Annotated in this window: 107 protein-coding genes (2 of these 107 only partly in view); 61 read left to right on the top strand and 46 right to left on the bottom strand. The window is 54.9% G+C overall.

Annotation, left to right across the window (positions count from 1 at the left end; translation table 11 throughout):
• Positions 1 to 770 carry the 3' portion of a gamma-glutamyltransferase family protein gene (locus DY252_RS14065; RefSeq protein WP_064790663.1) on the top strand. Its footprint begins 820 nt before the window's first position, so the window shows 770 of its 1,590 coding nt (coding positions 821–1,590); the start codon falls outside the window, past its left edge; its stop codon occupies positions 768 to 770.
• 38 nt (positions 771 to 808) lie between these two features.
• Here the strand turns inward: DY252_RS14065 and DY252_RS14060 are convergent, their stop codons facing one another.
• Positions 809 to 1,831, bottom strand: coding sequence for an aldose epimerase family protein (locus tag DY252_RS14060; RefSeq protein WP_231959826.1), 1,023 nt, complete (start codon positions 1,829 to 1,831; stop codon positions 809 to 811).
• Positions 1,832 to 2,020: 189 nt separating this feature from the next.
• Between DY252_RS14060 and DY252_RS14055 the strand changes: the two genes are divergently transcribed.
• From DY252_RS14055 to yjfF, 4 genes are all read left to right on the top strand, one after another.
• Entirely contained in the window at positions 2,021 to 2,971 is a 951-nt protein-coding gene (locus DY252_RS14055) for an ABC transporter substrate-binding protein (protein ID WP_269451540.1), read from the top strand.
• 146 nt (positions 2,972 to 3,117) lie between these two features.
• Positions 3,118 to 4,614, top strand: coding sequence for a sugar ABC transporter ATP-binding protein (locus DY252_RS14050; protein WP_064790662.1), 1,497 nt, complete (start codon positions 3,118 to 3,120; stop codon positions 4,612 to 4,614).
• Between the two features lie 41 nt (positions 4,615 to 4,655).
• Positions 4,656 to 5,672 carry an ABC transporter permease gene (locus DY252_RS14045; protein ID WP_165700224.1) on the top strand — a complete coding sequence of 339 codons (1,017 nt, stop codon included), beginning with the start codon at positions 4,656 to 4,658 and terminating at the stop codon, positions 5,670 to 5,672.
• Entirely contained in the window at positions 5,662 to 6,639 is a 978-nt protein-coding gene (gene yjfF / locus DY252_RS14040; protein WP_082923631.1) for a galactofuranose ABC transporter, permease protein YjfF, read from the top strand. Before DY252_RS14045 ends, yjfF begins: the two co-directional genes overlap by 11 nt.
• Positions 6,640 to 6,918: 279 nt before the next feature.
• Here yjfF and DY252_RS14035 read toward each other — a convergent pair whose 3' ends face one another.
• Positions 6,919 to 7,668, bottom strand: coding sequence for a FadR/GntR family transcriptional regulator (locus DY252_RS14035; RefSeq protein WP_120225880.1), 750 nt, complete (start codon positions 7,666 to 7,668; stop codon positions 6,919 to 6,921).
• A gap of 534 nt (positions 7,669 to 8,202) precedes the next feature.
• Between DY252_RS14035 and DY252_RS14030 the strand changes: the two genes are divergently transcribed.
• The 6 genes from DY252_RS14030 (at position 8,203) to DY252_RS14005 (ending at position 15,516) form a co-directional block, all read left to right on the top strand.
• On the top strand, positions 8,203 to 8,976 hold the full coding sequence (locus DY252_RS14030; protein WP_064790660.1) for an SDR family NAD(P)-dependent oxidoreductase: 774 nt from the start codon (positions 8,203 to 8,205) through the stop codon (positions 8,974 to 8,976).
• 75 nt (positions 8,977 to 9,051) lie between these two features.
• The gene (araD1, locus tag DY252_RS14025) at positions 9,052 to 10,041 is read left to right on the top strand and encodes an AraD1 family protein (RefSeq protein WP_064790659.1); all 990 of its coding nucleotides are present in this window, start codon (positions 9,052 to 9,054) and stop codon (positions 10,039 to 10,041) included.
• Between the two features lie 262 nt (positions 10,042 to 10,303).
• Complete coding sequence (locus DY252_RS14020) at positions 10,304 to 11,374, top strand: CHC2 zinc finger domain-containing protein (protein WP_064790658.1); 1,071 nt, start codon at positions 10,304 to 10,306, stop codon at positions 11,372 to 11,374.
• Positions 11,371 to 13,557: an RNA-directed DNA polymerase gene (locus DY252_RS14015; RefSeq protein ID WP_129542737.1), complete on the top strand. Its 2,187-nt coding sequence runs from the start codon at positions 11,371 to 11,373 to the stop codon at positions 13,555 to 13,557. Before DY252_RS14020 ends, DY252_RS14015 begins: the two co-directional genes overlap by 4 nt.
• Positions 13,558 to 13,886: 329 nt before the next feature.
• Positions 13,887 to 14,615, top strand: a complete 729-nt coding sequence (locus DY252_RS14010; RefSeq protein WP_129542736.1) for a hypothetical protein — start codon at positions 13,887 to 13,889, stop codon at positions 14,613 to 14,615.
• Positions 14,602 to 15,516 (top strand): hypothetical protein, encoded by a 915-nt coding sequence (locus DY252_RS14005; RefSeq protein ID WP_064790656.1) that lies wholly within the window; start codon positions 14,602 to 14,604, stop codon positions 15,514 to 15,516. The genes DY252_RS14010 and DY252_RS14005 overlap by 14 nt, the downstream gene beginning before the upstream one ends.
• 314 nt (positions 15,517 to 15,830) lie before the next feature.
• On the opposite strand, the gene DY252_RS14000 is transcribed toward DY252_RS14005, so the two are convergent.
• Entirely contained in the window at positions 15,831 to 17,048 is a 1,218-nt protein-coding gene (locus DY252_RS14000; protein ID WP_064790655.1) for an MFS transporter, read from the bottom strand.
• Positions 17,049 to 17,155: 107 nt separating this feature from the next.
• Between DY252_RS14000 and DY252_RS13995 the strand changes: the two genes are divergently transcribed.
• Positions 17,156 to 18,163, top strand: coding sequence for an AraC family transcriptional regulator (locus DY252_RS13995; protein ID WP_082923630.1), 1,008 nt, complete (start codon positions 17,156 to 17,158; stop codon positions 18,161 to 18,163).
• Positions 18,164 to 18,188: 25 nt separating this feature from the next.
• On the opposite strand, the gene DY252_RS13990 is transcribed toward DY252_RS13995, so the two are convergent.
• The gene (locus DY252_RS13990; RefSeq protein WP_064790654.1) at positions 18,189 to 18,752 is read right to left on the bottom strand and encodes a helix-turn-helix domain-containing protein; all 564 of its coding nucleotides are present in this window, start codon (positions 18,750 to 18,752) and stop codon (positions 18,189 to 18,191) included.
• A 104-nt stretch (positions 18,753 to 18,856) separates the two neighbouring features.
• On the opposite strand from DY252_RS13990, the gene DY252_RS13985 reads away from it, so the two are divergent.
• Positions 18,857 to 19,366 carry a GNAT family N-acetyltransferase gene (locus tag DY252_RS13985; RefSeq protein WP_064790653.1) on the top strand — a complete coding sequence of 170 codons (510 nt, stop codon included), beginning with the start codon at positions 18,857 to 18,859 and terminating at the stop codon, positions 19,364 to 19,366.
• 36 nt (positions 19,367 to 19,402) lie between these two features.
• Here the strand turns inward: DY252_RS13985 and DY252_RS13980 are convergent, their stop codons facing one another.
• Positions 19,403 to 20,161 (bottom strand): IclR family transcriptional regulator, encoded by a 759-nt coding sequence (locus DY252_RS13980; RefSeq protein ID WP_064790652.1) that lies wholly within the window; start codon positions 20,159 to 20,161, stop codon positions 19,403 to 19,405.
• 142 nt (positions 20,162 to 20,303) lie between these two features.
• Between DY252_RS13980 and DY252_RS13975 the strand changes: the two genes are divergently transcribed.
• The 4 genes from DY252_RS13975 (at position 20,304) to DY252_RS13960 (ending at position 25,293) form a co-directional block, all read left to right on the top strand.
• Positions 20,304 to 22,031: a thiamine pyrophosphate-requiring protein gene (locus tag DY252_RS13975; RefSeq protein ID WP_064790676.1), complete on the top strand. Its 1,728-nt coding sequence runs from the start codon at positions 20,304 to 20,306 to the stop codon at positions 22,029 to 22,031.
• 166 nt (positions 22,032 to 22,197) lie between these two features.
• Positions 22,198 to 24,012 carry an alpha-amylase family glycosyl hydrolase gene (locus DY252_RS13970; protein WP_064790651.1) on the top strand — a complete coding sequence of 605 codons (1,815 nt, stop codon included), beginning with the start codon at positions 22,198 to 22,200 and terminating at the stop codon, positions 24,010 to 24,012.
• Positions 24,013 to 24,219: 207 nt separating this feature from the next.
• Complete coding sequence (locus DY252_RS13965; protein ID WP_064790650.1) at positions 24,220 to 24,705, top strand: hypothetical protein; 486 nt, start codon at positions 24,220 to 24,222, stop codon at positions 24,703 to 24,705.
• A gap of 60 nt (positions 24,706 to 24,765) precedes the next feature.
• Positions 24,766 to 25,293: a PAS domain-containing protein gene (locus DY252_RS13960; protein WP_064790649.1), complete on the top strand. Its 528-nt coding sequence runs from the start codon at positions 24,766 to 24,768 to the stop codon at positions 25,291 to 25,293.
• Positions 25,294 to 25,312: 19 nt separating this feature from the next.
• On the opposite strand, the gene DY252_RS13955 is transcribed toward DY252_RS13960, so the two are convergent.
• Both DY252_RS13955 and DY252_RS13950 read right to left on the bottom strand, forming a co-directional pair.
• Positions 25,313 to 26,545: a glycosyltransferase family protein gene (locus tag DY252_RS13955; RefSeq protein WP_008891928.1), complete on the bottom strand. Its 1,233-nt coding sequence runs from the start codon at positions 26,543 to 26,545 to the stop codon at positions 25,313 to 25,315.
• Complete coding sequence (locus DY252_RS13950) at positions 26,538 to 27,392, bottom strand: HAD-IIB family hydrolase (RefSeq protein ID WP_064790648.1); 855 nt, start codon at positions 27,390 to 27,392, stop codon at positions 26,538 to 26,540. Before DY252_RS13950 ends, DY252_RS13955 begins: the two co-directional genes overlap by 8 nt.
• Before the next feature lie 382 nt (positions 27,393 to 27,774).
• Here DY252_RS13950 and pobA point away from each other — a divergent pair, with 382 nt between their 5' ends.
• From pobA to DY252_RS13935, 3 genes are all read left to right on the top strand, one after another.
• Entirely contained in the window at positions 27,775 to 28,941 is a 1,167-nt protein-coding gene (pobA, locus tag DY252_RS13945) for a 4-hydroxybenzoate 3-monooxygenase (RefSeq protein WP_064790646.1), read from the top strand.
• A 204-nt stretch (positions 28,942 to 29,145) separates the two neighbouring features.
• Positions 29,146 to 29,439: an ElaB/YgaM/YqjD family protein gene (locus DY252_RS13940; protein ID WP_064790645.1), complete on the top strand. Its 294-nt coding sequence runs from the start codon at positions 29,146 to 29,148 to the stop codon at positions 29,437 to 29,439.
• Complete coding sequence (locus DY252_RS13935; RefSeq protein WP_064790644.1) at positions 29,436 to 29,927, top strand: hypothetical protein; 492 nt, start codon at positions 29,436 to 29,438, stop codon at positions 29,925 to 29,927. Before DY252_RS13940 ends, DY252_RS13935 begins: the two co-directional genes overlap by 4 nt.
• Before the next feature lie 46 nt (positions 29,928 to 29,973).
• Here DY252_RS13935 and hpt read toward each other — a convergent pair whose 3' ends face one another.
• Both hpt and DY252_RS13925 read right to left on the bottom strand, forming a co-directional pair.
• The gene (hpt, locus tag DY252_RS13930) at positions 29,974 to 30,510 is read right to left on the bottom strand and encodes a hypoxanthine phosphoribosyltransferase (RefSeq protein ID WP_064790643.1); all 537 of its coding nucleotides are present in this window, start codon (positions 30,508 to 30,510) and stop codon (positions 29,974 to 29,976) included.
• A 221-nt stretch (positions 30,511 to 30,731) separates the two neighbouring features.
• Positions 30,732 to 31,475 carry a glutathione S-transferase gene (locus DY252_RS13925; protein ID WP_082923629.1) on the bottom strand — a complete coding sequence of 248 codons (744 nt, stop codon included), beginning with the start codon at positions 31,473 to 31,475 and terminating at the stop codon, positions 30,732 to 30,734.
• Between the two features lie 278 nt (positions 31,476 to 31,753).
• Here DY252_RS13925 and DY252_RS13920 point away from each other — a divergent pair, with 278 nt between their 5' ends.
• Entirely contained in the window at positions 31,754 to 31,972 is a 219-nt protein-coding gene (locus DY252_RS13920; RefSeq protein WP_064790642.1) for a DUF3126 family protein, read from the top strand.
• Positions 31,973 to 32,048: 76 nt separating this feature from the next.
• On the opposite strand, the gene DY252_RS13915 is transcribed toward DY252_RS13920, so the two are convergent.
• The gene (locus tag DY252_RS13915; RefSeq protein WP_064790641.1) at positions 32,049 to 32,279 is read right to left on the bottom strand and encodes a thioredoxin family protein; all 231 of its coding nucleotides are present in this window, start codon (positions 32,277 to 32,279) and stop codon (positions 32,049 to 32,051) included.
• A gap of 16 nt (positions 32,280 to 32,295) precedes the next feature.
• Entirely contained in the window at positions 32,296 to 33,624 is a 1,329-nt protein-coding gene (locus DY252_RS13910) for a permease (protein ID WP_082923628.1), read from the bottom strand.
• A gap of 397 nt (positions 33,625 to 34,021) precedes the next feature.
• Between DY252_RS13910 and fdhA the strand changes: the two genes are divergently transcribed.
• Both fdhA and DY252_RS13900 read left to right on the top strand, forming a co-directional pair.
• Positions 34,022 to 35,218, top strand: coding sequence for a formaldehyde dehydrogenase, glutathione-independent (fdhA, locus tag DY252_RS13905; protein WP_064790640.1), 1,197 nt, complete (start codon positions 34,022 to 34,024; stop codon positions 35,216 to 35,218).
• Positions 35,219 to 35,366: 148 nt separating this feature from the next.
• On the top strand, positions 35,367 to 36,026 hold the full coding sequence (locus DY252_RS13900; RefSeq protein ID WP_064790639.1) for a hypothetical protein: 660 nt from the start codon (positions 35,367 to 35,369) through the stop codon (positions 36,024 to 36,026).
• Between the two features lie 78 nt (positions 36,027 to 36,104).
• On the opposite strand, the gene DY252_RS13895 is transcribed toward DY252_RS13900, so the two are convergent.
• Genes DY252_RS13895 through DY252_RS13885 form a run of 3 tightly spaced genes read right to left on the bottom strand, consistent with a single transcriptional unit; the run spans position 36,105 to position 38,840 of the window.
• Entirely contained in the window at positions 36,105 to 36,896 is a 792-nt protein-coding gene (locus DY252_RS13895) for a siderophore-interacting protein (protein WP_064790638.1), read from the bottom strand.
• Positions 36,897 to 36,900: 4 nt separating this feature from the next.
• Positions 36,901 to 37,404: a MarR family winged helix-turn-helix transcriptional regulator gene (locus DY252_RS13890; RefSeq protein ID WP_064790637.1), complete on the bottom strand. Its 504-nt coding sequence runs from the start codon at positions 37,402 to 37,404 to the stop codon at positions 36,901 to 36,903.
• Positions 37,405 to 37,418: 14 nt separating this feature from the next.
• Positions 37,419 to 38,840, bottom strand: coding sequence for an MFS transporter (locus DY252_RS13885; protein WP_064790636.1), 1,422 nt, complete (start codon positions 38,838 to 38,840; stop codon positions 37,419 to 37,421).
• A gap of 509 nt (positions 38,841 to 39,349) precedes the next feature.
• Between DY252_RS13885 and DY252_RS13880 the strand changes: the two genes are divergently transcribed.
• Complete coding sequence (locus DY252_RS13880) at positions 39,350 to 39,544, top strand: hypothetical protein (protein ID WP_231959825.1); 195 nt, start codon at positions 39,350 to 39,352, stop codon at positions 39,542 to 39,544.
• Positions 39,545 to 39,573: 29 nt separating this feature from the next.
• Here the strand turns inward: DY252_RS13880 and DY252_RS13875 are convergent, their stop codons facing one another.
• Positions 39,574 to 40,245: a class I SAM-dependent DNA methyltransferase gene (locus DY252_RS13875; RefSeq protein WP_064790634.1), complete on the bottom strand. Its 672-nt coding sequence runs from the start codon at positions 40,243 to 40,245 to the stop codon at positions 39,574 to 39,576.
• Positions 40,246 to 40,442: 197 nt separating this feature from the next.
• On the opposite strand from DY252_RS13875, the gene DY252_RS13870 reads away from it, so the two are divergent.
• Positions 40,443 to 41,462 (top strand): hypothetical protein, encoded by a 1,020-nt coding sequence (locus tag DY252_RS13870; RefSeq protein WP_129542734.1) that lies wholly within the window; start codon positions 40,443 to 40,445, stop codon positions 41,460 to 41,462.
• Positions 41,459 to 42,073 (top strand): GTP pyrophosphokinase, encoded by a 615-nt coding sequence (locus tag DY252_RS13865; RefSeq protein ID WP_064790632.1) that lies wholly within the window; start codon positions 41,459 to 41,461, stop codon positions 42,071 to 42,073. Before DY252_RS13870 ends, DY252_RS13865 begins: the two co-directional genes overlap by 4 nt.
• 13 nt (positions 42,074 to 42,086) lie before the next feature.
• Here DY252_RS13865 and DY252_RS13860 read toward each other — a convergent pair whose 3' ends face one another.
• Positions 42,087 to 43,307 carry a TIGR03862 family flavoprotein gene (locus DY252_RS13860; RefSeq protein WP_082923627.1) on the bottom strand — a complete coding sequence of 407 codons (1,221 nt, stop codon included), beginning with the start codon at positions 43,305 to 43,307 and terminating at the stop codon, positions 42,087 to 42,089.
• A gap of 35 nt (positions 43,308 to 43,342) precedes the next feature.
• A complete protein-coding gene (locus DY252_RS22360; RefSeq protein ID WP_156518955.1) occupies positions 43,343 to 43,486 on the bottom strand; it encodes a hypothetical protein in 144 nt (47 codons plus the stop codon).
• On the opposite strand from DY252_RS22360, the gene DY252_RS13855 reads away from it, so the two are divergent.
• The gene (locus DY252_RS13855; protein WP_064790631.1) at positions 43,485 to 43,967 is read left to right on the top strand and encodes a GNAT family N-acetyltransferase; all 483 of its coding nucleotides are present in this window, start codon (positions 43,485 to 43,487) and stop codon (positions 43,965 to 43,967) included. The genes DY252_RS22360 and DY252_RS13855 overlap by 2 nt on opposite strands.
• Before the next feature lie 19 nt (positions 43,968 to 43,986).
• On the opposite strand, the gene DY252_RS13850 is transcribed toward DY252_RS13855, so the two are convergent.
• The 5 genes from DY252_RS13850 to pcaQ all read right to left on the bottom strand — a co-directional run bounded on the left by DY252_RS13850 (position 43,987) and on the right by pcaQ (position 49,229).
• A complete protein-coding gene (locus DY252_RS13850) occupies positions 43,987 to 44,931 on the bottom strand; it encodes a helix-turn-helix domain-containing protein (RefSeq protein WP_064790630.1) in 945 nt (314 codons plus the stop codon).
• A 126-nt stretch (positions 44,932 to 45,057) separates the two neighbouring features.
• A complete protein-coding gene (locus DY252_RS13845; protein ID WP_063086895.1) occupies positions 45,058 to 46,449 on the bottom strand; it encodes a TRAP transporter large permease in 1,392 nt (463 codons plus the stop codon).
• Positions 46,442 to 46,939, bottom strand: coding sequence for a TRAP transporter small permease (locus DY252_RS13840; protein WP_064790629.1), 498 nt, complete (start codon positions 46,937 to 46,939; stop codon positions 46,442 to 46,444). Before DY252_RS13840 ends, DY252_RS13845 begins: the two co-directional genes overlap by 8 nt.
• Positions 46,940 to 47,022: 83 nt before the next feature.
• The gene (locus DY252_RS13835; RefSeq protein WP_064790628.1) at positions 47,023 to 48,054 is read right to left on the bottom strand and encodes a TRAP transporter substrate-binding protein; all 1,032 of its coding nucleotides are present in this window, start codon (positions 48,052 to 48,054) and stop codon (positions 47,023 to 47,025) included.
• 233 nt (positions 48,055 to 48,287) lie between these two features.
• On the bottom strand, positions 48,288 to 49,229 hold the full coding sequence (gene pcaQ / locus DY252_RS13830; RefSeq protein ID WP_064790627.1) for a pca operon transcription factor PcaQ: 942 nt from the start codon (positions 49,227 to 49,229) through the stop codon (positions 48,288 to 48,290).
• Between the two features lie 145 nt (positions 49,230 to 49,374).
• Here pcaQ and pcaD point away from each other — a divergent pair, with 145 nt between their 5' ends.
• The 8 genes from pcaD (at position 49,375) to pcaB (ending at position 56,353) form a co-directional block, all read left to right on the top strand.
• Positions 49,375 to 50,175 (top strand): 3-oxoadipate enol-lactonase, encoded by an 801-nt coding sequence (gene pcaD, locus DY252_RS13825; RefSeq protein WP_082923626.1) that lies wholly within the window; start codon positions 49,375 to 49,377, stop codon positions 50,173 to 50,175.
• Positions 50,168 to 50,572, top strand: a complete 405-nt coding sequence (pcaC, locus tag DY252_RS13820; RefSeq protein WP_008891897.1) for a 4-carboxymuconolactone decarboxylase — start codon at positions 50,168 to 50,170, stop codon at positions 50,570 to 50,572. The genes pcaD and pcaC overlap by 8 nt, the downstream gene beginning before the upstream one ends.
• Positions 50,573 to 50,577: 5 nt before the next feature.
• Entirely contained in the window at positions 50,578 to 51,279 is a 702-nt protein-coding gene (pcaH, locus tag DY252_RS13815; RefSeq protein ID WP_064790626.1) for a protocatechuate 3,4-dioxygenase subunit beta, read from the top strand.
• A 3-nt stretch (positions 51,280 to 51,282) separates the two neighbouring features.
• The gene (pcaG, locus tag DY252_RS13810; protein ID WP_064790625.1) at positions 51,283 to 51,870 is read left to right on the top strand and encodes a protocatechuate 3,4-dioxygenase subunit alpha; all 588 of its coding nucleotides are present in this window, start codon (positions 51,283 to 51,285) and stop codon (positions 51,868 to 51,870) included.
• A 130-nt stretch (positions 51,871 to 52,000) separates the two neighbouring features.
• Positions 52,001 to 52,855: a CoA transferase subunit A gene (locus tag DY252_RS13805; protein ID WP_064790624.1), complete on the top strand. Its 855-nt coding sequence runs from the start codon at positions 52,001 to 52,003 to the stop codon at positions 52,853 to 52,855.
• Positions 52,856 to 52,869: 14 nt separating this feature from the next.
• Positions 52,870 to 53,643, top strand: a complete 774-nt coding sequence (locus tag DY252_RS13800) for a CoA-transferase subunit beta (protein ID WP_008891893.1) — start codon at positions 52,870 to 52,872, stop codon at positions 53,641 to 53,643.
• 23 nt (positions 53,644 to 53,666) lie between these two features.
• Entirely contained in the window at positions 53,667 to 54,872 is a 1,206-nt protein-coding gene (pcaF, locus tag DY252_RS13795) for a 3-oxoadipyl-CoA thiolase (RefSeq protein ID WP_064790623.1), read from the top strand.
• Between the two features lie 143 nt (positions 54,873 to 55,015).
• Positions 55,016 to 56,353 (top strand): 3-carboxy-cis,cis-muconate cycloisomerase, encoded by a 1,338-nt coding sequence (gene pcaB, locus DY252_RS13790; protein ID WP_064790622.1) that lies wholly within the window; start codon positions 55,016 to 55,018, stop codon positions 56,351 to 56,353.
• Positions 56,354 to 56,405: 52 nt separating this feature from the next.
• Here the strand turns inward: pcaB and DY252_RS13785 are convergent, their stop codons facing one another.
• Together DY252_RS13785 and DY252_RS13780 are read right to left on the bottom strand one after the other, a co-directional pair.
• Entirely contained in the window at positions 56,406 to 56,888 is a 483-nt protein-coding gene (locus DY252_RS13785; RefSeq protein ID WP_064790621.1) for a GNAT family N-acetyltransferase, read from the bottom strand.
• Positions 56,885 to 57,607 carry a TenA family protein gene (locus DY252_RS13780; RefSeq protein WP_082923625.1) on the bottom strand — a complete coding sequence of 241 codons (723 nt, stop codon included), beginning with the start codon at positions 57,605 to 57,607 and terminating at the stop codon, positions 56,885 to 56,887. Before DY252_RS13780 ends, DY252_RS13785 begins: the two co-directional genes overlap by 4 nt.
• Before the next feature lie 197 nt (positions 57,608 to 57,804).
• Here DY252_RS13780 and DY252_RS13775 point away from each other — a divergent pair, with 197 nt between their 5' ends.
• Positions 57,805 to 58,059 (top strand): YgaP family membrane protein, encoded by a 255-nt coding sequence (locus tag DY252_RS13775; RefSeq protein ID WP_129542733.1) that lies wholly within the window; start codon positions 57,805 to 57,807, stop codon positions 58,057 to 58,059.
• Between the two features lie 230 nt (positions 58,060 to 58,289).
• Here DY252_RS13775 and DY252_RS13770 read toward each other — a convergent pair whose 3' ends face one another.
• A complete protein-coding gene (locus DY252_RS13770) occupies positions 58,290 to 59,321 on the bottom strand; it encodes an IS110 family RNA-guided transposase (protein ID WP_064790854.1) in 1,032 nt (343 codons plus the stop codon).
• A 250-nt stretch (positions 59,322 to 59,571) separates the two neighbouring features.
• On the opposite strand from DY252_RS13770, the gene DY252_RS13765 reads away from it, so the two are divergent.
• Both DY252_RS13765 and DY252_RS13760 read left to right on the top strand, forming a co-directional pair.
• Positions 59,572 to 59,985 carry a protein tyrosine phosphatase family protein gene (locus DY252_RS13765; RefSeq protein ID WP_008891887.1) on the top strand — a complete coding sequence of 138 codons (414 nt, stop codon included), beginning with the start codon at positions 59,572 to 59,574 and terminating at the stop codon, positions 59,983 to 59,985.
• Between the two features lie 146 nt (positions 59,986 to 60,131).
• Positions 60,132 to 61,274 carry a peptidase C39 family protein gene (locus tag DY252_RS13760; RefSeq protein WP_064790491.1) on the top strand — a complete coding sequence of 381 codons (1,143 nt, stop codon included), beginning with the start codon at positions 60,132 to 60,134 and terminating at the stop codon, positions 61,272 to 61,274.
• Between the two features lie 39 nt (positions 61,275 to 61,313).
• On the opposite strand, the gene DY252_RS13755 is transcribed toward DY252_RS13760, so the two are convergent.
• The gene (locus DY252_RS13755; RefSeq protein WP_082923609.1) at positions 61,314 to 63,284 is read right to left on the bottom strand and encodes a GNAT family N-acetyltransferase; all 1,971 of its coding nucleotides are present in this window, start codon (positions 63,282 to 63,284) and stop codon (positions 61,314 to 61,316) included.
• A 288-nt stretch (positions 63,285 to 63,572) separates the two neighbouring features.
• On the opposite strand from DY252_RS13755, the gene DY252_RS13750 reads away from it, so the two are divergent.
• Both DY252_RS13750 and DY252_RS13745 read left to right on the top strand, forming a co-directional pair.
• On the top strand, positions 63,573 to 65,582 hold the full coding sequence (locus DY252_RS13750) for an autotransporter assembly complex protein TamA (protein WP_231959815.1): 2,010 nt from the start codon (positions 63,573 to 63,575) through the stop codon (positions 65,580 to 65,582).
• A 101-nt stretch (positions 65,583 to 65,683) separates the two neighbouring features.
• Positions 65,684 to 70,015: a translocation/assembly module TamB domain-containing protein gene (locus DY252_RS13745; RefSeq protein WP_231959814.1), complete on the top strand. Its 4,332-nt coding sequence runs from the start codon at positions 65,684 to 65,686 to the stop codon at positions 70,013 to 70,015.
• 13 nt (positions 70,016 to 70,028) lie between these two features.
• On the opposite strand, the gene DY252_RS13740 is transcribed toward DY252_RS13745, so the two are convergent.
• Positions 70,029 to 70,913, bottom strand: coding sequence for a MurR/RpiR family transcriptional regulator (locus DY252_RS13740; RefSeq protein ID WP_064790481.1), 885 nt, complete (start codon positions 70,911 to 70,913; stop codon positions 70,029 to 70,031).
• Positions 70,914 to 71,394: 481 nt separating this feature from the next.
• Between DY252_RS13740 and DY252_RS13735 the strand changes: the two genes are divergently transcribed.
• From DY252_RS13735 to DY252_RS13705, 7 genes are all read left to right on the top strand, one after another.
• Entirely contained in the window at positions 71,395 to 71,916 is a 522-nt protein-coding gene (locus DY252_RS13735; RefSeq protein WP_064790480.1) for a TRAP transporter small permease, read from the top strand.
• Entirely contained in the window at positions 71,913 to 73,193 is a 1,281-nt protein-coding gene (locus DY252_RS13730) for a TRAP transporter large permease (protein ID WP_064790479.1), read from the top strand. The genes DY252_RS13735 and DY252_RS13730 overlap by 4 nt, the downstream gene beginning before the upstream one ends.
• A gap of 97 nt (positions 73,194 to 73,290) precedes the next feature.
• Positions 73,291 to 74,346, top strand: coding sequence for a TRAP transporter substrate-binding protein (locus DY252_RS13725; RefSeq protein WP_064790478.1), 1,056 nt, complete (start codon positions 73,291 to 73,293; stop codon positions 74,344 to 74,346).
• 87 nt (positions 74,347 to 74,433) lie between these two features.
• On the top strand, positions 74,434 to 75,903 hold the full coding sequence (locus tag DY252_RS13720; protein ID WP_064790477.1) for a M81 family metallopeptidase: 1,470 nt from the start codon (positions 74,434 to 74,436) through the stop codon (positions 75,901 to 75,903).
• Between the two features lie 254 nt (positions 75,904 to 76,157).
• Entirely contained in the window at positions 76,158 to 77,009 is an 852-nt protein-coding gene (locus DY252_RS13715) for an alpha/beta hydrolase (protein WP_064790476.1), read from the top strand.
• A 127-nt stretch (positions 77,010 to 77,136) separates the two neighbouring features.
• On the top strand, positions 77,137 to 78,078 hold the full coding sequence (lhpI, locus tag DY252_RS13710; protein WP_064790475.1) for a bifunctional Delta(1)-pyrroline-2-carboxylate/Delta(1)-piperideine-2-carboxylate reductase: 942 nt from the start codon (positions 77,137 to 77,139) through the stop codon (positions 78,076 to 78,078).
• Positions 78,075 to 78,572, top strand: a complete 498-nt coding sequence (locus DY252_RS13705; RefSeq protein WP_064790474.1) for a thioesterase family protein — start codon at positions 78,075 to 78,077, stop codon at positions 78,570 to 78,572. Before lhpI ends, DY252_RS13705 begins: the two co-directional genes overlap by 4 nt.
• Before the next feature lie 56 nt (positions 78,573 to 78,628).
• Here DY252_RS13705 and DY252_RS13700 read toward each other — a convergent pair whose 3' ends face one another.
• Complete coding sequence (locus DY252_RS13700; RefSeq protein WP_082923608.1) at positions 78,629 to 79,138, bottom strand: GNAT family N-acetyltransferase; 510 nt, start codon at positions 79,136 to 79,138, stop codon at positions 78,629 to 78,631.
• Positions 79,139 to 79,238: 100 nt separating this feature from the next.
• Here DY252_RS13700 and DY252_RS13695 point away from each other — a divergent pair, with 100 nt between their 5' ends.
• A complete protein-coding gene (locus DY252_RS13695) occupies positions 79,239 to 80,471 on the top strand; it encodes a bifunctional alpha/beta hydrolase/OsmC family protein (RefSeq protein ID WP_064790472.1) in 1,233 nt (410 codons plus the stop codon).
• A 78-nt stretch (positions 80,472 to 80,549) separates the two neighbouring features.
• Here DY252_RS13695 and DY252_RS13690 read toward each other — a convergent pair whose 3' ends face one another.
• The 10 genes from DY252_RS13690 to DY252_RS13645 form a co-directional block, all read right to left on the bottom strand.
• The gene (locus DY252_RS13690) at positions 80,550 to 80,897 is read right to left on the bottom strand and encodes a RidA family protein (RefSeq protein ID WP_008891872.1); all 348 of its coding nucleotides are present in this window, start codon (positions 80,895 to 80,897) and stop codon (positions 80,550 to 80,552) included.
• Positions 80,898 to 80,943: 46 nt separating this feature from the next.
• A complete protein-coding gene (locus tag DY252_RS13685) occupies positions 80,944 to 82,230 on the bottom strand; it encodes a M20 family metallopeptidase (protein ID WP_064790471.1) in 1,287 nt (428 codons plus the stop codon).
• A 49-nt stretch (positions 82,231 to 82,279) separates the two neighbouring features.
• Positions 82,280 to 83,425, bottom strand: a complete 1,146-nt coding sequence (locus tag DY252_RS13680; RefSeq protein ID WP_064790470.1) for an NAD(P)/FAD-dependent oxidoreductase — start codon at positions 83,423 to 83,425, stop codon at positions 82,280 to 82,282.
• A gap of 11 nt (positions 83,426 to 83,436) precedes the next feature.
• Positions 83,437 to 84,480 (bottom strand): histone deacetylase family protein, encoded by a 1,044-nt coding sequence (locus tag DY252_RS13675; protein ID WP_129542732.1) that lies wholly within the window; start codon positions 84,478 to 84,480, stop codon positions 83,437 to 83,439.
• Between the two features lie 58 nt (positions 84,481 to 84,538).
• Positions 84,539 to 85,468, bottom strand: a complete 930-nt coding sequence (gene kce, locus DY252_RS13670; protein ID WP_064790469.1) for a 3,5-dioxohexanoate:acetyl-CoA acetone transferase — start codon at positions 85,466 to 85,468, stop codon at positions 84,539 to 84,541.
• On the bottom strand, positions 85,465 to 86,841 hold the full coding sequence (locus DY252_RS13665; protein WP_064790468.1) for an aminotransferase family protein: 1,377 nt from the start codon (positions 86,839 to 86,841) through the stop codon (positions 85,465 to 85,467). Before DY252_RS13665 ends, kce begins: the two co-directional genes overlap by 4 nt.
• A 29-nt stretch (positions 86,842 to 86,870) precedes the next feature.
• Positions 86,871 to 87,968 carry an ABC transporter ATP-binding protein gene (locus DY252_RS13660; protein ID WP_064790467.1) on the bottom strand — a complete coding sequence of 366 codons (1,098 nt, stop codon included), beginning with the start codon at positions 87,966 to 87,968 and terminating at the stop codon, positions 86,871 to 86,873.
• A gap of 105 nt (positions 87,969 to 88,073) precedes the next feature.
• Positions 88,074 to 89,228 (bottom strand): extracellular solute-binding protein, encoded by a 1,155-nt coding sequence (locus DY252_RS13655; protein WP_064790466.1) that lies wholly within the window; start codon positions 89,226 to 89,228, stop codon positions 88,074 to 88,076.
• A 94-nt stretch (positions 89,229 to 89,322) separates the two neighbouring features.
• Positions 89,323 to 90,123 carry an ABC transporter permease gene (locus DY252_RS13650; protein WP_082923607.1) on the bottom strand — a complete coding sequence of 267 codons (801 nt, stop codon included), beginning with the start codon at positions 90,121 to 90,123 and terminating at the stop codon, positions 89,323 to 89,325.
• Positions 90,124 to 90,134: 11 nt separating this feature from the next.
• Complete coding sequence (locus DY252_RS13645) at positions 90,135 to 91,007, bottom strand: ABC transporter permease (RefSeq protein WP_064790465.1); 873 nt, start codon at positions 91,005 to 91,007, stop codon at positions 90,135 to 90,137.
• Positions 91,008 to 91,179: 172 nt separating this feature from the next.
• Here DY252_RS13645 and DY252_RS13640 point away from each other — a divergent pair, with 172 nt between their 5' ends.
• Complete coding sequence (locus DY252_RS13640) at positions 91,180 to 92,124, top strand: LysR family transcriptional regulator (RefSeq protein ID WP_129542731.1); 945 nt, start codon at positions 91,180 to 91,182, stop codon at positions 92,122 to 92,124.
• A gap of 96 nt (positions 92,125 to 92,220) precedes the next feature.
• Entirely contained in the window at positions 92,221 to 92,472 is a 252-nt protein-coding gene (moaD, locus tag DY252_RS13635; protein WP_064790464.1) for a molybdopterin converting factor subunit 1, read from the top strand.
• 69 nt (positions 92,473 to 92,541) lie between these two features.
• Here the strand turns inward: moaD and choV are convergent, their stop codons facing one another.
• The 3 genes from choV to DY252_RS13620 all read right to left on the bottom strand — a co-directional run bounded on the left by choV (position 92,542) and on the right by DY252_RS13620 (position 95,663).
• Positions 92,542 to 93,738 (bottom strand): choline ABC transporter ATP-binding protein, encoded by a 1,197-nt coding sequence (gene choV, locus DY252_RS13630; RefSeq protein WP_064790463.1) that lies wholly within the window; start codon positions 93,736 to 93,738, stop codon positions 92,542 to 92,544.
• Between the two features lie 2 nt (positions 93,739 to 93,740).
• Complete coding sequence (gene choW / locus DY252_RS13625; RefSeq protein ID WP_008891859.1) at positions 93,741 to 94,589, bottom strand: choline ABC transporter permease subunit; 849 nt, start codon at positions 94,587 to 94,589, stop codon at positions 93,741 to 93,743.
• 114 nt (positions 94,590 to 94,703) lie between these two features.
• Complete coding sequence (locus tag DY252_RS13620; RefSeq protein ID WP_064790462.1) at positions 94,704 to 95,663, bottom strand: choline ABC transporter substrate-binding protein; 960 nt, start codon at positions 95,661 to 95,663, stop codon at positions 94,704 to 94,706.
• Positions 95,664 to 96,040: 377 nt separating this feature from the next.
• On the opposite strand from DY252_RS13620, the gene betI reads away from it, so the two are divergent.
• From betI to DY252_RS13595, 5 genes are all read left to right on the top strand, one after another.
• Complete coding sequence (betI, locus tag DY252_RS22495) at positions 96,041 to 96,637, top strand: choline-binding transcriptional repressor BetI (RefSeq protein WP_064790461.1); 597 nt, start codon at positions 96,041 to 96,043, stop codon at positions 96,635 to 96,637.
• A 60-nt stretch (positions 96,638 to 96,697) separates the two neighbouring features.
• Entirely contained in the window at positions 96,698 to 98,155 is a 1,458-nt protein-coding gene (gene betB, locus DY252_RS13610) for a betaine-aldehyde dehydrogenase (RefSeq protein ID WP_064790460.1), read from the top strand.
• A 74-nt stretch (positions 98,156 to 98,229) separates the two neighbouring features.
• On the top strand, positions 98,230 to 99,915 hold the full coding sequence (betA, locus tag DY252_RS13605) for a choline dehydrogenase (RefSeq protein WP_064790459.1): 1,686 nt from the start codon (positions 98,230 to 98,232) through the stop codon (positions 99,913 to 99,915).
• Positions 99,916 to 100,056: 141 nt separating this feature from the next.
• Positions 100,057 to 101,649 (top strand): L-serine ammonia-lyase, iron-sulfur-dependent, subunit alpha, encoded by a 1,593-nt coding sequence (locus DY252_RS13600; protein ID WP_064790458.1) that lies wholly within the window; start codon positions 100,057 to 100,059, stop codon positions 101,647 to 101,649.
• 225 nt (positions 101,650 to 101,874) lie between these two features.
• Entirely contained in the window at positions 101,875 to 103,191 is a 1,317-nt protein-coding gene (locus DY252_RS13595; RefSeq protein ID WP_064790457.1) for an NAD(P)/FAD-dependent oxidoreductase, read from the top strand.
• A 43-nt stretch (positions 103,192 to 103,234) separates the two neighbouring features.
• On the opposite strand, the gene DY252_RS13590 is transcribed toward DY252_RS13595, so the two are convergent.
• The 4 genes from DY252_RS13590 to DY252_RS13575 all read right to left on the bottom strand — a co-directional run bounded on the left by DY252_RS13590 (position 103,235) and on the right by DY252_RS13575 (position 107,889).
• Positions 103,235 to 104,068 carry a cysteine hydrolase family protein gene (locus DY252_RS13590; RefSeq protein WP_064790456.1) on the bottom strand — a complete coding sequence of 278 codons (834 nt, stop codon included), beginning with the start codon at positions 104,066 to 104,068 and terminating at the stop codon, positions 103,235 to 103,237.
• Positions 104,069 to 104,421: 353 nt separating this feature from the next.
• Complete coding sequence (locus tag DY252_RS13585; protein WP_064790455.1) at positions 104,422 to 104,907, bottom strand: group III truncated hemoglobin; 486 nt, start codon at positions 104,905 to 104,907, stop codon at positions 104,422 to 104,424.
• A gap of 120 nt (positions 104,908 to 105,027) precedes the next feature.
• A complete protein-coding gene (locus tag DY252_RS13580; protein WP_064790454.1) occupies positions 105,028 to 106,377 on the bottom strand; it encodes an NAD(P)/FAD-dependent oxidoreductase in 1,350 nt (449 codons plus the stop codon).
• Positions 106,378 to 106,518: 141 nt separating this feature from the next.
• Entirely contained in the window at positions 106,519 to 107,889 is a 1,371-nt protein-coding gene (locus tag DY252_RS13575; protein WP_008891848.1) for an aspartate aminotransferase family protein, read from the bottom strand.
• Positions 107,890 to 108,459: 570 nt separating this feature from the next.
• On the opposite strand from DY252_RS13575, the gene DY252_RS13570 reads away from it, so the two are divergent.
• From DY252_RS13570 to DY252_RS13550, 5 genes are all read left to right on the top strand, one after another.
• Positions 108,460 to 109,842, top strand: a complete 1,383-nt coding sequence (locus tag DY252_RS13570) for a glutamine synthetase family protein (protein WP_008891847.1) — start codon at positions 108,460 to 108,462, stop codon at positions 109,840 to 109,842.
• A gap of 42 nt (positions 109,843 to 109,884) precedes the next feature.
• On the top strand, positions 109,885 to 110,433 hold the full coding sequence (locus DY252_RS13565) for a cupin domain-containing protein (protein WP_008891846.1): 549 nt from the start codon (positions 109,885 to 109,887) through the stop codon (positions 110,431 to 110,433).
• Between the two features lie 93 nt (positions 110,434 to 110,526).
• Positions 110,527 to 112,032: an aldehyde dehydrogenase gene (locus tag DY252_RS13560; RefSeq protein WP_063086939.1), complete on the top strand. Its 1,506-nt coding sequence runs from the start codon at positions 110,527 to 110,529 to the stop codon at positions 112,030 to 112,032.
• A gap of 66 nt (positions 112,033 to 112,098) precedes the next feature.
• On the top strand, positions 112,099 to 113,070 hold the full coding sequence (gene speB / locus DY252_RS13555) for an agmatinase (protein ID WP_044826814.1): 972 nt from the start codon (positions 112,099 to 112,101) through the stop codon (positions 113,068 to 113,070).
• A 123-nt stretch (positions 113,071 to 113,193) separates the two neighbouring features.
• A complete protein-coding gene (locus DY252_RS13550; RefSeq protein ID WP_064790453.1) occupies positions 113,194 to 113,787 on the top strand; it encodes a tyrosine phosphatase family protein in 594 nt (197 codons plus the stop codon).
• A gap of 42 nt (positions 113,788 to 113,829) precedes the next feature.
• Here DY252_RS13550 and DY252_RS13545 read toward each other — a convergent pair whose 3' ends face one another.
• Positions 113,830 to 114,198 (bottom strand): cupin domain-containing protein, encoded by a 369-nt coding sequence (locus tag DY252_RS13545; RefSeq protein ID WP_008891842.1) that lies wholly within the window; start codon positions 114,196 to 114,198, stop codon positions 113,830 to 113,832.
• A 261-nt stretch (positions 114,199 to 114,459) separates the two neighbouring features.
• On the opposite strand from DY252_RS13545, the gene DY252_RS13540 reads away from it, so the two are divergent.
• Positions 114,460 to 115,343, top strand: the 5' portion of a protein-coding gene (locus DY252_RS13540) for a PfkB family carbohydrate kinase (RefSeq protein WP_064790452.1). 76 nt of this gene lie beyond the right edge of the window; the window shows 884 of its 960 coding nt (coding positions 1–884); it begins with the start codon at positions 114,460 to 114,462; its stop codon lies beyond the right edge, outside the window.

Here is a 115,343-nt window from a genome sequence, read left to right as displayed (position 1 = left end):
CCGCGCAGGTCGATAGCTTTGATCATATCCATGGCTTGGTCGAGGCGACCAAACGGGCGTTTCTCAAACGTGATGCTCATATTGGCGACCCGGACCGCATGCGCATTGATCCAATGGCGCTGCTATCTGACGAAATGCTGGATGCCGAGGCCGCCAAAATCGATATGGAAAACGCACTTTCTTGGCCGCATGTTGCAAAGCCGGGCGATACCATCTGGATGGGGGCGGTCGATGCCAATGGTGTTGCGGTCAGCTATATCCAAAGCATCTTCTGGGAATTCGGTTCCGGCGTCGTCGTGCCCGAAACCGGGGTTCTGTGGCAAAATCGCGGGGCGAGCTTCACGCTCCATGATGGCCCCAATCAGCTGGGCGCAGGCCGCCTACCGTTCCATACGCTCAACCCGGCCTTGGCAAAGCTGAATGACGGATCGGTGCTGACCTACGGCACCATGGGCGGCGAAGGGCAGCCACAAACCCAATCGGCGGTCTTTACCCGCCATGTCCTCTATGGGCAGGACCTGCAAGAAGCCATCACCGCCCCGCGCTGGTTGCTGGGCAAAACATGGGGCGAAGACACCACAACCCTTAAACTCGAAAACCGTTTTGACCCGGCCCTGATCGAACAGCTGAAATCAGCCGGTCATACGGTCGAGCTCGTCGGTTCTTATGAGGATATGATGGGCCATGCGGGCGGTATCCGTCTGCGGAAGGATGGGGTCATGGAAGGGGCGAATGACCCCAGGGCGGACGGTTCTGTTTCCGCCATTTGACCTAAACCAAAGCCCCGCAAATGCGGGGCTTTGTTATTTTAGGAAAACTCCCACTCAATCACATGGCGATAAGTCTCACCCGGCTTGAGCCACGGGCTCGGAAAATCCGGGCGGTTGGGGCTGTTGGGGTAGGTTTGCGGTTCAAGGGCGATGCCGCCTGACGGGTGCAGGGATACGCCGTTTTCCGTTTTCATCGCATCATTGAAATGCTGCGAGAGATAGAATTGCAAACCGGCCTCGGTCGAAAACAGTTTGATTGACCGTTTGCTTGCGGGATCTGAAAGGGTCGCGATCTGGCGCAATTCGCCGCGGGGGCCGGTCAGGCAGAAATTGTGATCAAAGCCTTGGCACGCGTGCGGCAGCATATCGGAAACCCGTGCCGGGCTTCGGAAGTCATAACCGGTCCCCATGACGTCACGGATTTCGCCGGTCGGGATCAGTTTGTCATCCACCGGAAGCCATTGTTCAGCATTGATCTGCAAAACGTGATCGCCAGCACTTTGGTCAAACTTGCCCGTCAGGTTCCAATAGGCGTGACTTGTCATGTTGACCGGGCAGGGCTGATCACAGGTGGCGGTGATTTCAAGGCGAAGGCGATCATCGGCCACCAGTGAATAGGTGGCCCATGCGGTCATGGTGCCGGGATATCCCTGATCCCCTGCGGGCGAGGTCAGTTCAAACGTAACACTGCGATCTGATTGATCGGAAATGGTCCAGGGCCGTCTGTCAAAACCATCCGGTCCGCCATGCAGGTGGTGTTCGCCTTCATTGGCGGCAAGCTGAACGATATCCCCGTTTCCATCGGGGTAGCGCGACTTTTCAATGCGATTGGCATAACGCCCGCAGACTGCCCCGATATAGCTGTCCTGATCAAGATAGGCGGCATCGTCAATCAGGTTAACCGCGATATTGGTTTCGTGTCCATCCTTTGTGTCGCGCAAATAGACCCCGCAAAGACGCGCGCCAAGCGCAGAAACCAACACGCGAATCTGAGAGCTCTCTAATGCAGCGCGCGGGGCATTTTCGCCCTTTTTAAGTGTGGTGGTATGGGGATTTGCCATGTCTGGTGTCGCCGTAATTTGTGGTATTTGATTTTTATCAACGTATTGATTTTTATTGGTTTTGTCCAGATTTGATGTCCCTTTGCGCGATCACTCTAAAGGATGAGACACTATATGGTTGAGGGCCAACAAATCATATTGTAATACTATATGGCTTTTAAGCAATAAGCCACTCTTAGGGAGGAAATCGTGGTAAGTTTTAAAAAATTGGCAGTCTCGACTGCCGCAATGGGTGTTGCGCTTGGTCTTTCGTTTGCTGCACAGGCAGAAATGATGATCGGTTTCTCGCAGATCGGTTCAGAAAGTGGCTGGCGTACGTCCGAAACAGCGTCAATCAAGGCCGAAGCCGAAAAGCGTGGCATTGATCTTAAATTCTCTGATGCACAGCAGAAACAGGAAAACCAGATCAAGGCAGTCCGTTCCTTCATCGCGCAGGGCGTGGACGGCATTCTTCTGGCACCGGTTGTTGAAACCGGTTGGGATCAGGTTCTCAAAGAAGCAAAAGACGCTGGCATTCCGGTCGTTCTCGTTGACCGTGGCGTTGATGCAAGTGAAGACCTGTATCTGACCAAAGTGGCGTCGGACTTCGTGGTTGAAGGTGCTCTGGCCGCGGCATGGCTGGCTGCTGAAACCAATGGCGTTTGCGACGTTGTCGAACTGCAGGGTACTGTTGGTTCGTCTGCCGCCAATGACCGTAAGGAAGGTTTTGAGTCGGTTGTGTCAAACTTCCCGGCCATCAACATCATCCGTTCGCAGTCCGGTGACTTCACCCGTTCCGGCGGCAAGGAAGTCATGGAAAGCTTCCTGAAAGCGGAAAATGGCGGTGCCAACATCTGTGCGGTTTATGCCCACAATGATGACATGGCACTGGGTGCCGTTCAGGCCATCAAGGAAGCCGGTCTGAACCCGGGTGAAGATATGCTGATCGTATCAATCGATGCGGTGCCCGATATCTTCAAGGCGATGGCCGATGGCGATACCAACGCAACCATCGAATTGAACCCGCATCTCGGTGCGCCGTCCTTTGACGCAATCAAGGCGGCGAAGGCTGGTGAAGAAGTTCCGAAATGGATCAAGGCAAATGGTCCGCTCTTCCTGCCAGATACCGCTGCCGAAGAATACAAAATGCGTAGCAAATAACCTCTGAATTCCCCCATGGGTTCTGCCCATGGGGGCAAGAGGAACGCTTCTCATTGCATCGGACGTGCTCCGGCGAATGCCGGGGTGCGTCCGGTTGTATCCGCAGCAAAAGACTTTAAAGACAGTACTAGGGAGAGGGGCAGGATATGTCAGACACGGTGCTTTCAGTGCGCGGTGCGGGGAAGTTCTTTCCCGGCGTCAAGGCGCTGGAGGATGTGGATTTTGACCTTGAACGCGGCGAAATTCACGCCCTTCTGGGCGAAAACGGGGCCGGTAAATCGACCCTGATCAAGGTGATTACCGGGGTGCATCCCCGCGATGCCGGTACGGTGTCACTCGAAGGGCAGGAAATCCATCCGCAGCATCCGGGCGATGCGCAGGAACTCGGCATTTCCACAGTTTATCAGGAAGTCAATCTGGTGCCGACCTTGTCGGTGGCTGAAAACCTGATGCTGGAACGCCAGACCCGCAAGTTCGGGCTGATTTCATGGAAAAAGACCGAGGCCGATGCCAAGGCAGCGCTTGAGATTTTGGGGCTTGATATTGATGTCAATCGGCCGCTGGGCTCCTATTCGGTGGCGATCCAGCAACTGGTTGCAATCGCGCGCGCCGTGGCCCTTGATGCCAAGGTTCTTATTCTTGATGAACCGACCGCGTCACTTGACGGCGAAGAAATCAAAACATTGTTCCGGATTATGGGCGAGTTGCGCGACAAGGGGCTTGGCATTGTTTTTGTCACCCACTTCCTGGATCAGGTTTACGCCATTACCGACCGTATCACGGTGCTGCGCAATGGCCGGTTGGTTGGTACATTTGTCACCAAGGAACTGGCCCAGATTGACCTGATCAATCACATGCTGGGGCGTGAACTGGCTGAAGTCAGTGCGCACCGCCATCAGGACGAGGGCAGCTATGATGGCCCGGCACGCCAGATCCAGATCAAGAATCTTGGCAAAAAGCGCGTGCTGGAACCGGTATCACTCGATCTTAAGGCAGGCGAGATCGTTGGTTTGGCCGGGCTTTTGGGATCGGGCCGGACGGAACTGTCCGAACTGGTGTTTGGTACGCAGCGTGCAGATAGCGGCTTGGTGTTTCTCGATGGGGAGCCGGTGATGCTGCGTTCTCCGCGCCATGCGATCCGGGCCGGTTTCGGGTTGTGCCCCGAAGACCGTAAGCAGGACGGCATTGTTGCCGAACTGAGTGTGCGCGAAAACATCGTGTTGGCCCTTCAGGGGCGGCGGGGCTGGTTGCGCCCGATCCCGCGCGCCGAACAACAGAAATTTGCCGATGACATGATCAAGGCACTGGGCATCGCCACCCCCGACAGTGAAAAGCCCGTCGGGCAACTGAGCGGTGGTAACCAGCAAAAAGTCATTCTGGCCCGCTGGCTGGTGTCCAAGCCGATCCTGTTGATCCTTGATGAACCGACACGCGGCATTGATGTCGGTGCGCACGCCGATATCATCAAGCTGATCAAGGAACTGTGTGACGAGGGGCTGGCACTTCTGGTCGCGTCATCAGAGCTTGAGGAAATCGTCGCCTTTGCCGACCGCGTGGCTGTGATGCGTGATCGTCAAAAGGTTTCTGAACTGGTGGGTGCGGAAATCACCCAGAACAGCATCATCGAGGCAATTGCGCGATGACCAGTTTAAAAGACAAAAAGAAAATACGGGAAAGCAGCACCATGTCTGCATCTTCTTTGTTAAGTCGGCCGTGGTTTGGCCCGGTCGCAGCCCTGATTTTGATTGTGCTGGGCATCGGGATCATTTCACCGGATTTCTTTAGCATCCGTATCGTTGACGGGCACCTTTACGGGTCGCTGGTTGATGTTGTCCATCGCGGGGCATCCACGGCCCTTGTGGCGGTCGGTATGGCAATTGTGATTGGCACGCGCGGCATTGATCTTTCGGTTGGTTCGATCATCGCCATTTCGGGGGCGGTGATGGCGGTTCTGATCCGCGATACCGATTTGCATCCGGCGGTGATTATTCTGGCCGCCCTTGGTGCCGGGATTTTGTGCGGTTTGTGGAACGGCATCCTTGTGGCCTTCCTTGATATTCAGCCAATTATTGCAACCCTGATCCTGATGGTGGCCGGTCGCGGGATTGCCCAGATGATCACCGGTGGGCAGATCGTGACCTTCCATGGTGAGTTTTTCGAGGCGATTGGCAGTGGCTATCTACTGGGTATTCCGTGGCGGGTGATTATTGCCGCCGCCGTGATTGCGGCGATCTATTTCATCATGCGCAAGACCGCCCTTGGCCTGTTTGTTGAATCGGTTGGTGGAAATGCGCGTGCCAGCCGGGTCGCGGGCATTGATGCGCGCGGCATCAAGCTGATGGCATATGCGGCATCGGGGCTGTGTTCGGCCTTTGCCGGGATCATTATTGCCGCCGACATTCGCGGGGCGGATGCCAACAATGCCGGTTTGTGGCTTGAACTCGATGCCATTCTGGCGGTTGTGATTGGTGGCGCGTCGTTGATGGGTGGGCGGTTCTTTATTGCCATGACCGTGATTGGCGTTCTGATCATCCAGGCCCTGACCACGGGTATTTTGCTGTCGGGTCTTCCGTCGCAATACACGCTCATCGTCAAGGCGGCGGTGGTGATGATCGTCCTTCTGGTGCAGGCACCAAAATCCCGCGAACTGGTCGGGCAGGCGATGGAACGCTTCAAGCGGGGGAAATCCGATGAAAATTAATGAACGGTTTTATCCGATCCTTGCCACGCTTGCGGTTCTGGTACTGCTGTATGGCTATGGGATTTTTGAACACCGCGCCTTTTCCGATACCTATGTTCTGGGCGCGCTTCTGACCGACAACGCCTTTTTGATCATTACCGCCGTTGGCATGACTTTTGTCATTCTGTCGGGCGGGATTGATCTTTCGGTGGGGTCGATGATTGCCTTTATCGGGGTTCTGATGGCCGAACTTGTGACCGGCTTTGGCATGCATCCGGTGACGGCGGCAGTGATCGCGATGATTGTCGGATCGGCATTCGGGGCGTTTATGGGGGTGATTATCGCCAAGTTCGATATTCAGCCCTTTATCATCACGCTGGCCGGGATGTTTTTCCTGCGCGGCATATGCTTCCTGATCAATCTGGATTCCGTTCCGATTGACCATCCGTTTGTCTCAGACTTTGCCGGGTTTAAGGTTCAATTGCCCGGGCGTGGCTGGTTGACGGCATCGGCCCTTTTGATGTTGGCGACCGTCATTGGCGGGGTGGTGATTGCCCACTTCACCCGGTTTGGCCGCAATGTCTATGCAATTGGCGGGGATCGGCATTCGGCAGAATTGCTGGGTGTTCCGGTCCATAGCACCATCATCCGGGTCTATACCTTGTCGGGCTTTTTCAGTGCGCTTTCAGGTGTCGTATTCGCCTTTTACACCGCATCGGCCTATCCGCTGGCGGCGGTGGGTGTGGAGCTGGATGCGATTGCTGCGGTGGTGATTGGTGGCACGCTTCTGACCGGCGGGATGGGCTTTGTGCTCGGCACGTTCTTTGGCGGGATCATCATGGGGGTTATCCAGACCCTGATCGCCTTTGACGGGTCGCTGAACAGCTGGTGGACCAAGATCATGATCGGCGCGCTTCTGTTTGGCTTTATCGTCCTGCAACGCCTGATCACGCGTTCCTTCTCGGGCATGCGCGCCGGGGCGACATAAGGCGTCCTGCGATCAAAATACCTTCCTTCAAAACGCCCTGTTTGAATAAGCAGGGCGTTTTTTCTGTTCCCTTACATGGGTCGTTTTGATCGTGCAATCAGGCACCGGCGCGGGGGCAAAACTTTTGATAAAAAAATTGGTCAATCAGGCGCATTATTCATTTTTGGTGAATAATAAGCCCTGTCTGCGCCAAACGCGCTACCCGGCGTTTTGGGGGTAAATTCAAATAGTATGAGGAATGGGGGCGGTGATCGTTTTGATCCGCCCCATCGGCATCGATTACAGGCCGATCTGATCCCAATCATGTTCGACCGACATGCCGAGCTCCTTGCGCAGTTCGCGCATGGTCCGGCGCAGCAGGCCGTGCATTTTGCTGCGCGCCTCTTCGGGATCGCGTTGGCTGATGGCGGCATAGACCGCGTGGTGATCGGGCAGCGACTTGACATGCGCCTTGGGTCCGCCCGATGACAGGCGGAAAGAACCGATCAGGGCGGTTTCGATCAACATGCCAAACGACTTCATGAAATCGTTGCCCGACGCATCCAGAATGCCCTGATGGAACACAAGATCGGTAATATAAACCGCCTCGGTGCCGGGTTCGGCCTTTTCCATTTCGAAATAGGCGGTTTCAAGATGCTTGATCTGTTCCGGCGTGGCGCGGACGGCGGCCATGGCGGCCGTGTTGGGCTCGATGATCAGGCGGGTTTCAAGCAGGCTATAGAGAAATGCCGGGTCCGGGTCCGGGAAGTGCCAGGACAGGACATCAGGATCCAGCAGGTTCCAGCTTGAACGCGGTTTGACCCGGGTGCCGGTCTTCGGGCGGCTTTCAATCAGCCCCTTGGCCGAAAGGATTTTGATGGCTTCACGAAGGGCTGTGCGTGAAACATCAAGGGATTCACTTAGGGCCGCCTCTGTCGGCAGGACATCGCCAGGCGCAAGCTTGCCCGAAACAATGCGTGCGCCAAGATCGTGGGCAACAATGCTGTGCAGACTGCGTTTGGCGTAAGTTCTCGACATGGTAGACGACATATATTCCCTCCGGCGTGGCCCTGATGAACACGCAAATAGGCAAAAGGCCCGCTTTGTCATTATTCATATAATATGAATTAATTTTCAGGGCAACTTATCTGGTGCCGTCAACGCCTTGTGCTGCATAGCATATAATTATTTCAGGGGTGCGTCACGATGGCTGTTACGTATTTGCTTATGTCATGAACTTATAAACAAGCTTTCAGATAATGAAAGAAAAGACTGCATGGTTTGACGCTTGACAGGCCCGGATATCCTGATCATTAATGTTATTGTATGAAGAATAAAAAACAAGATTATCAGGAGGAAGCATCACGCAGCCGCGCACGGGAACGTGCCCGGACCATTCGTCTGGTCTGAAGGGGGCTTGTCGGCGTAGCATGATGTTGGCGTCAGGAATTTTTCTCCTGTTGCGCCGCACATAGCTTGATGGATGCACTTTCTGTCAATTTTGGCCTAGAATCGTGTTTGGCGTCAGGGGAATCCGACGTCTGACATCTGAAAACAAAACGCACGACGGGAGATGAAACGATCATGTCTGATCGCATGCCGACACACTACACAAGCCTAAAAGACAAATCGGTATTCATCACCGGTGGGGCATCGGGTATTGGCGAGGCGATTGTGACCGCCTTTGTCGAGCAGGGGGCAAAAGTCGCCTTTGTCGACATCATGGAAGATGCCGGTAACGCACTTGTCGAAAAGCTTTCGAAAGATGCGCGAAATTCGCCTGTCTTTATCAAATGCGATCTGACCGATATTGCCGCCTTGCAGGCAGCCGTTGCCAAGGCGGCCGAGATCAATGGCCCGATCACCGGGTTGATGAACAATGCGGCGAATGATACCCGCCATAAATGGCAGGACGTCACCCCGGAATACTGGGATGAGCGTCAGGCAATCAATATTCGTCCGTCCTTCTTTGCCATTCAGGCGGTGGCGCCGATGATGCAAAAGGCCGGTGGCGGTGCGATCATCAATTTCGGGTCGGTCAGTTGGATGATGGGGCAGGGCGGTATGCCCGGCTACACGACGGCAAAGGCCGCGACCCATGGTCTGACGCGCGGCATGGCACGCGATCTTGGCAAGGATCACATCCGCGTCAATACGCTTGTGCCCGGTTGGGTCATGACCCAGCGCCAGCTTGACCTGTGGGTCGATGAAGCCGCCGAGCGTGAAATTGATGAGCGCCAGTGCCTGAAAAACAAGGTGATGCCCGATGACATTGCCCGCATGGCGCTTTTCCTGATTTCGGACGAGGCCCGCATGGTCACCGCCCAGAACTTTATCGTTGATGGCGGCTGGGTCTAAGGCCCGCGTCACGCACCCCGTATTCCGACATCGCCATATTCCGACATATATCCAAGACCGTTCAGGACAGAATTCATGAGACTGGTTCAATTCAAGGACACCGCCGGCGCGCAACATGTGGCCGTGGTCGAAGACCAAAATACCCTGATCCCGCTTAAGGGCGTATCCACCACCCGTGAACTTGCGACCATCGCCCTTGCCAAAGGCATGACGATGATCGAAAAGGCAAAAATTCGTATGGGCGACACCACGGTCGACTATAACGAAGTTGCCCGTGATGGCCGCCTTTTGCCGCCGATTACCCATGTTGATCCGGCGCATTTCCTTGTGACGGGCACGGGCCTGACCCATCTTGGGTCCGCATCGGCGCGTGCGAACATGCACAAGGCCGATAACAAGGACGCCAACGAAACCGATTCCATGAAGATGTTCCGCATGGGGGTTGAGGGCGGCAAGCCCAAGGCTGGCGAACATGGTGTGCAGCCGGAATGGTTCTATAAGGGCGATGGCTCCATCGTTGCCAATCCGGGGGCAGATATCCCAAGCCCGTCCTTTGCCCTGGATGGCAGTGAGGAGCCGGAAATTGCCGCGGTCTATGTCATTGACCATGATGGTACCCCGGTGCGCATCGGCTTTGCCATTGGCAACGAGTTTTCCGACCATGTGATGGAGCGTCAGAACTACCTGTATCTGGCGCATTCAAAGCTGCGCCATTGCGCGATGGGCCCGGAATTGCTGCTGGGCGATCTGCCAAACCATGTCGAGGGCACCTCGCGCCTCTATCGCGATGGCAAGGTGATCTGGGAAAAGCAGTTCGTCAGCGGCGAAGACAACATGTCGCACTCCATCGCCAACCTTGAATACCACCATTTCAAGTATGACCTGTTCCGCCGTCCGGGCGATGTGCATGCGCATTTCTTTGGCACCGCGACGCTCAGCTTTGCCGATGGCATCACGACGCAGGACGGTGATGAATTCGAAATTGAATCTGCCCTGTTTGGTCGCCCGATCCGCAACCGCCTGATGGTTCAGGCAGAGCGCCCGGTGACCGTCAAGGCGATCTGATGTCTTTCTGAGACTCCCAAGGGCCAAAAACCCTGTCTACCTCCAAACGACACGACTTGCCCCGGTTCAGTATTGGACCGGGGTTTTCTTTTTTATTTTAGGTTGTGTGCGATGGATAAATTATGTTCTTCTAAAGTGGAGTTTTATACGTTCTGAATTTCGGGAAAATACAAGTCAGGTTTGGAAGTTGCGCGGCCGTGCTATTTTCACCAATAGTTATTGCGTTGCCAGCCTTCACCGAGGGGCGAAAGTAGGTGAGCCTATGGGGGGAAGAAGAGAAGATACTGATGCCCTAAATCAGCTTGGCGTACAGTATGTTGGCAACTTGCTCGGAATAAGGTTACCAGCAGAAGGTACGATTCGTTGCCCTTTTAAAGGGCATGACGACCGCAGACCTTCCTTTGAGGTGTGCAAAGGGGGGCGGTATTGGGTCTGTTATGCTTGTGGCAACAAGGGCGGACCGATCGACCTCGTTAAGACCTATCTAGGTATCACATTTATAGAAGCGAAGAAATGGCTTGCCGAAAAAAGTGGTTTAGACAGAGGTAAGTCAGGTTGGGGGCGGAGCCCACAACTTAGGATGAGCAGACCGATCTCTAGGAAAAATCAAAATCATACTCAACCTAGAGAGGTGGAGGAGTCTGCGTATGATCATGAGCTTTATGCGTCTTTTCTTGCACAGTCACCGCTAAGGTCTTCGGGCAAGCTTTATTTGCAAAATCGGGGGTTTAGCGACGCGATCATATCGCGTTTTTCTATTGGTCAGGTGCCTGATATCGCCATGATCAGGACATTGATAGCGGACTTCGGGTTTAACCGTGTGGAGGTTGCTGGGCTGTTAACGAAATCGTCGACCCAAAGTAGCTATTGGCCGATTTTTCCCAAAGGGTCACTGTTGTTCCCGTATTTGGAAGGGGGGCGCGTCGCCTATTTTCAGGCACGCCTTATCAATGAAACAGAAAAAGAAAAGCGATGGAGAAATCTAAATCATCGCCGCCGCCGCCTCTACAATGTGGATGTATTGACTGACATCAATGTAAGACGTGTTGCCATCTGCGAAGGCGTGACTGATGTGCTATCGGCAACGCAACTTGGATGTGAGGCGATTGGTTTAATTGGGGTTGGCGCGGGACTTTCTGAGAGTGAGATGATCGCACTGCGCGGCAAACAGATCGACCTGCTCCTCGATTGGGATACGGCAGGAGAAAAGCGGGCCACAACACTTGGCAAGGAACTAAAGCGCTTTGGCGTTGCTGCTACCCGAAAATCTGCTCCTCAAAGTGGGGCAACGGACATTAACGATTATCTCCGTCAGGGGAACAAGCGAATATGAGTGTATATGAACGTTTGCTGGCCCCGGAAAATCTTAACTATGCTTGGATCAAGGCGAAAAACCTTTACCGAATGGCTGACGGATATGTTGATAGAGGTGAAATCGCTGCATTTGAACTCGATCTTGAGAACCGCCTCGAGCTCATTCGCCGTCAGTTCAAAAAGGGCAGATACCGTCTCAAAAAGCTGCGTCCTCTCCCACGGCCAAAGAAAATATCGAAAGATCAGCCAGAAGATCGCCAATACTATCATGTGGCTATTGACGACCAAGTAGCGTGGTTAGCAATGGTTAATGCGCTAGGCCCGGAGCTTGATCTTAAAATGGAGCCGTGGAGCTATGGCAATAGGCTTTACCGCCCAGCTTGGTATGAGAGAGACGAAGCAAGAAACTCTAAGTTAGAGATTGGCCCATATCGACATGCATCTGGCCATTTGTATCGGAAATTCCAGCACAGCTGGCCGTTATTTCGGCGTCACGTAACCCTTACTGCACGGATGATGGTGGAACGCAGGAAACTGCGAGACAACGAAATGGATGATGCTGACAGGCTAGCTGCTATCACCGCCGAACATGCGAACCTTGCCTATTTCAGAACAGGTTACTGGCCTGATGATAATCCAGAAGGTTCCAAAAATGATCTTTATCATGCTTCAATCGACCTTAAGCAATTCTTTCCAAAACTGAAAATCGACGCCGTAGCGAGAAGCCTACATGAGGTTAACGTATCGGATGATAGCTGGTTCACCAATTTGGTGACGTCTATGTTGAATTTCCGGGTAGACATGACTGGAGTGCCGAACTCCGCGCTCGAAAATGTCGTTCCGCAGTTTCAAAAGGGCAGTGTTAATGGGATTCCGACTGGTCTTTTCGTTGCCGGTTTCTTAGCCAATGCGGCTATGCTTCCGATAGACAGGAAGGTCGCGGAGAAGCTTGATGCGCAGCACAATGTAGCACATTTCCGGTTTGTCGACGACCACACGATTATTGCCTACGATTTCGATACTTTGTGTGAATGGCTCCTCTGGTATGAGAAATTGCTTGTTAATGAGGGCGTCGGTCCCTCGATAAATGAAGAAAAGTTTGATCCACCGAGCCTTGGTAACTGGATGGAGCGTCTGAAGAAAGGCAAGTCGCTCGGTGAGTTGAAGAAGAAGCATGCAGATGACTGGTCCACGGCGATCTTGGAAACAAAACTGGATGGCAAGAACCCAACCAAGTTGATGACAAAGACTTTGGCGCAGGTATCGACAATAGCTGCAACCGATATTCATATCCTTGATGATGATGATCTGGATGAGCGCTTGAAGATGCTTGAATGGCTTCTTCTAGCAGACATTCCCGAGCGCGAGATACGCCCGGATACACGTGCTTCTTTTGCTGCAGGTCAGATTGCCTCTCTTGTTCCCGTTTTGGTTCAGGAAGCTGACGGTCTTGTCGATGCGGCGCGTGATGTAGCGAGGTTCAAGGCGCATGAGCCCGTGCGGAGCCGATCAACAGACGAAGAGTTGCAGGTCTATAAGGAAAAACTCGCCGGACTGGAGGAGATTCTAGCGAATTGTATGAAGGAGGACGCAGAGAATAAAAATATTCTGCTTGGTCGCTGCTTCAGCCTGTTACTCCAATCTTTACGCGAGTATCCGGGCAAGGCACGGCTTTTCTATCGAACTCATCAATATTGCCGGATAACTGGGTATCATGGTCTCAGGGCTATCGCAGAATGGTTAAAAGATACGCGGATTGCAGGGCAGGCTGCTTGGGCGGATTATTACATTGCGCTTTCGATGCAGATCATAGCAGCTGGTCTTCTTGCGACAGTTGGACGGCTTATGGCAATGGACGCCCTACAGTCCGATATCGAAGCCGCTGCTAGCCACCTTCGAGACGTCGCCTCTCTCGATAACAATGACTTTCGAGTGCCGCCTGATCGAGAAACTTGGTATCATGCCATTGGGCGTAGGGAGTTTGGCGTTGCATTGCTTCAGGTTGCTCAGGTGCTTTGGGATAAACCGGAGTATAGGCCCATTGCGCGCAAGTTATCTGCACTTTCCAATGAATATTTGCATTTTGCGTCGGATGGAAAATCTGATTCATGGCTCGATGCAACTGGATGGACACCGGGAGTATGGGCACATCTTGCTGAAAATAGCTTAGGCACGGGGGGGAGCCTTCCACTGCATGGTTAGCTATATCGCCATTCTTTGCTTTTGAGCAGCGTTATGATCGGCAAGCTTCGCGTCGTTATCCAGCGTACATATCAGCGGCGGGGTGGGAGTATTTTCTTAAATCACAGACACTTCCTGCAAATGATTCAGCTTGGCTCCGTGAGGTTATTGTTAATGATGAAGCCAGACGCAAAGCAGCTTATGCAAGTCGCAAGATTGCATTTCGACGGGCAGCGCGATCATTAGAGCGGCCTGACAAGAAATTTATAACGATTGCTGAGTGGACTAATGTCGTTCGGGATTGCAATGCTTTTGACCCTCGGCGTAGCGAGTGGACTGCGCTGGAGATTTTGGAGCAATTGATTGCAGGAGCAGTTGTATTTGGTCGTGATGAAACCGTCTTGGATCGTGTGCATCCTTTTAATGTACTCTTGCCCAGAGAATGGGTCGATCATTTCCCTTGTAAGCAGGACGCCACGACATTGAGTTGGGAGGACTGGAGACAATTTGCTAAAGATGAGGGGGGGCGAAGATCGGGCGTTGTTCTGCGAGAGAGTGCTAAGTCAGTTTTTGACTACCGCTATGCCGAAAGCGGCGCAGGCCAGAAGGTTTCCCCCGATGAGCGACGCTTGACCTCCCTTGGGCGGCTTTTGCTTGGCCTTCTAAAGAATGATCACTCAGCTCCGCAGATATGGAATATGCGAGGCAACGAGCTGGTCTTTCCTTTTCCGCGATCTCGTTGGTTTCGGGGGTTGGCAATATCTTCATTGACGACGCAATTACTGGAAGCCTGTCTTGGTGCGCGACCAGCTGAAACTCGCACTATCGCACGTCAACCTGCATTATTCGGTTGGGAGGATGGTCGACCTGCTAATGATGTCAACTTCGAGCCTTTGCCAATTTACAGTCCCTCAGATCTTCTGAATGGTATTAGGTCCGCGCAGAGAGTTCTTGAAGGCAATCAGATTGCAGTTACGCGAAATCAGCCGCGCCAACTTATACCTTTTCGTATAGCTGACTTTTCTGCAGGCGATGACAATGCCGATGGTGTTGATGAAGGAGTGAATGATGGTCAATGACCAACTTCATGTCGGTGTGATTCAGACCTCGCTTGATGCAAATGCCGCGTGGGAGGATGACCGTTCCGGTAACTGGCGAAAATGTGTTCGAATGTCAGCGATTGAGGAACGGCGTGCAAAAAAAGAAATACGCCACTTCCTTGCCTCTATACGAGGCTTAGATCGCCAACCTGACATAATTCTTCTTCCTGAGCTTTCGGTTCCTCTCGGCTTTGAGCGGGAACTTAAGAGAGCGGCAGAGAAACTTGAGGCAATTGTTATCGCTGGTCTTGATTATCGTATCGAGTCAGATGAGGACGATCCAACAGTCTCGAACGAAGCATTGGTGATCGTCCCGCCGCGTCTGCGAGGTCTCAGGATTGGACGGCGCACAGAGGTCCGTCGAGTTGGCAAAACCTACCCGGCACCGGCCGAGATAAAAAAGCTTAAGGATATTCACTTGGCGAGTGTTGCTTTTCGTTCTCACCCGACAGTCTGGATTTTCGAGAGTGCCGAGCTAGGCAAGTTTGCAGTCGCTATTTGCTACGACTTCATGGATATCGACCGGATATCCATGTACCGAAACAAAATCCAGACGCTGTTCATTCTGGCATACAACCGCGATACGACTACTTTTGACCACTTGGCCGAGGCATTATCGCGAATGCTATTTTGTAATGTGGTTGTATGTAACTGTGGTCAGTTCGGTGGTTCGTTGGCAGTAAGTCCTTTTAAAGAGCCTTTTCGTCGAACGATCTATAGACATGCTGGGCAGGGGTTGCCTCATGCGCAACTCATCCAATTGCCACTAGCTGCCTTGGTTAGGTGCCAAACCGGAACGCTGGATCCAAATTTCAAGAGCTTGCCTCCGGGCTTTGAAGTGCCGTCAATAGAGCTCGATGAGGAAATTTCCCAATTATGAGTTGGTGCAAACTCAAATAGTATCTTGGGTTATGTTTGCGAGAAAAGGGCACAGACCCCTTTTAGCTTGTTTGATAGATGGACAACCCGCCTTCGCGGGCGTGACGGGCTGTGGGGCGTGGCATGACGGGGGTGGTGTTCGTTGTGGCAGATGGATGTCGGTAGAACGCGATAAGGGCAGCGAGGGTTCGCTGCCCTTTGGTGTGTTCGGGGTCATTATGGTGGTTGTGCGAGGGTAAGAAATGCCCCGGCAGTGGTGACACTGCCGGGGCGGGCTGGGCCGATGCGGCATCGATGGGGGTTGGGGCGATGCTGCTATCCCTGTTCGGCGGGAACAGGGGCGGTTCGCAGGCCCAGGGTTACGATGATCGATGCGGCGAGAAGCAGGAAACCGGCGATGGTAAAGACGCCAAGCGCGCCGCTGGTGTCAAAGACAAGGCCGCCGACTGCGGCACCGGTGGCAATGGCAAGCTGGAAACCGGCGACCAGAAGTCCGCCGCCGCTTTCGGCCTCATCAGGCACGGTGCGCGTGATCCAGGTGGACCATGCGACCGGCACACCGCCAAAGGCCATGCCCCAGATCGCAACAAGCACGGTGGTCGGGGCAACCGCACCATCAATGGCGACCATGCCGACCCCGGCCAGCCCCATGATCATCGGCATCAGGGCGATGGTCATGCGCAGCGAGCGGGCAATCAGCGCGCCGCCGACATAGGTGCCAATAAAGTTGGCAACTCCAAAGCCCAGCAAAATGCCCGAGACACCCGCCGTCGTCACACCCGAGACATTTTCAAGGAACGGGCGGACATAGGTAAACAGCGCGAAATGGCCGGTAATGATCAGGACAAGCGAAAACAGCCCGAATTTCATGCGCGGGCGGTTGATGACCTCGATCAAGGTGCGCAGGGTCGCACGCCCGCGCGGCGGCATTTTGGGCAGGGTTGCGAATTGCACGACAAGGGCAAGAACGCCCAGCAGGGACGCCAGCATAAAGACATTGCGCCAGCCAATGACATCGCCAAGATAACTGCCGAGCGGGGCGGCAAAGACGGTGGCGGCGGAAACGCCGCTAAACAGGATGGCAAGGGCGCGCGGGACGTTCTTTTCCGGCACAAGGCGCATGATGATGGCCGCCGACATCGTCCAGAAACCACCAAGGGCAACGCCCAGCAAGACCCGGCCAGCCAGAAGGATGGCATAGTTCGGGGCCTGTGCGATCATGATGTTCGCGGCAATCAGAAGAACCGAAAAGCCAAGCAGAACATAGCGGCGGTCAATCTTGCGGGTAACGGTCGCGGTCAGAAGGCTGGTGATCAGGGCCATAACGGCGGTGGCCGACATGGCTTGGCCTGCCATGCCTTCGGTAATGCGCAGGTCATCTGCCATCGGGGTGAGCAGGCTGACCGGTAAAAACTCGGCCGTGACCAGCCCGAAAACCCCGAGCGTCATGGAAATCACAGCAGCCCAGGCAGCAGGTGCGGGCGCTGTGGTTTGATCCACGGCTTGATCGGGGCGGGATTGTGCTTCACTCATGGAAAGTCCTTTGAGTTGGTGTTTTGCATTGCACACAGAATAGTCTGGACGCGCCGGACGATCTATGACAGTTTGTCCGTATTGTTTGATCAATCGTCCGAAATGTGATGTCACCCATTCCTGATACCGCGCTTAACAGCCCGTCTGATCATCTTGAGGGCCAGTTCAATGCATCGGGCCATGACATGGTCAATGAGCTTCTGTCCGGTGTGCGCCTGCGCGGGCTTGATTACCGCCGGATCGAGATTTCCACCCCGTATGGTTTGCGCTTTGGCGAGGATCAGGACGAAACCCGTGCCTGGTTTCATTTTATCGCGCAGGGCACGGTTCAACTCCGTACCAAAACCGGGGCGACGCATGTTCTGGGCTGCGGGGATGCGGTGTTGCTGCCCTGTGCGGGCATTCACGATCTTTACAGCGAAGATGGTGTGGCCCTGCGCAGTGTCGATGCGTTTGAAAAGGCGCGGCTGTGTGATGCGGCATCCGAAATTCGTGCCTGCGAAGAGGGTGTTTGTCGGTCAAAGGACAATCTGATTTTCAGTTGTGCGATGGAGTTTGATCTGGGCTGGTTGCATCCGCTCGCCCACCTTAAGCCGGAAGTCATGCATATCGAAACCGTGCCGGAGCATGACCCGCAAATCCCGGCGATCCTCGATGTCATGACCGCAGAGCTTAAAGCCAAGCGCCCGGGATATGGCGTGATCCTGACCCGGCTTGCCGATGTGGTGGCGGCGGCCATTTTGCGCCGTTGGGTCGAGACGGGCTGTGATGTTTGTGGTTGGGTTGAAGCGGTGCGGGATCCGAAACTGGCGCGCGTTCTGGCGGCCCTTCACAAGGAGCCGGGGCGGAGCTGGTCGGTTGCGGATATGGCATCCGAAATGGGTGTGTCGCGATCCGTCTTTGCCGAACGGTTTGCAGAACTGACCAAATCAACGCCGCAGCACTATCTGACCAATTTGCGCATGCGTCTGGCCAGTCAGTGGATCGGGCGGGAAAACCTGTCGCTGGATGAGGTTGCCGATCGTCTTGGTTATGCCTCGGTCGCGGCATTCAGCCGCGCGTTCAAGCGCACCACCGGGATTTCGCCCGGTGCCGTGCGATCAAGCCAAAGCTGATCGGAATGGGTGGTGCCGCATGCGGTTACGGCGTGCTGCGCACGACCGCGACCAGATATCGGCAGTTTTCGTGGCTTTGGTTGTGGAAAATGCAATCCTGCGGCGGGCCGAGTTCGAGGCAATCGCCCTGATCAAGCTTGTGCACCCGGTCGCCTTCATGAAACAGCAAGCTGCCCTCCAGAACCCAGATCGCCTGTTGGATGAAGGTGAAGGCCGCGGCGGGCATGGTGACCTGCTGACCGGCGGGCAAATTAACCTCGACCAATTCCAGCGGGATTTTCTGCCCCGAAAGAACCTGACGGCGGTCATAGCCGGTTTCGGGATCGGACCATAAGGGCTGTGTCGCGTGGGTCCGTACACCATGATGGACAGAAGGCGTGCGCGACAGAAGCGCGGATACCGTCAGCGACAAGGCCCCGGAAAGCCGGCCCAGAACCGTTGCCGTCGGGCTGGCTTCGCCGCGTTCGATCTTGCTGATCATGGCCTTGGAGACGCCGGATTCCTCGGCAAACTGGCCCAGTGACCAGCCGCGCATTTCACGTTCACGGCGAAGGCGTGCCGAAAGCCATGCTGTGGTGTCGTCTTCCATATCGATCAAAAATCCATTTATATCGGTTAAAATAGGCATTGACTGTCTACTATAATGGATTAACGTTGGCAACAGGTAACAGATGATGTGAAGTGGAGGCGAGCATGCATTTACGCGATGCGACCAGGGACGATATGGCGGAAATTCTTGAGATTTATAACCAGGTGCTGCGCGATAGTACGGCGATCTATGATGATACGCCGTCGACCCTGGAGGCACGCCATGCGTGGTTCGCGGAGCGTCAGGAAAAGGGCTTTCCGGTGCTGGTTGTTGAGGATGATGGACGTATTGTGGGGTTCGGTTCCTATGGCCCGTGGCGGGCGCGGTGGGGGTATCGCTTTACGGTCGAGCATTCGGTGCATGTGCATATCGACCATCGCGGCACGGGTGTCGGCGGGATGCTGGTGCGCGCGCTTATTGGCCATGCCAAACAGGCGGGCATGCATGTCATGGTTGGCGGGATTGATGCCGAGAATGTCAACTCGATCCGCTTTCATGAACGGCTTGGCTTTGTCGAGGTCGGGCGGGCGCAGCAGGTCGCGCGGAAGTTTGATCGCTGGCTGGATCTGGTGACGATGCAATTGTTTCTTGATGATGCATCGGTTTCGGCGTGATGCGGCGATATGGCCTGTTATAAGGAGCCGTTGCGGTCAGGATGTCTGGAACAGCGCATCCTGGGCGCTTTGAGCGGCTGATTTCAGGCGTTTTAAGGTGTCGTTGCCGGTTGCAAGCAGGGCGGGCGATGCGCCAAACACCGAAAAGGCCGAGATCATGGTGCCATGCTTGGTCAGGATCGGCACGGCGAGGGCGTAGATATCGTGTTCGCGTTCGCCATTGTTGGTGGCAAAGCCCTGCGTGCGGATGGTGGCGAGTTCGGCCTTGAGCGCCGTGATGTCGGTGATGGTGTGATCGGTCATGCCGGTCAGGTCGGCATTTTTGAAATAGCGGTTTTGATCATCAGTGCTCATATGTGCCAGCCACAGCTTGCCGTGCGCGGTGCAAAAGGCATCAAGGCGCGAACCAATCCGGATATCAACATAAAGCGGCCGGTCGGGCAGGGCCTTGGCGATGCAGACCGCCATATCGCGATCAAAACTGGTGGCCATGCAGGCTTCGCCTGTGTCACGCGCCAGCTGATCAAGGATCGGCTGCAGAATGGTTGGCAGGTTGTCGCCCTGTAAGACGCGTTCGCCCAGATCCGCAAACAGATAACCCAACCGGAAAACCCCGCGTGACGTTGTGCGCAAGGCGCCGGCATGGACCAGCGTATGCAGAAACCGATGGGCGGTGATCATGTTGATGCCCAGCGCATCGGCCGTTTCCTTGGCGGTCAGTTCACTTTGCCCCGCCGCAAACAGATCCAGAATTTTAAACGCCTTAAGCACAGAGCCATTCAGTTGACTGGTCATCGGATCGCTTTTCTCCACGCAAACAGATCGGGCACCGCTGTGCCGTCTTGACGACCACCGGATTTCAATAATAAACTATATTATAAATCATATTTCAAATAAAGAAATAACGGGCATGATCCCGCAAAGCAAGAGGCGTCTGATGAAAAGCGACAAGCAGGAAAATCCCGGCCAACTCACCCTGACCGCCGGTGGGGCGGTCCTGGCCCGTATGAAGGCCATCGGGATTGATTATATCTTTGCCAATTCGGGCACGGACTTCCCGCCAATCATCGAAGGTCTGGCCGAGGCGGCGGCAAAGGATATCGCCCTGCCGCATGCGTTGATCATGCCGCACGAAAATGCGGCGATGGGGATGGCGCATGGCTATTACCTTGCGACGGGCAAGACGCAGGCGGTGATGGCGCATACCAATGTCGGCCTTGCCAACTGTGCGATTGGCGCGATCAATGCCGCGACCGAACATGTGCCGGTTGTTTTGATGTCGGGCCGAACGCCGGTGATGGAAAAGGGGCGGCTTGGCGCGCGCACCGTGCCGATTGGCTGGGGCCAGGAAATGCGCGATCAGGCGGCCCTGGTGCGCGAAAGTACGAAATGGGAGTACGAGCTTAAATTCCCCGAACAGGTGCCTGATGTTGTCGACCGTGCCTATGCGATTGCGTCGTCCGTGCCCAAGGGCCCGACCTATGTCAGCCTGCCGCGTGAAGTGCTGTGCGAGCCGTGTCCGAGTGATCAGATCGATGGACCGCTTCGCATGCAGCCGGTCCCGGTCGCCCCGCCGCAAGCATCTGTCGAACAGGCCGCAGACATTCTGGCCCATGCCAAAAACCCGGTGGTGATTGCCCAGCGCGGTACCGGCACGGCGGAAGCTTTTGGCCGCTTCGGCGATCTGGTTGATCAGTGGGGCATTCCGGTCGTGCAGTACTGGGCGATCCAGCTTGCCATCGGTACCGAACATCCGATGTTTGCCGGGATGGATCCGGCACCGTGGCTCAAGGATGCCGATGCGGTGGTGGTGATCGATTGCCTCGCCCCGTGGTCGCCCGATATCCATGATTTGCCGGATGACTGCAAAGTTATTCAGATCGGTCAGAACCCGCTTTATTCGCGCTTTCCGGGGCGGAATTTTGCCGCCGATGTCTCGCTTGTTGGGGAAACCGGCGATGTGATCATGATGCTGGCGGATGCCATGGATCGCCGCCATGCGGACCACACATCGGTTTGTGCAGATCGCCGGGCCAAGGTTGCGACCATCAATGCCGACATCCGCAAAAAAGCCTTGGCGGCGGCCGATGCCGGGGCGGTAGACCCGATGACCAAGGCCTATGTGTCGCGCTGTTTGTCGGATGCGATTGCCGGGCGTTCGGCGACGGTGTTTTCCGAACTTGGCTGCCCGCTGGAGCCTTTGTCGCTTTCAGCGCACAGCAGCTGGTATCAGGAACCGCATTCGGGCGGGCTTGGTTGGTCCTTCCCGGCGGCGATGGGCTATCAGTTGGCCGATAAGGACAAGCTGGTTGTCGCCACGATGGGCGATGGATCCTATATGTTTGCCAACCCGACGGCCTGTCATCAGATTGCCGAGGCGCTTGAATTGCCCATCCTGATTTTGGTGCTCAACAACAATGAATGGGGGGCGGTGCGCCAGTCCGTGACGGGCATGTACCCGGATGGTTATGCGGCCAAAACCAATGAAATGCCGCTAACCGCGCTTAAACCCAGCCCGGATTTCACCAAGGTCGCCGAGGCCAGCCGCGCCTGGGTTGCCAAGGCCAAACGGGCGGAAGATTTACCAGGTATCTTGCGTGATGCGATCCAGCATATCGACACCAATCGCACCCATGCGCTGATTGAGGTGACGATTGCGCCTTAGGCGTTTTCGTATGTGATCTGCCATTGACGCCCGGCATATTGTCGGGCGTCATCGTTTTGAAGAGGTGCCCTGTATTTTGGCAATGCAAAATGCCTGCTTGCATCGCAGGCAAATTCATTATTTCATTAAGCTAATTATTTGAATTGCCTGCCCGGAAGGAACCATTATGGATCGTGTCGTTGGAACATCGGGACGTATCGCGTTTGCAAGCGCGATGCGCAATCTGCTTGCGGATGTGTATCCTGGGCACGATCAAGCGGATTTGGTGCGTCGGGTTTTTGAAGTTCTTGGCTTGCCGATTGAGGGCGACGGGCCGGAACCCTGCGAGGAATATTTGCGCAAATGGGATCAGCGCGATGCGTTTCTGATCACCTATGGCGACAGCATCCAGCAGGACGGTAAAAAGGGGCTGCAAAGCCTTGGCGAGTTTCATCGCAAATGGCTGAAAGACTGGCTGACGGGTATTCATATCCTGCCGTTCCATCCGTTCACATCCGATGACGGCTTTTCGGTCAGCGATTTTGATATGCTCCGCCCGGAACTCGGCGACTGGAGCGATGTCGAGGAACTGTCAAAGCATGCAACCGTGATGGCCGATCTGGTGGCCAACCATATTTCGGCATCCCATCCGTGGTATCAGCAGTTTCTGGCGGGCGAGAAACCCGGGATTGATTACATCAAGACCGCAAGTCTTGAAGATGACCTTTCCGATGTCGTCCGCCCGCGCAGTCATGCGTTGCTCAACCACGTGGTGACCAAGCAGGGCGAGAAGCAGGTCTGGTGCACCTTTAGCTATGATCAGGTCGATCTGGATTACGGCAATCCGGAAGTTTTCTTTGAGATGCTCCGGGTCGTTCTGAACTACCTCAAGCACGGCGTGCGCGTGGTTCGTCTGGATGCCATCGGCTTTATCTGGAAGGAAGTCGGCACGACCTCGATCAACCTGGATCAGACCCACAAACTGATCAAGGCGATGCGTCTGGCGTGTAATGCGGTGCATCCCGATGTGTTGTTCATTACCGAAACCAACCTGCCGTTGCTTGAAAACCTGTCTTACTTTGGCAATCAGGACGAAGCGCACCTGATTTATAATTTCTCGCTGCCGCCGGTGATCATTCATGCGCTGCTTAGTGGGCGAAGCGATTTTATCCGCAAATGCATCATGGCAATGCCGCCGGCGCCTGCGGGCTGTACCTTCTTTAACTTCACCGCCAGCCACGATGGCATTGGCCTGCGCCCGGCCGAAAACCTGATCCCGGATGAAGATATTGAAGGCCTGCGCGATCATGCGGTCAAGATGGGCGGGCAGGTCAGTTACCGTGCGCTCAAGGGTGGCGGGCAGAAACCCTATGAGCTTAATGTCACGCTGTTTAGCATGCTGGCACAAAACTTCGCTGGCGAGGCCACCATGGGGCTTGAACGCTTTGTGATGAGCCAGGCGATTGCCATGTCGCTTGAAGGGATTCCGGCGATCTATATCCAGACCATCCTGGCCACCGAAAACGATCAGAAGGCATATGAGGAAACCGGTATTCCAAGGCGTCTGAACCGCAAAATCTGGAAGCTTGATGATGCCGAGGAAACGCTGTCACGCGAAGGTGCGGCGCGCTCGGCCTTTAATCAGTTGCGCGCCCTGATGTCGATCCGTCAGGGACAGCCGGCCTTCCACCCGAATGCCACGCAATATACCCTTAATCTTGGCTCGGAACTTCTGGGTGTCTGGCGACAATCGCACCTGAATGAACAGAGCATTTTCTGTGTGTTCAACCTCACCGAAACACCGCAGGATCTTGATCTTTCAAAGATCAACCTGATCATGACCGAAGGTTGGCAGGACCTGATCACACAACAGGTCGTAGAAGACTATAACGGTGTGATGAAACTCGCACCCTACCAGATTGTCTGGATTTCCAACATGGACGGTCGCAACCGCACCGAAAGCCGCCTTTTGCAGCGTTACCGGGATGCGATGCCGGTTTAGGGGTTTGCGTTCAAAATGGCGGACGGTTTTTCAGGGATTTTTCCGACGCAAAGTAGTGAAAATCTGCAGGTTATCCGTGCCTTGTGTTGCGGTTTGTAATCATTTGATTATCGGTTGAGCATGAGGCGATGAATCGCTATTGCACAGCAATATGTCTTTCCTGTATTCGTGGCCCGGATTAAGGGAGATCAAGGGGCATGACGCGCAATGGCTTATGCGCAGGAAGTTCGGGTTCTTCATTTGCCCGATGATACGGATTACCGCGTCCGGGCATATGTTGAAATCTGGTGGGATGCGGCACGTAACGGGCAAATTCCTGACCGCAAGCGTCTGAATGCAGATGTTCTGTCGCAATGGATCGATGACATCTGCATCTATGAATTCCTTCCCGAGAAACGCGACTTCGTGATCCGTATTGATGCACCCAATATTATTGCCGCCAGTGGGGAATGTTATCAGGGGTGCTCGCCGCGCCAGATTGATCTCGATTTCGGCACCACGGTGTATCCAACGCTTCTGGAAGTGATTGATACCGGAAAGCCCGCCTTTCACCGTGTCGGCCATGAACGCATGGTTTGGGAGGAATGGCTGCGCGTGATGTTGCCGGTCCAGACCACAGACCGGGCTGGCAAGGTGATCCAGCAGGTCTTTGTTACCCATTTTCTCTATCGCGGGCAAAGCGAGCCGGACTAACCCCGCTTGTTTCGCATGGTGCCGCGCCCCACGTGGATAAAGAAAGGGACGACGGGTCCAATGCATGTCTGGATGCATGCATGCGATGTCAGTGTGACTGGGAATGGTATGGCAAAGCTTGGTGGTGAAAAGGAAATCCCTTTAACATATCTTGATGATGATGCGTCGCCTGCTGCGCAGGCTCTTCTGGATTTCTGGAACGCGCATGCGTCAGAGCACAGTATTCCTACACGATCAGATTTCCAGCCTGATAACCTGGCCCCGTGGATCGACGATATTTCAATCTATGAATATGTCCCGGAAAAGGACGACTTTCAGATACTGATTGAAGGCGAGAATATTATCGCACTGACCGGTGAAAACTGGCGCGGTGCGTTTGCCCGCGAAGTCGATTGCCGCTTTTCAGGCGGACTGCATGCAGCCATGACCGAGGTCAGAATCACGGACCGACCACAGATCCATCATTTGCGAATTTTTCAAAGGGAATGGCAAAGCGGCATACGGTTGCTTTTGCCGGTTCTGCTGCAAAAACCGGGCAAGGAAGATATTATCCAGATCTTCCTTGCGATTTTTCCGGTCAATGATTAGGCACGATTAATTGCGCGCGCTATGCCTTGCCAATATCCATGTCGTTGAGGTCATCTTCGACCGCAGCTGAAAGCTGTTCGAAGATGTCACCCATGGCACTTTCAACACGCTGCCAGCTTGGAATGAACGGGCTTTCCAGCGGGTTTTCAAGATAGTGCTGACCGGCACTGATGATCACTTCCGACAGGACTTCGACACAGTTTTCTTCCTCGTCACGATTGATCTTGAGCCCGTTAAACAGCGCATCGGCACGGTATTGTTCAATCAGGTCAAGGGCAGCCCGGTAATAGGTTGCCTTGAGCGTGCGGAAGGTTTCCGGGGTAAAGACCGTGCCCTGGGTTGCCAGTTTGCGGAACAGGGATTTGGCAATGTCACTTGCCATGCGTGACAGGCCGTCATCCTTTTGCGCCGGATCAAACTCACGGTGCTTGTGGTCATAGATATCGGCGATATCGACCTGGGCGAGACGATGGACCGTGTGATTACGATACATCTCCGAGAGCATGGAAACTTCAAGGCCCCAGTCGGATGCCACACGAAGGCCATAGGCCACATCGGTTCTGATCGCCATTTCGCCCGACAGCGCATAGCGGAAGCAATCAAGATAGTTGAGGAAATCGGTCTTGCCGACAACCTGCTTGAGCGCACGGATCAACGGTGTGACAAACAGGCGGCAAACGCGGCCTTTTAGCGTGCCATTGGCAACACGCGCATAATAGCCCTTGGCAAAGGCAAAGTTGAACGCCGGGTTGGCAATCGGATACATCAGCTTTGCCGGAAGATCCGGCGTATAGGTCGCGATATCACAGTCATGAATGCCGATAACGGAACTGCGCCCGGAGGCCAGCGTATAGCCAAGGCAGTACCAGACGTTACGACCCTTGCCCGGTTCATAACGGGCCAGATTGTTCTCATTCAGACGATCGTGAACGCTGCGCAAGCGCGGCCCGTCATTCCAAAGAATACGGACATGTTGCGGCAGATCCTTGAAGAACTCACGCGCATGCAGGTATTGCTGCGCATCGGCGCGGTCCAGCCCGACAACGATCTGGTCGATATAGGTTGCCTGTTTCAGCCCTTCGACAATTGTTGTCATGGCCGGTGTTTCCAATTCGGAATACAGGCAGGGCAGAATAAGGGTCTGACGCCGTTGACGGGCAAAGGCGTTCATTTCATAGGCGAGTTCTTCCGGGTTTCGGTCAAGAATGCGATGAAGGGTTGTGATCGGGCCACCCTGATGGAAATCAGCCATGAAGTACCTCGCTGTTTTTATTGGTATTAGGGTCAGGACCTATTATCTGATCCAGAATGTCGTTAACCGCTTCGTTCCATCCCGCCGGTCCCGGTTTGGGGGCCACGCGCAAGTTGGGATGGTCAAGCAACGGCATACTGCGTTTGCCATGCTTTGATGGGATTTGAACGGCATAATCTGCCTCGGCCAGCATGGGGATATCGTTCGGGGAATCTCCGAGAGCAATCGTCGTAAAGCGTTGCTGGCGTTTGTTTTCAGGCGCGTCATCAAGCCAGGTGACGCTCAGGCGTTCAACCATGCGTCGCATGGCTTGTCCCTTGCTTGATGGGCCGCATAACGTGTGGAACCGTCCACCTTTCACCAGCGTCAAATCATGCTTTTCGGCGATCTTGCGGGCAAGTGCGATGTCCTTGGCCGCGGGCTGCCAGATCAGCGGGTCTGAACAATGACGCTGACCGGCGCGAATGGCGTCTTCAAGCGGCAAGCCTGTTTCTGTCGCAATGATTTCCGGGCTTACGGTGCGAAAGCTTTCGACCGGGACCGTGACGGCCGACTTGATTTCTTCGCGGGTGCGATCAACGGTTTCGCTGGCCGGGCCATATTGTTCGACATTGCCATTTAGCGCGATAACGCCACCGTTTTCACCGATAAGTCCGTCAAACAGACCGGATGTCTGATTGATATGTTCCAGTTCGGCGAGCGTTTTTGAAGATACCGCGATCAGGGGGATGGAAAGCTGCTTCAGCCGATCCAGTGCGGGGCGGGCATCCGTCCAGCTATAGGTGTCATGATCCAGCAATGTGCCGTCAATATCTGTGAAAATGGCGATGGCGCGGCTTTGAGGCATCTTCCCGTTCTGTCGCGGTTTTAAGGGGTTTTTGGCCATTGTGCAGGGCCGAAAGAAACAACTTAGCATAGAGCTGACAAAGGATCGACAGTTCACAGGATGAATTTTTCATCACGGTGACAAATGCGATGAATTTTCCGGCACTATCGCACCTGTCTCCGGCCAAGGATCGGCCATTGGCGACACGGCGTCCGTCTGACGGTTAGAACCAGATTGCGCGCAAGGTATAACCAAAACCAAATACATGTTCGATTTGTCCAATCATTATCCCGGTTTGTCCATTCTGTCCCACCCGCAACAGGCGTATTCTTTCCGCAATGGAACGGTTCTTGTTCCAATTCAAAAACAGAACCAAAAACCGTGATCTTGTGAGGAAATCGTCATGCATGTCCCTGTCGTTATCGTCGGTTCGGGCCCGGCTGGTCTGCTGCTGTCACATCTTCTGCATGTGCAGGGGATTGAGTCCGTCATTCTGGAACGCAAAAGCCGCGACTATGTCGAAGGTCGCATTCGTGCAGGCGTTCTTGAAATGGGAACGGTCGATCTGATGAAGCGTGTTGGCGTTGATGCCCGCATGAACAAGGAAGGCATCATCCATGGTGGCATCTATATCAGCGTCAATGGCAAGCGCACCCATGTGAATATGGAAGAACTCACCGGTGGTTCGACGGTCATGGTGTATGGCCAGACAGAGGTCACCAAGGACCTGATTCAGGCGCGCCTTGATCACGGTGGTGAAATCATCTTCGAGGCAGAAGATGTCAGCCTGCATGACATCAATGGCGACACGCCAAGTGTTCGATATGTCAAAGATGGCAATGCGCTTGAACTGACGTGCGACTATATTGCGGCGTGTGACGGTTTCCACGGCGTCGGTCGCAAGACCCTGCCGGGCGTCAAGGAGTTCGAGAAGGTCTATCCGTTTGGTTGGCTGGGTGTTCTCGCCCATGCAAAACCGGTTGCCGAAGAACTGATTTACGCCAAGCATGACCGCGGCTTTGCACTGTGTTCGATGCGGTCCGACAAGGTCGTTCGCCACTATGTCCAGGTGCCCATCACCGACAAGATCGAAGACTGGTCAGATGATCGCTTCTGGGATGAGCTTCGCACCCGGCTTGGCGAAGAAGATGCAGAACTGGTCAATGAAGGCGAAGTGTTTGAAAAAAGCATTGCCCCGTTGCGCAGCTTCGTGGCGGAGCCGATGCAGCATGGCCGTTTGTTCCTGGCCGGTGATGCCGCCCATATCGTGCCGCCGACTGGTGCGAAGGGACTTAACCTTGCCGCAAGTGACGTTCACTACCTGTCCGAAGCATTGATCGCGAAATACAAATCCAACCGTGAAGACCTGCTGGCAAGCTATTCCGATACGGCCCTTGCACGTGTCTGGAAGGCAGAACGGTTCTCATGGTGGATGACCTCCATGCTGCATACCTTTGATGACCAGAATGAATTTGATGGTCGCATTCGCAATGCAGAGCTTGAATATATCCTGTCGTCAAAAGCAGGTTTGAAAACCCTGTCGGAAAATTACGTCGGTTTGCCTTACTGATGTAACGGGGATACCCATCCCCGACGGAGAAGTCCCACTCTCCAATTCCGCCCAGAAGTCCGACAGGTCATGAAACGGTCCGCAACCCACGCGGACCGTTTCTTTTTTGGTGTGCCCCGAAATGATCACATTTGCTGCGGGAACCATTTGCCATGTCAGCACGTTACTTGTGTGTTGCTGTTTTCAAGACAATAGGAGAAAACCATGGCGACCAAGACCGAGACGACTGCTGATAATGCAAAACTGCAGGCGGATGTCGATGCCCTGCGCAGCGATCTGGCCGAAATCACCAAAACCCTGAAGACGATGGGTGGTCAGGCGGCAGAGACCAGAACGCAGGCAGCTGCGGAGCGCATTCGTGAAGTGACCGGTCAGGCGCGTGATCAGATTGACCATGCACGCGGAGTGGCTGTGGATCAGGTTCGCGAGAACCCGCTGGCATCTGTAGCCGTGACCTTTGGTGTCGGCCTGCTTATCGGACGTCTGCTGCAGAAATGATTGATCAGCTGACCGACATACTTGTCGATCAGGCAAAGGCCGCGGTCCGAAAGGGCGCGGCTTTTGCTGCGATCGCGGTTGTGATGTTGATCGGGGCAGGGTTCTTGCTGGCGGCCATCTATATGGCGATTGCCGCATCCTTTGGCGCGATTGCTGCTGCCATGGCGATTGGCGGCACGATGGTGACGCTGGGGCTGGTTGCCCTTGCCATCATGTTACAGCGTGATCCCGGCGATGCGGTTGATCCCGCAGCCGTGCATGACGATGCTGCGCGCAGACAAAAAACCGAAGACGACATGTTGTTTGATCTTTTGGTGCATTCGGCCATGACCGGTTATGCCACCGGCCAGGGCAACAAACCGCGCATGCAATCGGGGTTTGATAAAATGGTCACCGACCTTGCTGCTCTTGGTATTTTTGATCCCCCGAAGGGACACATGGAAACCCAAGAAAGCCATGACAATCCGAATACAAAAAAGGCGGAATAGCTGATCAAGCTGCCCGCCTTTTTTTAATTCTGTTTTTTCGCCCGGCTTATTCGCCGTGGAAATGGACCGTGCCGATGAAGGGCAAGTTGCGGTTGTTCTGGGCATAATCGATGCCATAACCGACCACAAATTCGTCAGGAATATCAAAGCCGCAGAAATCAATCGGGATTTCAACTTCGCGGCGCGACGGTTTGTTCAAAAGCGTGCAAATTTCCAGACGGTTCGGATCGCGGGTTTTCAGAAGCCGCACCACTTCCGACAGGGTGTAGCCGGTATCAATGATGTCTTCGACCAGCACGACATCCTTGCCACGGATCTGACCATCAAGGTCCTTGACGATGCGCACATTGCGCGAACTTTCCGTGGAATCGCCATAGCTTGATGCGACCATGAAATCGACTTCGACCGGGACGGTCAGTTTGCGCACCAGATCGGCGATGAAAACAAAAGAGCCGCGCAGAAGCCCGACGACAATCAGCTTTTCTGTGTCCTTGAAGCTTTCATTGATCTCGGCGGCAAGCGTATCGATTTTGGTGGCAATTTCGTCCGCCGTTATCAGCGGCTTGACATCATAGTCGGCCATAAATTCCGGTCCTGAAGCGTTATGGGGTGGTATCTCGCTTGCTAGCATAAGCCGGTCACGATGACCAGCCTGTGAATGGTAACAGAAGTATAATCCCGTAGGTCAAAGGCCGCGAAATCGCGCCATCCGCGAAGCCGGTTGGTGCGATTGCACGCAAAAGTATTTTTATGGTTCTAAACTGTTTTGCGGGGCCGCAAACCAAGACCTTGCTGCCGCGTTTTCTACGCGGCCTTGAAGATCACCGGTGTGTCGCCTTCGTGCCATTGATCATATTTGATCATGGCCTGTTCAAAGAAGGAAGATGCCAGGAAATCATTCAGCCAGCGTTGAACATGCACGAACGGCATGGCGTCAAACGCGTCTTTGTCGGTATTGGCAAACTGGCGAATGAACGGTGCGATGGCGAAATCAGCCAGTGCCGGGCGCGACCCGAACAGGTATTTCCCAACCGCAAGCCGCCCATCAAGACGGTTGAGGATCTTTTCCGCGTCGCGGCGATGTTCGGCCGGGTCAGCGTCCTCGTAACGGTTAAAATACTTGTAGCGATCCAGATGATGCTTGAACGGACCGTCATTCTGGGCAATCAGGGCCAGCATATCGTCAAGCGTGCCGCTTTCCGGTGTCAGCCATTCCAGCGGATCATTTTCCGCCAAGGCCCAGACCATGATTTCTAGGCTTTCATCAATCACCGAACCATCGGGCAGGATCAGGACCGGCACGGTGGCCTTTGGCGATGCCTCGATCATGCTTTGCGGCTTGTCGCGCAGGACAACTTCGCGCAGTTCGACATCAATGTCGGCGGCCAAAAGGGCCATACGCGCACGCATCGCATAAGGACAGCGGCGAAAACTGTAAAGGATGGGCCGTGATTGCGAAGTCGCGTCTGTTGTGGCCTTCGCTGGCGGAAGGTCGGTCGTCGCGCTGGACGGTGATTCTGACTTGGTCGTTAGCTCAATCTCGGACATATATTCGGATTAAACCGTGCATGACGCGATTGCAATAGACATTCTGATGACGCGACATTTGCGCGCCCCCTTGGTGCCCTGACGCGCAGAATGGGAAAATTGGCCTGTTTTGCGACTTTTTTGGCCAGGTGGGCTTGATTTCACTGCCCGGTTTGTGGAAGGACAGTGCACCAGATTTCACAACAGGCACAGGAAAGAGGGCAGACGCTAAAGCGCGTATGCGATATTCTGTGAACCTGCAGATAAACAGCCGTTGGAAAGAACAAGGGGCAAGTCCTATGACACCGTCAGAGATCGCACGCGTCGAAGATTACCTGCGTCGCACATTCGAGAACCCGAAAATCGCCGTTGATGTGCCCAAGAAAAAGCATCTTCCGGTCGAAATGCGCGTTGGCGACGAGTTTGTCGGTGTTGTTCACCGTGATGAGGATGAAGGCGAAGTCAGCTACTCGCTGAACCTTGTCATTCTCGAAGAAGATCTGCCGCCGGCAAAATAATTGGAGATCTGATCGCATTCAAAGCGCCCCGTGCCTGAACTGGCCGGGGCGTTTTGCATTTCAGGCCAGCACTGGATCACGACAGCATCAGTCGAATTTCGTCGGGGGTGGCGACCTTGCCTTCCACCAGAATGTCATCATCGACCATCAGGGCCGGGGTGCGCATGATGCCGGCATCAATGATCTGGTTCATGTCGGTGACTTTCTCTATCTCATACTCAAGACCAAGCGCCTGTCCGGCGGCTTCGGCGTTTTTCGCCAGCGTCTGGCACTTTGCGCAACCGCTGCCATAAATGCTGAGTTTCATCTTTGATCTCCTGTGATCAGAATGATTGGATGTTGCCATAGATAAAGCCCGACAGCGTCGCCATCACGACGACCAGCGCGCAGTAAACCAGTGTTTTCTGGGTGCCGATGACGGTGCGAATAACCAGCATGTTGGGCAGCGACAATGCCGGCCCGGCCAGAAGCAGTGCCAATGCCGGGCCCTTACCCATGCCAGCGCCCATCAGGGCTTCGACGATCGGAATTTCGGTCAGGGTCGAGAAATACATGAACGCGCCAAGCACGGAGGCCAGCGCGGTCGAGGTCAGGGAATTATCCCCGACGGCCGCCTGCACCCACGCGTTGGGGATCAGGCCTTCGTGGCCGGGGCGGCCCAGTAGTAACCCGGCGATGAAAACGCCCATCACCAGAAGCGGCAATATCTGTTTGGTGAAATCCCAGCTTTGATCGACCCATTCGCGGTCCGGATCGCGGGTAAGCGCGATCATCATCAACCCGACCACGCCAAGGGCAAAGGCCAGCTGCGGGTATTGCGGAAAGATCACCGACGCCAGGATGACAACCGCAGCTAAGCCCGCGACCTGTTTAACGGGCCAGTTCCATTGCCAGATCAGCAGTCCGGCAAAACCCGCCGCCAACAGGCCGGTCAGCACCCATTTGATATCAAAAACGGCCATCCAGGTTGGGCTGTCCGGGACCGAGGCCCAGTTGGCAAAGACCAGAATGCCGGTCATCAGGCCAAAGAAGGCAATGGTGATCGAAAGCGGTTTGCCATCGTCATCCGTGCCAAAGCCGCGTCTGGATTTCTGTGCGCGTTCGCCTTCCTCACGGCGATAGATCACATGCATGATCAGGCCGATGACAATCGCAAAAACAATCGCGCCGATCGCGCGCGCAAGGCCGATCTCGGCGCCGAGGACCTTTGATGTCACAACAATCGCCATGACATTGATCGCAGGACCGGAATACAGAAACGCAATCGCCGGGCCCAATCCCGCACCGCGTTTGTAAATCCCGCCAAACAGCGGCAATACCGTGCAGGAACAAACCGCCAGCAACGTGCCCGAAACCGATGCCACGCCCAGCGCCACCGGCCGCGATGCATCCGGGCCGAGATAGCGCATCACAGAGCCCTGGCTGATATAGACCGCCATGGCCCCGGCAATCACAAAGGCCGGCAGCAGACACAAAATCACATGTTCGCGGGCATACCAGTTGGTCAGATAGACCGCCTCAAGCACGGCATTATCAAACCGCCCCGTACCGGCCGGAATGAAGTAGATCGCCAGAAAACCAAGCGTGATGGCGGCAAACAGCCGTCCTTCACGCGGGTTTTCCCGATAAAGAGCGATCAGGCGATGAAACATCCAATGGCCTCCACATGACCCTGTTCTTGTTTGTAATCTATCCAGATTGGCAGACGTTTACCTTGATACATCGCAACATTGTGCACTGCCGCGACGCGGGGCAGGGGCTTGGCGATTTTCGCGCCAATGCAACCCACGGCGGGTGACCCGGTGAAACAATTGAAAGCCCGAACCCGGTTAATCGTCGCAAATCTTCTCAACTCAAGAGGAAGTTTAGGGGAACGCTTGCTGTTCGTTTGACAGTGTTATTTGCGCGATCCTACCGTTTTGATTGCACTGCGGATGTTCAAAAACGCGCGGTGGTCTTGGTTCGGGAAGGGTCAGGCTACAAGAACTCGCAATACCCGGACTTCAACAACAATCCTGACAATCCATATCAGGGAAGAGGAAACAGAATATGAGCAGTCCATCAAATCGTGGCGTTGTATTCAAAGGTCCGGGAAAAGTCGCAATTGAAAGCATCGCGTTTCCGGAATTGGCGCTGGGCAAGCGCAAATGTGACCATGGCGTCATCCTGAAAGTTATCACCACCAATATCTGTGGCAGTGACCAGCACATGGTGCGTGGCCGTACGACGGCGCCCGAGGGTCTGGTTCTTGGCCATGAAATTACCGGCGTGATCGTCGAGGCCGGCCGTGATGTCGAATTTCTCAATGTCGGTGACGTTTGCTCCGTGCCATTCAACATTGCGTGCGGCCGTTGCCGTAACTGCAAATCCGGCCTGACGGGTATTTGCCTGAATGTGAACCCGGCGCGTCCGGGGGCGGCCTATGGCTATGTTGATATGGGGGGCTGGGTCGGCGGGCAGGCCGAATATGTCATGGTGCCCTATGCCGACTTCAACCTGCTGAAGTTCCCGAACGCGGATCAGGCGATGGAAAAAATCCGCGACCTGACGCTTCTGTCTGACATCTTCCCGACCGGCTTCCATGGCTGTGTCACGGCCGGTGTTGGGCCGGGCAGTACGGTCTATATTGCCGGTGCCGGTCCGGTTGGTCTGGCAGCTGCCGCATCGGCCCACCTTCTGGGTGCGGCCTGCGTGATTGTTGGTGACATGATCGATGACCGCCTTGAACAGGCACGCAGCTTTGGCTGTGAAACCATCGATCTTAAAAAAGACATGCCGATGGAAGATCAGCTTGAAGCGATCCTGGGCGAACGCGAAGTTGATTGCTTTGTCGATTGCGTGGGCTTTGAAGCACATGGTTGCGGCTGTAACCACAGCCACGAAGCCCCGGCAACGGTTCTGAACTCTGCGATGCAGGTGACCCGTGCCGGTGGCTCGATCGGTATTCCGGGTTTGTATGTAACCGAGGATCCGGGTGCCGTCGATGATGCGGCCAAGGTCGGGGCGCTTAGCATGCGCTTTGGTCTGGGCTGGGCGAAATCCCATTCCTTCCATACCGGTCAGTGCCCGGTGATGAAGTATCACCGCAACCTGATGCAGGCGATCCTGTTTGAAAAGATCGACATCGCCAAGGCGGTCAATGTCCAGATGATCAATCTGGATCAGGCACCAAAAGGCTATGCCGACTTTGATGGCGGGGCGGCGAAGAAATTCGTTATCGACCCGCATGGCAGTGTCGCGGCCTGATCGGGCACATAGCAAAACGAATAACAGGCACCCCGGTCTTTGGCCGGGGTGTTTTGCATCCCCCTGAAACAAAATCCCCTGAAACACGTTGAATTGATGATGCCGGAAATACCGGCAGTCAGGTCGATTTTGTTTTCAGGGGTACCCCATGGGTTCATGGATTGAACAACACGCCACCTTGCTTCAGGTTGGCGTCAGCATCGCAACATTGATGGTGTGGATTTTCTATGCGCAATTGCTGTTTCAAAGCTATCGACGTGTCAGACGCCCGAAAATCGTCATCAACCAGATGCTTGGCAATTCGGACAAGGCGCGCTTTCTGATCAGCAATATGAGCCAGGAAGCCATTCATATCGACAAGGTGCTTGTCTGTATTGGTGATGAAACGCAACAGGTGTGTGAGCAGGTCACAGATAGCGATCCGGAAGTGGACTTCCAGACCGATCAAGGCCGCAAATCGGCCCATGCCGCACGTCTTGAGGAACTCACAGTGCAAGGCCCGCTTGAATCCGGCAGATGCATCGAACTGGGCGCGCTGCAAAACCTGATGCGGCGGATTACGCATCAGGCCCGCGCCAGCGATAAGGACACAGGTACTGATCCTGATAAAGCAGTCGGCGAAGGTAAATGCCGCATCGAAATCATCGTGATTGCGGTCTATAGCTCGGAAAAGGGCGTGATCGGTGCCAGCCGGGCCTTTGTCTGTGACGAGGACGGGCAGCTGCACCCGGAAATGGTTCAGACAACCCAGCATGCCGGCTTTTTCGCGCGCAGACGCATGGCGCGCCTGCATGCGCAATATGCCTGATCAGCTCAATCAATCGCCAAACGCAAACGGGCCCCGCAAAGGGGCCCGAAATGTTTGTTCGATTGTGATGTGTTCCGATCAGGCCGCCGTTTTGGCATCCTCGGACTTGATGACCTTGTGAGTGTCTTCATTCATGCCAAGCTTCCAATAGCTTGAGATATAAAGATCATCCTTGCCAAGGCCGCGTTCCTCGCGGAAGTAGCTGCGCAGTTCCCGCATGGATGTAAATTCGCACGCCGCCCAAACCGAAAGGCGACCGTCTGCGTGCCAGGGGATGCGTTTGACCACATCGCTAAGCACCGTATTGACTTCGCCCGGACGCGGATTGATCACCCATTCAATCGTGATGTTGTCGGGCTTTTTCAAATCCTGCATGTCGGCCTCTGAGCGGACTTCGATCACGGCATAGCCGCGCGCATCATCGGGCAGTGTTTCCAGATTGACTGATACTGCGGGAAGGGCTGTCATGTCCCCGACAATCAGGAACCAGTCGGCGGTCGGATCGACCAGTTTTTTGGGGCCGGGGCCGCCAATGGTGATCACATCGCCGGGCTGGCAATTGACCGCCCAGTTCGATGCCGGGCCACCATGATCGTGATCGTCGTCGCCGTCCGCATCACCATGCATGACGAAATCAATATCGATCTCCCGGCCCTGATCGGTCATGCGGTCATGGCGCACGGTATAGGTCCGGCGCAAAACGCGGCCTTTGTCGTCCCCTTCGATCGGAAACATCAGTTTGACATAGGCACTTTCCTGATCCTCGGGAAAGTCCTTCATGCCGTCACCGCCAAGGGTGACGCGCAGCATATTGGGGGTGACGTATCCCTTTTTGATCACGGTCAGATCGCGCTGGGAAGGTTTACTCATTTCTTCACTCCTTGGTCCCAAGTCCTTGGTCATTTGGGCTGTCGGCCGCAAAGTCCAGTTTCTTGCATTTGTGGGTTTCCAGATTGTCGGACATCAGATTGGCAATCTTGACAAAATCCTGGATCTGCTGTGGCGTAAGACCGCGTGTCATGCGGGTTCGGACATCTTTTTCAACAGCGCGGAAATCTTCCATTTTTGCGCTGCCTGCGGCCGTCAAATGCAGGGTTTGGCTCCGTCGATCTTCGGGGTGCGGGCGGCGTTCAATCAGCCCGTCATTTTCAAGTTCTTTCAAAAGCCGGGTGATCCGGCCTTTGTCCTGACCGGATTTTTCGGCCATTTGCTGGGCGGTGATGCCGGGAATGCGGGTGATCCATTTCATCACCCGTTTGTGCGAAATCGGCATTGGCATGTCGGCATCAACCATCGCCGTCATCAGGCGGCGCTTATAGGCATGCACCAGCCGATGCAGCGTTTCGCCGGGGACGTGGATCTGATCTTCTTCCGTCATGGTCTTCTTCTTCCTCACACGCCAGCCGGGCTGGCAATCAATCCGGTACGAAGGGCATGGCGACGTCCTTCGCAAATGATGGCAGACAAAACGGCCGAGCCACTTGCCACCAGCATGATGGTCGAAAGGTCAAACCCGCCACCGGTGCCAATCAGAATGGCCGCCAGTGCCGCGCCAACCGACTGACCCGTCAGACGCGCAGTCGATAGCATACCACTGGCCCCGCCGGACCGTTCACGGGGCGCACTGGTCAGCATCAGGCGATTGTTGGGCGCCTGAAAAAGACCAAAGCCAGCACCACACAGGGCAAGGGCGGCAATGATCGGCACCAAGCCCCCGGCATCGGCGGCAAGGGTTGTGCCATAAAGCCCGATGGCAAACACCGCCATGCCAATCCCGGTCAGGCGGATTGGCGAGAATTTGTCGGCCATCCGCCCGGCAATCGGCGCAATGATCGCAGTGGCGACTGGCCATGGCGTCATCAAAAGGCCCGTCATGGTGGCGCTATGTCCCAACACATCGTGGAAATAGAAGGGCAGGGTGACGAACGCAATCATCTGGGCGCAAAAACCGGTCATCGATGACCCGATGGAACAGGCAAAGACCGGAATTTTCAAAAGGTCGAGGGGCAACATCGGGCGACTGCGCGATAATTGACGCCGCACCAAAAACACCCCGGCGATGAACGACACGGCAAATTGGCCTGCGATCAGGATCGGGTTGCTGTCAATGCCCATATTGCCAAGGGCGGCAACCAGCCCGCCAAAGGTCAGAACATTGAGGAGCGCACTGATAAAATCAAACCGGGCCCGGCTTGGCGTATTAAACGGCAGGCTGAAATAGCCCATTGCGATCGAAATCACCGATATCGGCAGGTTGATCAAAAACAGCCAGTGCCAGCTGCCAACCGCCATGATCGCCGACGCAATGGTGGGGCCAGCAGCAGCCGATACCGATACTGTCATCGCGATCCAGCCAATCGCCTGTCCCAGTTTCGCATGCGGGAAGACATGGCGCATGATGGCGGCATTGATGCTCATGATTGCGGCCGCGCCAAGGCCCTGCAACACGCGCGCAGCAATCAGAAATTCGATATTCGGTGCCATCGCACACAGGGCAGATGCCAGCCCGAACAGGGTAATGCCGCTCAGATACACCTTGCGAAAGCCAATCGCCTCGCCAAGGGCGGAAAACGGCAGAAGGGCAACCACAATTGCCAACTGATAGGCGGTGATCACCCAGATTGCATGCGCCGGTGTTGCCCCCTGATCCTGGGCAATGGCGGGCAGGGCGACATTCATGATCGTGCCATCGAGCACCGCCATCATGACCGTGATCAAAAGCGCCAGGGCGGCATAAATGCGCCGTGGTCCCGGCAACCCATCGGGATGTACTTCGGGGGATATTTTGAGACGTTGGATATGAGGGATCGGCATGGGGCGGTCTCTTTATCAAATGGTGTGCGCGAAGGGGCCTTGGTTTCAGGCACGGCATGTCGCCTTGGTATCGCGTCGGCAAAGCGTGGGGCGCTTGTGGGGTGCAGACGCGACCCTTAATTGGTTGACACTATCAACTATATAAAAATGGTTGATCATGTCAACTATCTTTTTGACCTGCCCTTAAAGCAAGGCTCAGGACCTATTAATTTGGTTTGAATGGTTCACCTGATTTGTGCGGATACGCGGAGCAAAGCCGACGGAAGATATTCATCTTTCAAGGCTTTGCGACAAAGTAGCCCGTGCAAATCAGGTGAATCCAAAGGACAGACGTTATATTTGTGAACTCCGACGTCAAACCCCTTGGCCGGGATACCAGCCCGCCCGGCGGGATTTTCCTTGGATTTCACAAATATAACGCCTGCCATTTAAATCAAATTAATAGGTCCTGAGCCTATTATTTCTGCCGTGTGAGGATGTTATCATCACGGGATAAACAGGGAGGACAAATGATGAAAACAGTTCTGATGATTGCCGCAGCCTTGCCGTTTGCATTCGGCCTGGCCGTTATGCCGGAACCGACAAACGCGCAGCCGGTATTTGTCGATCAGTCGATTGAGCATGGTGGCGGCTGCCGAAAAAGCTCCCCACCCGGTCAATGCTGTCACATGGATCGCAAGGCGAGCACGGTTCATTGCCACTAAGCGGGTAGGCATAAAACCCGATCGCAGGGTTATTTCACCCGATAGACATCATAGAAAATGTGTTTCTTGTCGGCGAAATCTGCGTGGTTGGGCAGATAGGGCATCGGATCGGAATGGGAAATCAGTTCCCACTTCCGGGCCTTGGTGGTGGCCTGAATGGCCTTGATGAAGGCATCGTCATACAGGTCGTCGCGCTGGGTAAAGCTGACAATGCCGCCGCGCTTCACAACCCGGCAAAATTCCGAAAACAGCTGCTTGATTTCGCGGACATAGGTCAGCGTCCCGATGCATTGAACGGCGGCAAAACCATTATCGCCAAAGGCCAGCGTTTGGTTCATATCGCGCTTTTTAAGATGACGATAGACGCCCTTGGCCTCGGCCGCCTGCAGGGATTCCAGCGAAAGGTCAATGCCGGTGATATCGCTATATCCGGCCTTTGAAAGTTCCAAACCCGTCAACCCGGTGCCGCAACCGGCATCCAGAACCGGTGCGTCAAACGGCACCCCGTGCTCAACCATGATGGCCGCCGCCCGCTTGGGCGCGTCATAGCCCATCTTGGGCAAATCCGCGTCATAGCTTTCAGCCCACTTGTCGTAATAGGCCGCAAGGGCTTCTGGCCCTGCATCGGTCATGCGCGTCAAATCAGATGCGCTGTCGGAAATATCCGTACCTCTGGAATTGCCATCACTGGCACCCGTCATGGCTCACCTCGCTGTTTTTATTCTTGGATTTTTTGATCTTGGAGGTGGGTATTAAGCCAAAGATGAAGCCGCAAAGCAAATTTTATGAGGGTTTCTGCAAGGCAACGGAATTCGATGTATATATTCGTATAGTATTATTAGTAGATTTGAAACTAACCTTGTGGTGTATTTGGCAATTATGGGTTGTGGAGGTAGGTATGCCGATTGAACATATGCACACATACTTGGTTTATCCGAACAAGGGCAAGGCAGAACCGTCAGAGATCGGGGGAACAGAAGTCCCAGCTCAAGGACAGTTGTTTGAGATGCTGTCAGATGTATACGAGAAATCTCCTGCAGAATGTTCAATAGAGATATCTTTCAATCAGGCACCGGACGGCCAACAGCACAACGCATGTAGAGATTTGCTTATCTCCTATATAAGAATGCCAAGTGTGGAGACCGGACTTGCAATTGCGCAGCACCTGTCTTCTTTCACCACCAATCGCTCAGGGCTCGGCTTGTTATTTCTGCTTGTTGGTAGGGAAGACGGGATGTACAGGGTAATTGTATCTCGCTTTCCAGCCAACCACGGTATTCTTGCTGAACAAGAGCAAAATGGACTTAATGTTGAGTTCTTGGAGAGAGTTTTCCTCAAAGGTGTCAAAGCCTACAAAGCCGTGATCTACGAAGACAATTCTTTTGAGGCAGGGTTTTGGGATGGAAAAGCGGTCGATAAGCAAATCAATAGTAAAGAAACAGAGATTTCTAGTTATTGGATCAAAGAGTTTCTTGAATCAGATTTCCGTACAACTGGCGCCATGGGAACGAAAAGGTTGGCAGTGGCTCTGCGTGATGCCTCACGATCAGAGATCGATTTGGATATTAAGCAAGAGATTGTCGCTGCCGTAACACTTGCCCGCGGGTTTAATGGCAGGAACCTCAATGCTAGACAGTTCATTGAGCAACTGGGGTTGTCTCCAGCAGCCAGAGAACGTGTAATTTCACAGTTTAAGCACCCGGATTTAACTGAAGAGATTTTTACATTTCAGCACAATACTTTTGCTGATCAGTTGCCTTACAGATCTGTAGAGCTCAATTCCGGGGCAATACTGACTGGTCCAGCGGGGCAATTTGACAACATATTTGATAGGGAGGAAATGCATGCCGAAGATGGTGTTGTAAGATACTCCACCGTAGGCAGGGAAACTGGAGCTAAACTTGGGAAGAAGAAATGAGCGATAAGATAGAAAAAGAATATGCAGAGCGCTTTGAACAGGCTTTGAACCCTATAGCTGCAGATTTAGAGAATTTCCTAAACGAGATTTTGGCTGGGGTTCCTAGGATTGATCGCGTATCAGCTCGGGCAAAAACTGTGGAGCGCTTTGTAGCGAAAGCTGATAAGAAACTTGATAGTGGTGAGCCAAAGTACACCGACCCGATAAATCAAATTCAGGATCAGATTGGCGCGCGTGTCGTGGCTTTCTATAAGGCAGATTTAGACACTGTATCTGATCGCTTGAACGAGTATTTACGCCCAATTGAAACCCAAGAGGTATTTCCAGAATCTGAGTGGGAATTTGGTTACTTTGGTAGGCATTATATTTTTTTGTTGCCTAAGGATGTTATCCCAATTGGTTCTCGAAAAGAAATCATCCCCCGTTGCTTTGAGATGCAAGTAAAGACCCTATTTCAACATGCTTGGTCGGAAGCCAATCATGATTTAGGTTACAAAATGATAGAACATACTCTCGAGGCCGATGATAAGAGAAGATTAGCATATACATCTGCGCAGGCGTGGGGAGCGGATCACGCATTTAACGAGCTGTTCTTGAAAACGGCAGACTAAAATTTGCTGACTTCTATCTCGGCATTTGCGCGAAGCACCCACTCAACAAGTACCCCCCCGTCGGCGCTTCCCAATCAACCATTTCACCAAGGCAGTAAGTGCCGGGGCGTTTGATGAGTTGGAAGTTTTCATCGAGCTCTTCCCATGCGACACCGCCTGCGGTGCTGATGGCCTCGTCCAGTGGACGGGGCTTTTTGATCTTCAGGGTCAGGTTTTTGATGGCGGTGGCGAGTGCGGTTGGGTCGTTCAGGGTTTCGCGCGGGGTGACTTCGAAAATGAGGGCTGTTTTGGTGGCATCAAGGCCAAGCGTTTTGCGCAGGTGATTGCCGATTGAGTTTTTGCCGCGTGGTTTTGACAGGCGGTTGGTGACGTCATCCAGCGTGCGGTCGGGGCAGAGGTCGAGTGTGAGCGTGCCCACACCGGTTTCAAGCCATTGATCGCGCAGCGTTGCCGAAATAGTGTAAACCGCACTGCCTTCGATGCCGGTTTTGGAAATGACGAATTCGCCGCGCACCGTCTGATCCCCACAGGTCAGCGTTACGGCCTTGACCGGGGAGCCTGCACATTTGTCGATTAAATGGTCGGTCCAATCGAGTTCAAAGCCGCAATTGGCCGGTTTAAACGGGTTGCACTTGATCCCGGCGTTAAGCAGGATTTCCATCCATTTGCCGTCTGATCCCAATCGTTTCCAACTGCCGCCGCCAAGGGCCAAAATAGTGATGTCGGCGGTGGCGGTAACTTCGCCATCGGGCGTTTTGAAAACCGCCTGATCGGCGTCGTTCCAGCCGGTCCAGTAATGACGATAATGGATGGTGCAGCCCAGATCATCAAGTCGCCTAAGCCAGGCGCGCAAAAGCGGGCTTGCCTTCATTGCAGTCGGGAACACCCGGCCAGATGAGCCGACAAAGGTTTCAACCCCCAGCCCCGCACACCATGCGCGGATTTGATCGGGCCCAAATTTGCGCAAATGCGGTTCAAGCCGTGCGCGTGATGTGCCATAGCGGGTCAGGAAGGTTTCAAGGTCTTCGCTGTGCGTGATGTTAAGTCCCGATTTCCCGGCCATGAGCAACTTGCGACCCGCACTTGGCATGCCCTCATAGATCGTGACCGCATAGCCATCACCGGCCAGCCGTTCGGCCGCCATCAGGCCCGCCGGACCGGCACCGATCACCATGGCGGTTTTGCCATTCGGGGCAGGGCGGGTGTGCGGCGCATTCGGTGTTGGGCTTGGCATGTGCGGCCTTTGGTGCGGGTTGATATCGGCTGGTTTTAGCGGCTTTGGGCCTTATTGGCAATTTGTCCGGCGTCCGATGGGTTGTTGTGGTCTGGTTCGTGATACTTGACCGCACAGAGCTCGCTGTTTACCACTGCCATCTTGTAACGCCACCACCAGCCCATCAGGACCATAGCCATGATTACCGGAACCTGGCACACGCCAACCGATGAAGAACTTCTGCGCATTCGCGACATGATGGAGGATGCGCAGTTTTATGACGCGATTGCGCGCGTGCCCGATGATGCCCTGAGCGCCGCACTGGCCGGATCAAAGGACACGGCACTTTGGGTGTTTCGCGTTGATCAAAAAGCGGTTGCCTATGTCTATATGACCGAGATGGCAACAAGCCTGCCCAAGGTCGATGAGTTTGGCGTGTTTGAACGCGGGCAGGGCTTTGGCAGGGCAGCGTTATCAAGCCTTGCTGCCAAAGTTGCGCAAACGCCGGAGTATGAAAAGCTGTGGCTGAATGTTGTGGATGGCAATGACAACGCGCTTAATCTGTATCGCAAGGTCGGGTTTGGTGAGGAAAAACTCATTGCCAAGGGCTGGAAAACCCGGTCCGGCCGGGTGGTTGATCAGGTGCGCATGTGGCTGACGCTTGATACGTTGCGAAGCTAGGAGCCCCAACGCCTAAAGCCTATCGATTATCAGTGCGAAACCGGGCCGGGGATACCCCGGCCTTTTTGGTGAAGAAGCGCGAAAAATATCCGGCATCGCGAAAGCCCAGACTATCTCCGATTTGTTGAATGGCGATGTCGGTATAGATCAGGGTCCGCTTGGCTTCCAGCATCAGGCGGTTTTGCACCACTTCGCTTGCGGTCATACCATAGATGTCCCTGGCGATGCGGTTAAGCTGGGTGGTGGTGACGCCAATTTCACGGGCATAGAAATCAAGCGATTTGTGCTGCTTATAGAACGTTTCGACCAGCGCCTGAAACTTGCGGAATTTTTCGGTCTTTTGTTCCTGGCGCGACAGGCGTGCCGAATGATCCTGCGGTACGGTGCGTCCGATGCCAAGCAACAGCAATCCAAGGATATGACGAAGCGCAAACAGCCGACCGGTATTGTGGCTGTAATATTCAACGGCGAGTTGCGATATCAGGAAGTCGGTCGGGCTGTTGGCATCGCCAGAGGATGATCGTGTATCAACGCAGATCGCCTGATCTAGGCGTGCAAGAAGTTTTGGCGCCGGGGCCAGGATTTCCTGCAGGTGATAATCGGTCAGTGAAATCACCCAGCCATCAATATCATCACTGAATTTAAAGCCATGCACGGTGCCCGGCGGGACCGTGATCAGTTGTCCTGCCTGCATGGTCAGATGTTGATCATCAAAGCTGATCTCGGCCGTGCCGTGCGTGATATACAGCAGCTGAAACAGGTTGGTATGGCGGTGCGGTTTGATGTGCAGGTCATGCAGGCGCGATCGTTCCGGGATGCTTTCAAGATGAAAGAATTCCGGTTCGGTGATCGGTTGCGGATCGGATGCGGGGATGTTTTCCAGATCATAGCCATCACGTGCGCGGGGGCTGCTTGCCGCATCGCGTTCGCCGTAAAGCTTGTAGATCGGGATGGTGTTGCGCATGGATGCCTTGATCCTTGGATCGCCGGATAGAGGATTGATTGGCGGTAGTTTAGCGTGTTTTCGGACCGACCAAAAGAAAAGCCCGCCAATATGACGGGCGGGCTTTTCCGAGTTCTGTTAGCGTCGCTAATTGCCAAGCAGCGTTGGCACAAACAACGTTAATATTGGCGCAAAGATCAGAAGCAGAATACGAATAATCTCGGCGCCAAAGAACGGCATCACACCGCGGAAGGTCTGGCTCATCGGCACACCCTTGGCGAGTGCGTTAATGATAAACACGTTCAGCCCCACCGGTGGCGTAATCAGCCCCAATTCCACGACAATGAGTGCGAGGATCCCGAACCAGATCTTCAGATCCTCGGTCCCCATGCCATAGGCCGCGGTTGCCGCCGTCGCCCAGTCGCCACCATTGATATCAACAAGGGCCGGCCAGAAGAACGGGATGACCACGACAATCATCGACAGGCTTTCCATGAAGCAGCCCAGAAGGATCAGGGCAAGCAGCATGAGAACCATGACAAGCCACGGATCAAAGCCGCTGGTGGCGGCGGCTTCGGCCATATAGGCCGGAAGGTTCGCGCGGCTAAAGAAGCCCTTGAGGATTTCCGCCCCCAGCAGGATGAAGAAAATCATCGAGGATGTGATGGCGGTGTCTTTCAGCGACTGGCGCAAACCTTTCCAGGTCAGTCCGCCTTTGCCGCGAATACGCATATAGACGCCGTAGACCAGAATGGCGAAAACGCCCACGCCGGCCGCCGGTGTCGGGGTGAACAGACCGGCACCGAGCCCCAGAATGATCGAGCCAAAGATCACCATCACCGGGATCAGGCGCAGCAAGGCTTCCTTGCGTTCGGCGGCTGGCATCGGTTCGGGTTTCGGGGCCAGTGACGGGTTCAGGCGCACCTGAATGGCAATCACCGCCATAAAGAACAGAACCGCAATCAGGCCCGGAATGATGGCGGCCTGAAACATCTGAATGATCGATGCTTCCACGGTCACGGCATAGATCACAAGTGCGACTGATGGCGGGATCAGGATGCCCAGCGTGCCGCCGGCGGCCAGCGTGCCGGTCGCCAGACGCGGTGAGTATTTCAGGCGGTCAAGCTCGGGCAGGGCGACCTTGCCCATGGTTGATGCGGTGGCAAGGGATGATCCACACACCGCGCCAAAACCGGCACACGCCCCGATGGCCGCCATGGCAACGCCACCGCGGAAACGGCCGAGGATGGCATTCACACCCTGAAACAGATCGCGTGACAGGTTGGCCTGACTTGCGAGATAGCCCATCAGAACAAACAGTGGAACCACGGAAAGCTCGTAGTTCGAGACAATCCCGTAAAGCAGGGACTTGAACTGCTGCAAATAAGGATCAAAGCGCAGGAACGGGAAAAACAGGCTGAGCACATAGTTGCCGCCAATGCCGACACCGACCATGGCAAGGCCGACGGGCACACGCAGTGCCAGGATCACAAAGAGAAGGGCAAGGCCACCAAGGCCGATCAATTCACGTTCAGACATCGGCCTCTCTTTCGAAAATCTGAGTTCCGGCAATCGCCGCCCACAGGAACATCGCAATGATGCCCGGGACATAGAACGGCCAGATTTGCCAGCCGAGAATTGCCGAAAGGGTATTATCGCCTCGCACCTCGATCAGGCCGTTGACCATCATGTAACCCAGAAACAGGGCGAGTGCGGTCATCAGAACGGATGACAGGGTGTCGACCATCCGCGCAAACCAGTCAGGAAACATCTTGATGAAAACGTCCACCGCGACATGGCCGCGATGTGCCTGACAATAAGGGAAAAACATCAACGCTGCCGAACTGACGATCATGCTGACAAAGTCCTCATAGCCGATAATGGCCGGGACGTTGGCATCAAACAGCCGGGCGATCTTGTCGAGACCAAAGGCGGTCACGTTTACGATCGTAACAATCGAGATCAGCAGGGCAAGCATGCCACCGGCAACAGCAAGCCACGAAGCGGCCTTGTAGAGCACGTTTTTCATATCTCTAACATTCTTGCGGGAACAGAGGGTCACGTATCGCCATGATACGTGACCCCACAAGATTTACCAGCAACGTCGGGATGTTACTTGGTGTGGCTCTGAACAGCGGCCTTGGCATCTTCGACAAGTTTCGCGCCATCGATGCCGTTGGAATTGGCTTCTTCGATCCAGCGATCGACGACCGAGGCGGACGCATCGTCAAAGGTTGCCTTTTCGGCGGCGGTGATCTGAACGACCTGGCCTTTGCCTTCGTTGACCATGCGCTTGCCGACTTCTTCAACGTCGTTAAACACGTCACCGATTTCGGCGGCAAAATCACGGCCGGAGTTGCGGTCGATGATTTCTTTCAGGTCATCGGGCAGGCTTTCGTAACGGTCCTTGTTCATGGCAAACAGGAAGGTCGAGGTGCCAAAGCGTGAATTAACGCCTTCGCCTTCAACAGAATAGGAAATCAGTTCAGCCAGTTTCAGCGGCGGCACAACTTCGAACGGCACCAGGCCGCCATCAACCACGCCAAGCGACATGGCCTGCGGCAGGGCCGGAACCGGCATGCCAACGGGCTCTGCGCCCCAGGATTCAATCACCCAGGAACCGGTACGGGTCGGGGTACGCAGCTTCAGGCCCTTGACGTCATCAACCGTGCGGACTTCCTTGCTGGTCAGGTGGATTGCCTGACCGGCATGCACGTGAACGGCAAGCGGGTGAATATCCTTGAGGTCTTCGGCATATTCATCACGAAGATCCCACATCGCAAGGTTGGTTGCGCGTGCATCACCAAGGTGAACACCCGGAAGTTCAAACACTTCAAGACGCGGGAATACGCCCGGGGTATAACCCGGAAGGGTCCAGACGATGTCGGCAACGCCGTCACGGACCTGACGATACAGTTCCGGCGGATTGCCGCCGAGCGACATGGACGGGAAGATTTCAAACTTGATACGGCCGTTTGATTCTTCTTCGATTTTCTTGGCCCATGGTTCAATCATTTTCGACTGGGCCGGTGCTTTCGGACCCAGGAAATGGTGGACGGTCAGGGTGACTTCCTGTGCGTGTGCGCCGAACGACACCATGGTCGCGACAGCTGCACCGGCAAGCAATTTGGTGATCTGTTTCATTCTCTTCCTCCTTTGAACGTCTTGTCGCGTTCATTGCGCTGACAAACGTTCAGCCACGATGCGCATCTAGCGTGCGAAGTTTTCCAAGAGTTCTTTTTGTTATTGTTTTTGTTCTTCTTTTTATCACATGACTTGCGTTTGGCGCATTTCAGCCATGTCGAATTAAAGGCAATCTAATCGCTACGTGATGGTTATGTATAATGATATGTAAGCACATATCCATAACCAAATGATTATCCTTTCGCCCCTGCCTGTGCACTGTGATGACGTTGTGCTTCTTCACGCACAGCATTGATCAGCATTTCAACCGGCGGCGAAATTGGCGAATCAATTCTGGTCGTCAAGCCAACAGGACCAAAGGTGTCGCTGGTATCGATCGGCAGTTCGACCAGATGCCCTTCGGCAATGTCGGATGCCACAGCCCCGTTCGAAATGATCCAGATTGCATCGGTTTCGCGCGTAAAAGCACGTCCGAAAGATGTCGAAACGGTTTCGATACGGTCAGGGATGGCGCCAATACCATGCGCAATCAGCATCTTGTCCACTGTGGGGTGAATAATCGCATGTTTGGGGGGCACCAGAACGGTGAATTCCCGAATGCGGGTAATGTCCGGGTTCTTGTCGGCCAGCAACGGATGCCCCGGCCGCGCAACCAGCGAGATATGCTCGGAATATAAATGTATGAACGACAATCCCGACATCTGATCGGGTTCGGCAAGCCGTCCGACCACCAGATCAAGTTCGCCCACCCGGAGTTGCCCCATCAACATCACGTTCGGCCCCGCCACAACCTTGACCGTGGTGTCGGGGCTGAGTGTTTTGAAATGGCGGATGGCGTTGGGCATGACGCTGGCGGCCACCGTTGGCAGAACCCCCAGATTGATCGAAATCCCGCCTTGCATGCGCACCTGACTGATACTGTCGACACCCTGACGCAGGGCGGTGACACTGGCCCCGGCATAACGCAGGAAAACCTTGCCGAAATCGGTCAGGGTGACGCCGCGCTTTGATCGGTCAAACAGCCGCGCGTCAAGGTGTTCTTCAAGCTCGCGAATGGTTTTGGAAACAGCGGGTTGGGTGATGGACAACGTATCGGCTGCCTTGACGACACTGCGTTGGCGCGCGACCTCAAGAAAGCAGGTCAGATGGCGGAATTTAATGCGTTGATCAAGCATGGGCGCCCTATACATCAACAATTTAGAATGTTCTTATGGCTGGTTCATGCATAATTATATAGTTATGCAAATTACGCAATTCCTCATTTTACATAACCAAATCCATCTGCGAATGTGAGGGCAAACAAGCAGGGTGGAAACGATAATGAGTCTGAAAGTCGCCCCGGTCAACGGGACACACATTCATTACAGCCAGTCGGGCCCGAAAAACGGCCCTGTGCTGGTCTTTGCAAATTCTCTGGGAACGGATCTGCGCATCTGGGATGATGTCGTTGATGCGCTTTCCTCAAAGTTCAACATTGTTACCTATGACAAACGCGGGCATGGCCTGTCGGGTATTGGTGATGCGCCCTATGACGTCGCGCTGCATGCCAATGATCTGATCGGGTTGCTTGATTACCTTGGCCTTGATCAGGTGATCATTTGCGGTCTGTCTGTTGGCGGTCTGATCGCCCAGAAAGTCACCGAGATGGTGCCAAACCGCGTGCGGGGTCTGATCCTGTGTGATACCGCCGCCAAGCTTGGCGATTATGACAGCTGGAACACCCGGATTGAGGCGATCAAGGCGGACGGAATTGCATCCATGGGCGATGCGATCATGGAACGCTGGCTGTCGCCGACCTTCCGCAAGGAGCGGGTTCTCGAAACTGCGATGTATCGTGACATGCTGGTGCGCACCACGGTCGAAGGTTACATCGGGACCTGTATTGCGCTGCGCGATGGAGATCTGCGCGATGCAGCAGCGAAAATTGCAGTGCCGACATTATGTATCTGTGGATCGGAAGACCTCGCCACACCACCCGATGTGGTGCGCGCGACGGCAGACATGATCCCCAATGCGGAATTTGAATTGATTGACGGGGTCGGGCATCTGCCATGCATCGAAACCCCGGAATTGCTGACCCGGTTGATCGACCGATTTACCAAGGAGAAGAACCTTGTCTGAGAGCCGGTATGACGTTGGCATGAAAACCCGCCGTTCCGTTCTGGGTGATGCACATGTGGATCGCGCCACCCAAAAAATTACGGAAATCGACGAGGGTTTTCAGCGCTATATCACCGAGAATGTCTGGAACGGTGTCTGGACAAGCGACGCCTTCACCAAGCGTGAACGCTCCATCGTGACCATCGCGCTGCTTGCGGGGCTTGGCCACGAGGAAGAACTCGCCATGCACATCCGGGCGACCTTGAACACCGGGGCAACGCGCGACGATATCCGTGAAACCCTGATGCATGTTGCGGTTTATGCAGGCGTTCCCGCCGCCAATACGGCCTTTCGCATTGCCAAACAAACCTATGCCGAGATCGACGCGGCATCAGACGCGTCACCCAAGGGAGAGTAAGCCTCATGTCCACCTTTAAACCGCGTGACTGGGGCTCCCACGCCCCCTATATCGCACCCGGTTACAAATCGACCCTGTTGCGTGGTCCGACCCAGGCACCACTTGCCATCAAATCGGGTTTGACCGAAAGCACCGGTCCGCGCTTTGCGCCCGCAAGCGTGCGAGAGCTTGATTTCGATCTGACCAAAAACGGCCTTGTCAATGGCGAGCCGCTTGGTGAACGCATTGTCGTTCATGGTCGTGTGATGGATACCGATGGTCGCCCGCAACCCAACACCCTTGTTGAAATCTGGCAGGCGAATGCTGCGGGGCGTTATGTGCATAAGGTTGATCAGCATGATGCGCCGCTGGATCCGAACTTCCGTGGGTCGGGGCGTTGCTTTACCGATGATCAGGGCAATTACAAGTTCTATACCATCAAGCCGGGTGCCTATCCTTGGGGCAACCACTTCAATGCATGGCGTCCCAACCATATCCACATTTCGCTGTTTGGTCCGGGCTTTTCCACCCGTCTTGTAACCCAGATGTATTTCCCGGGTGATCCGCTGCTTGATCTTGATCCGATTTTCCTCGGTACCGAAGACGCAGCCGCCCGCGAACGCCTGATTGCCAAATTCTCGATCGACAAGACCGAGGAAGGCTTCGCACTGGGCTATCAGTTTGACATTGTCCTGCGTGGACGCAACGGCACCCCGATGGAGAATTAAGTCATGGCTTATGGTGAAACCCCCTCACAGACGGTTGGTCCGTATTTCGCCTATGGCTTGACCGCAGGCCAGTACGCATACGACTTTACCGACATCGCCGATCCGACCGTTGCTGGCCCGGATGCAGCGGGCGAACACATCCGCATCACTGGTACTGTCTTTGATGGCGAAGGCAACCCGGTCAATGACGCGATGATCGAAATCTGGCAGGCTGATGCCAATGGCAATTACAACGAAAAGCCGGTTGATGTGTCAGCAACCGATTTCCGCGGTCTTGGCCGTTGCGGTACGGGTACAGATGCGCAAAACCGGTTCTGGTTTGACACGGTAAAGCCGGGCGTCGTTGCCGATGCCGGTGCACCGTTTGTCAACGTGATCATCTTCATGCGCGGCATGCTGGTCCATGCCTTTACCCGTTTCTATTTCGACGACGAAGCTGATCGCAATGCAAAAGACCCTGTGTTGCAGTCGGTGCCAGAAAATCGTCGTGACACCCTGATTGCCAAGCGTGTCGAAACCCCGACGGGGATTGAATACCGGATCGATATTCACATGCAGGGGGACGCGGAAACCGTGTTCTTCGACGTGTAAGTCGATCTGGTCCGATGGCTGCGTCCGCTGCTTTGGGGAAAGCCGGCGGTCGCAGCCATCGACCTGAATTTCCTTTGGGGCGATTGCCCCGCATTTCTATGTTTTGAATTGATGCCACAGGAGTTTTGCCGTGGTTGCACGTTTTATGTCGCTTAAAGAGGCCGTCGCATCCTGCGTTAAGGATGGCGACACCATCTCGATGGAAGGCTTTACCCATCTGATCCCGCATGCTGCCGGACACGAAATCATTCGTCAGGGCATCAAGGATCTGACCCTGATCCGCATGACGCCCGATGTGATCTATGATCAGCTGATCGGTGCGGGTTGCGCGAAAAAATTGGTCTTCTCCTGGGGCGGTAACCCCGGTGTTGGATCGCTGCACCGTCTGCGCGATGCCTATGAAAAAGAATGGCCGACCAAGCTTGAGATTGAAGAACACAGTCATGCGGCCATGGCCAATGCCTATGACGCGGGGGCTGCTGGCCTGCCGTGTGCGGTTTTTAAGGGGTATCGGGGTGCGGAACTGCCGCGCGTGAACCCGAATATCAAATTCATTGAATGCCCGTTCACCGGTGAAAGCCTGGCGGCGGTTCCGGCGATCCGCCCGGACGTCACCGTGGTGCATGCCCAGAAAGCCAACAAAAAGGGTGATGTCCTGTTTGAAGGCATTGTCGGTGTGCAAAAAGAAGCCGTTCTGGCGGCAAAAAAATCGATCATCACCGTCGAAGAGATTGTCGATGATTTCGGCGACATTTCGCCCAATGCCGTCATGTTGCCGAACTGGGCCATGACCGCAATTGTCGAAGTGCCGGGCGGGGCGCATCCGTCCTATGCCCAAGGCTATTACAAGCGCGACAACGCGTTCTATAAGGCGTGGGATCCGATTGCGCGTGATCGCGACGCGTTCCAGGCATGGCTTGAAGAACATGTCATCAATGGCGGCCCCGAAGATTTCGCGGCCAAGCGCGACGCAAACAAAGCCTGAGCGGAGGAAAGATCATGGTTGAATATACCCCGACTGAAATGATGACGGTATCCGCTGCACGCGCGCTTAAAAATGACGATGTGTGCTTTGTTGGTATTGGTATGCCATCGGCGGCCTGCAATCTGGCGCGCCTGACCCATGCGCCAGACATCACCCTGATTTATGAAAGTGGCACCATTGGCACCAAGCCCGATGTCCTGCCGCTGTCGATTGGCGATGGCGAGCTTTGCGAAACGGCTGTGAACACGGTTGCCGTACCGGAAATGTTCCGCTACTGGCTGCAGGGCGGCAAGATTTCGGTTGGCTTCCTTGGGGCGGCCCAGCTCGATAAGTATGGCAACATCAACACCACCGTGATTGGCGATTATGATAACCCCAAAGTCCGTCTGCCGGGTGGTGGTGGTGCGCCGGAAATCGCGACCAGCTGTGGCGAAGTGTTCCTTGTGATGAAGCAAAGCAAACGTGGCTTTGTTGAAAAGATCGATTTCGTGACATCGCTTGGTCACGGCAAGGGTGGCAATGATCGTGCATCTTACGGCGTTGATACCAAGGGGCCTTCACGTCTGATCACCGATCTTTGCATCATGGAACCGCATCCGGTGGGCAAGCAATTCGTTGTGACCTCGATCCATCCGGGCGTAACCCGCGAAGAAATCATCGAAAATACCGGTTGGGATGTTGAGTTTGCCGACGAAGTCGCGGAAACTGCGATCCCGTCCGAGAAAGAATTGCAGGTTCTGCGTGAACTGCATGCTCGTACCGCCAAGGCCCATGGGGACCAGCAGTAAGAGCAATAATAAGGATCTTAGAAATGGCTGACGCATATATTTGCGATTATATCCGCACCCCGATTGGCCGCTTTGGCGGCAGCCTGTCGCAGGTGCGTGCCGATGATCTTGGCGCTGTGCCGCTTAAGGCACTAATGGACCGCAATCCGGATCTGGATTTTGCCGCTGTTGATGATGTCATCTTTGGCTGTGCCAACCAGGCCGGTGAAGATAACCGTAACGTTGCGCGCATGTCTTCGCTTTTGGCAGGGCTTCCGGAAACAGTGACCGGAACCACGGTGAACCGTCTGTGTGGTTCGGGTATGGATGCGATCATTATTGCTGCGCGTGCCATCAAATCGGGCGAAGCCGATCTGATGATTGCGGGCGGCGTTGAAAGCATGTCGCGTGCGCCGTTTGTCATGCCAAAGGCGACGTCGGCATTTTCGCGCAATGCGGAAATCTATGACACCACCATCGGCTGGCGGTTTGTGAACCCGGTGATGAAGAAACAGTACGGCGTGGATTCCATGCCCGAAACCGGCGAAAACGTTGCCGAGGATTTCAAGATTTCCCGCGAAGATCAGGATGCCTTTGCCGCCCGTTCGCAGGACAAGGCCGTCGCCGCACAGGAAAATGGCAATCTGGGCGAGGAAATTACCCCGGTCACCATTCCCCAGCGCAAAGGCGATGCGATCATCGTCGATAAGGATGAACATCCGCGTCCGGGCACCACGGCCGAAAAGCTTGCCAAATTGCCGACCCCGTTCCGCGAAGGTGGTTCGGTCACGGCTGGCAACGCATCGGGCGTCAATGACGGGGCCGCGGCCCTGATCATCGCATCTGAAGCCGCGGTCAAGAAATATGGCCTGACCCCGATTGCACGCGTTGTTGGCGGGGCGACCGCAGGTGTTGCGCCGCGCATCATGGGCTTTGGCCCGGCACCGGCCAGCAAGAAGCTTTTGGCGCGCATTGGCTGGTCGACAGAGCAGCTTGACGTGATCGAACTGAACGAGGCCTTTGCCTCACAGGGGCTTGCGACGCTTCGTGATCTTGGTATTGCCGATGACGACGCACGCGTGAACCCGAATGGTGGTGCGATTGCCCTTGGTCATCCGCTGGGTATGTCGGGTGCGCGTATCACTGGCACGGCTGCGCTTCAGATGAAACGTGCTGGTGGCAAGCGGGCGCTTGCCACCATGTGCATTGGTGTCGGTCAGGGGATCGCGATTGCGCTTGAAGCTGTCTGAGGTTGAGCGCAGATTGATCTTTTAAAGGTGCCCCTGTGCCGGTTGTCGGGCAGGGGCTTCTTTTTGCGTTATTGACCAATATGGTTGCTGGCGCGACACTATCGACTTGATTTCACACCTGTTTGAACGGTGGATGACCCCTGATGAGCGTTTCGCCCTTTGACTCTGCCCTGCTTGGAAATCTGTTTTCCGATCCGGAGATCGCGGCCCTGTTTGATGACCGGGCACAGATTGCATCCATGCTGCTTTTTGAATCGGCCCTTGCCGCAGCCGAGGCGCGCGCAGGTGTGATCCCCGAAAAAAGTGCCACCCGCATTGCCGAAGTCTGCCGCGAGTTCAATCCGGACCCGGCAAGCCTTGCGGCGGGAACGGCGAGTGCCGGTGTGCCGGTGCCAGCACTCGTCAAGGCCCTTAAGGCTGAAATTGGCGGTGACGATGCGCGTTATGTCCATTTTGGTGCGACCAGTCAGGATGTTGTGGATAGTGCGCTTGTTCTGCAGCTGCGCGATGCGGTTGCGATTATCCGTCGCCGCATTCGCAAACTGGCCAAGGCGCTGTCAGCCCATGCCGATACCCATCGCACAACGGTGATGATCGGGCGGACGCGGTCCCAACAGGCTGTACCCACCACCTTTGGTCTCAAGGCTGCCGGATGGCTCGCACCGCTTGTACGGATTGATCACCGGATTGATAGCCTGTCATCAGATTTGTTGCGGATTTCTTTCGGCGGCGCTGCGGGGACATTGGCCTCGATCGGGGTTAAGGCCGCAGACGTCGAAAGCAATCTTTCCGAAGAACTTGATCTTCCACTTGCCGATATGCCCTGGCATGCGCAGCGTGACGTCCTTGTTGATTTCGCAAGCCAGTTAACAGCGTTAACTGGCGCGCTGGGCAAGATGGGGCAGGACTTGGTCCTGCTAGCACAGTCTGAAATTGCCGAAGTCCAACCGGGCAAGGGCGGCGGGTCATCGACCATGCCGCACAAATCAAATCCGGTGCAGGCGGAAATGCTGGTGACACTGGCACGTTTCAATGCCGGGCTGCTTGGCACCTTTGCCCAGGCGCAATTGCACGATCATGAACGAAGCGGGGCAAGCTGGCTTCTGGAATGGTTGACCTTGCCACAGATCATTACCGCAACTGGTGCGGCAATTGCGCAGGCGGTTGATATGGTGCCGGATCTTAAAATCAATGCGGGCCGCATGGCCGAAAACCTTGAACTGTCACGCGGGGCGATGTTGGCAGAGGCCGCAACATTCGCGCTTGCCGATCACCTTGGCCGCGATGCCGCGGATAAATTGGTAAAAGATGCCATTGCCAAGTCGGCAGAAAACGCATCGAACCTGTTTGATGAATTGCAAAAACTGACCGACGCCCCGGTTGATTGGGCACATATCCGTAACCCGGCAAACTATATCGGGCAGTCGGATGTGTTTATCGATCGTGTTTTGGGGGCCGCCAAGCGTGGCTTGCGCGACTAGGAAAAAGGCTGCCGGATGGCAGCCTTTTTTGTGTGTGATGCGGTGATTTGGTTCAGCGTGGTGCCCGCAGGCGCTTTTCAACCGCGTAATTGTGGATGGGGACGCCGGCGACTTCGAAATCGCGGCGTTCCACAACGCTAAAGCCCTGTTTAAGCAGGAAGGATTTGGCAAATTCACTGGCCTCTGAATAAAGCTTGCCGATATCTTGTTTGCGCGCGTGCGCTTCAAGCGCGTCGTACAGCTTTGTCACAATACCTTTGCCCGCAAAATCGGGCAGGGCATACAGAAAGCCGATATGGCCATCGGCCTTGACATCGCCAAAGGCGACAACCTGATCATTTTCATCAACCGCGACAAGACTGAACCGTCCATCTGTCATGATTTCGATAAACCGTTCCGGTGTCGGCAGAAGCTTTGCCCACACGGCAACCTGTTCGGGATTATAGGCGTTGGGGCCGATTTCCGTAACGGAGTGGCGATAAATCTCGACCAAGGCCTTGGCATCACTGTCCGCAAACGGACGAATTGTGATCATTCTTGTGGTCCCCATGCCGTATCAAAGAACTGACATTCAAGATCGGTTGCGCGTTTGAAATATGACAGGCATTCGGCGCGATCTTCACCTGACAGTGACGGTCCGACCTGATCCAGTTGGGTATTCAGATAGGCAACCACACTTTCAAAATACACCCCGACATGCAGATCAATCCATTCGGCGTACCAGAAATCATCGGGGCGTTTGGCGATGGCTTTGTTGACCCGATCCGCCCAGCCAAGATAGGTGCCCTCGGCAACGGCCAGAACGGCCAGCATATTGGCGTAACTGTTACTGTCCGTGGCGTCTTTCATAAGCTGCTTGAACGCTGCTGTTGCTGGCCAGTCCGGCAGGTTTTCACGTGCATCATCGGATACGCCAAGGGCGGCAAAGGATCGTTCGAAATAGGTGTTTTCTTCGCCCGTGACCAGGGCAAGGAACTGACACCCCGGAATGCGATCCTTCAGGCTTGGTGCACGCGAAACGGCCGCGGCCAGCAGGGCAACAAACCGATCAATAAACCGGTGATCCTGAAAAAGGTAGTTTTCAAGATTGGCCTTGGGAAGCGCGGCATCACCCCAGGCATCGGTAAAGACATGGTGGGTTACCGCACGCCATTGATCCGCACAGGATGCCTTCAGCCAATCTGAAAACAAACCATTCGGATTGGTTTGACGCCATGACGGAAAATCCGGGACGGCTTTTGCGGTGTTGCTCATATCTGCGCGTTTCCTGAGGAGCTTGATATCATTTGGGTTTTGAACTTTTGGCATGGTCTCAACCATTGGGCAAGCCACGAAATAGGGCATCCGCCAAAGTACCGATCCGCATGGAGGCGATTGATAAGTATCAAAGTAATCGATTGGATTATAATGTTATAAATCACTCCATCAGAGCTTTTCCCAAGGAGGAAGTTATGGCGAATGTTGGAACTCTGGACCGTGTTGTCCGTGCGATTGCCGGTGTTGTTTTACTGGCCATTCCGTTTGTTTCTGCTGCGCCCGAAGGTGGCGGCATGGCGTATGGTGTTTATGGCTGGGTGATGATTGCTGCCGGTGTTGTCATGTTGGCGACTGCAGCACTGCGTTTCTGCCCGCTTTACATGCTGTTTGGCCTGCGGACCTGTCCGCTTTCCATGTATGGACGGCCCTCTGAAAGCAAGGAAAATTAGACCTGTTGTGCGACCTGGTCGGGTGCATCCATGTATCCGGCCTGTTTATGGCGGCGATTCGCCTGGCCCTGATGAAGTCCGCGAATCTCGGTTCCGATCAAATAAACGCGGTCACTTGGCCGCCTGGAATAAGCTGGAGTGTCCGAAATCCCGGTAGTGACCGGTTCACATCAGTATCTGTTCACCTTGCTAACCTGTTGTAATTCCGTGGGATCTAAAAACGGTGTGTTCTATGCCGCAGTTGCAATTGCTGTTGTCCGATATGTTTCCTTTTTGGTCATCAATGCCCAGGCGATGCGCGCGGCTTTGTTGGCCATGGCGATCGTCACAAGCCTTGTCGGCTTACGCTCCAACAGCCGTTTCGCCCAATCTGCCTGCCGTGACGATTTTCGGCGAACGACGCTCAGCATGCTGGTAGCCCCTATGACAAGCAGCTTTCGCAGATACCGGTTGCCCTGTTTTGATATCCGCCCCAGACGTTCCTTGCCGCCGCTGGAATTTTGTCGCGGTACCAGACCGAGCCAGGCAGCAAACTCGCGGCCGGATTTGAAGAACGAAGGATCCGGTACCGTGGCGGCGATCGCACTCGCTGTCAGAACACCGACACCGGGTATGGACGCCAATCGCTGGCTAACCTCATTTTCCTTGTGGGCCGCCTTGATTGCCCGATCTATATCGTCGATAGCAGCTTCATTTGCCTGGAGCATGGCCACCAGTGGCCGAAGAGATGCCCGCGCCAATGCCGGCAGGCTTTCATCTTCTTCTTCCATGATGACATCAACAATCCGGTCCAGTCGTTCCCGTCCCTGGGCGGCAACCATCCCCATTTCGGCCATGTGGGAACGCAGTGCATTGACCAGCATGTTTTGCTGGCGGATCAGAAGCTCCCGGGCCTTGTGCTGCATCAGGGCGGCCTGCTGGTCTTCCGATTTGACCGGAACGAAGCGCATGTTCGGTCTGCCGACAGCCTCACAGATCGCTTCCGCATCAGCTGCATCGTTTTTACCACGACGAACATACGGCTTCACATAAGATGGCGGGATGATCCGGACATCGTGCCCGCGCGCTGCAAGCTCCCGAGCCCAGTAATGAGAAGTGCCACAGGCTTCAAGGCCGATCAGACACGGAGGGAGTTCCGAGAAGAATGAAAACATTTGCTGACGACGCAATTGGCGACGAACTGTCACGTTCCCTTCGTCGTCGACACCATGAACCTGGAAGACATTTTTGGCCAAATCCAGGCCGAGCGTGCTAACTTTCATCTGTGGATGGCTCCTGTAGTGTTTGCCCAACTGATCAATGCACTATGGCACATCGATGCCGATTTGTGGGGGCCGTCCACACCATCAAATAAGGTAATAAACGGCGTTTGAAACCGGAATATTCCGTTCGATCTGTTGTTGTTTGAACGTTATGCTGGCGTCCGTAGATCTCTGCGGTATGTTGGATAGACGTGCTGTTGATGCCCGACGTTTGGGCACGGCGACCAGCAACGACGAACGGAATATAAAAATGAAACGCCTGAGTGATGAACTGACTGTATCCCCGCAAATGCCGCTTGCTGCGATTGACGAAATTGCTGCGGCCGGTTTCAAAACCATCATTTGCAACCGCCCGGACGGCGAAGATCCTGGGCAGCCGTCATTTTCCGAAGTCGCCGCCAAGGCCGAGGCTGCCGGTATGAAGGCGATCTTCCAGCCCGTCGCAAGTGGCAATGTGTCGGATGCGGATGCAGATGCCTTTGCGGCCAATCTGGCCGCCGCCGAAAAGCCCATCTTTGCCTATTGCCGCAGTGGTACACGCTGCACCATCCTGTGGTCGCTGGCCAATGCCGGGCAGATGCAGGTTGGCGATATCGTCAAGGCCGCGGCTGAGGCCGGGTATGATATGGCACCGCTGGCACCACGGATTGCAGCACGCGGCTAAGCCGTTTGAATTTGCAGGTTATGCGGTGCATTGCTGTGCAAAAAACGCAGTGAGCATCGCATAAATTGCACTATTCCTTTTGTGCGTTTCATGACGATATGTCCGCGCATGCTGTATCTGGCATGGTTTTATCAAGTGGCACCGGTATGACGTCAAACGCAGACCAACTTTCCAACATCAGATTTCGACTGGCCAAGAGCGAAGATCTCGACGCCCTGTGCGAGATCGAAAACTGGTCCTTTGAAGTCGACCGACTGACACGGCGCGCCTTCAAACGTTTCGTCGGCAGTGAAACCGCCCGTCTGACCGTGGCGGAAACCACCAGGGACGGGGGCGTTGTTGTGGGCTACGCGCTGGTGATTTTTCGCAGCAACGTAGCACTTGCGCGCCTGTATTCGATGGCGGTGTCACCTGATCAGCGCGGGCAGGGGATTGGTCGTGCCCTGATTGAACGGGCCGAAGAACTCAGCCTTGATTTCGGCACACCGATCCTGCGCCTTGAAGTCAGCCAGAAAAACAAGGATGCGATCCGGCTTTTCAAGGCAGTCGGATATCGCGAATTTGCACTTTATCCGGATTATTATCCCGATCATTCGAATGCGCTTCGCATGGAAAAGGTATTGGTTCCCAATGCCATGCATTTGCCATCGCCGATCCATTTCTATCACCAGACCCTGCCATTTACCTGTGGTCCGGCGGCCTTGATGATGGCGATGAATGCGCTGGATCAGGATATCGAACTTGATCGTAATCTTGAGATTGCGTTGTGGCGCGAAGCCACCACGATTTTCATGACGTCCGGGCATGGCGGCTGTGGCCCGCTGGGGCTGGCGTTGGCGGCGCACAAGCGCGGCTTTGATGTCGAAGTGCTGAGCAGCCGGGACGGGCCGCTATTCGTTGATACCGTGCGCAAACCGAAAAACCGCGAAGTGGTCGAACTGGTTCATTACGACTTTGCCCGTCAGGCACTTGATGCCGGTATTTCGGTTACGACCGGCCCGTTTGGCATTGCCGAGATCGAAGAACGCACCAAACAGGGCAAGATGGCCCTGGTCCTGATCAGCCAGTACCGTATTTATGGCGATAAAATCCCGCACTGGGTGGTGGTTTCGGGCTTTGATGACCGGTTTGTCTATGTCAGCGATCCCGATATCGGCGAAGATCATGAACCCTATACCGGCAGTGATTGCCTGTCTGTGCCGATCTTGCGTCACGAGTTTGATCTGATGGCGCGCTATGGCCGCGATAAACTGCAAGCTGCCGTCTTCATAGACAAAAAGGCCGGGTAAAGACCCGGCCTTTTACTTTTATTGATTTGCTATGACTGCTCAGGGTCGCGCGATCTTGCCCAGCAAGTGCGCAATGATCCGGCGATACAAATCCATGCCAAGCACCACATCCTCAACCCCGGCATCGATGTTCGGGTTGTCATTCACCTCGATCACCATCGGGCCATAAGGCGTTTCCTTAACGTCCACGCCATAAAGGCCATCGCCCATCAAACGTGCAGAGGCAAGAGCCGTGGCAACGATGTCGGCAGGGGCATCTTCGACCGCAAGGGTTTCAAACCCGCCTTCCTCATAGCTTTTGCCATCATATTCATGTTTGACGATCTGCCAGTGGCCCGGTGCCATGAAATAGCGGCTGGCAAAGATGGCTTCACCACCCAGAACACCAATCCGCCAGTCAAAGGTGGTTTCGACATATTCCTGAATGACGAGAAGTTCGGAGTTCTTGAACATCTCGGTCGCGACTTCATTCAGGTGTTCTGGCGATTTTACCTTGCGCACCCCGCGCGAGAAGCAGCCATCCGGTACCTTCAGAACCGACGGGAAGCTGAATTGCTTTGCGATGTCGGGAATGCGGCGCTTGTCGAAAATCGCACTTTTGGGTGCCGGGATACGGTGCGTGCGCAGCAATTCCGCCAAATAGACCTTGTTGGTACAACGCAGCATCGAGTCCGGATCATCAATTACCGGGATGCCTTCCTTTACCGCCCGCTTGGCAAAGCGATAGGTATGGTGATCAAGGGCGGTGGTTTCGCGGATCAAAAGGGCATCAAATTCCGAAAGATGATGGAAATCCTTGGCCGTAATCAGTTCGGCCTTGGCCCCAAGATCGGACGCAGCCTGCACGAAATTGGCCAGCGCCTCCTTGTCGGACGGTGGCAGAACTTCATCCGGGTCATGGAGGATCGCGACAAGGGCGGTCGGCGGGGTGACGTTACCCTGTTTGCGCACACGTCCGCGCAAATAGGCGCGCAATGCGGCCTCGAACTCGACAAGTTTGTCGTCATCAAGCTGGCTGATCGACGGGGCCTCGATTTCGCGCAAAATTCTGCGATCCTGCTTGTTTAGGTGCAGGCGTAGAATAGGGCAGCGGAACTGATCAAAGGCGCGTTCGCCAATCTGACGGAACTTTTTGTTGGCGGTCCGCCCGAAATAGACATCGATATGATCGGGTGCCTGATCAGGTGTCTGGCCGGATTTTTCCAGTGCCTCGATGATTTGAGGGCTGAGTTCCGCACGGGCAGTTTTCTGAAGCCGTTTCCAGTTCAAATCCAAAAGAACATCGGCCTCGGGAATGACGCGCTCTGCACGGGCTGCCGCAAGCAGGCTGCAATAATAGCCCCGCGACAGATATTCATAGGATTGGCACAGGTTGATCACACGCCGGTTGCGCACACCGTGATCAAGTGCGAGATAATCTCGGACCCGCATCACGCGTGCCCCCGATACGGCAAAGCGTTGATCCGACAGACGGTCGACCAAAATCAGCGGCGCGCCGGTGGCAACAGCCGGGCTGACAGCGCTTTCGCCGTCATAAAGCGCGTGTTCAAGGCGGATGCCATCACTGCCATCTTCATAGTAACCTGGAAGGTCGGCAATCCGGACATAGCCATGACGTTCATATAGATTGCGCGCGGTTTCATTGGTCACACGCACTTCAAGGCGCATGCGCGTGCATCCCGCATCCATCGCCAGATTTTCAAGGCCAGCCAATAGCTGTGTGCCCAAACCCTTGCCGCGCCAGTCTTTTGCAATCGCCAGCGAGTAAATCCGTGCTGTAACGGTATTGGTGCGCAGCAACAGCAAACCATAGCCGACAATTTCAGGATGATCGGCATCGCCGGCGTCTGCAACAAGAAGGCGCGCGCTGGCCTGACGCAGGAACCGCGAAAAAGAAGCCCGCGAAATCAGGTCGCTTTCGAAATTGCCGCTTTCAAGGGCGCAAAGACCATCAAGGTCGTCGCGCACGGCTGCACGGATGATGACAGTATTGGTCTGGGGCAAAGTCACTGTGCAGCTCTCCTACGATGAGGGTAAATATGTTGCGCTCAACTTCCGGTACGCCCAAAGATCGTTCGTCGCAAGCGCATTTATTGTTCATAGCCATGCCTTTTTTTCATGGATCATGGCATAGGTCACACTCGACCAGTACGTCCAATGAAAATAAGGTGTTTTCAAAAGACTGCTGTGAAACATTTAATCATCCTGATCGTTTGCACTTATATAAACAAGAGATCAGAAACAAACAGGTTGGCGTACGTTGCACTGCGTCCGCAAAGCTTTCAAGGGCAAGATGGTTTGAATAAACGCATCCTAGACACATCTCCGATCCACAGGCGCAGCTTTGCAATCGTTCCGCTTTTACTGGCAGGGTCGATGCTTTCGGCGTGCACCTCGGACGAGGGGCTAACTGGTGTGCTTGGCTTTGGCGACGGTGCTGATAGCGAGATTGCGCAAAATGATCTGCAACAAACCATCCCCTATGAAGTCGAAATTGCCGGCATCGATCCACAGGAAGAAAATCTGATTGCGGCGCTGGAGGGGGTCAGTACAGCACGCCGTCTGCAATCGCGCCCGACAGCGTCGCGCGCGGGCCTGCAACGCCGTGCCGAAGACGATGTCGAACGGTTTCAGGCTGTTCTTCGATCCAAGGGGTTTTATGACGGTCAGATCACATTTGAGATTAATGAAAAGGTAGCCGCAGACGCATCGGATAGTGCGCCAGCCGAAGACGCATCTGATGCTGGTTCAGAGCAAGATCCGGCGGATGGCCAGTCCGGGGATGATGCATTGGCATCAACATCCGAACAGCCGACACCACTGGTTCTGACCTATAATATCGATGTCGGCACACCTTATCTGATTTCGGCGGTGAACCTTGTGATCACATACCCTGATCGCGTGGTGGAACGCCATGCGACGGATAAGGAACTTGAAAAGACCCGCCTTGAGATCGGGCAACGCGCGACTGCGGAGCCAATCATTCTGGGCGAACAATACGGTGTGGATATCCTGCGCGAACAGGGCTATCCGCTTGTCGAGGCTGGCAAGCGAACCGTACTGGCCGACACCGCGCAAAAAACCATTACGATCAATTATGCCTTTGAAACCGGACCGCAGGCCGATTTTGGCAAGATCACCGTTAATGGTGCAGAGGACGTCGATGCGGACTTCATCGCAGGATACCGCAGCTGGCGGTCAGGCGAGCAATATCATCCCGAACAGGTGCGCACCACGCGGCGTGATCTGGCGCAAACCAACCTGTTTGACAGTGTGATTGTCAAGGTCGCCGGTCCGGTTAATGACAATGGCGAAATCCCGGTCGAGATTGAAGTGGTTGAACGCAAAATGCGTTCAATCGGTGGCGGGCTTGATTTCTCAACCGCCGAAGGCCCAGGGGCAAATGCGTTCTGGGAACATCGTAATCTGTTTGGTGCTGGTGAACGCCTGCGGCTGGGGATTGATGTTTCAAGCCTTGAACAAGGTCTGTCGGCAGAATTCAAAAAACCGCAATTCCTGGAACGTCGCCAGTCCTTTGTGGCTGAGGCCAACGCCAAGAACAACGATACCGACGCCTATAAGGGTTCAACGCTTGATAGCTTTGCCGGTATCGAACGTCCGCTTTGGGAAAACTGGACAACCACATTTGGTGTCACCGCAGAATATTCCGACCTGACCGGCTCAGACTCCCCGAACGAGGAATTCTATCTTGCCGGTTTGCGGGGCATCTTGCGCCATGACAACACCGACAATCCGCTTGATCCGACACGCGGAAACCGTTTTGAAATCAACGTGTCGCCCTATATGGGCCTGACAGACAAGGATACCGGGTTTACCACCGTATCGGTCGTCGGGTCGCAATACCTGTCGATTGACGAAGATGGTGATTATGTCCTGGCTGCCCGTGCGCGTACCGGCACGATTATTGGTGAGGATCGCGGCAATCTGCCATCGAACAAACGATATTATTCCGGCGGTGGCGGATCCATCCGGGGCTACGAATACCAGAAAGTCGGGCCACTTGATGATGATCATGATCCGCTTGGCGGACGTTCCGTACTGGAAGTCGGGGCCGAATTCCGCGCCCGTGTGACCGAAAGCTTTGGCATCGTGCCCTTCATCGAAGGCGGCAATGTCTATGCCCGATCCGAACCCGAAGACATAAGTCTTCTCTGGGCTGCCGGTCTTGGCTTCCGCTATTACACGGGGGTCGGGCCGCTTAGGTTTGATGTCGCGGTGCCGCTTGATAAACGCGACAATGTTGATGATGATTTCCAATTCTATATCAGTCTGGGGCAAGCATTTTGACCGGGTCTGACACGACACCACCGATCGATCCCAAACCCGCAACACCTCGCCGCCAAAACCGAAAATGGTTGCGCTATGCTGCGTATGGTTTTGGTGGAACCGTGCTTGGACTTGTCGGCGTGATTGCCGTTGCCGGGACGGGGCCGGTGTTGCGCATGGCAACACCGATGATTAACGAAGCTGTGTCCGCCGCGACCGACAGCGAATTTGCACTGGGCGAGATTGAAGGCATCCTATGGACCGGTCTGACACTTGATCAGGTAAAGATGGACCGTGCAGCAGACGGTTTGCACGTGGCGCTTAAGGACGTTGACTTCGACTGGTCGCCAACAGCGCTCCTTGGCGGGAAATTGCAAATCAACCGGATCGCTCTGGCGTCGGCAAATGTCATTTTGCCAGATGGCACAGCACCGGAAACGGTTGAGGAAGAAGATGAAGACGGCGGCGGTTTTTCAATGCCGCTGGCTGTTTCGCTTGATGCGCTTGAGCTTGGCGAAATTGCGATTGTTGATCCGATGACAGGCAACAGTTTCCTCTATAGCCTGAATGGGCGGGCAAAGGTTGGCACAAACCTGTCTGCGACGGCATTTCTCGATTTGCAGCCGCGTGATGGCGGTACCGACCAGATAAAACTTGATCTGGATTTTGATGGTCCCGAGCAACGGTTGGCCGCCGAAATTAATGGCGCCTTGGGGCGCGAAGGGCTTGTCATGACCCTGGCCGGCGTTGATCCGGCCAGCGCAACAGATATCAAGATTGCGCTTAATGGCGATGGTCCGGCCAATGACTGGAAAGGCAAGATTGACCTGTCGGCGGCGGGCTATGCATCGCTTGCAAGCGACATTGGCGTTCAACTGTCTTCGGATGTTGTGGCATTTGCCGTAGACGGTTCGGTTTCGCCGCAGGAACGCATAAGCGAACAGTTGCCTGCAAGCATGGACAAAGAAGTCGCGCTGGGCATTGGTGGGGCATTTGATCAATCAGAACAAATCCTTTCGTTTGATCGCATTTCCATCGCTATGGCAGATATGCTGGCGCTATCTGGCACAACGGAACTTGACCTTGATGACAGCCTGATGACGGCCGATTTAACGGCCGATATTGATCCTGAAATGTCGGCACTTCTTGATGGTGCGGTTTCATGGGCGGAACTTGGGCTTTCCGTTCAGGCCAATGGCAATCTTTCGATGCCCGGTGTGGCGCTGCGGGTAAATGGTCGCGATGTGAAAACGCCTGTGTCGCGTATCGGCGACATCGCCTTGCAGGCCGATATGGCGGCCCCCGATGACGCGGATGAGCCACTTGACGCAACCGTCGCATTTTCTGCAACCGGCACGGATTGGGATGACCCGGATCTCGGCGCGTTTCTGGGGGCGGCGCAGGATCTGTCATTTGATGCGCGGATGTCGCCGGAATTTGCCGACATTTCGATCCGCAATCTGGCATTGAACACGCCTGATATGACTCTGCGCGGGCAGGCGGACGTGAACGAAGATCTGGTCGTCACGACATCGAACATCGTTGCCGATATCCGCGATCTTGCCATTTTTGCGCCGATTTCGGGACTTGATCTGCGCGGGCAGGGGCAGGTTGCCTTGCCCGGCCTGACCTGGTCGGAGGCCAGTGGTCTGGAAACCGGGATTGAGGTTTCAGCCAGTCAGGCCGGTTTCGGGATTGCCGACCTTGATCGTATCGTCGGCTCCGAGCCGCGTATCACGGGCGATGTAACTCTTGCGCCTGATCTTGATCTCAGCGTTGAAGTCAGTGCACTTGATACCGCGATGATTGACGGTCCGCTGATGCTTCGCATTACAGAGGCATTCGGGAAACTGTCGCTTGAAAGCACGCTTGATATTGCATCTGGTGCCGTGCCGCCGGATCTGGGCATTGAAATGGCCCCGGCAAAGCTGACAGCCAACCTCGAAGGTGACTTGGCGGCACCCCCGGGGACGTTTGAATTAAGTGTTCCAAGCCTTGCTGTTTCGGGTCAGAAATTCTCTGATATCGTGCTGACAAGCCGCATGACTTGGTCAGAACAGTCGGTGTTGTCACTTGCCAATAATGGCAACTTCACCTTTGCCAGCCGTCCTTACGAAGTGGCTGCAAATCTTGTTCTGCCTGAAGATGCGCTCCGTGTTGAGCAGATATCGTTTGAAGGCGAGCATGTCGCGTTAAGTGGCGATATTGCCTTGCCCGACTACAGCATTCCAATGCGCGGTGATGTTACACTGTCAAATCTCGATGCCGAATTTCTCGATCAGTTTGGTGTGAGCTTGGTGAACGGTACCGTGACGGCCGATATTGCCCTTCGTCCGGATGGGCAACGCCAAAGCATTACGGCAAATGCATCGGCCAAGGGCCTGCGGATGGCAAGCACAGATGGCACCAATCCGACAATGATCGAGGATGTTGAACTGACCGCGAAGATCGGCAATGCGTTTGACGTACCGGAAATTTCAGCGGAGCTGGATGGCCGTGACATTATTGCCGGATCAATTGCGGTTGACGAGCTTGCCCTTGATCTTGACGGCGGCATGGATGCCCTTGCCATTACGCTGACCAGTTCAGGTCTTTATCAGGGCAATGTGCCGATTTCGACCGACTTGGCTGCTGATCTGTCGCTTGGCAATGATATCGCTGTGATGGCCAATCGGCTTGAAGCGATCATTGGCGATCAGACGATTGAGCTTCGAAAACCACTGGAACTTGTTTTGCGTGAAAACGGTCGGCAGCAACTCGACGCCGACCTGACGGTTGGCACCGGCCATCTTGTCGCAAGCCTTGATCAGGAAGCCGGGCAAAAATCCATTTCGGGTGAGCTGCACCTTAATGATTTTGATCTTGGTCCGTGGGGGCGTATTTCCGGCTTTGACGGGCTGAGCGGCACCGCAAATCTTGATGCGTCCTTGCGTGAAACACGCGGGAACTTGCCAAGTGCACAGGTCAATGGCCGCATTTCCGGCATCACGGCAAAGGCAGTCGCGGGGCTGAAGCCCTTTGAAATGCGGCTTGATATCACGCTTGAGGACGGAAAACTTGCAGGGCAGGCGTCGCTTGGTAATGGCGATGTCGAAGCACTGACAGCCGAAGGCAATGTTCCGCTTGCGATTTCTGTGCTTGAACAGGAATTCAGCCCGGATCTTGCTGCGCCGGTTTCTGCCCGCGTGCGTGTGAATGGTCAAATTGCCGAATTCTGGCCTTATGTCCCGGCACCCGATCATCAGATGTCGGGCAAGATCAAACTTGCGCTTGATGTCGCTGGGACGCTTGATGACATCCGCTGGAACGGGGATGTTGCGCTTGCCAATGGACGATATGAAAACCTCGAGTACGGCACCATCCTTGATCAGATGACGCTTGAGGGCACCTTTGATCAGGCGGGTCTTTCCATTCCGTCCATTACGGCCACGGATGGCGGCAAAGGCACTGTTGATGCATCGGTTGATCTTGATCTGCTTGACGGCGGGGAGATGCGCTATGACGTTTCGGCTGATCTGCGCAATGTTGCCGTATCACGTAAGGATGAACTGCAATTCTGGGCGGATGTAAAAGCCAGCGTGACAGGATCCCAGTCGGAGGCCGATATCCAAAGCACGGTGTCGGTCCAGCGCGGGGAGGTCGATCTGACCCTGGCCTTGCCGGAATCGGTTCCGACCATCGAGATTGAAAACCTGCCGGACGCTTCGCAGGCCGAAAAGACCGAGGATACAGAGGAAGCGGATGACGCCTTTACCGGTAATCTTGATGTGACCGTTGATATCCCGGGACGTCTGTTTGTGCGTGGCAAGGGACTTGATTCCGAGTGGGGCGGGCGACTTGAAATTGCCGGAACCACCGATGGTCCGCGCATCACCGGGCAGTTATCTGCCTTGCGCGGGCAGCTTGATGTCATCGGCAAAACCTTTGTCATCCGGGATTCTCAGATTACCTTTGCCGGTGCGTCGCCCCCTGATCCGATGCTTGATATCGAAGGGGTCTACACCACCGAAGATCTCGTTGTAACCGCAGGCTTCCAGGGGCCGTCAAGCGATCCGGAACTGGTGCTGTCGTCCAATCCGTCCCTGCCGGAAGACGAGATCCTGTCTCAGGTCCTGTTTGGTAAATCCCAAGGCAGCCTTTCGGCAGTCGAGGCCGTGCAACTGGCAAGTGCCCTGAACGAACTTTCTGGCGGTGGCAGTGGTCTTGATGTGGTTGGCAGCATCCAGCGCTTTATCGGTGCAGATGTCCTGCGCGTTGGTGGTGGCGAAGACGGGCCGGAGGTCAAGGTTGGCAAATACCTGATAGAGGGGGTCTATGTCGGCACCAAGGCGGGGTCAACGCCGGGATCAAGTGGCGTCGAAGTCGAGATCGAAGTCACACCAAATATCAGTGTCACCAGCGAAACCACCGAAATCGATAGCAAGGCCGGTATCCAATACAGACTTGATTACTAAGACAGCACAAACCTTAGTCGCCGATGGGTTGGCGGCCGGTTGGGGGATTGACCGTCAGCAGGGATGAGCGAATGCGTCTGAGCTTTTCCTTGGCCTGATCGGGCATGCGTCGTGCCACAGCCGTCGCAATCACATCAATTGTCGCCAGAAACGCGTGGCGTGTGGCGGTTGGTTTATAGATGTCAGGGTTTTCCGGCATATTGATTGATATGACCAGATCACTTTCGGCGGCAAGCGGACTGTCAGGATTGGTCAAGGAGATGACCTTGGCACCATATTGGCGGGCAATGGCAGCAGAATGGATGATTTCCGTCGGGCGACCACTGGTGGAGATCGCAAATATTACGTCCTCTGCGCCAAAGGTCGAGGCCAGCATACGCTGCAAATAGCCGTCACTTTGTGATTGCGCTGGAATTCCCAGCCGGAAAAAGCGGTTTGCGGCATCAAAAGCCACAGTGGTCGATCCCCCGCCAACCCCGAAAAACGCCACCTGACGTGCCTTGACCAGAATATCGGCAGCCTGATCAATTTGATCGGAGGATAACTGATCACGCAGAAGACGCAGGTTATCAATGATCACGCCCAGCACATGGTTTGACAGAACGTCTGCGGCGGTTGTGTCGTCTGAAATGTCTTCGGATGTCAGATACTGAATGCTGACAGCAAGGTTTTGCGCCAAGCGGATTTTGAAATCGCGGAACCCGTCGCAACCCAATGTGCGACAAAACCGGATAACGGTCGGTTCGCTGACCCCCACATTCTTGGCAAGATCGGACAGGGCGATGGTTGTGACATCTTCCAGATGTGCGCTGACATAGTCCGCGACCAGTTGTTCGCGGTTCGGGAATTTGCCCGACTGGCTGCGCAGCAGGCTGATGATGTCGGCGGTTTGTTGCATGGAATCGACCTGATCCGTCTATCTGGTTTGATGTGTCAAAACCGACACCTTATTGGGAACTAACATTATTTCCGTTTGCAGGCGATAGCCACAATTTCAATTTAAGCGTCATGTCAGTACCCCGCATGCGTGTTTTCTCACATCAAATATCATCGTTTTGCCCGACATTAACCCGGTCGAAATCGACCATGTAGTTATTCAATGCACGAGACGGCGAAGTTACTGTTTCGGGCTTTGGGTCATTGGGATCCTGGGCGTCTTAATCATTGATCCAATTGGTGAATTTCCTGCCTGAAAGTCAGATCGAAACAGGGGCGCTGCGAAACCTCATAATGTAGTTAAGCTACTTATAGCAGTTTAAAAGTCAGTTTAAGAGCAAAAATATGAAATTTTGGAGATAAATAATGTAGACAAACTACAAAATGAACCTCAGTATGTAGAAAAATTACATAACATTTGATCAGTGGAGAGTTTGGCGGAGATGGCTTTACGCCGTATTGAAACCACAGCTGTAACCGCAAGCCGGTGCCTGAATTGGGTGGTTGAACGCATCATAGCTGTTCTGATGCTTGTTCTTGTTCTGGACGTCTGGCTGGGTGTCGTTGACCGATACATCTTTCATTGGCAACTGCCATGGCCGGAAGAACTGGCGCGCTACCTGATGATATGGGCGGCACTTCTGGCGATCTCGGCCGGGATTGCGCGGCGCGAACATATCGGGATTGGCATGTTTGTTCTAAGCCTGCCGATGCCGATCCAGCGCACAATCCTGTTTCTGGTGGATCTGATTGCGCTCGCAGCCTTCCTTTACCTTGCGATTTATGGATTTGATTTCGCCCAGGGCGGTATGCGCCGTCAGGCGATGATTTTCGGCATGTCACTGGCACTGCCCTATGCGGCCGTACCTGTTTCGGCATTGCTTGCAGCCATTCAGCTCCTTCTCGTTGCCTTGCGTGATCAGGGCCGTTTTGTCCCGGTTGATCTTGCGGAGGGCGCAGAATGATCGTCGCCATTATTTTTGTCGTTCTGATGGTTCTGGGCATGCCGATTGGTTTTGCCCTGGGTGTGGCAGGGGTTGTTGGCCTGTTTGATATGGGCGGGGGGATGTTTTTATCCCAGGGTCCAAGCAAGGTCTTTAACGGGCTGAATGTGTTCCCGTTCCTTGCCATGCCGTTCTTTATTCTGGCGGGCGAAATCATGAACCATATCGGCATTACCAGTCGGTTGGTGAAATTCGCCCAGGCGCTGGTCGGGCATATGCGCGGCGGTCTGGCGCATACCAACATGCTGGCATCGGTTTTCTTTGCAGGTCTAACCGGGGCCGCAACCGCCGATGCCGCGGCCTTTGGCAAGACGCTGGTGCCTGCCATGGTCGAACGCGGATATCGCCGTGATTATGCCTGTGCGGTGACTGCGGCGGGGTCGATTATCGGCCCGACTATCCCGCCATCCGGCTTGATGGTGGTCTATGGATCGCTGATGGGCGTTTCAATCGGCGGTCTGTTTGCCGCCGGTATCCTGCCCGGGCTTATGATCTGTCTGATTTGCATGACTGTGATTGCCGTTACCGCACGGTCCAAGAACCTGCCGAAAAATGAACGCCGCGCGTCGCTTCTGGAAGTCTGGAAGATTTTCAAATCGTCGATCACCGCACTCATTATGCCATTGATCATTCTGGGCGGTATCCTTGGCGGGATCGTCACCCCGACCGAGGCCGCATCGGTTGCCGTGGCCTATGCCCTGTTCATTGGCGTGTTTGTCTATCGCGCGCTTAGTTTTGCTGATTTCTTCAAGATGCTGGTGCGCACGGCCCGTGTGACCGGGGTGATCTTTGTCATCATCGCCTTTGCCTCGATCCTGGGTTGGTGGCTGAGCTTTAACCGTATTCCGCAAGAAGTCGCCAGCATGGTTCTGGGCGTTTCAGAAAATCCCTACATCGTGATTTTCATGATTGTCGGTCTGCTTTTGATGATCGGCATGGTGATGGATATCAACGCCATCCTGATCATTCTGGCCCCGGTTCTGGTGCCGCTGACCGTTCAGATCGGCATGGACCCGATCCATGCCGGGATCATCTTTATCCTGGCACTCAATATCTCGCTGATGACGCCGCCTGTCGGGGCCTGTCTGTTTGTCCTGTCATCCGTCACAGGTGAAAAGCTTGAAAAGATTGCCGCACAACTTTGGCCGTTCCTTTTGGCCGAGCTGGGCGTGCTGTTCCTGTTTGCCTTCTGGTCGGACCTTGCCCTCGTGATACCGCGATTGCTGGGCTTCCGGTAGGTCATCGGGATGAATACAGCCCCGGTCAGGTCCGGGCCGGGGCACACACCACAAAAATGCCGGACACATAAAGTCGTTAAATCAAGGAGAGGTAGAAATGAAAACCGTAAAGCGTTTGGGCGCAGCCGCCCTTGCAACCGCGATGCTGATGGGCAGCACCTCGATGGCATTCGCAGAGCCGAAGGTTCTTAAATTCGCGCACGACAACAAGACCGACCTGTTTGAAAACCCGGCACATGCCTGCACGGCTGTTTTCGCCAACATCGTCGAAGCCGACACCAACGGCGAAATCGAAGTCGAAGTTTATCCGTCCAACCAGCTTGGTTCGGCTGCCGAACATGTCCAGATGGTGCGTGATGGCCTGATCCAGGGCACGCTGACATCGACCGGTGCGCTGGCGTCTTACTATCCGCGCATCGATGTTCTGAACCTTGCCTTTGCGTTTGATAGCAACGCATCGACCTATGATGTGTTTGATGGCCCGTTTGGCGAAACTCTCGCAAGCGATATCGAAAATGAACTTGGTGATGTGAAGGTTCTTGGCTTCCCGGATACCGGCGGGTTCTTTGCTGTGACCAACTCGCAGCATTCGATTGCAACACTTGAAGATTTCAAGGGTATCCGCATTCGTACCATGTCACTGCCATCCCATCAGAAAATCATGCAGGCCCTTGGTGCCGAAGCATATCCGATGGCTTGGGGCGAAGTTTATGCCGGTCTTCAGACCGGTGTGATCGATGGCCAGATGAACCCGGTTCCGACCGTGACCTTTGTCAAATTCAACGAAGTTCAGGGCTATCTGACCCTGACCAACCACCTGTTCTCGCCTTACACCATGATGCTTTCGAAGGCATTCTGGGATGACCTGACCGCCGATCAGCAGAAAATCATTCGTTACGCGGCACAGTCTTGCGTGGTTGCAAGCCGTGGCGTGTCGCGCGTGATCGAGGCTTCTGATCGTGGTCTGGCCGGTCTGAAGGACAAAATGGAAATCACCGCGCTGTCGTCCGAAGATCGCGAAAAGTTCAAAGAGGCGACCCAGCCGGTCGTGGTCAAACACGTTCAGGAAAGCCTTGGCGATGAAGGTGTCAAACTTCTGAACCTGTTCAAGGAAGAAGTCGAGAAGGCCAACGCCAACCGCTACATGGAATAAGCCATTCCAATTGCCGAAGGGGCGGGGTTCTCGCCCCTTCGGAATTCTTTAGCTGATATCAAAAGACCAATAACAAAGGCACGGGCCATGCGGATTTTTTGCGCCTCGATTGCAACCGAGACCAATACATTTTCACCTTTGCGCACTGATTTTTCCGATTTTCAGGAAAGCTTTTATGCCCCGCCGGGCCAGCATCCGGTTACACCGACACTTTGCAGTGCCGTCTTTACCGAAGGTCGCCTGCGCGCGGCCAAGGAAGGCTGGGATTTGATCGAAGGGACCGCGACATGGGCGGAACCAGGCGGGCTGGTTAATCGTCAAACTTATGAACAGTTGCGCGACGAGGTGCTTGGTCAATTGCGTGCGGCCATGCCGATCGATGGCGTGATCCTTGGTCTGCATGGGGCGATGGTTGCCCAGGATTACCTTGATTGTGAAGGTGATCTGGTGGCACGTGTGCGCGCACTGGTCGGTCCTGATGTTGTGATAGGCACCAGTTATGATCCGCATAGCCATCTGAGCGCAAAACGCGTTGATAACGCCGACATCATTGTCGCGTTCAAAGAATTCCCGCACACCGACTTTGTTGAAACCGGGCGGGCCGTGGTTGATCTTGTCCTGCACACATTGCGCGGCGAAATCAAGCCAACCAAGGAAGTTTTTGACTGTCATATGATCGAGGTCCTGCCGACCTCACGCGAACCGATGCGATCGTTCATTGATCGGGCAAAGGCAATGGAAGGAACGGGGGATATTTTATCGGTATCCTTCATTCACGGATTTATGGCCGGCGACGTGCCCGATCTTGGGGCCAAGGTGATTGTCACCACCAACGATAACCCTGCGGAAGCCAAGCAGATAGCACACGACCTGGGGGTTGAGTTGTTTGGTTTCCGTGGGGCCACCCGCCCGAGATTCGTAATACCCGACGAGGCCCTTGATCAGGCCTTGGCGTCGGACGCCAAACCGATTGTCCTGACCGATGTCTGGGATAATCCGGGCGGTGGTGTGCCGGGTGACAGCACCATTTTGCTGCGTGCGGTGATTGAACGCGGTTTGCGCGATTATGCCTTTGGCACCCTGTGGGATCCGATGGCAGTCCGGACCTGTTTTTCCGCGGGCGAGGGCGCAGTTTTACCCCTGCGTTTTGGTGGGAAAACCGGCGCGCATGCCGGCTTGCCAATTGATGCCGAGGTCCGGGTCAAAACGCTAAAACGTGATGCCTGGCAGTATTTCGGTGAAAGCATCGTGCCGCTTGGCGATTGTGCGGTGATCATCCTGCCGGACGGGGGTGAGGTGATCCTTAATACCAACCGGTCGCAAAGCTTTGACCCCAGCCTGTTTTCCAACATGGGGATTGATCCGGTATCGAAGAAATACCTGTTTATCAAATCGACGAACCATTTTTATGACTCGTTTGCCAAGATCGCGGGCGAGATCATTTATGTCGATGTGCACGGACCATACCCGTCCGACCCGAAAACCAACGGATATCGCCATTTGACCCGCGACCTGTGGCCAATTGTCGAAGATCCGTTTGAAAAAAAGGTCGGTTAGAAAGTTTACCTTGTGCCAGTCGAACGCGGTTCAAAAGCCACACATTCGAACCGTTCAAAGTCTCCCTGCGAAAGACTGGTCAAGGATTGGGCCATGATTGGGTTTAATGCCCGGTCATGGCTCTTTTTTTGTGGGGGCATGGTCTGTTGTGCGCAATTAAAATTGCCTGCATTTGGTGAAGTGATTGCAAACAGCCCGAATTTAAAGAAAGATTGAGCCGGTGACGTAATCTTACTGGAAAAATCGAGGTATCAATGGGTTGGGGTGGTTTCACATCTGCAGAGCTGGAATGGCAATATAATCCGCGCGAAACCGTGCCGGATTTCATGACCCATTTCGAACGGTTCGTGAAACTGTCCGACGAAACGCGCGCCCAGATGGGCGGCAAGATTGATGTCCGTTTTGGCGATGGTCCTAAGGAAACCATGGATGTTTTCATGGCCTCCGATCCCGGCGCGCCGGTGCATGTGTTTTTCCATGGTGGTTATTGGCGCAGTCAGGACAAAAAGGACTATGCGTTTGTCGCGCGCGATCTGGTAGCGGCAGGCTTTACGGTAATTTGCCCGAATTATGATCTGTGCCCGGATGTCACGGTTGCCGACATCACCGAAGAAGCCGTGCGCGCGATTACCTATATCTATCAGCATATCGAAGAATTTAACGGCGACCGCGACCGGATTTCGATTTCCGGCCATTCGGCAGGTGGTCAAATCGTCGCCCGCCTTGCGACCCATGATTGGGCTGAAACGCTTGGCGATGCGATGCCGTTTGAGGCCATTGTGCCGATTGCGGGTGTTTTTGATCTTGAACCGATCCGGCACACGACGATCAATGATGATGTCCGCCTTGACGAAGCATCAGCTGCCGACAATTCACCGATGCTCGATGGTGTGCCGCTTGATGCGCGTTTGATGGTTGTGGTTGGCGGCAATGAAAGCCCCGAATTTGTCCGCCAAAGCGATGCCTATGGTGCTTATTGCGGCAGTGCCGGGCTTAAGGTTTCGGTCTATAAGGCATGGGGTGCCAACCACTTTACCGTGCTTGAAGAAGTGTTCCTTGGCACCGGATCCCTGTTTGGCACGCTCAAACGGTTTTTGTTGCCGTAAATCGCGCTGATATTCCTTCAAAACAGCATAAAAAACTGCTGGTCTTCCTGTGACGTGCGTGGCTCAACGTGGTATAAAATATGACCGCTACCGCACTGATAACAAAAATGCTTATACAGGAAGGCCCATGCGTTTCATTACTGCCGAAGATATCGAAAAATTCGTCTCGCCCCGTGATCTGGTCGAAGCCCTTCGCGACGGGTTTGAACAAGGCTGCAAAGCACCGCTGCGCAGTCATTTCAACATGGAACGCAGCAACGAGGATGACGCGACCTTCCTGATCATGCCTGCCTGGCAAAAAGATGGTGCAGCGGGTGTGAAAATCGCCGCCGTCGTACCGGGCAATTCGGCGCGCAATCTTCCGGCGGTATCGGGCACTTATGTTCTTTTGGATGCTGTCACAGGGCAACCGTCAGCCGTAATTGACGGCACCAAACTGACCACGCGCCGCACGGCCGCCGCATCCGCATTGGCATGTGATTATCTGGCGCGCAAGGATGCCCGCGACATGGTCATGGTCGGATCGGGTGCGATGGCACCGCAATTGATCAAGGCGCATGCATCGGTGCGCCCGATCAAGAATGTCACCATCTGGAACCGCAATCCCGAAAAGGCGGCAAAACTCGCCGCCGAGATTACCGAGCTCGGCTTTAACGCCAAGGGAACCGATGATCTGGAAGCGGCATGCAAGACGGCCGATCTGATTTCGTGCGCGACCCTTTCGACCGCACCGCTGGTGCATGGGGACTGGTTGCGTGAAGGTACGCATGTTGATCTGGTCGGCGCGTTCAAGCCGACCATGCGTGAAACCGATGACGCGGTCATGCAAAAGTGCCGCATCTATGTCGACAGCTTCGAAGGGGCCAGTGCCGAGGGTGGCGACGTCGTTCAGGCGATTGATTCCGGGGCGATTACCAAATCCGACATCATCGGCGATCTGTTTGGTCTGACACGCGGGCAGGTCAAGGGCCGCGAAACTGATAGCGAATGCACGGTCTTCAAATCGGTTGGTCATTCGCTTGAAGACTTCGTCGCGGCGGTCGCGGTGGTGAAGGCCGTCGAAAAATGATCAGCACCGATCTGTTTGCGCCAGAACCGCTTGAAGCCTTTCGCGGGCATATCAAGCCGGAATGGATTGATTTCAATGGTCATATGAATGTCGGCTATTACGTGGTGGCATTCGATCTGGGATCGATGGCGTTTCTGGATGCGGTGGGGATGGGATATACCTATCCCGAGCGGCGCGGCGGATCGACCTTCGGGCTTGAAATGCATGTGACCTATGATCGCGAAATTCATCAGGATGATCCATATGTCATCCATACCCGTGTTCTGGATTGCGATCAGAAACGCATTCACATGTATCATGAAATGCGCCATGGCACTGAGGGCTGGCTGGCTGCGACCAATGAAATCATCACCATGCATATCAACATGAAGGAACGGCGTTCGGCCCCGTTCCCCGATGACATCATGGAAACGCTAAACAGGATCAAGGACGCGCACGCCAATTTACCAATCCCATCCGGGGTTGGCCGCAAGATCGGCATTCGTCGCAAATAATCAAAAGCCCCGCATCATCGGATCGCGGGGTTTTGTTTTGGTCTTTGCGATGCGTTTTAGGGGCGGGTTGCCACATAAAGCCTGCACATTTCGCCAGACTGATTGACATCCTGATCGCGCAGATAAGTCAGGCCAAGCTTTTCAAGCATCCGAACAGACGCGATATTGTCAGGCAGGCAATAGCCATAAATCTTGTCAAACCCGTAGTGATGCCAACCATGATTAATCAGTGCCGAACTGACTTCATAGGCATATCCCTTGCCCTGATGTGTCTCGGTCACGGCATAGCCGATATCAGGTGCATCAAGCGTGTCACGCTTTACAAAGCCGATCAGGCCAATCGGGCTCTGGCCTTGTTTCTCCAGTGCAACGCACATCCCAAAGCCAAGCTTGTCATAGTTTTCGCGAAAACGCAGATCGATATAATCCCGCGCCGCCTGAAGGTCATGAATGTTGCGATCGCCGATAAACCGAAGCCATCCGGGCTCATTTAGCAGCTGAAGAATGAACGGGGCGTCGTCATGTGTGGCTTCTCGCAAAATTGTGCGTTCGGTTTGAACGATCATCACTGAACTGTCCGTGTTAAGGTGGCATCAAGAAGGATATTATCGGCACTTACCTGAAATAGCAGTATGATTTCACCCCGCAAAGGTCAGGAGAAAGACGATGCCCGGAAAACCGATCAAGGTGACATTTGAAGGGGCCCATGGTGCCGAACTGGCCGCGCGGCTGGACCTGCCGACTGGCCCGGTCAAGGCCTATGCGCTGTTTGCCCATTGTTTTACCTGTACCAAGGATCTGATTGCGGCCCGCAAAATTGCCGAGGCGCTCACGATTGAGGGCATCGGTGTGCTGCGGTTTGACTTTACCGGGCTGGGTGGATCGGGCGGTGATTTCGCCTCGACCAACTTTACATCCAACCTTGATGACCTTGAACGCGCGGCCGATTTCCTGCGTGACGCGTTCGAGGCCCCCAAACTTTTGATCGGACATTCACTTGGTGGGGCGGCGGTTCTGGCGGTGGCCGATCGCATCAAGGAGGCAACGGCGGTTGCAACCATCGGCGCACCGGCAGATGTCCATCACGTCACCCATAACTTTGCCGATCATCTTGATGAAATCCGCGAAAAGGGCGAGGCCCAAGTTTGCCTTGGCGGGCGGCCGTTTGTCATTCGCAAGCAGTTTGTCGATGACCTTGGTGGATATGATCTGCCAACACAGGTGGCGAAGATGAAAAAGGCGCTTCTGGTCCTGCATGCGCCGCTTGATCAGACTGTCGGGATTGAAAATGCCGGCAAGATTTTTGACGCTGCCAAGCATCCCAAAAGCTTTGTCTCGCTCGATCAGGCAGACCATTTGCTGAGCGATCCTGATGATGCGCAGTACGCTGCGTCCGTGATTGCCGCATGGGCAAAACGATATCTGCCGGCAGGCAAATCGGCAAAACCGGATATCGGCGAAGGTGTGATTGTCCGTGAAACCGGCCTTGGTAAGTTCCAGTCGATGGTCATGGCGGGCAAGCACCGCCTGCTTGCCGACGAACCGCAAAAGGTTGGCGGGCTCGATAGTGGACCGTCGCCCTATGATTATCTGTCAACCGCCCTTGGCAGTTGCACGGTAATGACGATCCGGATGTATGCCGATCATAAGGGGATCCCGATTGATTCCATCCGTGCTGAAGTCCTGCATCAAAAAGTCCATGCCGATGATTGCGCGGAATGCGGCGAACAGCATTCGGCAAAGGGCGGCAAGATCGACCGGTTCGAACGCATCATCCGGTTCACCGGCGATCTGGATGATGCAACCCGTCAACGCCTGATCGAGATTGCTGATAAGTGCCCGGTGCACAGAACGCTTGAGGCGACATCCCTGATCGTCACGCGCGAAGACCGGGTTTAGCCCGCCAGATTTCCGATGAAACAAAAAACGCCTGACCGGTTTCCCGTGTCAGGCGTTTCTTATTGATGCCAAAGTGACTTACGGCTTGGCCGCAATCACAATGAACTCAACCAGGTAATCCGGGGTGGCAAGCTTTGCTTCGCCGCAGGCACGACCCGGGGTGTGACCCTGCGGGACCCATGCATCCCAAACGGCGTTCATTGCCGCAAAGTCTTTCATGTCGGCAAGCCAGACGGTGGTCGACAGGATGTTTTCTTTGCTGGAGCCGCATTCGGCCAGAAGTGCATCAACCTTTTCAAGGCATTCCTTGGTCTGATTGGTGATGTCGCTGTCGGGGTTACCAACCTGACCGGCAAGATAGATGGTGTTGCCATGGACAACGGCCTGGCTCATACGCGGGCCGGTGTGAAGACGCTGGATGCTCATGAAACGCTCCTTGTTAAAGCATTGGATATATTATTCGAATTGAGATTTAGGTAGGACGCTTTTGCACACCGCACCAGTCGGCAATGAACAGGGCAAGCACCTCGGTGACTTCCATCATGGATGCAATCGAAACCCGTTCATCAATCCCGTGAATGCGTTCGGCCTTGGGGCCATAACAAGTCGCCGGGATGTTGCCATAAATCTGGAAAAAGCGCGCATCGGTCGTCGCGGTCGAGGCAAGGTTTCTGATCTCCTTGCCTGTCACTTCCTGATGAATGTCGCCAATCATCGACATCATCGGATGATTGATATCCATCTCGCAGCCTTCGGCCTGAAAACCGCGATAGGTGATCTCGATCTTGGCCCCTTTGCAGGAAGGGTGGTTATCAAGCGCGCTTTGCTTCACGGCCTCAACGGTTTCGCGCACCTTTTCAAGCTCCATGCCCGGATAGAACCCAACACGGATATCAGCGGTGCAAACCGGCGGCACGGTGGACGCCCATTCGCCGCCTTCAATCTTGCCCAGATTGAAGTTCACCGGATGGACATGCGCACCAAATGCCGCATGACGGTGGGTCGGGTGGTTCCAGATTTCCTCGACTTCCTTCAGGGTTTCAAAGAAACCAAAGGCCGCCTCAATCGCGTTGCTGCCAGCAGAGGTATCGAGAACATGTGCCGGGCTGCCCGATACATGGATCTGGAACCACATGACACCAAGCTGGGCGGTCATCAGGGTCTGGTTAAACGGTTCGGGAATGATGGCGCAATCGGCCTTGTACCCGGCATGCAGGCAGGCCAGTGCGCCATTGCCGGTACATTCTTCCTCGATCACCGATTGCAGGGTGACCGGGGCGGCGGGTTCAAGGCCAATATCGTGCAGGGCCTGAAGCGCCTGGCAATAGGCAATAATCCCGGCCTTCATATCGCCCGCACCACGGCCGTAAATCCAGTCATCCTCGACATGCGGGGTAAAGGGACCAAACCGCCATTGTTCCGCCGGACCGGTCGGCACGACATCCATATGACCATTGAGGATCAGGCTGCGCCCGGTCGGGTTTTGCGGGCGATGCAGGCCAACAACGTTTTCACGCCCGTCATAGCCGTCAATCACCGGCGGGGAAAAGCCCGGCTGATCGCGTAAGGCGCTGATATCAATCTTGACCCGTTCGACATCGAGCCCCATCGCAGCAAACTTGTTGGCAATCCAGTCCTGTGCCGATGCCTCGTTGCCAAGCAGGCTGTCATGACGCACCAGCGCGCACAAATCATCTATGGCACTTTGGGTGCGCTTTGAAACAGCTTCGCGAAGGGCAGCGCGATCAAAGTCTGTCATTGGTGGTTCTCCAAAAACGGCCGGTTCCGTTGATTTAGTTGCCGATGATTTACTTGCCGGTAACAAGGGTGGGGCGAGTTGCCGACAGGGCATCTTTGGTGACGCCAAGTTTTTCCATCTGCGGCGGGATACCCTTGCCCGTGATGATGCTTGCGGCATATTCGCCCATCGCCGGTGCGGTCTGAATGCCGTATCCGCCTTGACCGGCCAGCCAATAGAAACTGTCATCAGCGGGATCAAAGCTTGAAACCGGATCGCCATCAGCAAAGAAGCTGCGCAAGCCCGCCCAGCTTTCACCCGGGCGGCGGACCTCGATGCTGGTGGCCGTCATCAGGCGATCAATGGTAATCGCGATATCAAGTTCTTCGGGCTGAACATCATGCGGCTCGGTCGGTGTGGTGTCTGCCGGCGACACCAGCAAGCGACCGGCATCTTCCTTGAAATAAAGCGTCTCATCAAGGCTTGCGACCAACGGCCAGCCATGCGGCTTTACGTCGGCCGGAACATCAACCATCACCGCTGTGCGGCGTTTGGGCACGATGCCAAGCGGTTTGACACCGGCCTTGGTCGCGATGTCATCAGCCCAAGCACCGGCGGCATTTACAACGACATCACCGGTATAGACATCACCTTTGGCGAGTGTGACTTGCCATTTGCCATCTGCCTTGCCAATCGCGCTGACATCGGCCTTGGTGATCAAGGTGCCGCCAAGCGCCTTGAACTGGCGAATAAAGCCCCAGTGCAGTGCATGCACATCAATATCCATGGCATCGGGTTCATATGCCGCCTTGGCAACTCGGTCGGTATGAATGACCGGCACGATTTCCTTGAGCTCATCTGGCGTCAGTTCAACAAAGTTGGCACCATTCGCGCGGCCCTCCGACAGGATGGCGTCAAGCTCGGCTTCTTCGCCGGGGGCTGCGGTCATGATGATGCCGCGCGGGGTCAGGATCGGGTTTTCGGTAAATCCATCTGGTGGGGTGATGAAGAAAGCCCGACTGGCGGTTGACATCTTGCGGATGATTTTCGGGCCATAGGTTTCGCTATAAAGCGCAGCCGACCGCCCGGTGCTGTGATAGCCCGGCTGGTCTTCGCGTTCTAGGACGGTGACGGATTTACCCGCCTTGGCCAAAAAGAATGCAGCTGACATTCCGGCAATGCCGCCGCCGATAATCAGGATGTCCGAATGGGTCATGTGGGGCCTTCTTAAATCGTGTTTGTTGTGCTGGTCGCGCCAAAGCCACTGATGAATTGATACAGGTTTTCTGCAAGCGTTTCACTAACATAGCCACCTTCCTGCACTAACACGGTTGGGCGCGAAAGCGTGGCAATTTTTTCGCCGATCCGGGCAAAACCATCGGGGCTTACTGTCAGCCCACCAAACGGATCATCACGCGATGCATCAAGGCCAAGCGCAATGACAACCGCATCAGCACCGAAATCGTCGATCTTTGCCAATGCCCGGTCAAGCGCATCAAGAAACACCGCATCACCACTGCCAAGGGGCAGGGGTTGATTATGGTTAAAGCCAAGCCCGTCTTTTTCCCCGATCTCCTCGGCGTGACCCCAGTAAAACGGATAAAAATCCAGCGGGTCGGCATGGATCGACAGGGTCATGACATCAGACCGGTCATAGAAAATATGCTGCGTGCCGTTACCGTGATGCAGGTCGATATCAAGGATCGCGACGCGGTCATGTTTTGCGCGCAGTTCCTGGGCTGCAATCGCACTGTTGTTCAGATAACAAAACCCGCCTGCAAGATTGCCACTGGCATGGTGTCCGGGTGGGCGGCAAAGGGCATATGCGTTATTCGCCCCCTGATCACGGACATGCAGGGCCGCGGCAATTGCGGTTTGCGCACTGGCATAGGCCGAGTTCCACGTCGTTTCTGATACCGGGCAGGATGTATCGCCAAGATGAAAACCGGCTTTGCCCGCCGGATGGCGCGGGTAAGGACCGTTGCGATCAAACGGATGGATATTTGGAATAACCTGTTCCGCGCCGCCGACATTTTGCCATTCATCATGAATGGTCTGCAGGAAGTTCAGATATTGCGCATCGTGAATGGCCGCAATCGGGGCAAGGCCTGCATCAGTAGGACTTTGAAGATCAAGACCCAGACGTGATACGGCACCGCGCAGAATTTCGGCGCGCTTCGGGACTTCCGGGATCGGCTTCTTCTCGCCCGCGACAATGAATGTCTTGCCGTGATGGCGAAGCTGATCGTCTGAGAAATAGGCATGCATCATCTCTGCCGCCTTTCAGTGAATGCGTGGTCAAACGGTGGTGGCTTTGTCGGTCCTGCCGTCAGAAGGCGACCTTGTCGCCACCTTTCAGGCTCAGAAGCGCACGGGCCTCATCCGGGGTTGCGATTTCAAGCGACAACCCGTCAAGCACTTCGCGGATTTTGCGCACCTGTGATGCGTTGTCTGGCGCCAGCTCGCCCTTTTTCAGATACAGGTTATCTTCAAGGCCGACCCGCACATTGCCACCCATCGCGGCTGACATGCTGCCAAGTGGCATCTGATGGCGTCCGGCGCCGAGGACTGAAAACTGGTACTGATCACCAAACAGCTTGTCAGCGGTGCGTTTTAGATGGGCTAGATTGTCTGGATCCGCGCCAATGCCGCCCAGAACGCCCAACACGAACTGGATGAAAATCGGCCCCTTGATCAGGCCGCGATCGACAAAATGCGCGAGCGTGTATAGATGGCCGACGTCATAGCATTCAAACTCGAACCGGGTGCCATTGGCCTCCCCGAGATCGGCCAGAATGGTTTCAATGTCCGAAAAGGTGTTTTTGAAAACAAAGTCGCGGCTGCTTTCAAGGAATTCAGGTTCCCAGTCATGTTTCCATTCGCTGCGCCCGGCAAGGGCCGGGAACAGGCCGAAATTCATCGTGCCCATGTTCAGTGACGCCATTTCCGGCGCGGCTTCGCGTGCGGCCCGGATGCGGTCACGAACATTCATGTTCATGCCGCCACCGGTGGAAATGTTGATCACTGCATTGGTTGCCGCCTTGATTTTTGGCAGGAACTGCATGAACACATCCGGATCCGGGCTTGGATACCCCGTTTTGGGATCACGCGCATGCAGATGCAGGATCGATGCCCCGGCATTGGCAGCATCAATCGCCTGCGTTGCGATCTCATCGGGTGTGACCGGCAAATGCGGGCTCATGGAAGGGGTATGAACCGATCCGGTAATCGCACAGGTGATGATGACTTTGCGGCTCATGCGAAGGCTCCTGCGACTACGAGTTCGTCTTGCAGTTCGCTCAGTGCCTTGCGCAGCGGCACCAGAATGTCTGCAAACTGTTCCTTGGTAATCGTCATTGGCGGGCAGACCATGACATGATCACCGCGATACCCGCCGCGTGTGCGCCGCCAGTAAATGATCAGGCCCATGTCATAGGCGATATCAACCAGTCGCGCTGCCGCCATGTGTTTGGGATCAATCGGCTCCATGCTGTCGCGATCCTTGACCAGTTCGATCGCCAGCAACAAACCCTTGCCACGCACATCACCGATCATCGCGAAATCATCGGCAAGCTTGGTCAATTCATCCTTGAGTGCCGCACCGTTGGTCGCAGCATTTTCAAGCAGATTGTCTTCTTCAATCACATCAAGAACACCATTACCCGCCGCACAGGCCAACGGGTTGCCGGCATAGGTATAGCCATGAATAAACCCGCCATGATCAAGCACCGGACCAACGATCCGATCCGGTGCGATCATCGCACCAAGTGGCGCATAACCGGCGGCCAGTCCTTTGGACACGGCAAGGATATCGGGCACGATGCCCCAATGCTCGGCGGCGAAATACTTGCCGGTACGACCGGCCCCCGTCATGACCTCGTCATAGATCAGAAGAATGCCGTATTGATCGCAAATCTCGCGAATACGGCCATAATAGCTGTCGGGTGCAACCAGTGCGCCAGTGGCAGCCCCACCGACTGGTTCCATGATGAAGCCAAGAACTGTTTCCGGGCCCTGTTTGATGATTTCGGCTTCAAGCATGTTGGCATATTTGATGCCGCGCTCATGATCGCTCAGATCATCACGATCCAGATAGCATGTCGGGGCGGGAATTTTCGGCTGATCGACCATCATCGGGGCAAAGGGCGCATGCATCGGCGTATAACCGGTAATGGCAAGCGCACCCAGTGTCGCACCATGATAGCTCGGAAAGCGTGAGATGATCTTTGTACGCTGTGCCTGGCCCTTGGCCAGTGCATATTGCCGGGCAAGCTTGATGCAGCTTTCAACCGCCTCCGACCCGCCGGAAACAAAGAAGACGCGTTCAAGATCACCCGGTGCACGGTCGGCAAGGCGGATGGCAAGGTCTTCGGCCGCGTCATTTTCGAAATGCAGGCGATAGGCGAAGCTGGCCTTTTCAAGCTGCTTGGTCATTGCGGCGATTACGCGCGGGTCGCTATGGCCGATATTGCTGACCATGGCACCACTGGACGCATCGATATAACGTTTGCCATCGACATCCCACATATAAACGCTTTCTGATCGTTCGATCAGCGGGCGGCGGGACCGGCTTTGATAAAACAGACGGGATTCCCGGTTATGTCCGACGGGGCTTTTGGGATCATGCGTCATTCTGGTGGCTCTCCTGAACCGGCGGAGGATTAATCCTGATGGCCGGGTAACAACACACAATTACGGGCCGCGATATGCATGAAGATATCGGCCCCTTCCTTATGGGGGTGGGTATCAATCGGGTTGATGACCTGCCAGTCGCGGCCATTGGCCTCGACAAAGTAACGGGCCTGTTGGCCCAGATAGTCAACGGTTTTGACCTTGCCGGGGATCGAGATTACGCCATCGGTGGCGCGGTTTTCCTCGGAAAGATCAATTTTCTCGGCCCGGATTACGGCGCGAACATCTTTTGAATTCTTTGCCTTGGCGGTCTGCTCGTCCGTGGTCAGCAATGTCTCACCGCTTTCAAGTGCCACCTGGGTAAAGGCGGCATCCGGGCTGCCAAGGTTGGCTTGGATGATATTGGAATGACCAAGGAAGTCGGCAACAAAGGCCGATGCCGGATTGTTGTAAACTTCTTCGGGCGCGCCTTCCTGTTCGACAAAACCATTATTCATGACAACCAGCTTGTCGGACATGGCAAGCGCCTCGGACTGGTCATGGGTGACGAACACTGTGGCAACGCCCAGTTCGCGCTGGATGCGTTTGAGCTCCACACGCATTTCTTCGCGCAGATTGGCATCAAGGGCCGAAAGCGGCTCATCAAGCAGCAACACATCCGGCTCAATCACAATCGCACGCGCGAGCGCAATACGTTGCTGCTGACCACCGGAAAGCTGATTGGGATAACGGTCTGCGACATGGGGCAGTTGCACAAGATCAAGCGCCTTGTTGACCTTCTCAGCAATGTCGGCCTTGGAAACCTTGCGGTATTTCAGGCCAAAGGCGATGTTGTCAAAGATCGTCTTGTGCGGGAACAGGGCATAGTTCTGAAACACAAGGCCAAGGTTGCGTTTGTGGATCGGCAGGCTGTTGACCCGTTTACCGCGGATCAGAAGATCCCCCTCGGTGATATCGGTCAGACCCGCAATCATGCGCAGCGTCGTTGTCTTGCCGCAGCCCGACGGACCGAGGAAAGTTACAAAGCTGTTGTCCGGGACGGTCAAATCAATGCGTTTGACGGCGGTGAATTCACCAAACCGTTTAACGACATTGTGCAGTTCAACAGCGTTTTGTCTGTCTGCCATTGTTAGATACCCTGTCTGAATTGCGCCGCACCCGTCATAAGGCGGCAAGTCTGTCCTGGCCGGTTGTGCACGGCCAGGACACAGTTTCAGGCAAGCAGGCGGGGCTTAGTAGCCGCGCTGCACACGCGAGAACGTTTTCGACCAGTCGGCTTCGTTTTCGTTCCAATAGGCCGGATCGAAGAAGCTCAGCGATGTGAGCGTGCCGGTCGGATCAAATGCCGGAAGCGTCGGGATGATTTCACCCAGATCAACTTTCTGCGGATCAAGGGCTGGCGGATAGCTTTGACCTTCGGCAACCGCAATCGCGACTTCCGGTTCCAGCATGAAGTTCAGAAGCTCTTCACAGGCGGCCATCGGGCTGCCACGCAGCACGAACAGGCATTCCTGCCAGCCAAGGCCACCGGCCGGATCAAGATAACCAATGTCATGGCCCTGATCCTGCAGCGCCTTGATGCGGCCAGACCAGCCTTCGGTGACATAGATTTCTTCTTCGGCAAGAAGGCTCATAAGCTCCGCCCCCGACGACCAGTATTTCAGCGCAAGATCGCGGTGCGCACGGATCATGTCCCAAACTGCGTCGATATCCTTGATGTTGTTCGGATACTGATCGGACTGAAGCGCGCCATACCAGATACGGGTCTTCCATTCACCCCAACCGCCGATTTTGCCCTTATAGGCCTCATCGACCATCAGCTTGGCACCCTTGGCCTTGGCTTCGTCGTCGCTGATATATTTGCGGTTATAGGCAATGCCGGTGGTGCCATAGTCATACGGAACGGCCGAAATCGTGCCACCGGTGATCTTGCGCAGCGGCTCGACCAAGGTCGGGATCACGTTTTTAAGGTTCGGAATGTTGTCTTCATTGAGTTCTGACGTCAGTTCCAGACCATGATAGCGGGCATAGTCAAACACACCTGACAGGTGGGCGAGGTTGAATTCGCCCGGCTGGCTGGCCTTGACGCGGGCAATATATTCATCCGCACCGCCAAAGGTGCCCGAAACCACTTCAATGCCGGTTTTCTTGGTGTAGGGGGCAAATGCATATTTTTCGAATGCCTCGGAAACAACGCCGCCCCAACCGTCAAAGCGGACCTGTTCCGGGGTTGCGGCCATCGCCTTGCGGGCCAGCATGCCCATCGGGCCGCCAGTGACCCCGGCAACAACGCCGGCCGCACCCAGTGCAGTCAGGAAAGTACGGCGGTTGATGTCCCCGTCGCGAAAACGGGTAAGTAGGCGTTCATAACGTTTGGTATCGTCCATTTAAGGCCTCCTGATAAAACGATATATCCGTTGATCGGTCTTGTTGTTTTGGTCTTGTTCTTGGTTTTGGCGGTTGTCCGCATTTTGCAAAAAGTTATTTCGATGCACTTGTCTTGCGCATGGCCATGACCCGCGCGATTGAGGCCGCGACAATTGGCAGGGCAATGGTGAACATCACCATCACAGCCCCCAGCGCGTTGATCTCCGGGCTGATGGAGTTGCGCAGCATGGCAAAGATCTGGGTCGGCACGGTTTCAACGCCCCCCGGCTTCCAGAACAGGGTGCCGGTGATGTCATCAAATGAAATCGTGAAGGCAAACAGCATCCCGGCCATGACAGCAGGCAGCATCAAGGGCAGGGTGACTTCAAAGAATGTCTGCACCGGTGTTGCGCCAAGGCTCATGGCGGCTTCTTCAACGTCGCGGCGTATGGACACAAGCCGTGCCTGAACCACCAGCACCACAAACGGCAGGGTAAAGACCACGTGGCCCATCAGCAGAAGCCCAAAGCTTTTGGGCATCGACAGGAATTGCAAAAACAGCAGGAGAGCCACAGCCAGAACGACTTCCGGGATCAGGATTGGGGCAACCAACAATGTGGAGATGGTCCGTTTCCCGGGGAAATCGTATCTGACCATGGCAAGGGCGGCGAGGGTGCCAAGCGTTGTTGAAATGGCGGCGGTTAGGACGCCAAGCAAAAGCGACGTCTTGAACGCGCGCACAATCGCATCATTGTTCCAAAGTGCTTCAAACCAGCGGAATGAAAAACCTTCAATCGGGAAACTGCCGAACTGATTGGCGTTAAACGCCAACAGGATGACAACGGCCACCGGCGCAAACAGGAACAGATAAACAAGGATTGTGGCAATGCGGATGACTGACCAACCGGACATCATTTGCTGCTCCCTTACTTGAAACTCTTGGCGATCTGATCGATGCCGAGATAGCGGGTGTAAATGATGACCAGCGCCCCCAGAAGCGCCAGCAGGACAAGCGAAAGTGCGGAGCCAAGCGGCCAATTGAGCTGTGTGACGATGGCTTCGAACACGAGGTTGGCAAACATCGCATCACGTGGCCCACCCAGAACAATCGGGGTGATATAGGTGCCCGCCGCCAGCACAAAGCACAGCAACGATCCCGCAGCCAAGCCGGGCATGGACAGCGGCAAGGTGACTTCACGAAACGCCTGAAAGCCGGTGCAGCCAAGGCTTTGGGCGGCCTCGGTCAGGTTCTTGTCGATGCCATCCAGGCTGACATAGACATTCAAAATCATGAAGGGCAGCAGATAATGCACAAGACCCAGAACCACGGTTTGTTGGTTATAAAGCATCTGGACCGGGTCATCGATGATACCGATCGAGATCAAAAGTGTGTTGAGTGCGCCCGAAGTGCCCAGAATATTGATCCACGACATCGTTCTGATGATGTAGCTGATCCAGAATGGCAGCACCAGCAACAGCAACAGGAATGCCTTGGATTTCATCCGCGTATTGGCAACGAAATAGGCCGGGATATAGCCGACAAACGCGCAAATAACCGTGGTGTAAAAGGCAATCAAAAGGGTCTGGAACAGGATATCGCGATAAAACCGATCGCCAAGGACCTCAATCCAGTTATCCAGATAAAAGCCAACCTGATCGGCCCCGGTCGCGGTCCGCAACCAGAACGAATAAACGACAATGAACAGCATTGGCACGATCAGCAGAAGGCTGATGGTTGCCAGTGACGGTGATAGCAGCACCCACGGAGTCCTGCGGGCTCCGGCGACATCTGCGGCCATTTGTGCCTCCCGTTATTGTCTGCGGTCAGTGCCGCACCCGGTTATTTGGCCGTGAAGAAATATGTTGGAGGCATTCCAACCCAGACTTGCGCATAGCGCAAATAGATAAGTAGAATAGATCCCATAGCCATTATCTATGAGTGGTGCTGGAAAGGTCGGAAAGGTCAGCAGAATGAACGAGTTGATGCGTCGGCAGTTCGACTGGAACTTGCTGCATACCTTTACCGTTATTGTCGAGGAACGCTCGATCACCGGGGCGGCTAACCGGTTATTGTTGCGCCAGCCCAGTGTCAGTAATGCCTTAAAACGGCTTGAAGATCAGATTGGCGCGCGCCTGATTGACCGTGAACGCGGCCGGTTTGAAGTCACCGAACAGGGACTGGCGCTGTATCACGAATGCCGCGAAATTTGCGGTGCCATCGGCCGACTGTCGGATGTGATGTCTGATAGTGGCAATCAGTTGACCGGGCATTTGCATATGTGGCTGGCCAGTCATGTGGTGTTTCCCCCCCTTGATGATGCCCTGTTTGAATTCAATCGCGCCCACCCCGAAGTCACGTATGAAATTGATGTTGCGACCTCGGTTAATGTCGTCGATCAGGTGCTGTCACAGCAGGCCAGCTTTGGCATCTGTCTGGTCAAGGAACGCCATCCCAGACTGGAATATCGCCGTTTGTATCGCGAACATTTCGGCTTTTTCTGCGGCCCGACCCATCATTTGTTCGGCCAAAAAGACCTGACCCTGGCCGATTTGCGTCGCGAGGCATTTGTGTCCTTCGCGACCGACCAGCTCAGCGATGCACTGGCCCCGGTCGCGGTCCTGCGTGCGCAGGAAGGCATGAAGGGCAAGGTGGTGGCCGTCAGCCCGCACCTTGAAGAAGTCCGTCGCCTGATTAATGCCGGGCTTGGTATCGGGCCCTTGCCGATCCACGTTGTGCAAAGTGCGACCGATCGTGGGCAGCTTTGGCGCCTGCCGCCCTATATTGATCCGCCGGCGATTGACATTTATCTGGTGACCAACCCGCGCATGTCACTGAGCCGTGCGGAACGGTTCTTTATCGAAAACCTGACTGCGCGACTGGATGCAGCACCGGATGGCTATTTTGTTTACCCATAAACTGTAAATTCGTCGGATCACGCCATTGGGACTTGCCACCGGGCAGGGTCTTGCGCAAGCATGCGGGCAAATTGAAGTTTGTTGTCAGGATTGAACATGAAGCTGATCTATTTCTCGTGGGTCAAGGACCGCATCGGCATGGCGGAAGAGGCCGTTGACCTTCCCGATACCGTCAAAACGGTTGCAGACCTGCTGGCGTGGTTGCCCGGGCGTGGCGAAAACTTTGCCAATGCCCTGGCTGATCCCGCGATCATTCGCGTTGCGGTAGATCAGGAATATGCCACACCCGACACCGACGTCACCAAAGCGACCGAGATTGCGTTGTTCCCGCCGGTTACAGGCGGCTAATTCATTCCTCATACAAAAGAGCGCCTTGTTTCCAAGGCGCCCTTTTAATCATCAGACTATTTGATCCGCTTAATCCGCAACCGATGCGGTTTGCGTCAAACTGTCAAAGAACTCTTTGCGGCCGAGCGTGCCGGTCACCTTGCCATCGCGGGTCAGGATGACCGGGTTCTGGGTGATGGATCGCATCTCGATCAGATCCTTAAGCAGCACATCTTCCTGCGCGACAAAGACAATCGAGTTGTCGGTCGCGTCCAGTTCATCGGGCAGGGTGCCGTCATAATTGATCAGCTTAAGCTCGCCGCGTTCGCCATTATTGGCAGAACGCACCACGCCATCCTGCAGGGTGACGCGGATATTGGCGTCTTCAAGCAGGAACTCGGTATTGCCGGATTTCTGATCACTATCAAGGCGATGCATGATCGCCCGCCCGCGCAGGATATTGACCGGGTTCATATGCGCCACGAAGTCTGCAACATATTCGTTAGCCGGGCGGAGCGCGATGTCTTCGGGCGTGCCATGCTGCACAACATAACCACCTTCCATGATGGCAATCGAATTGCCGAGTTTCATGGCTTCGTCAAGGTCGTGGCTGACAAACAGGATGGTTTTATTGAGCTTTTCCTGAAGGTCCAGCAACTCGTCCTGAAGACGGTTACGGATCAGCGGATCAAGGGCCGAGAACGGCTCGTCCATCAGAAGGATCGGCGCATCTGTGGCAAAGGCACGCGCCAGACCAACACGCTGCTGCATGCCGCCGGACAATTCATGGGCATATTTATTCGCCCATTTATCCAACCCGACAAGCGCCAGCTTTTCACGCACGATCTCGCGGCGCTCCGCCGGACCCATCCCGCCCAGTTCAAGGCCAAAGCCGACATTGTCTTCGACCGTTCGCCACGGGAACAGGGCGAATTGCTGGAAGACCATTGCGACACATTCGCGACGCAACTTGCGAAGGGTGGCGCCGTCACATTTGGTGACGTCTTCCATCCAATCGCCATCACGTACCCGAAGCGAACCGCGTGATACAGCGTTAAGGCCATTCACGCAGCGCAGAAGCGATGATTTGCCTGAGCCGGACAGACCCATCAGGACGCATATCTCACCCTGAGGCACATTGAAGGTCACATCGGCGACACCAAGGACATTGTTGGTGGCAGCTGCGATCTCTTCGCGGGTTTTGCCTTCGTCGAGCAGCTTAAGGGATTCTGCCTGACGATTACCAAAGATCACGTCAATATTCTCGAATTCAACAGCATTGCTCATGATCACTGCCCCGACTTTTCTTTGTGGTCACGACGGCAGATGCGGTCCAGCACGATGGCCAAAATCACAATTGCCAGACCGGCTTCAAAGCCTTGCGCGATATTCACCGTATTGAGCGCACGCACAACCGGCTTGCCAAGGCCATCTGCCCCGACGAGGGCTGCAATCACCACCATCGAAAGCGACAGCATGATACACTGGGTCAGGCCCGCCATGATCGATGGCATCGCCGATGGCAGTTCAACCTTGAACAGCAACTGGCGCGGCGTACAGCCAAAGCTTTCCCCAGCTTCAAGAAGGGATTTCGGCGTGTTGGAAATGCCAAGATGGGTCAGGCGGATCGGGGCGGCAATCGCAAAGATCACGGTCGAAATAAGGCCGGGAACGACACCCAGACCAAACAGGATCAGGGTCGGGATCAGATACACGAATGTCGGGATCGTCTGCATCAGATCGAGGACCGGGCGCATCGCCTGATGTAGCCACGGGCGGTGGGCGGATGCCACGCCAAGCGGCACACCAATCAACATGCAAAACAGCGTCGCATAGATCACCAGCGCCAGCGTTTCCATGGTTTCTTCCCAATAGCCAAGATTAACCACCAGCAACAAGGACAGAACCGTAAACGCCGTCAGTTTCCATGATTTGTGCAAGACAGCGGCAAGCGCCCCGAAGACTGCAATTATCAAAAGGGCCGGCAGCCACACCAGAAAATCGATGGTGTTTTCAATAATGAATTCGAGAACATCCGAAACGGTATAGAAAACGAAATCGGCATGTTCGTTCAGCGCATCCATCAGGGACGATATCCACTGTCCCAGCGGAATCTTCGTTTCCGTGAGCCATTCCATGCGAAAAAATCCGTTCAATGAGAATTAAGAAAAATACATCCGATGCGCCCGCATCGGCCGGAAGCCACAAATGGAAACCAGTGGCGGGCACATCGGTAAAATCAATCGCGGTGCTTAAAGACCAAGACCGGATTTGAGCGCTGCTTTGGCATCGCCACCGTCAAAGGTGGTTACACCGTCAAGCCATGCCATCGCGGCATCCGGGTTGGCTTTAAGCCATGCGGTCGCGGCTTCTGACGGATCGGTACCATCATTGAGGATCGCGTCCATGATTTCGTTTTCCATGGCGAGACTGAATTTCAGGTTGGTCACGAATTTACCCGCATTCGGGCATTCGTCGGTGTAACCGGCGCGCAGGTTGGTGTGAACAGTTGCACCGCCAAAGTTCGGGCCAAATACGTCATCGCCACCATCAAGATAGGCCATGTCGTATTTCGCGTTCATCGGATGCGGTTCCCAACCGAGGAAGACGATGAACTGATCGCGCGATGATTTGCGGTTCACCTCGGCCAGCATGCCCTGTTCGGAGGACTCAACAAGCTCGAACTCGCCCAGACCGAACTGGTTGCTGTCGATCATGTCCTGGATAAGACGGTTACCGTCATTGCCCGGCTCGATGCCATAAATCTCGCCATCAAGCTGATCCTTGAACTTGGCAATGTCTGCAAAGTCCTGAAGACCCGCATCAAAGGCGTTCTGGGTGACCGCAAGGGTGTATTTTGCACCTTCAAGGTTTGCACCGGTCGACACAACGGTGCCTTTATCAAGGTAGGGCTGAATATCGGCTGCCATGGTTGGCATCCAGTTGCCGAGGAAGACGTCAACGTCGCCATTGGCAAGGCTCGTGTAGGTGACCGGTACCGACAGCAATTCGGTTTCCGCAGTATAGCCAAGTGATTCAAGGATCACGGATGCGGTCGCTGTCGTTGCAGTGATGTCGGTCCAGCCCACATCAGAGAAAGTCACGGTTTTGCAGGCATCGCTATCAGCAGCTTTGGCACCCGCTGCACCCAGAAGGGTGGTTGCAATGATGGTGCTGCCAAGAAGGCGGCCGAACGTGGAAAGATTGGTCATGCTTCTGGTTCTCCCTTGTATAAACCTGATGTTGCTGATGACCGAAATTTGCCGGTCATCAGAATACGCTCGGTTCCGGAGGCCAGACGAACATCAACGCAACATACATGTCGCCAACACTCGCCCAGAGCCATCAGCCACGTTACCCCGAACGTGGTTGATGGGCCGGAATAATCACAAAAACAGCCGCAAAGCCACGCAGCAAAGGTTCAAGGCCCTGAGAAACGCGCCGCACATGTCGGCGTGTTTTTATTGATTGATTGTTCAATTAAATTACAGCATATTCTGGTTACGTCAATTGCGAAGGATTAAAAACTGCGTCTTATGCTGTTGCTCCGGCGTTAAACCCTTCGCAACGCAGAGGATTGGATGAGTTAATGCCCAAAGTTGGTATGCAGCCTGTACGCCGCAGGCAGTTGATCGACGCAACGATTGAAACCATTCATCAGCACGGATTCGCCGACACCACGATTGCGCGGATCTCGAAGGCTGCCGGTATGTCGTCGGGGATTATTTCGCACTATTTCGGCGGAAAAAATTCACTGTTGCAGGAAACCATGCGCTCCCTGATGAAGGATTTGCGCGATGATTACATGGCGCGACTTGCAACGGCCAAAACGCCGATGGACCGCCTTGAAGCGATCATCAATACCAACTTCAACGAAGAACAGTTCACCCCGCAGGTGACGGTGGCATGGTTGTCGTTCTGGGCACAGGTGCCATTTTCCGATCAGTTGCGGCGTCTAAACAATATCTATTTTCAGCGGCTTGCTTCCAATCTGCGGCACGAGTTGCGTCAATTGACCACCGAAGAATGCGCAGATGAAATCTCGTCTGCAATCGCCGCCATGGTTGACGGGATCTGGGTGCGTACCGGCCTGTCACGCGGGCAGGCCGACATTGCCGGGGCGCGCAAGATGGTGCTGGGCACCTTGCGCCTGTATCTGGCGAATTCGCCCAGTCCGAAGAAGTAACCGAACCAAACACAAAGATCATGGCTGCCGGTTGTCCCGGTGGCCCGCAGGAGTTTTAAGATGAGCCTTTATCAAATCCAGAATTTCATCAACGGCAAGAAGGCCCAGGGTTCGGGCGCAGAAATGGTTACCCTTAACCCTGCGACCAACACGGTTCTGGCCAAGGGCCACGAAAGCACGGCTGCTGATGTGGATGCCGCGGTCAAGGCCGCACGCGCCGGGTTCGAAATCTGGAAGAATACACCGGCTGCAGAACGCGCACGTGTGCTTTTCAAGGCTGCCCAGATCCTTCGGGATCGTAATGATGAACTGGCACTGGTTGAAACCCGTGATACCGGGCGTGCCATTCAGGAAACCGAAATTGTCGATGTGATTTCAGGCGTTGAATGCCTTGAATATTTTGCCGGTGTGGCTGGCAGCCTTGCAGGCGAACATATCGATCTTGCGGGCAACTTTGCCTATACCCGCCGCGAGCCGGTGGGTATTTGTGGTGCCATCGGTGCCTGGAACTATCCGATCCAGATCGCCTGCTGGAAAGCAGCCCCGGCATTGGCATGCGGCAACGCGGTTGTTTACAAACCGTCCGAAACCACGCCGCTCTCGGCTATTGCGGTTGCCGAGGCCCTTCAAGAAGCGGGTCTTCCCGATGGCGTTTACAACGTTGTGCAAGGCGCGCGCGAAAGCGGTGCGGCGCTGGTGGAGCATCCGGGCGTTGACAAGATTTCCCTGACCGGATCGGCTGCGACCGGTGCCAAGGTGGCCTCTGTTGCCGCGGGTGGTATGAAGGCCGTCACCATGGAACTTGGCGGCAAGTCGCCAATGATCGTGTTCGAAGATGCCGATCTGGATAACGCTGTTTCCGGCGCACAGATGGCGAACTTCTATTCATCAGGTCAGATTTGCTCGAACGGGACGCGTGTGTTTGTCCATGAAAGCGTTGCCGATGCCTTCATCGAAAAGCTGATCGCGCGTTCCAAGGATCTTGTTCTTGGCGATCCGGAAAAGCCTGAAACCCAGGTCGGCCCGATTGTCACCAAGGCCCAGTATGAACAGGTCATGTCCTATATCGAAAAGGGCAAGGCGGAAGGTGCCAAGTGCATTCTTGGCGGCCATGCCGTCACTGAAGGCATGCCGGAAGGCGGACTTTTTGTCGCGCCGACCGTGTTTGCAGATTGCACCGATGACATGACCATCGTGCGCGAGGAAATCTTTGGCCCGGTAATGTCTGTCCTGACCTTTAGCGACGAGGACGAAGTGATCAAGCGTGCCAATGATACCGAATACGGTCTGGCCGCAGGCGTGTTCACCAAGGATTTGTCGCGTGGTCATCGCGTGGTGGCACGGCTTGAGGCCGGCACCTGCTGGATCAACACCTATAACATCACGCCAATCGAAATGCCGTTTGGCGGTGTCAAGAAATCGGGCGTTGGCCGCGAAAACGGCCGTGCGGCGATTGAATATTACACCCGCATCAAATCCGTTTATGTCGAAACCGGCGATGTTGAGGCCCCTTACTAAGGGGGCTTTGACCAACCAACGTCGCCAACCACTCACCGGCTGCCCACACAGCACGACCAAACAAGGGATCAGAAATGACGACCCCAACGACCACTGAAAAATATGATTATGTGATTGTCGGTTCAGGTTCGGCAGGGGCTGTGCTTGCCAACCGACTGACCGAAGATGCCGAGGTTAAGGTTCTGGTGATTGAAGCAGGACCAAAGGATCACTGGTGGGACTGGCGCATCCATATGCCGACAGCGCTGTCCTATCCGATGCAGTCGGAAACCTATAACTGGGCCTATTGGACGACGCCGCAACCGAACCTCAATAACCGTCGCATGGAAACGCCGCGCGGGCGCGTTTATGGCGGGTCAAGTTCGGTCAACGGCATGGCCTATGTCCGAGGTCACGCCCTTGATTACAACCGCTGGGCCGAAGAAGACGCCGCGCTCAAGGAATGGGACTATGCGCGCTGCCTGCCATATTTCCGCAAGGCCGATACGCGCAATGAAGACACCGAAGGCGATGAATATCACGGCGGTGATGGTCCGCTGCATGTGACCACGGGGGCGTGTCAGAACGACCTGCACAAGGCCTGGATCAAGGCCGGTCAGCAGGCCGGTTACGAATTCACCCCGGATCAGAACGGCTATCGCCAGGAAGGTCTCGGGACCATGGATATGACGGTCTATAAGGGCCGTCGCTGGTCAACTGCGCGTGCCTATCTGCATCCGGCGATGAAGCGCCCGAACCTGACGGTTTATCACAAGGCCTTTGCGCAACGTGTTGTTTTCGAAGGAAAACGTGCCATTGGCCTCGACTTCTTCCATGATGGCGAAAACAAGCGCGCCCTTGTGGATCGTGAAGTGATCATTTCGGCTGGTTCGATCAACTCGCCAAAGCTTTTGATGCTTTCGGGTGTTGGTCCGGCGGCACATCTGCGCGAACATGGCATTGATGTTGTCCATGATCTGCCCGGTGTCGGTGAAAACCTTCAGGACCATCTTGAACTCTATGTTCAGATGGAATGCACCAAGCCCATCAGCCTCAATAGCAAACTCGATTGGTGGAACAAGCTTAAGATCGGGGCGGAATGGTACCTGTTCAAAACCGGTCTTGGTGCCAGTAACCATTTCGAGGCGGGCGGATTTATCCGATCCAAGGCGGGTGTGCAGCATCCCGACATTCAGTATCACTTCCTGCCAGCAGCGATTAACTATAACGGCTCCAAGGCTGCCGAAGGTGATGGTTTCCAGGCCCATGTGGGCCCAATGCGCTCCAAATCACGCGGCACGGTTCGTCTGGCATCCGCCAACCCGAAGGATCGCCCGATCATTGACCCGAACTATATGAGCCACCCGGAAGACTGGGAAGAAATGCGGGCATCCGTGCGCCTGACCCGCGAAATCTTTGCCCAGGATGCCTTTGCCGATTTGCGCGGGGCGGAAATTTCACCGGGCAAGGACATCCAGACCGACGAACAGATTGACGCATTTGTCGCCGATCACGCCGAAAGCGCCTATCACCCGTCCTGTTCGTGCAAGATGGGCAGTGATGACATGGCCGTGGTGGATGAGAAAACCCGTGTTCATGGCGTCGAAGGCCTTCGCGTGGTCGACAGTTCGATCATGCCGACCATCGCATCGGGCAACCTCAATGCGCCGACGATCATGATCGGTGAAAAGGCCGCCGACATCATCCGCGGTCGCACGCCGTTGGCACCATCGAATGCACCGTATTTTGTGCATCCGGAATGGGAAACCAAACAACGCTAAATTTGCGGGCTTTAAATAGTCTGATGATTATCCCCGGTTCATCTTTTTGATGGATCGGGGATTTTTATTTCCGGTGATTGCAATCACGTCGGCATCGGAGGATGATCGTCCGATCATAAGCGCCAGATAAGAAGTGCCGCCATGCAAGAAATCAGCCTGCTTAATTCCGTTATCGGTCCCGTTATGCGCGGGCCATCCAGTTCACACTGTGCGGCACCCTATATGATGGCGAAGCTTGTGCGCGAGCTTTCCTGTGCCAACGGTGAAACGCTCAGGCGTGCCGTGATCCGCTTTGATCCCCGTGGGTCCTTTGCGCCATGTTACAAGGCGCAAAGCTCGGACGAAAACTTTGCGGCCGGGCTTGCCGGGGCCAAGCTGACCGATCCGGATTATCGTGAAATTCTTGGCCGGGTAGAGCAGGGCGAGGGGTTTCATTTCTCGGTCGAAGTGACCGAGCTTGAAAACAACAACCACCCCAACCGTGTTGATCTGGAACTTGGTGTCGAGACTGCGGATGGCGAGGCGCGCACTGACCTGTATACAGGTGCCTCGACTGGCGGCGGGATGTATTACATCGACAGCCGCAATGGCGAACGCCTGTTCATGACCGGCAAAACGGCAACAGTCTTTGTCTGGGGCGCCGATGCGGTGGCACAGGCCGACGCGTTGGCAAACGAGCTGGCGGCAGGGGAAAACAGCCTGCTGGGTGTTTCGGTTGAACCCGATCACGCGCGGGTCGAAATCGCGCTTCAGGCCTTGCCGAATGCAGAAATTCTGGCCTCTGTCCGAAACCGTGACGGCATTGTCGATGTGCGCTTTGCCGACGCCTCGCAATATCCGGTGTGTGCCACCGATGATCTGTTTTCCGAAAGTGCCGTGGTGATTGCGGTGGCCGACGACCAGGAGGGTGGCTCCATCGCCGATGCCGCGCTGGTGTTGGAGGCAAAACGACTTGGACTGTCCCGCGAAGCCACCCGCGCGCTGTTTCGTGAACGGTGCGAACTGATGCTGCGTGTCGTGGCAGAGGGCTTTGATGCCAAGCCAGAAGACAATGTTATGCGGTTCCTGACACTTCGGGCCCGTACTGTCCGTGATGCCAACCTGCCCGCGGGGCTCGGTGGTCCGGTCTTGCAGGATGCGATGGCCGGTGCGCTGTCGGCCATGGAGCGCGACAGCAACCGGGGCCTTGTTTGTGCCGCACCAACAGCGGGCAGTGCCGGTGTTGTGCCGGGCACGCTTTATGGCCTGATCCGCCATGGCATTGATCTTGATGGCGCAACCGATGCATTGCAAACCATGGCGCTGATCGGGGCGGTTTTTGCTGCGCGTGGGACATTTGCTGCGGAATGCGGCGGCTGTTCGGTGGAAACCGGCGCATCGGCCGCGATGGCCGCCGCCGGGGTGACACAGGCCTATGGCGGCACGCCAAAGCAATGCTTTGATGCCGCAAGCATGTGTTTGATGAATACACTTGGCCTTGTTTGTGATCCGGTGGGGGGCGACGTTGAAATCCCATGCCATGCCCGAAATGTCGCCGGGGTATCACATGCCTTTTCATCTGCGATGGCGGTTCTGGCCGGGTTTGATGCGGTGCTGGAATATGACGAACTGGTCGATCAGACAGTCAAGATCGGCAATATGATGCATCCTGATTTGCGCTGCACAGCGCGCGGTGGCTGTGCCGCCACCAAAACCGCCCTTCGCATGGTCGAAGCGGTTAGTCAGAAACCTTAAAACGCTGATTCTCAAGGGCCTGTTGCGTACCAACAGCAAAAACCATTGCCGCAGGTATCACGCATTGTTGGCCGCTTTGCGCAATCGTTCTGCTTTGACTTGGCCGGTTTTGGCATAATCGGCGAAAAGCGGGTTTAAGGCTGGAAAAACGGCAGTTTTTCCTTGATAGGTCGACCGGATTGGGCAGGATAAGCTCACATCCATTTTCAAATATGAGGGTTCCTCATGTTCACTCCGAACTTGCTGACCGCCAATGACCGGGCAGGTCACTATCCTGATTCCTATTATGCCGCGACGGCGAATGCGACTGCGCCCTTCGCCAAGTGTGAGGGGGATCAGACCTGTGACATTGTCATCATTGGTGGTGGCTTTACCGGGTTGTCATCGGCGCTCCACCTGGCAGAGCGCGGCTATGATGTGATCCTGCTTGAAGCGCACCGGGTCGGCTGGGGCGCGTCGGGACGTAATGGCGGGCAGGTCGGATCCGGTCAGCGCCGTGAACAGGATGACCTTGAACAGATGGTCGGGCGCGATGATGCGCATAAGCTTTGGGATATCGCCGAAGAGTCAAAGGACGTCGTCAAGGCCCTGATCGCCAAGCATAATATCCAGTGCGACTGGAAGCCGGGCATTTTGCATGCCGATCACCGTGCACGCTTTGTCGAACATTCCCGCGGCTATGCCGAAAAGCTTCAGGCCGAATACGGCTATGAGGATATCCGTTTTGTTGACCGCGATGAAATGCGCGCGATGCTTGGCACCGAATTTTATCATGGCGGGTCGCTTGATATGGGAGCGGGGCATTTGCATCCGCTGAACTTCGCCCTTGGTCTGGCCGACGCCGCACGCCACGCAGGCGCACGCATTTTCGAGGGCGCGGTTGTCACGTCATATGAAAATCAGGCTGGCAAGGTTACGGTGAAAACCAAGGATGGCGGCGTTGTTAGCGCTAACAAGCTTATTCTTGGCTGCAACGGGTATCTTGATGCCTTGGATGATCGGGTGGCGAAACGTGTGATGCCGATCAACAATTTCGTCATTGCCACCGAACCGCTTGGCGATGATCTGGCGCGCGAACTGATCCGCGATGATGTCGCAGTCGCGGACTCAAAATTCGTGATCAATTACTACCGGCTGAGTGCGGATAAACGCATGCTGTTTGGCGGCGGGGAAACCTACGGATATAATTTCCCGCGGGACATCAAGGCGTTTGTGTCGCCGCATATGCTGGAAGTCTATCCGCAGCTTAAAGATGTGAAGATTGATTATGGCTGGGGTGGGACGCTGGCGATCACGATGAACCGCATGCCGTTCTTCGAGAAGATCGAGGATAACATCTTCACCGCGTCGGGTTATTCCGGGCACGGGGTTGCGATGGCAACCCTTGCCGGACAAATCATGGCCGATGCCGTTTCTGGCACCATGGAACGGTTTGACGTGATGGCCAATATCAAAACCCCGGTGTTCCCGGGTGGGAAAATGTTGCGCTTCCCGATGTTGGTGGCCGCGATGCTGTGGTACTCGATCCGCGACAAGCTTTGATCTGATGTGAGGTGATGTGATGTGCTTGGCGCCTCGAAAGGCGCTAAGCCATTTTGCGGCCTTCGTCTTCGTCTTCGTCTTTGTCTTTTTTGTTCTGGGCGCTGGTGTCCTGGTCGCCAGTGTCGGGCGCTGTGGTGTTTTTGTTGCCCGTATCGGGCGTGCTGTCAGGGGTATGGGCGCCAGACGGGTCAGCATCCGTCGGATCGGTCTTAACGACCTGTGTGTCTTGGCCGGTATTATAAGATGCGCCGCGTGCGGTCAGCAGGGCCTTGGTGCGTTCCCATTTTTTAGGGTTCAAAGCCAAAGTGGTCGCGTCGCTGAACGACACGTCATAGCCACGGTTCAGGGCGGCCTGCATGGTTGCCTTGACGCAGAAATCGCCGTCCAGACCCACGATAATCAGTTTGCCGACTTTCTGACGATCCAGAACGCGATCAAGCTCTGGCTCGCTAAAGCCATCCGCGCGCGCCTTGACGATATCATGGTCGATATCGCCGTTAACCCGTTCATCAAGATCAAGGCCCTTGGATTTGGGGCTGCCACGACCTTCATTGAGCAATTTCATAATGAAATTCATGTACCAGCCACGGAATGTCTGGCGGATCGAGATCACCGGAGTGCCATTGGAATTGGCGGCTTCAACCAGTTTATTGATTGCAGTGATCAGTTTTTCGACCATGTCGGCCGGGTAGGCATGTTTGCCGTCCGAGCTGGTGAAATCTTCCTGGACGTCCACGATCAGAAGGGCGCTATTGGGCCGTTCTGCGAGATTGATCTTTTTGCCCTTGCTGGGGGCGAGGTGATGGCGTTGGCCATAGATGGTGTAGGCGATGGCGCCCACCAGTAAAATGACAATAAGAGTGATCACCGACCACATGTCCAGGTTCTCCGTTTCGTCGTCTCAGGTCGCTTCGTAAATCTACTTTGCAATCGGACTTAAAGACCATCGGTGAACCGGGCAGTTCAGGTGCGGTAACGCACTGAACCACACCCGACCGCTTTGGGGTGGGTGTTCCAGGCCAGATGTATCCAATTGTCAGAATGCCGGATGCCGCGTTGCGGCGCGTCCATTGGACGTCACGAACAGAGCTATTTTTTTCTACTCTTCCAGCATTCTTCATAGCCATATGAAATCGCAATCATTTCAATTTGTCAACGAACTGACAAAAGGCAACTACGCGTTAATCGCGACGCATGACCATGCGTATCAGATTGTTTAACGTGCGGGGATCAATTTGGTTCCCAACTGCATACCGGATCGTAACGTTCGCCCTTGGACAGGATCACGCCATTATGGGCGGCAATACCGATTTCAAAGCTTGAAGCAATGCGAAGGGCCCGTTCCATGAAATGTCTTGCGGCGGGTTCTTCGCAATATTCCGACAATGTCTGGGCAAAGAGTTGAAGCCAGCGGTCAAAATGATGGCGGGTGATCTTGAGCGGCAAGTGCTTTTGCATCGGGCGCCCGTCATAGTTGCCTGTCGCCAGCGCGACCGAGGACCAGAACATCACCATGCGATCAAGATGATGGTCCCAGTTCTCGACCTTTTCCTCAAACACCGGGCCCAGCAGCTCGTCATCACGCACCTTGGCGTAAAAGCCATGCACGATGTTCTTGATCATGTCCGTATCAATGCCGGTATCTTCCTTGATACGCCGCGTGGCAATTTCGCGACGTTCCTTGATTTCGGCAAGGGTTGGCTGTTTTTCGGACATGGTAAAGGGCCTGTTCTGCGCATCAACTGGAACCGCTTTAAACGACGAAGCGATTTTCGGACATGACATATGTTACTTTGTGTCCGAACGCAAACAGATCACCCGTTATGGCATTATCGGTCAGGCAAACCGATCATGCAGGCCGTAATAACGATAGCCGATCGAACGCGCGACACGCCGGAATGACGCCATCGGGAACTTTTTCATCGGTGTCGTCAAGACGGCGCCAAGATCGTCCTCGTCGCAGATGCCCAGCATGCGTTCTGCCAGAAGCTTGCCGCCCAGACTTGCCATCGCCACCCCGTTGCCATGCCAGGCAAGGGCGGTCCAGACATCGTGATGCCCGGGAACCCGACCGATATACGGACGCCAGCTTTGCGACAGGCAGGCAAGCCCGTTCCAGTGATGGGTAAAGGCAACATCCTGCCAGGCCGGGAACATGCGTTTGAAGTTATCGAGCAGATCCTGTTTGCCTGCGGCAAAGGCCTTGGGTGTTGCGGTAATGCCGCCGCGTCCACCAAACAGAAAACGATTATCAGGCAGTTTGCGGAAGTAATGCAGCAGGATACGGCTGTCAAAAGCCATCAGGTCGCTGGTCCAGCCTTGATTTTCCAGCTCATCCGGGTGGAGCGGACGGGTAATCAGAATACTCGAAAAGACCGGCATCAAGCGCCCGCCAATCCAGTCGGGCAGGTTTTCCGCACTATATCCGTTGGTGGCGATGACGATCTTGGCCGCCCTGATTTGGGTGTTGCCGACAAAAAGGCGATAGGTATCACCATCTTCCTCAAACCGTTCGATGGTTGCCTGTTCGAATATCCGAACACCTGCGCGAGCACATTGTTCATGCAAGCCCGAAAGATACTTCATCGGGTTGATGCCAAACCCGGCTTGAACATGCAAACCACCGTATGTTTCCGCCGCGCAAAGTCCGCGTTCCTTCAATGCGTCGCGGCTTAGCAGTTCTGTCGGGATGGTTGTGAAATGGGATAGTTCCTGTGCTTCGTGGGCCAGTTCGGCGACCCGGTTGGGTTTGTGCGCCAGAACCACTTCGCCGTCAGAGTGACGATCCGCATCAATATCCCAGTCATTCAGGCGTTGATCCACCAGATCAATGGCATCGCGTTGATGACGGGCAAACTGTTTGACCGCGTCTTCGCCAAAGGTCTTTGCCAGTTGGCCAAATCCCTTGCCACTGCCACCCATGCAGCAAAAACCGCCATTGCGTCCCGACGCGCCCCAACCGGATCGACCGGCATCGAACACCGCAACACTGGCCCCATTTCTTGCCAGTTCCAGGGCCGTCGAGAGGCCGCAATAACCGCCGCCGATGATGGCGATATCGGTTTTAAGCTGGCCTTCTTTGGGCAGGGTTTCACAGGCAGGAAGTGGTGATGCGCTTTCGACCCAATAGCTGTCAGGCAGGGTGTCGGTGCGATAGGCGGCGGGTTGATAGATACGTTTTAGCATGGTGGGCTCTTTTGGGCGTTGGAAAGTGCGTGCCTGTGGGGCAGGCTTTGGTGGGCGGTTTGTTATCGCTGTAGTCAAAAATACCCGGCAATGATAACTCATGCCGGGTATTTTGTGTAAGTTCCTGTAATCGAAACCGGATTACATTTTGCCAAGTTTCTTCGCGGTCTCGTCAAAGGCGGCGCGCGCCCGTTTGACCAGCTCGTCGATTTCTTCCTTGGTGATGCAAAGCGGCGGCGACAGAACCATGCGATCACCACAGGCACGCATGATCACGCCATTGGCAACACAGGCATCGCGGCACATGGTGCCAACGGTGCCCGGCTTGTCGAACATCTTGCGGGTTTTCTTGTCATCAACCAGCGGCATACCGGCAATCAGACCAACGGTTTCAACCGCACCGACCAGCGGGTGGTCTTCAAGGGTTTTCAGCGCCTTGGCGAAATACGGGCCGATATCGTCCTTGACGCGTTCGACCATCTTTTCTTCGCGCAGGATACGAATGTTTTCAAGTGCGACCGCCGCACATGCCGGATGACCGGAATAGGTGAAGCCGTGGGTGAATTCACCGCATTCATTGATCAGCACATCGGCAACCCGATCGCCAACCATGACAGCCGAGATCGGCAAATAACCCGAAGACATGCCCTTTGCCATCGGCATCAGGTCCGGCTTGATGTCAAAGGTGTCCGAGCCAAACCATTCGCCGGTCCGGCCAAAGCCGCAAATGACTTCGTCGGCAATCAGAAGGATGTCGTATTTCTTGCAGATACGCTGAATTTCCGGCCAGTAGGTTGACGGCGGAATGATCACGCCACCAGCACCCTGGATCGGTTCACCGATAAAGGCACCAACGCGGTCTGCACCAAGTTCCTTGATCTTTTCTTCAAGCTTGCGGGCTGCAATCAGGCCGAATTCCTCGGGGGTGTGATCGCCGCCTTCGCCGTACCAGTATGGCTGATCGATATGAACGATATCGCGGACCAGCGCACCGCCCTGTGAATGCATGCCCGACATTCCGCCAAGCGACGCACCGGCAACGGTGGAGCCGTGATAGGCGTTCTTGCGGCTGATGATGGTGGTACGTTCCGGTTTGCCCTTAAGGTTCCAGTACTGGTGCACCATGCGGACAACCGTGTCATTCGCTTCCGAGCCGGAATTGGCATAGAAAACGTGGTTCAGGCCTTCTGGCGTGATTTCGGCAAGAACTTTGGAAAGCTCGATCGCCGGGGTATTCGCGCACTGGAAGAAGTTGTTGTAATAGGGCAGTTCAAGCATCTGCTTGTAGGCCGCTTCGGCAAGTTCCTTGCGGCCATAGCCGATATTGACACACCACAGGCCCGCCATGCCATCGAGATAGCGTTTGCCGTTGGAATCTTCGATAAAGACGCCTTCGGCACGTGTGATAACGCGGGTCCCACGATTGTTCAGGTCCGCCGTATCGGTGAACGGGTGAATGTGGTGAGCCTGATCAATATCCTGCCAATAGGCGGTTTTGTCGAAATTATTCATAACATCTCCTGACAGCGGCGCTGCTCTGCTTTCGTGCGATATGTTGAACATCTGACCTTAGTGTTCGTTTTTTCGAACACCTTTGCAAGAGGATTTTTCGACAATCTTTTTGACTGGTTCGTGGTCAGTTTTTGTTGCCTGGCGGTCGATGTGGGTGGTCTGTGCTACTTAACCATCCTATCGCGCCAGAAAATTGTGCATTGCATGATTTGCACGATATATCGAACGAAGGGGCTTGACCGGGGCTATCCGGCGCGGCACGATGTGTTACAGTATAGGGTCCAAACTCATTCACATGACCGATCCGGCAACTGATATGAGAGAAAAAGCTAGGAAAAGCCTGCAGGTCGGGGTGATCCCCGATCAAGGGATTTGACGCAGAGGCTTTCTCTCATATCAGTTGTCCTTCGGATCACCCGGATTTGCACGGGCTATTTTGTCGCAAAATCTTGAAAGATATAGATCTTCCTGCGATTTTGCTCCGCATATCCGCACAAATCCGGGAGACCGGGTCGATTATGTGAATGAGTTTGGACCCTAATAACAGGCCTTTTCTGGGAGTATATGACGATGAACAAGTCGTTCGTCGAAGACAGTAGGGCGGAAGCCCAACGATTCTTTGAAGAAAATCCGGATGTCGAACTTGTTGAGTTGCTCATTCCCGACATTAACGGCGTGTTTCGCGGCAAGCGAATCAGCAAACAGAAATTCCTTAAAAGCTTTAGCGAAGGTGTAACGCTGCCGGGCTCGATGTGCCTGGTTGATATCACGGGTGACAACCCCGAAGGCACGGGCCTTCTTTGGTCGAGCGGTGATCAGGACAATCTGGCAAAACCGATCCCGGGAACCCTTTGCCGTGTGCCTTATGGTGAGCTGCCGCTCGCTCAGGTGATGATGAGCCTGTATAACCTTGACGGCACCAAGTTCTTTGCCGATCCGCGCAATGTGTTGCAGGGCGTCGTTGATCGCATGGCGGCCGATGGTTTTTATCCGACTGTCGCTCTTGAGCTTGAATTCTATCTTGCCGATCAGAACCAGGAAACCGCCGCACCGCTACCGCCGCAGCCGCTTGGTGGTGGGATTGCGTCTGACGGCGTGCAGGTTTATGGCCTGCAACAGATCGAGGATTTTGAAAAAGTCCTGCATGATGCGGTTGCCGAACTCAACCGTCAGGGCATTCCGGCCGATACCATCGTTGCCGAGGCAGGCCCGGGGCAGTTTGAAATCAATCTTGGTCACGTGACCGATCCGATGATGGCGGCTGATCACGCCATGCAGCTTAAACGCGTGGTTAAGGGTATTGCCTGGGATCACGGTGTGACTGCGACCTTCATGGCAAAACCGTATTCCGATCAGGCGGGCAATGGCCTGCATGTTCATGTGTCGCTGCGTGACAAGGATGACAATAACGTTCTGTCACCGGTGGGTGACGAGGAAGTGTCGGACAATCTGCGCTTTGCGATTGGTGGCCTGCAGGAAAGCATGTTTGAAAGCATGGCGATCTTTGCACCCAACCCGAACTCCTTCCGCCGGTTCCAGAACAAGGCCTATGCGCCGATGTCGCCGAACTGGGGTTTGAATAACCGTACCGTCGCCCTTCGTATCCCGGCAGGCAGCCCGAAGGCCGCCCGCGTTGAACACCGCGTGTCGGGTGCCGATGCCAACCCGTATCTGGTTCTGGCGTGCGTTCTGGCTGGCATGCATCACGGCATGAAGAACAAACTTGATCCGGGTGAACCGACCGTTGGCAACGGCTATGAACAGCATGGCGGACGCATTGTTCCGCGCAGCATGATTTCGGCCCTCGATCGCTTTGTCGAAGGCGATATCGTCAAGGAATATCTCGGCGAACGTTTTGTCGAGGTGTTCGATATCTGTCGCCGTGCCGAATATGACGAGTTCTTTGCCGAAGTCACCCAGCTGGAATATCGCTGGTATCTCGACGCGGTATAACCAGCCAAAACAACAATAAATTTTGACAGGGAAAAGACGGGAATGTCGCAAAAGGTAGGGGATCGTCTGAAGGCGGTGCGCAGCATGTACGGGCTGTCGCAGCGTGAACTGGCCCGCCGGGCCGGTGTGACCAACAGCACGATCTCGACGATTGAACAGAACCGGGTCAGCCCGTCTGTTGATAGCCTGGCCAAGGTTCTGGCCGGCATTCCCATGAGCCTGATTGATTTCTTCACCATTGATCTTGATACCGGTGAAGAAATCTTTTTCAGGAAAGAAGACCTTGTCGAACTTTCTGATGGGACGATGTCGATGCGTCTTGTCGGGGCATCGCGCAAGGATCGTAACCTGCGCGTGCTGCATGAAACATACCCTGCGGGTGGGGATACCGGTAACAACCTGATTGTCCAGAAGGGCGAGGAAGCCGGTGTTGTCGTCCGTGGCAAGCTTGAAGTCACGGTGGGCGAACGGGTCAAGGTGCTTGGCCCCGGTGATGCTTATTACTTCAATGCAGAAATTCCACATCGTTTTCGAAATGTGGGTGACGGGGAATGTGAAGTCGTCAGTGCGGCGACACCACCGTCATATTGATGACAGATCGTGCTGCCAGAGTGCCTATCAAGGTGCCAAGTGCCACGATCAACTTTGAAAAATCCAAACGCGCCATCCGTCAGGAGACTTGCGATGACCAATCCGATGAATTTTGAACAGCTGACCGCGCAGGCCGCCGCCCTTGATATTCGCAACAAGGCGTTCATCAACGGTGCCTATGTCGATGCGGCATCCGGCAAGACATTTGATTGCATCAGCCCGCGTGACGGGTCGGTGCTGACCAAGGTTGCCGAATGCGACGTCGAAGACGTCAATCGTGCGGTGGCATCGGCGCGTGCGGTGTTTGAAAAAGGCAGCTGGTCCGAAGCCGCCCCTGCAAAACGCAAGGCAATCATGCTGCATTTCGCCGATCTGCTTGAAAAGAACGCCGCCGAACTGGCGCTTCTCGAAAGCCTTGATATGGGCAAGCCGATCACGCTGGCTGCGCGCGATGACATTCCGCTGTCCTATAAATGCATCCGCTGGTACGCCGAGGCGATTGACAAGATCTATGACGAAATCTCGCCGTCGGGCACCAATGAAATCGGCATGATCACCCGTGAACCGCTGGGCGTGGTTGCCGCGGTTGTGCCGTGGAACTTCCCGCTGATGATGGCGGTCTGGAAGCTTGGCCCGGCCCTGGCGATGGGGAACTCGATCATCCTCAAGCCAGCTGAGCAGTCACCGCTGACCGCCCTTCGTGTGGCGGAAATCGCGGTTGAGGCCGGTATTCCCGAAGGCGTTCTGAACGTTGTGCCGGGCTTCGGCCCGACGGCGGGCAAGGCGCTTGGCCTGCATGAAGATGTTGATTGCGTGACCTTTACGGGGTCGGGCGAAGTCGGCAAGCTGTTCTTGCAGTATTCCGGTCAGTCGAACATGAAGCGTGTCTGGCTTGAATGCGGTGGCAAAAGCCCGAATATCGTTCTGGCCGATTGCCCGGATATGGATGCGGCAGCTGCTGCGGCGGCGGGCGGTATCTTCTATAATCAGGGTGAGGTCTGCACGGCTGGTTCGCGTTTGATTGTCGAAGAAAGCATCAAGGACGAATTCATCGAGAAAGTGGTCGCCGCGGGTGCGAAAATGCAGCCGGGTGATCCGCTTGATCCGAAAAGCCAGATGGGCGCGATTGTCGATGAAAGCCAGATGAACCGTGTTCTGGGCTATATCGAAAAAGGCTCCAGCGAGGGCGGGGTCCTTCGCACGGGTGGTAAACGGGTTCGCACCGAATCTGGTGGGTATTATGTCGAGCCGACCGTGTTTGACGGCATCAAGAACGACATGACGATTGCCAAGGAAGAAATCTTTGGCCCGGTTCTGTCGGTTATTTCGGTCAAGGACTGGAAAGAGGCTGTTCAGACCGCAAATGATACGCCATATGGTCTGGCAGCAGCAGTCTGGACGCGCGACATCAACAAGGCACACATGACCGCAAAGAAACTGCGTTCGGGGCTTGTCTGGGTCAATTGCTGGGACGGTGGATCAATCACCATGCCGTTTGGTGGTTACAAACAGTCCGGTACTGGTCGCGACCGTTCGCTGCATGCGCTGGACAAATATTGTGAAATCAAGTCGACCTGGATTGCACTGGGCGACGCGTAAGAACTCCGTCGACCGCTGACAGGCAGACGGTCCGGGTTTGATACGGGAAGTAAGAAGGGTTTAAAAATGAGTAGCACCGGGGTCATTGACACCAAGGGCGGTGATAACGCCTTTACGGCAAAATCTGTGCACCAGAACACCAGCGAGCCGATGTATTCCGGTGCGCTGTCCTTCATGCGCCGCCGATATTCGCGCGATCTCAATGGGATTGATGTTGCTGTGACTGGTATCCCCTATGATCTTGCAACATCAAGCCGACCGGGCACGCGCCTGGGGCCGCAAGGTGTGCGTCGTGCATCGACCAACCTTGCCTGGGCACCGCATTTCCCGTCCGGCCGTGATATCTTTGCCGAGATGGCGGTGATTGATTATGGCGACATGGTCATTGATCCGGGCCATCCGGAAAAGCTTCCGGAAATGATCGAAGATCACGCGCGTGACATCGTGCAGTCCGGTGCCAAGATGCTCACCATCGGTGGCGATCACTTCATCACCTATCCGATCCTGAAGGCACACGCCGAAAAGTACGGTGATGGCATTTCACTCATCCAGTTTGATGCCCATTCCGACACCTGGGAAGATGACGGTGATCGCATTGATCACGGCACCATGTTCTGGCATGCCGCCAAAAAAGGCATCGTCAATCCGTCAAAATCCATTCAGGTCGGCATTCGCACCCACAATGAATCGACCCACGGGTTCAATATCCTTTATGGCCCGGATGTTCAGTCGATGTCGATTGATGCCATTGTGGAAAAGATCAAGGCCACGGTGGGCGACAACCCGGCCTATATCACCTTTGACATTGATGGGCTTGATCCGTGCTATGCGCCGGGGACGGGTACGCCGGTTCTGGGCGGTTTGACCAGCCATCAGGCAGTATCAATCCTGCGCGGTCTGGCAGGGCATGTAAACCTGATCGGCAGTGACGTGGTCGAAGTTTCCCCGCCTTATGATGTTTCGGACATCACATCGCTTGCCGGTGCGACCATGGCGTGGGAAATGCTGAACATTCATGCGGTTAACCGCGCAAAGTAATCTGACGTTTCAGATCAAAAAATTAGAGGGCCGGTATTATTTCATGATACCGGCCCTTGTTTTTTCATTTTCCTGTGCTCTGATAGCCGTCAGAAAAAGAAACGAAGACAGGAGATCAAGGAAATGAAACCAATTGCTATTTCGCGCCTGACCATCTGTGGCATCGACGAACTGCCGACCCATCGCAGCCATGGTGTGACCCATGTCCTGTCAGTCCTTGATCCCGAACGCGAAGATCCGACCATCTTTGCCAACTTTGACCCGCATGAACGCACTATTTTACGTTTCCATGACGTGATCGAGGACAAGGAAGGTCGTCCGGCACCGACCAAGGCCGATGTCGAAGCCATCCTTGCCTACGGCGAAACCCTGATCGGAAGCCGTGCGGATCGTCGCGATGGCCATTTGCTGGTGCATTGTCACATGGGCGTGTCGCGTTCGACCGCCGCGATGATCACCCTGATGGCACAGTGCGAGCCGGACCGTGACGAAGACAGCATCTTTACCAGCATCCGCGAAATGCGCCCGATTGCCTGGCCGAACTCGGTCATGATCGCCTTTGCCGATGAACTCTTGGGGCGCGAGGGGCGCCTGACCGCGGCCCTTCATCGCCACTACGCCATTCAGCTTGAGCGTGATGCGATGTTCGAACGCTGGATGACCGAACTGGAACGCCAACGCGAAGTCGGCTTTGGCAAAGGCCTGCAGAGGACGTAATTCGCCCGCCACAGGCACAGTGTCGCAGCAACTTCGTGGACGTTACAGCTGCTGCGATAGGGTTTTGGTTTTTTCAGTAACAACATTGCCGGTGTGTTTGGTCGATTTGCTTTCGATCAGCAGGACCCAGCACTCTTCCTTGGCAATCGGGTTATGCATGACCCCTTTGGGGATGGTCAGGAATTCGCCTTCGCTCAGTTCGACCTTGTGGTCTTCGAACTCGATGATCAGGCTCCCCTTGACGATATGGAACAGCTCGTCTTCCTCGTCATGGGCATGCCAGACCAGTTCGCCTTTTACTTTTGCAATTTTGAGATATTGGTCATTCACCTCGCCAATGATCTTCGGCGACCAATAGTCGGTAATTTGATCAAAACTTTGCATCAGATTGCGTGCGACGAGTGTGCTCATGAAAATGCCCTGTTGTCTGCTAGTGTGGTTTGATTTTGATTTCGCGATTTTATATCCGGGGCGATTTTCGCACTGAAGTCCTAATCTTTTTGGGCCAAGCCTTTTGCGCAAGAATGTGAAAAGCCGAAATGCTGGCGAATGCGACGCCGCGTTCGATTAGCATTTGTGTGACGCGTTGAATCGATTTAAAAGGCGGTGGGTCCCACAGACCACATACTATTGATCCGCCGAATTTGCGGACAATTCGAACGGAGAAACGTCATGACAGCCAAAGCTGTTTGTCTTGGGGAACTGCTGATTGATTTTGTTCCGACCGTGACCGGAACCGGCCTTGCCGATGCGCCGGCCTTTGCCAAGGCGGCCGGGGGCGCACCGGGAAATGCGGCTGTGGGTTTGCAGCGTCTGGGTATTGAAACCGGTTTTATCGGTAAACTCGGCGATGATGCCTTTGGCCATTTTCTGGTCGATACCCTTAAGGCCGACAATGTCGATACATCGGGCATTGTTCTGACCAAGGAAGCCTTGACCGGGCTTGCATTCGTCTCCCTGCGTGCCGATGGGGAACGCGAATTTTCATTCTATCGCAGCCCGTCAGCCGACATGCTGCTCAGCATTGCTGATCTTGATCAGGACATGCTGAAATCCACCGATCTGTTCCATTACGGAACGCTTTGCATGATTGATGATGACCCGCGCGCGGCAACGCTTGAGGCGATCAAGATTGCGCGTGAAAACGGCGCGATCATTTCGTGTGATCCGAACCTGCGCCTGCCGCTTTGGCCGAGTGCAAAAAAGGCACGTGAAATCCTGCGCCTTGCGATCAGTCAGGCCGATGTCGTCAAGATGTCGGACGAGGAAATCACCTTTGTTTCCGGCAAGGATGACCTTGAAGAAGGCATCAAGGATCTGTGGTGTGATCAGTGGCGTGCAATGATTGTGACTTACGGTCCCAAGGGATCACGTTACATCACGCCGGCCTTCGATGGCTTTGTGCCGTCCTTTGAAATCACCGCGGTTGATGCGACCGGGGCAGGGGACGGCTGCACGGCAGGCTTCCTGTCGCGCCTTTTGAAGGATCCGGAACTTCTGGGGGCCGAAGAAAAACTTGCAGCCGCGTGCCGCTTTGCCAATGCGGTCGGTGCGAT

Source organism: Thalassospira indica (assembly GCF_003403095.1).
Classification (GTDB): domain Bacteria; phylum Pseudomonadota; class Alphaproteobacteria; order Rhodospirillales; family Thalassospiraceae; genus Thalassospira; species Thalassospira indica.
The sequence above is the reverse complement of the archived record's forward strand: the minus strand, read 5'-3'. Positions and strand labels throughout refer to the sequence as shown.

Bases quoted from the DNA above. Each gene is read 5' to 3' on its own strand.
- DY252_RS13600 (WP_064790458.1), top strand. From the start codon at position 100,057: ATGCAAGAAATCAGCCTGCTTAATTCCGTTATCGGTCCCGTTATGCGC.
- DY252_RS13865 (WP_064790632.1), top strand. From the start codon at position 41,459: ATGAGCGATAAGATAGAAAAAGAATATGCAGAGCGCTTTGAACAGGCT.
- DY252_RS13845 (WP_063086895.1), bottom strand. From the start codon at position 46,449: ATGTCTGAACGTGAATTGATCGGCCTTGGTGGCCTTGCCCTTCTCTTT.
- DY252_RS13665 (WP_064790468.1), bottom strand. From the start codon at position 86,841: ATGACGCATGATCCCAAAAGCCCCGTCGGACATAACCGGGAATCCCGT.
- DY252_RS13975 (WP_064790676.1), top strand. From the start codon at position 20,304: ATGAAAAGCGACAAGCAGGAAAATCCCGGCCAACTCACCCTGACCGCC.
- DY252_RS13880 (WP_231959825.1), top strand. From the start codon at position 39,350: ATGATGAAAACAGTTCTGATGATTGCCGCAGCCTTGCCGTTTGCATTC.
- DY252_RS13640 (WP_129542731.1), top strand. From the start codon at position 91,180: ATGAACGAGTTGATGCGTCGGCAGTTCGACTGGAACTTGCTGCATACC.
- DY252_RS13590 (WP_064790456.1), bottom strand. From the start codon at position 104,068: ATGTGGTCGGTGATCACTCTTATTGTCATTTTACTGGTGGGCGCCATC.
- DY252_RS13685 (WP_064790471.1), bottom strand. From the start codon at position 82,230: ATGACAGACTTTGATCGCGCTGCCCTTCGCGAAGCTGTTTCAAAGCGC.
- hpt (WP_064790643.1), bottom strand. From the start codon at position 30,510: ATGGCCGACTATGATGTCAAGCCGCTGATAACGGCGGACGAAATTGCC.
- DY252_RS14020 (WP_064790658.1), top strand. From the start codon at position 10,304: ATGGGGGGAAGAAGAGAAGATACTGATGCCCTAAATCAGCTTGGCGTA.
- choW (WP_008891859.1), bottom strand. From the start codon at position 94,589: ATGGAATGGCTCACGGAAACGAAGATTCCGCTGGGACAGTGGATATCG.
- DY252_RS13595 (WP_064790457.1), top strand. From the start codon at position 101,875: ATGTTCACTCCGAACTTGCTGACCGCCAATGACCGGGCAGGTCACTAT.
- DY252_RS14035 (WP_120225880.1), bottom strand. From the start codon at position 7,668: ATGTCGTCTACCATGTCGAGAACTTACGCCAAACGCAGTCTGCACAGC.
- pcaB (WP_064790622.1), top strand. From the start codon at position 55,016: ATGAGCGTTTCGCCCTTTGACTCTGCCCTGCTTGGAAATCTGTTTTCC.
- pcaD (WP_082923626.1), top strand. From the start codon at position 49,375: ATGAGTCTGAAAGTCGCCCCGGTCAACGGGACACACATTCATTACAGC.
- DY252_RS13740 (WP_064790481.1), bottom strand. From the start codon at position 70,913: ATGCAACAAACCGCCGACATCATCAGCCTGCTGCGCAGCCAGTCGGGC.
- DY252_RS14015 (WP_129542737.1), top strand. From the start codon at position 11,371: ATGAGTGTATATGAACGTTTGCTGGCCCCGGAAAATCTTAACTATGCT.
- DY252_RS13715 (WP_064790476.1), top strand. From the start codon at position 76,158: ATGGGTTGGGGTGGTTTCACATCTGCAGAGCTGGAATGGCAATATAAT.
- betA (WP_064790459.1), top strand. From the start codon at position 98,230: ATGACGACCCCAACGACCACTGAAAAATATGATTATGTGATTGTCGGT.
- DY252_RS13980 (WP_064790652.1), bottom strand. From the start codon at position 20,161: ATGACCAGTCAACTGAATGGCTCTGTGCTTAAGGCGTTTAAAATTCTG.
- DY252_RS13925 (WP_082923629.1), bottom strand. From the start codon at position 31,475: ATGTCCGAGATTGAGCTAACGACCAAGTCAGAATCACCGTCCAGCGCG.
- lhpI (WP_064790475.1), top strand. From the start codon at position 77,137: ATGCGTTTCATTACTGCCGAAGATATCGAAAAATTCGTCTCGCCCCGT.
- DY252_RS13840 (WP_064790629.1), bottom strand. From the start codon at position 46,939: ATGAAAAACGTGCTCTACAAGGCCGCTTCGTGGCTTGCTGTTGCCGGT.
- DY252_RS13965 (WP_064790650.1), top strand. From the start codon at position 24,220: ATGGCTTATGCGCAGGAAGTTCGGGTTCTTCATTTGCCCGATGATACG.
- DY252_RS13995 (WP_082923630.1), top strand. From the start codon at position 17,156: ATGTCACCCATTCCTGATACCGCGCTTAACAGCCCGTCTGATCATCTT.
- DY252_RS13720 (WP_064790477.1), top strand. From the start codon at position 74,434: ATGCGGATTTTTTGCGCCTCGATTGCAACCGAGACCAATACATTTTCA.
- pobA (WP_064790646.1), top strand. From the start codon at position 27,775: ATGCATGTCCCTGTCGTTATCGTCGGTTCGGGCCCGGCTGGTCTGCTG.
- DY252_RS13900 (WP_064790639.1), top strand. From the start codon at position 35,367: ATGGGTTCATGGATTGAACAACACGCCACCTTGCTTCAGGTTGGCGTC.
- DY252_RS13765 (WP_008891887.1), top strand. From the start codon at position 59,572: ATGAAACGCCTGAGTGATGAACTGACTGTATCCCCGCAAATGCCGCTT.
- DY252_RS13935 (WP_064790644.1), top strand. From the start codon at position 29,436: ATGATTGATCAGCTGACCGACATACTTGTCGATCAGGCAAAGGCCGCG.
- DY252_RS13700 (WP_082923608.1), bottom strand. From the start codon at position 79,138: ATGATCGTTCAAACCGAACGCACAATTTTGCGAGAAGCCACACATGAC.
- DY252_RS13775 (WP_129542733.1), top strand. From the start codon at position 57,805: ATGGCGAATGTTGGAACTCTGGACCGTGTTGTCCGTGCGATTGCCGGT.
- DY252_RS13575 (WP_008891848.1), bottom strand. From the start codon at position 107,889: ATGAATAATTTCGACAAAACCGCCTATTGGCAGGATATTGATCAGGCT.
- DY252_RS13860 (WP_082923627.1), bottom strand. From the start codon at position 43,307: ATGCCAAGCCCAACACCGAATGCGCCGCACACCCGCCCTGCCCCGAAT.
- DY252_RS13565 (WP_008891846.1), top strand. From the start codon at position 109,885: ATGTCGCAAAAGGTAGGGGATCGTCTGAAGGCGGTGCGCAGCATGTAC.
- DY252_RS14050 (WP_064790662.1), top strand. From the start codon at position 3,118: ATGTCAGACACGGTGCTTTCAGTGCGCGGTGCGGGGAAGTTCTTTCCC.
- DY252_RS13770 (WP_064790854.1), bottom strand. From the start codon at position 59,321: ATGAAAGTTAGCACGCTCGGCCTGGATTTGGCCAAAAATGTCTTCCAG.
- DY252_RS13735 (WP_064790480.1), top strand. From the start codon at position 71,395: ATGGCTTTACGCCGTATTGAAACCACAGCTGTAACCGCAAGCCGGTGC.
- DY252_RS14060 (WP_231959826.1), bottom strand. From the start codon at position 1,831: ATGGCAAATCCCCATACCACCACACTTAAAAAGGGCGAAAATGCCCCG.
- DY252_RS22360 (WP_156518955.1), bottom strand. From the start codon at position 43,486: ATGGCTATGGTCCTGATGGGCTGGTGGTGGCGTTACAAGATGGCAGTG.
- DY252_RS13950 (WP_064790648.1), bottom strand. From the start codon at position 27,392: ATGCCTCAAAGCCGCGCCATCGCCATTTTCACAGATATTGACGGCACA.
- DY252_RS13835 (WP_064790628.1), bottom strand. From the start codon at position 48,054: ATGAAACAGATCACCAAATTGCTTGCCGGTGCAGCTGTCGCGACCATG.
- DY252_RS13985 (WP_064790653.1), top strand. From the start codon at position 18,857: ATGCATTTACGCGATGCGACCAGGGACGATATGGCGGAAATTCTTGAG.
- DY252_RS13990 (WP_064790654.1), bottom strand. From the start codon at position 18,752: ATGGAAGACGACACCACAGCATGGCTTTCGGCACGCCTTCGCCGTGAA.
- DY252_RS14045 (WP_165700224.1), top strand. From the start codon at position 4,656: ATGTCTGCATCTTCTTTGTTAAGTCGGCCGTGGTTTGGCCCGGTCGCA.
- DY252_RS13960 (WP_064790649.1), top strand. From the start codon at position 24,766: ATGCATGTCTGGATGCATGCATGCGATGTCAGTGTGACTGGGAATGGT.
- DY252_RS13800 (WP_008891893.1), top strand. From the start codon at position 52,870: ATGGTTGAATATACCCCGACTGAAATGATGACGGTATCCGCTGCACGC.
- DY252_RS13680 (WP_064790470.1), bottom strand. From the start codon at position 83,425: ATGACCCATTCGGACATCCTGATTATCGGCGGCGGCATTGCCGGAATG.
- DY252_RS13545 (WP_008891842.1), bottom strand. From the start codon at position 114,198: ATGAGCACACTCGTCGCACGCAATCTGATGCAAAGTTTTGATCAAATT.
- DY252_RS13675 (WP_129542732.1), bottom strand. From the start codon at position 84,480: ATGATGCATGCCTATTTCTCAGACGATCAGCTTCGCCATCACGGCAAG.
- choV (WP_064790463.1), bottom strand. From the start codon at position 93,738: ATGAGCAATGCTGTTGAATTCGAGAATATTGACGTGATCTTTGGTAAT.
- DY252_RS13875 (WP_064790634.1), bottom strand. From the start codon at position 40,245: ATGACGGGTGCCAGTGATGGCAATTCCAGAGGTACGGATATTTCCGAC.
- DY252_RS13870 (WP_129542734.1), top strand. From the start codon at position 40,443: ATGCCGATTGAACATATGCACACATACTTGGTTTATCCGAACAAGGGC.
- DY252_RS14030 (WP_064790660.1), top strand. From the start codon at position 8,203: ATGTCTGATCGCATGCCGACACACTACACAAGCCTAAAAGACAAATCG.
- DY252_RS13780 (WP_082923625.1), bottom strand. From the start codon at position 57,607: ATGAGCAACACCGCAAAAGCCGTCCCGGATTTTCCGTCATGGCGTCAA.
- araD1 (WP_064790659.1), top strand. From the start codon at position 9,052: ATGAGACTGGTTCAATTCAAGGACACCGCCGGCGCGCAACATGTGGCC.
- DY252_RS13620 (WP_064790462.1), bottom strand. From the start codon at position 95,663: ATGACCAATCTTTCCACGTTCGGCCGCCTTCTTGGCAGCACCATCATT.
- DY252_RS13850 (WP_064790630.1), bottom strand. From the start codon at position 44,931: ATGCGCAACACCATCCCGATCTACAAGCTTTACGGCGAACGCGATGCG.
- speB (WP_044826814.1), top strand. From the start codon at position 112,099: ATGAGTAGCACCGGGGTCATTGACACCAAGGGCGGTGATAACGCCTTT.
- DY252_RS13570 (WP_008891847.1), top strand. From the start codon at position 108,460: ATGAACAAGTCGTTCGTCGAAGACAGTAGGGCGGAAGCCCAACGATTC.
- DY252_RS13895 (WP_064790638.1), bottom strand. From the start codon at position 36,896: ATGAGTAAACCTTCCCAGCGCGATCTGACCGTGATCAAAAAGGGATAC.
- DY252_RS13705 (WP_064790474.1), top strand. From the start codon at position 78,075: ATGATCAGCACCGATCTGTTTGCGCCAGAACCGCTTGAAGCCTTTCGC.
- DY252_RS14000 (WP_064790655.1), bottom strand. From the start codon at position 17,048: ATGAGTGAAGCACAATCCCGCCCCGATCAAGCCGTGGATCAAACCACA.
- DY252_RS13885 (WP_064790636.1), bottom strand. From the start codon at position 38,840: ATGCCGATCCCTCATATCCAACGTCTCAAAATATCCCCCGAAGTACAT.
- DY252_RS13650 (WP_082923607.1), bottom strand. From the start codon at position 90,123: ATGATGTCCGGTTGGTCAGTCATCCGCATTGCCACAATCCTTGTTTAT.
- DY252_RS13785 (WP_064790621.1), bottom strand. From the start codon at position 56,888: ATGATCACAATTCGTCCGTTTGCGGACAGTGATGCCAAGGCCTTGGTC.
- DY252_RS13655 (WP_064790466.1), bottom strand. From the start codon at position 89,228: ATGGACGATACCAAACGTTATGAACGCCTACTTACCCGTTTTCGCGAC.
- DY252_RS13560 (WP_063086939.1), top strand. From the start codon at position 110,527: ATGACCAATCCGATGAATTTTGAACAGCTGACCGCGCAGGCCGCCGCC.
- moaD (WP_064790464.1), top strand. From the start codon at position 92,221: ATGAAGCTGATCTATTTCTCGTGGGTCAAGGACCGCATCGGCATGGCG.
- pcaH (WP_064790626.1), top strand. From the start codon at position 50,578: ATGTCCACCTTTAAACCGCGTGACTGGGGCTCCCACGCCCCCTATATC.
- DY252_RS13970 (WP_064790651.1), top strand. From the start codon at position 22,198: ATGGATCGTGTCGTTGGAACATCGGGACGTATCGCGTTTGCAAGCGCG.
- pcaG (WP_064790625.1), top strand. From the start codon at position 51,283: ATGGCTTATGGTGAAACCCCCTCACAGACGGTTGGTCCGTATTTCGCC.
- DY252_RS13920 (WP_064790642.1), top strand. From the start codon at position 31,754: ATGACACCGTCAGAGATCGCACGCGTCGAAGATTACCTGCGTCGCACA.
- pcaQ (WP_064790627.1), bottom strand. From the start codon at position 49,229: ATGCTTGATCAACGCATTAAATTCCGCCATCTGACCTGCTTTCTTGAG.
- DY252_RS13955 (WP_008891928.1), bottom strand. From the start codon at position 26,545: ATGGCTGATTTCCATCAGGGTGGCCCGATCACAACCCTTCATCGCATT.
- DY252_RS13760 (WP_064790491.1), top strand. From the start codon at position 60,132: ATGACGTCAAACGCAGACCAACTTTCCAACATCAGATTTCGACTGGCC.
- DY252_RS13910 (WP_082923628.1), bottom strand. From the start codon at position 33,624: ATGTTTCATCGCCTGATCGCTCTTTATCGGGAAAACCCGCGTGAAGGA.
- DY252_RS13695 (WP_064790472.1), top strand. From the start codon at position 79,239: ATGCCCGGAAAACCGATCAAGGTGACATTTGAAGGGGCCCATGGTGCC.
- DY252_RS13855 (WP_064790631.1), top strand. From the start codon at position 43,485: ATGATTACCGGAACCTGGCACACGCCAACCGATGAAGAACTTCTGCGC.
- DY252_RS13645 (WP_064790465.1), bottom strand. From the start codon at position 91,007: ATGGCCGCAGATGTCGCCGGAGCCCGCAGGACTCCGTGGGTGCTGCTA.
- DY252_RS13550 (WP_064790453.1), top strand. From the start codon at position 113,194: ATGAAACCAATTGCTATTTCGCGCCTGACCATCTGTGGCATCGACGAA.
- DY252_RS13940 (WP_064790645.1), top strand. From the start codon at position 29,146: ATGGCGACCAAGACCGAGACGACTGCTGATAATGCAAAACTGCAGGCG.
- DY252_RS13730 (WP_064790479.1), top strand. From the start codon at position 71,913: ATGATCGTCGCCATTATTTTTGTCGTTCTGATGGTTCTGGGCATGCCG.
- DY252_RS14005 (WP_064790656.1), top strand. From the start codon at position 14,602: ATGATGGTCAATGACCAACTTCATGTCGGTGTGATTCAGACCTCGCTT.
- DY252_RS13585 (WP_064790455.1), bottom strand. From the start codon at position 104,907: ATGTCCGAAAAACAGCCAACCCTTGCCGAAATCAAGGAACGTCGCGAA.
- DY252_RS13690 (WP_008891872.1), bottom strand. From the start codon at position 80,897: ATGAGCATCCAGCGTCTTCACACCGGCCCGCGTATGAGCCAGGCCGTT.
- betI (WP_064790461.1), top strand. From the start codon at position 96,041: ATGCCCAAAGTTGGTATGCAGCCTGTACGCCGCAGGCAGTTGATCGAC.
- kce (WP_064790469.1), bottom strand. From the start codon at position 85,468: ATGAGCCGCAAAGTCATCATCACCTGTGCGATTACCGGATCGGTTCAT.
- pcaF (WP_064790623.1), top strand. From the start codon at position 53,667: ATGGCTGACGCATATATTTGCGATTATATCCGCACCCCGATTGGCCGC.
- DY252_RS13915 (WP_064790641.1), bottom strand. From the start codon at position 32,279: ATGAAACTCAGCATTTATGGCAGCGGTTGCGCAAAGTGCCAGACGCTG.
- DY252_RS13660 (WP_064790467.1), bottom strand. From the start codon at position 87,968: ATGGCAGACAGACAAAACGCTGTTGAACTGCACAATGTCGTTAAACGG.
- DY252_RS13890 (WP_064790637.1), bottom strand. From the start codon at position 37,404: ATGACGGAAGAAGATCAGATCCACGTCCCCGGCGAAACGCTGCATCGG.
- fdhA (WP_064790640.1), top strand. From the start codon at position 34,022: ATGAGCAGTCCATCAAATCGTGGCGTTGTATTCAAAGGTCCGGGAAAA.
- DY252_RS13725 (WP_064790478.1), top strand. From the start codon at position 73,291: ATGAAAACCGTAAAGCGTTTGGGCGCAGCCGCCCTTGCAACCGCGATG.
- DY252_RS13580 (WP_064790454.1), bottom strand. From the start codon at position 106,377: ATGCTAAAACGTATCTATCAACCCGCCGCCTATCGCACCGACACCCTG.
- betB (WP_064790460.1), top strand. From the start codon at position 96,698: ATGAGCCTTTATCAAATCCAGAATTTCATCAACGGCAAGAAGGCCCAG.
- yjfF (WP_082923631.1), top strand. From the start codon at position 5,662: ATGAAAATTAATGAACGGTTTTATCCGATCCTTGCCACGCTTGCGGTT.